Raw genomic sequence first — 113,810 nt, 5'->3', positions numbered from 1 at the left:
ACCCACGCGAGCATAAAGCAGGCGCAGGTAGTCGTAGATTTCGGTGATGGTGCCGACCGTCGAGCGCGGGTTGTGCGAGGTCGACTTCTGTTCGATGGAGATGGCCGGCGACAGACCTTCGATGGTGTCGACGTCAGGCTTTTCCATCATCGAGAGGAACTGCCGGGCATAGGCCGACAGCGACTCGACATAACGTCGCTGACCCTCGGCGTACAAGGTGTCGAATGCCAGGGAAGACTTGCCGGACCCGGACAAACCGGTAATGACGATCAGTTTGTCCCGCGGCAGGGTCAGGTCGATGTTCTTCAGGTTGTGGGTTCGAGCCCCACGAATCAGGATCTTGTCCAAGATGGCCTCGCTTGGCGGGCGTCGAAAACGTAGGAGTATACGGGCAAATACTGGATGGATGCACACTATCAAATGACGCTTGCTGAACGGCGCCTGACAACGGCGCGAGGCAGGCTCGCGACAAAGCGTCGCCCTATACCCCGTCAACCGATGGGACTGGTAGAATCGCCGCCGGTTCACATGAGGTTATTCCATGCACGATCCCCACAGCGAACGCATGAGTGGTGGCGAGACCCGCGCAGCAAGCGGTCTGGCCCTGGTGTTCGCCTTCCGTATGCTTGGCATGTTTATGGTGTTGCCGGTGTTGGCGACCTATGGAATGGATCTCGCAGGAGCGACCCCAGCCCTTATCGGTCTGGCGATTGGCGCTTACGGCCTGACTCAGGCGATTTTTCAGATTCCGTTCGGGATCATTTCCGACCGTATTGGCCGCCGCCCGGTGATTTACCTGGGGCTGATCGTCTTCGCTCTCGGTAGCGTTTTGGCCGCCAATGCCGATTCGATCTGGGGTGTGATTGCCGGACGAATCCTGCAAGGCGCCGGGGCGATTTCCGCGGCGGTCATGGCGTTGCTGTCGGACCTGACCCGCGAACAGCACCGCACCAAAGCCATGGCCATGATCGGCATGACCATCGGTCTGTCGTTTGCCGTGGCCATGGTGGTCGGGCCGCTGCTGACCCGCGCCTTTGGTCTGTCCGGCTTGTTCCTGGCGACGGGCGGCATGGCGCTGTTTGGCATCGTGATCGTGATGTTCATGGTGCCGCGCGCCACCAGCCCGTTGCATCACCGCGAATCCGGCGTTGCCCGTCAGGCGCTGATCCCGACGCTCAAGCATCCGGACCTGCTGCGTCTGGACTTGGGCATTTTTGTGTTGCACGCGATGTTGATGTCGAGCTTCGTCGCGTTGCCATTGGCGCTGGTCGAAAAAGCCGGATTGCCCAAGGAGCAGCACTGGTGGGTGTACCTGACCGCGCTGCTGATTTCGTTCTTCGCCATGATCCCGTTCATTATCTACGGCGAGAAGAAACGCAAAATGAAACGAGTTTTACTCGGTGCGGTCAGTACGCTGATGCTCACTGAGCTATTCTTCTGGCAGTTCGGCGACAGCTTGCGGGCTCTGGTGATGGGTACGGTGGTGTTTTTCACCGCATTCAATCTGCTCGAAGCTTCGTTGCCGTCGCTGATCAGCAAGGTTTCACCGGCAGGCGGCAAAGGCACGGCGATGGGGGTTTATTCCACCAGTCAGTTCCTCGGTTCGGCACTGGGCGGGATCATGGGCGGCTGGATGTTCCAGCATGGCGGTCTGTCGGTTGTGTTCCTTGGATGCGCAGGACTGGCTGCCCTCTGGTTGGCCTTTGCTGTTACCATGCGTGAACCTCCCTATGTGACGAGCCTGCGCTTGCCGTTATCGCCCGAAGCGATCCGCGAAGCTGGTTTGGTCGAGCGCCTGCTGGCCGTCGTTGGGGTAACAGATGCAGTGGTGGTTGCTGATGAAGCGGCCATTTACATCAAATTGGACACCGAACTATTGGATCGCACGACCCTCGAGAGCCTGGTCAACAACCCGGCCCCGACTGCGTGCGAAGCCTAGGAGAACGTTATGGCCCGTGGGGTTAACAAAGTCATATTGGTCGGCACTTGCGGCCAGGATCCCGAAGTTCGCTACTTGCCTAACGGTAACGCCGTGACCAACCTGAGTCTGGCGACCAGCGAACAATGGACCGACAAGCAAACCGGTCAGAAAGTCGAAAAGACCGAATGGCACCGTGTATCGATGTTTGGCAAGGTTGCGGAAATCGCCGGCGAATACCTGCGTAAAGGTTCGCAGGTCTACATCGAAGGCAAGCTGCAAACCCGCGAGTGGGAAAAAGACGGTATCAAGCGTTACACCACTGAAATCGTGGTCGACATGCAAGGCACCATGCAACTGCTGGGCGGCCGTCCACAGGGCGACCAACAGGGCCAGGGCGGCGGTAACAACTACCAGCAATCCGCTCCGCGTCAGCAAGCTCCGCGTCCGCAGCAGTCGGCTCCGCAACAGCGTTCGGCTCCGGCACCACAGCAGGCCGCACCACAGCCGGCTCCGGATTTCGACAGCTTTGATGACGATATTCCGTTCTGATCATCAGATCCGCCGGATATAGACAAAAGGCCCGCAGCTAACACTGCGGGCCTTTTTCTTTGGGTGTTTTCCGAGGAGGCAGGAAGTCGTTCAGTCGAGTATCAGGTGCGGCAAAAACCGGCTTGAGTCTTTGGTGATCAGGCTGTTGTCCTCGCGCACGCCGATGCCGGCGGCCTGGTCGCCGATCACCCAGGAGCCGATCAGCGTGTAGCTGTCGCCGAACTTCGGCAGCGGGGCGAACTCCTGGAGGATGAACGGCGCATCGGTGTACGGCCCGTCTTCCTTCACGACTTGCCCATCCGGGGTCTGCAGCTCGATGTTGGCGCCTTCGCGGGAGAAGAACGGCTTGCGCACCCAGCCTTTCGGCACCGGTTTGCCGGGCTCGGGGTCCAGGTGGGTGGCAAGCAGGTTCGGGTGCCCTTTATTGAACTCCCACAGCAGAGGGAGGATGCCTTTGTTCGAGATGATCGATTTCCAGGCGGGCTCGAAAAACTGCGTGTCACACTGGGCTATGGCCTCACCAAACGGCTCGTGGAAAATGAATTCCCAGGCGTGCAGTTTGAACAGGTGAGGGATCCAGCGTTCTTCGAGATCGACGAAGCGTCCTTCGCTGTTGAGGCCGATGTCTTCGATATCGATGTGGCGTGACTCGATCCCGACTTTTTCCGCAATCAGGCGCAAGTAGTCGGTGGTGCCCTTGTCTTCGACCGACTGTTTCATCGAGGCGAAGTAGAAAGGCTGTTTGATCTGCAGCTGCGCAAAGGCCTGATGCAGTTTGGTGTCGATGCTGTTGAACTGGTCGGCATGGCTGGGCAGCAAGCCGCGTTCGATGCATTGCTCCAGCCAGCCCCATTGAAATGCCGAAGCCTCGTACAGGCTGGTGGGTGTGTCGTAGTTGAGTTCCAGCAATTTGGCGGGGCCGGTGCCGTTGTAGGAGAAGTCCAGGCGACCGTACAGGTGCGGATGGCCCTCACGCCATGAAGTGCGAATCATGTCGAAGAAGGGCGCCGGAATGCTCAGGCGCTCCAGCAGTTCTTCGCTCTGCACCACCCGGTCGACCAGGTCCATGCACATCTCATGGAGCTCGGTAGTCGGGTCTTCGAGATCGTTCTCGATCTGCTTGAGCGTGAATTGGTAATACGCACTCTCGTCCCAGTAGGGTTCGTCGTCGATGGTGTGAAACATGAAGCCGAGGCTTTCGGCGGTCTGCTTCCAGTCGTGACGTTCCTGGCAGAGGATTTTCTTCATGGCGCTCGCTCCTTAACTGCTCGACCGACCCGAACTGCTCGAGCCTCCCCAGCCGCTGCGTGCGCTGGCCTGGCTACCAAAACCGCCGCGAGAAGTGGAAGACGCCACGGAAATCGGCTTGCTGCGGGTGATCGAGTCGCTGTAACTGCCGCCGTACTTCGCCTGATTGGACTTGGTAAAAGTCGAACCTGTCGAAATCCGCTGGTTGAGCGTTGAGGATGAGTAGTCACCGCGATCATCGCGATAGCGGTAGACCGGTTCTGAGTAGTAACTGTTGTTGTTATTGCTCAGCATGTTACCGATCAGCAGGCCAGTCAGCAGACCGTCGTTGGAACCGCCGGAGTGGCCAGTGTTCGAGCCAGCGGCCGGCAACTGAGCCTTGGCGGCGTCCATTTGGGTTTGCGTGATCTGGCCATCGGCGGTCAGTTCGAAACCGCCGAGTTTCGGGGTGAACTTGCCGGCGGAATCCTGTTGGCACCAGTCGGCGACAAAGTCAGCGTCGCAATCGGCCTGGTTGTCGTACACCGGCGCAATGCGTCGATGCTCAGCCATGGCCGTCATGTAGGCGTCGGAGCAGACGTCTACCGGGAGTTTTGCATCGGCGCACTGCTGAACGGACTGGAAGTTGTACTTCTTCTGTACCGCGTAGGTTTTTTCCGCCGGCTCGCAGCCTGATATCGCAATGGCGACCGACGCTGCCAGCGAGAGCTGAACGTACTTGCTTCGTTTCATCGGGATCTCCGTTGCGCAATCAGTGGGAAGGCGTCATGCACGCAGCGTTCAGCAGGCCAACGCTGATGGCGACAGCGGCGACGTAGATCGCTGCTGCGATTTCACCGTTACGGATGCGCTCGGAGGTGCCTTTGAGTACCAGGTTGGTCATCAGGAACGCCAACAGTTGCACCACTGCGGCAATCAGCGCCCACACCGCGAAGTCCAGCAGGCTGACCGAGTAGGCAATCACATTGCTCGCCGGAATCGCGAAGCCGATGATGGCGCCGGACAGGGCGATGGCGGCAGCGGTGTTGCCGGAGCGAATCAGTTCGAACTCTTTGTGCGGCGTGATGCGGGTATAGACGAACTGGAAAATCGCGAACAGCAGGGCGGCACCGATGATGTACGAAACAAATCCCAGGACGGCGGCTTTGTTCAACGAGACGGAGAGTGCTTCTAGCATGGGCTGTTCCTTTTTAAAGAGTAGTGAGGTCGGTGGTGTACAGCGAGATGCCCAGTGAGGTGCTCAAGCTGATGCTGCCTTCGGCGTCTTCTTCGACCGAGAACAGCAGGAATTCGCGGCGATCGGTCAGGCCAGTCTCGCGGGCGTAGAGCATCGAACGATGTTCCACGACGTAGGACTGATCCGGATTGCTGACCTGCTCAGTGAAGGCCACCAGCTCGGTCTGCCCGGCCTCGGTGCCCCATTCGCGGCTGTATTCGACGCCGTCATGGGTGTAGGTCGGCAGGCCGATCAGGCTGTCCGGCCCGGCGAGCCTGCGCAGTTCGGACTCACTGTTGAGGGTGACGTAGCTTTGGTAGTTGAACAGGATCACCGACTCGACCTGGCCGGCGATGGCGCCGGTGGTGTGGACCTGCAGCCAGAAGTCTTCGTCGTCCATGTAGTAGCGCGAAAGCCAGGTCGACTGGCCGAGGTCGACAGTGCCGACGCTCCAGATCTGCTGGGTGCCGGGAATGACCACGCTGGTTTTTTCGTCGAGCAACAGCTTGAGGGTGGTGTCGAACATCAGCGCTTTGCCCTGGCCGAGCCCGAGGGGGCCGGCAACCGGTGCATTGTCCTTGGGTGTCGGGGCCTCAAGGCCCATCAACTGTTTAAACCATCCCATTGGTGATTTCCTTCAGGCGGGTGGAAGCGATATTGATCGAAGGCTGCTGTGAGCCTTTGGCGCGGTAGCCGATGAGGAGCGCCAACTCGCCCTGGCAGGCGCTGGCAACGTGTACGCCCAAGGCGATGGCGAGTCCGCCCGATCCAGGCTTGTGGAAGAGCGCCGCTGCGTACATGCGTAAAAAGAGGAAAATCGACATTCGTCCCTGGCTCCCTGGGGTGACGCGTCCTTGACGAGTAAACCCGCCGTGGACCTTTTTCGTGCCCGCGTGTTTACCGGGCTGCATTAGACCTGCTGCGTGGCGTTGAGAGAAGTAGCCGGGCTGCAATAAATCCGGCGAATGCACCGCCGATATGCCCTTCAAATGAGGTGCCCTGGCGCGGAATAAAGCCGAATATCAGGCTTGCGTAGAGGAGGGCGACAATGCCGGCGATCAGTACGTTGCTCCAGCTGCGGTGGAACCAGGCACGCGCCAGAAGGTACGCCCAGAGACCAAAGACCCAGGCGCTGGCGCCCACATGAACGCCGTTGAAACCGAACAGCCAGACCAGCGAGCCGCCGAGCAGAATGATGATTGCGCTGACGGCCGCAAAGCGTTTGAAGCCCTCGGCGATCACCAGGGTTCCCAGCACCAGGAACGGCACCAGGTTGGCGATCAAGTGCGCGAAGGATATGTGCAGAAACGGTGAGGTCACAATTCCGACGAGGCCGTGGGCGGTTCGGGGGACCAGGCCGAATATCGTCAGGCTGTAGCCTGTCAGTACGTTCAGCAGGTGGATCGCGACCATCAGCATGGCCAGGCTTGCGATGATCTTGAAGCCGGTTACCCTGTCCATCCTTGTCCTCGAATCGACAAAAAGAAGGGCACGCCGGTGCCCTTGATTTTGAGTGCTTGCGTGAGCCGGTTACTCGGCCGATTGTTTTTTCAGTCGGTCCAGAATCGCGTTTGCACTGCCTTGATCCGGGGTGATGCCGGCTTCGCGCAGCTTGCGCTCCAGGTCGTTGCCGGTGGACGCGTCCGCCAGTTCGTCGCTGGCTTCCAGCTCGGCAGCACGTTGTTCCTGCCTGGCTTGCAGGCGATTCAAGGTGCTGACCGCGGTTTCCAGCTTGCCGTTGGCGCCGCCGCTGGCGATGGAGGCGCTGACCTGCGCTTTCTGTACGCTTTCACGGGCCTTGGCCATGTCCACTTGCTGGCGCAGGCTCTTGATGCGGGCTTCGGCCTTGGTGATGTCCTTGCGCATTTTGTCGGCGTAGGCGCCGAACTCGGTGGTTTGTTTCTGTTCGGCGTCGAGTTCGTTGGTCAGGGTCGAAATGGCTTCGGCCACTTCCAGAGCCAGGTCTTCGCGGTTGGCCTGGATCGCGGCCATGGCCTTGGATTCCAGGTCCTTGATCTTGGCGTTGTACTGCGCCACGCGCTCGGCCGAAAGTTTGTGCTTGGCCATGATGGTGACCAGCTCGCGTTTGGCGTTCGCCAGAGCGCTGTCGGCGTCGCGGATTTCCTGATCGAGGATGCGCAGGGCCTGTTGGTCGGCGATGGCTTCGCCGACTTCGCTGGCGCCGCCACGCAGTGCGGTGAACAACTTGCTCCAGATCGATTGGTTTTGCATGCGTCGGTACTCCCGAAAATTAGTTGAAGAAGCTTTCGAAGGCTTCGCTGGCGCGCTGAACGTTGTCGACCAGCGTTTTGATTTCGGTCACGACGTTGGTCAGGCTGGACTCGGAGCTGAGCGCACCGAACATGTTGTAGACGGTCTGGCCGTTGGGCATGGATTCAATACCGATCGACGACAGCGGGAACATTTCCCGGCTGCGCAGCACGGCATCGTTGAAGCGCTGCACGTCCTTGATGGATTCGAGATCGACCAGCACCGTGTCGACGATGATTTGCTCGCCGACGACGGCGATGTAAATCGGCAGCCCGCCAAACTCGTTCATTTCAAGCTTGATGCTCTGCTCGGAGCCTTGAATCAACGTCAGGGTGATTTCATTGGATACCACCTCATCGAGGGCCTGCAGGGCGCTGAAGAGGCGATCGATGTTCCAGTTGTTACCTGCGCTCATGTAATCCTCCAACATGAATGAACCAGCCAAGATCGGCTGGCGTAGCTGTTTCTCCATTTGCTTGAGCAGGCTCCGGTTTTCGGGAAGCACCCAAGTTTCATGTTTCACATAGCCGGCGGCGCTAAGTCCTCCACGCATCTGCTTCATGTAGAAGCTCGACGGTTTTTTTACGGAGGGTTTCGAGCGCTCTCCCTGGCTGCTCGCGGGTGGGGTGTCTGAGGCTGATGGAGAGCGACGTTTCATAGCAGTGGCTCCGCTTTATTTTGTATCACGCGTGAGAACACTACAGATAAATTCAAGCGCTCTCAACAACTCACGCGTGAGATTTTTAATCGACTGATTTTCATCACGAAAAAAGGCCCGTAGCGTGTCAGCGCTACGGGCCTTTGGGTTTTGAGGGGGGCAGATTCAGTGATGGGTCGCCAGGAAGTCATCGGTGGACACCACTGTTGCGTAGGCAAAACCCAAGGCCGACATGAACGCGGCATGCACCTGGGCGGCCGGGACGGTCACGCCGTTGAACTCCAGGTCACGGGTGGCGCAGGCGTCGTGGATCACCGTGACGCCGTAGCCGAGATCGGCCGCGGCACGTGTGGCGCCGTCGATGCACATGTGGCTCATGCTGCCGACGATCACCAGGCTCTCGATGCCGTGTTGGTCGAGGATCGACTCCAGTTCGGTTTCGCGGAACGCGTTGGTGAAGTGTTTGAGCACCACCGGCTCATGGCTGCGGTTGACGACTTTGGGGTGCAGCTGTGCCCCCTCCGAGCCCGGTGTGAAAAACGGCGCGGTGTCAGAGGTGAATTCGTGGCGGATATGCACCACCGGATCACCGGCGTCACGGAAGGCCTGGATCATCCGCGCGGCGTTGTCGGCAGCCGCGTCGGCGCCGACCAGCGGCCATTTGCCTTGAGGGAAGTAGTCATTCTGGATATCGACTACGATGAGCGCTTGCTTGGCCATGGGTGTTTCCTCGCAGGTTGGTGTGGAACGAAGTATTGGGTTTCACCGGCCGTTCGAGGATTGGCCGCACCGACAATAGAAGGGGGAAAACTGACAATGGACGTAGAACGCGCAGTCGCCGAGTTGGGCGTGCTGATCTATCCCGGCGCGCAGATGGCGGCGGTGCATGGTTTGACGGATCTGTTCGGGGTCGCGAATCGTATCGCTGCCGAACATCAGAGTGCGCAGCTGCCATTGTTGCGGGTCAGCCACTGGCAGGCTGATGCCGAGCATGCGCCTCAACGCATCTACGACAGTCATCCCGCTGCCGACGGCGCACTGATCGCGCTGTTGATCCCGCCCTCGATTGGTGGATTTTCAGAAGGCCAGGCACCGCCAGCGCTGATCCAGTGGATTCGCCAGCAACACGCGACTGGCGCGACGCTTGGCGGGGTGTGCGTGGGGTCTATTCTGTTGGCCGAAAGCGGTCTGCTCGACGGTCGCCGAGCTACCACTCACTGGACCTCGGCGAAAAAATTCGCCGAGCGTTACCCGAAGGTCACGCTCAACGCCGACAAGCCCATCGTCGACGATGGCGACCTGATCACCACTGGCGGATTAATGGCCTGGTCGGAGCTGGGGTTGCGCCTGGTCGACCGTTTGCTTGGTCCGAGCATCGCCACCAGCACCGCGCGTTTTCTGGTGATCGAACACAGCGACAGTGCGAGCGAATGCGGGAGCAACTTTGCACCGATACTGAGTCATGGCGATGCAGCGATTCTCAAGGTTCAGCACTGGTTGCAAGCCAACGGTGCGGTGGAGGTGTCGCTGAGCGCGATGTCGCAGCAGGCAGGGCTGGAAGAGCGGACATTCCTGCGGCGCTTTCGAGCCGCAACCGGTTTGAAACCGACCGAGTACTGCCAGCACCTGCGGGTCGGCAAGGCCCGGGAGATGCTCGAGTTTACCAACGGCACCATCGACCATATTGCCTGGAACGTCGGTTATTCGGACCCGAGCGCGTTTCGCGCCACGTTCAAGAAAATCACCGGCCTGGCGCCGAGTGATTACCGCGCGCGATTTGGGGTGACGGCCCCTACGCGGTCGGTGGTGTGAGGCGGTACTGGGTCAGTTTTTTGTGCAGCTCGGCGGTATTTGGCTGATCCAGTTCCAGCCAGTAATGCTGTGTGCCGGCGATTTCGGCGGCGGCCGGCAAACCATCGCGGTACACCAGCCGGTTGCTGGCGAGGGCGGGGACTTTGTGGCCCGGCAGCAGAGTGCCGGCAAGGTTTAGCGGGTCGACGCCGCAAACACTGATCAGGCTGCCGTCATGCGGGCGGCGGCGTACTTCGCGCAGCAGCGGGATCGCTTCGGGCAAGGCGAATTGTTCGCCCGCCAGACCGCTGACAAAACGTCCGCCGCGAATCTCTCCGCGCGCCTCCAACCGGTGAAAGGTGCGCAGCAATTCGCGCCAGCTCGGCAGCCAGTCGGCCTCGCGTTCCAGCAACCTCCAGAACACCACGCCGTAACGCCTGAGCAAGGTCAGGGCGATGTGTTCGAGGGTTTCGCTCGGGGTGCCACGGTTATCCACAACCGGCGGCGTCGATTGACGGCGCAACAAGGCCCAGCGTCCGGCATCGTCCATCCCACCGACAAACGCTCCGCGTCCCCGTCGGCTGCTGCGTGCCTGGCGTTTGCTGACGGGTGTAATCAACGCGCGCAGGCCGGCGAAGCTGTCGGCGTTGACCCGCCCGGCGCCGACCAGTTCCTGCAAGGCGATCTCCAGTTCACTGCGCAGCAGATGGGCTTCGTGCAGCAGCTCATCGAAGAACAGCGCGCCATGTTGGCTCAGCGCTTGATGGACTTTCTGGGTTTTGGGCGACAGCTCGCTGACCTCCGGTGGCTCGGTCAGGCTGCTCCAGAGCGTCACCTGCGCCCGTGGCAGCAACACAATCGGTGTGCTGCGCAGCGCTACGCCAGTGGCTTTGTTGCGCATCGTCAGCCGGGTCCAGACCAGTTTGCCGCTGCGGCACAGCTCATCCAGCCACGTCGATGAATAGCCCTTGAGCCGCGCCGGCAGAAGATCGCTGTCCCAGGCAGATGCGGCCGCCGGGTAGCCTTCGAACTGACTGACAATCGCCGGCAACACCGCGCTGCCCTGGCCCTGCGTTGCCGGCGACAGATGCTGCCAGTCAAACAGGAAACGCATGAAGTCCTGCAATGCCACAGGCTCGATTTCCCGCCGCAGGCGTTTGACTGTGTAGCGATGAATGCGCGCCAGCAAGTGCCGCTCGCACCATTCTTCCTGCGTGGCCGCCGGGCTGAAGCGCCCCCGCAACACATAACCTTCGCGCTCCAGTTGCGCCAGTGCTTGAGTGACTTGAGCCGTCGAAAGCCCCAGCGGTTGAGCAATCGCATGAATTGGCAACGGACCAAACGCGCCGAGGCGCGCGCGGATCAGTTCAACCAGTGCTTCATCGGCGTCCCAGCTTTCGTCGAAACCCGGCAAGGCCTGCAACGGCGGTAACAACACGGCGTGTGGGTAGATCGCTTGCAGGCAGGTCAGGCGCTCCAGTGCCAGCCATAAAGATTGCTCTGCGTTGATCTGCAAACGGCTGGCGCGCCCTCCATCTTCCAGGGTTTGCAGCCAGTGTGGCCACTGCGGATTGGCCTGCGCTTCGGCGTCGCTGATGGCGGCCAGGCTCATCAGCGCTTCATGCATTTCATCGGCGCTGGTGGGTTGCGGCCAGGCCTCATCGCGCACCGATTGAATGGCCTCGGCATCCAGTGCGCCGAGGTCATCGGTCGATTGTGGGTCGCTCCAGCGCCGGTTGAGCACCGCTTGAGTACGGCGTTCTTCCAGCGGCGCATCGTCGAGAAAGGTGTAGGGCCGGGCGCTGAGGATTTCCGCCGCCAGCGGCGAGGGCGCGGGCAAATCGCGGCTGATCAAGCGCACTTCACCGCGTTCCATGCGCCGCAACAGCGCCAGCCAGCCATCGCAGTCCATGGCTTCGTGCAGGCAATCGTCGAGGGTTTGCTCGACCAGCGGGTGATCGGGAATTTCGCGCTCGCCGACGAGGTTTTCCAGGCAGGCGATCTGGTCGGGAAACACGCTGGCGATCAGGTCTTCGCTTTTCATCCGCTGGATCTGCGGCGGCACTTTGCGGCCGCCGCTGTACCGCGGCAACGCGAGGGCGACGCCGGCGTTCCAGCGCCAGCGCACGCCGAATAGCGGCGCGTCGAGTACGGCTTGAATCAGGATCTGTTCGGCGCTGTTGCTGTGCAGATAACGCCAGACCTCGTCCAGCTCGAAACTGTGGCTGCTGGACAGCGACAGGACGATCGCGTCTTTGCTGGCGGCGGCCTGCAATTCGAAGTTGAAGGTGCGACAGAAGCGCTTGCGCAAGGCCAGGCCCCAGGCGCGGTTGATGCGGCTGCCGAACAGCGAGTGAATGATCAACTGAGTGCCGCCGGACTCGTCGAAAAACCGCTCCATCAGCAGCGTGTCCTGAGACGGCAAGGCTCCGAGCGTGAGCCGGGCACGGGCGAGGTATTCCACCAGTTGTTCGGCGCTGGCGAGGTTCAGGCCGAGGGTCTCGGTCAGCCAGTCGATGCTCGGTTGTACATCGCCGGGCGTGGCACCCAACAGCTCATCGAGGTGCGCGTGCAGGCGCGCCACGGCGAACGACAATTCGGCACTGCGCCCTGGCGCTTCACCGAGCCAGAAGGGGATGGTCGGCGGCTGTCCCTGGGCGTCCTCGACGCGGATTTTGCCGGTTTCGACCCGCAAGATCCGGTACGAAGTGTTGCCCAACTGAAAGACGTCGCCAGCGATGCTTTCCACCGCGAAGTCTTCGTTGACGCTGCCGATGTTCAGCCCTTGCGGCTCCAGCAGCACGCTGTAATCGGCGTTGTCGGGAATCGTCCCGCCACTGGTCACCGCCGTCAGTTTGGCGCCGCGCCGGCCACGTAATGTGCGAGTCACCGCGTCGCGGTGCAGGTAGGCGCTGCGGATTCCCTGGCGGCCGTTATAGCCTTCGGCGAGCATCTGCAGCAGTGCTTGATAGTGTGTTTCGTCGAGTTCGGTATAGGGCGATGCGCGGCGTACCATTTCGAGCAGGGCCTGCTCCTGCCATTCCTGGCAACTGACCTCGGCGACAATCTGCTGCGCCAGTACGTCCAGCGGCGCGCGGGGGATCAGCAAGGTGTCGAGTTCGCCCCGGCGCACGCAGTCGAGCAGGGCCGCGCATTCGATCAGGTCGTCGCGGGTGGTGGCGAACAGACGGCCCTTGGGCGTGCCGCCGACCTGGTGCCCGGAGCGTCCGACCCGTTGCAGAAACCCGGCGATTGAACGCGGCGAGGCGATCTGGCAGACCAGATCGACGTCGCCGATGTCGATGCCCAGTTCCAGCGACGCGGTGGCGATCAGCACTTGCAGGTCGCCACGCTTGAGCCGCTGTTCGGCATCGAGGCGAAACTCCTTGGCCAGGCTGCCGTGGTGGGCGGCGACGGCGTCTTTGCCCAAGCGCTCGCTGAGATGACGGCTCAAGCGTTCGGCCAAGCGTCGGGTGTTGACGAAAATCAGCGTGGTCCGGTGCTCGCGTGCGAGTTCGGCGATACGGTCGTAGACCAGCTCCCAGACATCGTTGGCCATGACCGCCGACAGCGGCACTGGCGGCACTTCGATGCCCAGGTCCCGTCGGCGGGCGTGGCCGATATCGACGATCTCGCATGAGCGGTCGGTGCCGACCAGAAAGCGCGAAACCGCTTCGATGGGTTTTTGCGTGGCGGACAGGCCGATGCGCATCAGTGGTTCCAGACACAAAGCCTGTAAGCGCTCCAGGCTCAGCGCCAGATGGCTGCCGCGCTTGCTGCCGGCGATGGCGTGGATTTCGTCGACGATCACTGTGCGGGTGCTGGCGAGCATGCGCCGGCCGGAGTCGGAGCCGAGCAGCACATACAGCGACTCCGGGGTGGTCACCAGAATGTGCGGCGCGCTTTTGCGCATCGCCGAGCGGTCCTTTTGCGGAGTGTCGCCAGTGCGTACGGCGGTGTTGATCTGTAATTCGGGGAAACCCAGGCGTCGCAGTTGTTCGGTAATGCCGGCCAGCGGGTTTTGCAGGTTGATCTGGATATCGTTGGACAGCGCCTTGAGGGGCGAGACATAAACCACCAGGGTTTCGTCGGGCAGCTCGCCACCTTGGGCCAGGCCTTGATGGACCAGATCGTCAATGACCGCAAGAAACGCCGTGAGGGTTTTGCCGGAGCCGGTCGGCGCGGCGACCAGCGTCGAACGACGCTGGCGAATCAACGGCCACGCGCCGGCTTGCGCGGCGGTGACCGCCGGGAAGGTGCTGTTGAACCAGGCGCTGACGGCAGGATGAAAGCCTGCCAGGGCGCTGTCGGCTGATACGGGGAGGTTCATGGGGTAATTTATGCGGCTGGGGGCAGGAAGTTGCAAGTACCGCTTGAGAGCTCCTGCGATCCTTGGTGCCCCATCGCGAGCGGGCTCGCTCCCACAGGGGATGTGTGTAGATCACAATATCCTGGCCCACCGCAGAGCCCATGTGGGAGCGAGCCTGCTCGCGATGGGGCCAGTAGCAGCACCCTGTGTCCAAGGTATCTACACTTTACGAGTGACGGTTGCGCTTTAAACCCGCAAAATGCAACGATTCTGGCAATTCTCAACGGCAACGCCTGCGGGCTCTGTCGATAAAATCATCGTTCCAAACAGACTGGGCCTGCTGACTCTATGCGAATGCGCCTTATGTTACTGGGTGGCGGAAATGCCCTTGGGCAGGCGCTGATTCGCCTCGGTGCAGAGGAAGACATCGGTTTCCTCGCCCCCCGTCCACCGCAAGACGGCTGGGACGCCGCGAGCCTGACGCAGCTGCTCGACGACACTCGTCCCGACGCGCTGATCAATCTCGCCTATTACTTTGACTGGTTTCAGGCGGAGAGCGTGGCCGAGGCGCGTTTGGCTGCTCAGGAGCGGGCGGTCGAGCGGCTGGCCGAACTGTGCCAGCATCACAATATTGTCCTGGTGCAGCCATCCAGCTATCGGGTATTCGATGGCTCGCGGGCGACGGCCTACAGCGAAAAAGACGAACCGGTGCCGCTGGGGCTACGTGGTCAGGCTTTGTGGCGTATCGAGCAAAGCGTGCGCGCGACCTGCCCGCAACATGTGATGCTGCGTTTTGGCTGGCTGCTCGATGACAGCGTCGACGGCACCCTCGGGCGTTTCCTCGCGCGTGCCGAGCTGCCTGAAGAGCTGCTGATGGCCGATGACCGGCGTGGCAACCCGACACCGGTGGACGATGCGGCACGGGTGATTATTTCGGTGCTCAAACAACTCGATTGCGCAGCGCCACTGTGGGGCACTTACCACTACGCCGGGCATGAGGCGACCACGCCGCTGGCGCTGGGGCAGGCGATTCTCGCCGAAGCGCGTACTTTGCACCCGCTGGCGATTGAAGCACCGACCGCGCAGGCACACGCCGCGCGTCCGGATGCTGCCGAAGAACCGCAGCACGCGGTACTCGCCTGCAAGAAAATTCTGCACACCTTCGGGATCAAGCCGCGCGCCTGGCGCGCAGCGCTCCCCGGCTTACTGGATAGGTTTTATCGTCATGGCTGATGGCCCTGTTTTGATCACCGGCGGTGCCGGCTTCATTGGTTCGCACCTTGCTGACGCCTTGCTCGCCAAGGGGCATTCGGTGCGTATCCTCGACGATCTGTCTACCGGCAAGCGCAGTAACCTGCCGCTGGATAATCCACGGGTCGAACTGATCGAAGGTGACGTCGCCGATGCTGCGCTGGTGGCAAAGGTGATGGTCGGTTGCAGCGCCGTAGCGCATTTGGCCGCCGTGGCGTCGGTTCAGGCGTCGGTGGATGATCCGGTGCGCACTCACCAGAGCAATTTCATCGGCACCTTGAACGTCTGCGAAGCGATGCGTCAGGCCGGCGTCAAGCGCGTACTGTTTGCTTCAAGCGCAGCGGTCTACGGCAATAACGGTGAAGGCGAGTCGATCGACGAAGAGACCGCCAAGGCACCGCTCACGCCGTACGCCTCAGACAAGCTGGCAGGCGAGTACTACCTCGACTTCTACCGTCGTCAGCACGGTCTTGAACCGGCAATTTTCCGTTTCTTCAATATCTTCGGCCCGCGCCAGGATCCCTCGTCGCCGTACTCCGGGGTGATCAGCATTTTCAGCGAGCGGGCGCAGAAAGGCCTGCCGATCACTGTGTTCGGTGACGGCGAACAGACCCGCGATTTTGTCTATGTCGAAGACCTGGTCGACCTGCTGGTGCAGGCCATCGAAACGCCGACGCTTGAAGTGGGTGCGGTGAATGTCGGCTGGAACCAGGCGACGACCCTCAAGCAAATGCTCCAGGCTTTGGAGGAAGTGGTGGGGCAGTTGCCACCGATCACCTACGGCCCGGCCCGTTCCGGTGACATCCGCCATTCGCGGGCTAATAACCAGCGTCTGTTGCAGCGCTTCACCTTTCCCGAGCAGACGCCGATGAGCGTCGGGCTGGCGCGGCTGTTGGGGCGCTGAGCTTTTTAAGATCGTTCCCACGCTCCGCGTGGGAATGCCTCTAGGGACGCTCCGCGTTCCACCTTCAGCACCTGCGTGAGTCGGACGCCGTTGTGACGCAGAGCGTCACGGGCTGCATTCCCACGCTGGAGCGTGGGAACGATCAGTGGCTCAGTAAAAAAGGCGCCTTTCGAGGCGCCTTTTTTATGCAGCGGGTTTAGAACTTGTAACCCAGACCCACCATGTACACGAACGGGTCCACATCCACGTTGACCCTGGCCCGGGTGCCCGGCGCCACGGCGTCGTTTTCCACGGTTGCTCGGGTGTTGATGTCGATGTAGCGCATCTGGGCGTTGAGCATGATGTTGTCGGTGATCATGTAGTCGGCACCGACCTGGAACGCCATACCCCAGGAGTTTTTCGCCTTGAAGTTGCTGAAGCCGTTGGCTTGCGCTTCGTTACTGAGCTTTTCGTCGTAGATCCAGGTGTAGTTGATACCGGCGCCCACATACGGCTGGAATACGGACTTGTTGTCGAGCGGGTAGTAAACCACGCTCAAAGTCGGCGGCAGGTGTTTGAGGGTGCCGAGTTTACCGTTGGCCGCGCCCAAGGAAGTACCTTTGAGGTTCACGTCATGCTGGAACGGCGAGGCGGCGAGCAGCTCAATGCCGACATTATTGGTGAGCATGTACGCGAAGTTCAGGCCCAGTTGCGTGTTGCTGTTCATGGTGGCCTTGCCACCCAGGTCGGCGCCGGCCAATGGGCCTTGATCGACCTTGACGCTGGAGCTGCTGGCTTTCGGGTTAACGGTGATCGCACCGGCCCGAACGATGAAGTCACCGGCTTCATGGGCCTGGGCGAACGGGGTTGCAAGCGCGAACGCAATGAGGGAAGCGCTAAGCAATGACTTGTGCATGGGGGCTCCAAAGGAAGATTCAAATTCTGTATCTCCAATGGTACGAAGCGTCAGGAACGGCGCTTTTGACTCAGCTCAATGAAACAGTGATGGGGTTTGAATCGGGGGGAATCCTTTGCTACAGCGGTGCAGCCATCGCGAGCCGGCTCGCTCCCACATTTGATTTGTGCATCAACACAATTCACTGTGGGAGCGAGCCTGCTCGCGATGACTATCTACCAGATCACACATGACTACCGGACTCACTCCGGCAATTCGTACACGTAGATCTTGTCCGCATCCATCTGATACCCGGCATCCGCCAATTCGCTGGTCGACGCCTTGACCTGCATTGCACCTTCAATCCAGTACGGCTGATAGAGCTCGTCGAGCTTCACCCCAACCTTGCTTTTGACGTGGACGATCTGGTTCGACGGCGGTGGCGGCACGTGGATGCATGCGCCGAAATACGGCACCAGCAGGAAATCGGTGGTGCGACCTTCCTCGCTGACTTCCAGCGGCACGATGTAACCCGGCAGGCGAATATTCTTGCCGTCGAGGCTTTTCACCACCGGCGCATTGGGCATGTCTTGCTTGGCCGCCGGCGCGGACTCGGCGGACAACGCGCTGCTCATCTGCGACAGGTCGTGCAGCGGTTTCATGTTCGGCACTTCTGCCGGTGCGTCGGGCGGGATCATTTCCGACCAGGTCAGGTCTTTCGGTGCGGCCGCCCACAGGGGCAGGGCAACCAGCATCAACAGCGCAGGCAGAGCGCGGAGCATCTTCAGTGTCCTCATAAACGGATCGACAGACCATCGGCCAACGATTGGCGATAGGCGCGCCAGGCCGGCACGCTGCCCATCAGCAGCGCGGCGATCAGGATGCCACCGAGCAGCGTCCATTCATACTCGCTTGGCCAGGCCAGTGGCAGGTACAAGCCGTATGTCGATTGCACGTAACCCTGAGCCGCAGCGATGCACACATATAACAATGCCAGGCCCGCAACCACCCCGGACAGCGCCAACGCAAAGGCTTCCAGCACCAGCAGTGTTGCAATGTGCCACGGCCGGGCACCGACCGAACGCAGGATCGCCATCTCGCGGCGACGTTCGTTGAGGCTGGTGAGAATCGCCGTGAGCATGCCGATCAACCCGGTCAGTACGACAAACAGCGACACCACGAACAGCGCTTTTTCAGCGGTGCCCATCAGGCTCCAGAGCTCCTGCAAGGCGACGCCCGGGAGGATCGCCAGCATTGGCTCGCCACGGAACTCATTGATCTCGCGTTGTACGGCGAAGGTCGAAATCTTGTTGTTGAGGCCGAGCATGAACGCGGTGATGGCTTGCGGCGTGAGGTCCATGTTGCGCGCCTGATCGGCGCTGATACGAGCGTTGCCCTGAGCCGGCACGCCGTTGTGCCAATCGATGTGAATCGCCTCCATACCGCCGAGGCTGATGTGCAACGTGCGGTCGACCGGGGTGCCGGTGCGTTTGAGGATGCCGACCACGGTGAACGGTTTGTCGTCATGCTTGACCAGGCTGATCACCGCCACGCCGTGAGCCAGCACCAGTTTGTCGCCGAGTTTGTAATGCAGCGCATCGGCCACTTCGGCACCCAGCACCACTTCGAACGGATCCGTGGCAAACGCCCGACCGCTGGCCAGTTGCAGGTTTTGCTGATGGCCGTACTGGTAATGCTGGAAGTAGGCATCGGTGGTGCCCATCACGCGATAACCGCGATGCGAGTCACCGAGGGAAATCGGGATCGCCCATTTCACTTTCGGGTTGTTGGCGAAGTGCTCGAAGCTGTCCCAACGGATGTTGTTGGTGGCGTTGCCAATGCGAAACACCGAGTACAGCAACAGGTTCACCGAGCCTGAGCGCGCGCCGACAATCAGGTCGGTGCCGCTGATGGTGCTGGCAAAGCTGGCCTTGGCTTCGGTGCGTACCCGTTCCACCGCCAACAGCAGGCAGACCGACAGGGCGATGGCGAACGCGGTGAGGATCGCGGTGAAGCGGCGGTTAGCCAGGCTGGCCATGGCTAGACGAAACAAATACATTTCAGACCTCGAGCGGCGTGGCGGCGCGATTGAGTTCGGCCAGCGACAGGTGACGATCGAACAGCGGCGCCAGGCTCTGGTCGTGGCTGACGAACAGCAGGCTGGAACCGGCCTCGCGGCACTCGGCGAACAGCAACCGGATAAATGCCTCGCGGGCGTCGTAATCCAGCGCCGAGGTCGGTTCGTCGGCGATCACCAGTTCCGGCTGGCCGATCAGCGCGCGGGCGGCAGCGACCCGCTGTTGTTGGCCGATGGACAGTGAGTCGGCACGGCGGCCGAGCATGTTTTCATCCTTGAGCCCCAGGTGCGCGAGTAAGGTCGCCGCCGCCTGGTCAATACTGCCGTGGCGCTGAATCGCGCGGCTGGCGCGCAGCTTGGAGAAGTGACACGGCAGTTCGACGTTCTCGCGCACCGAGAGAAACGGCAGCAGGTTGAACTGCTGGAAGATGTAGCCCGTGTGGTCGACCCGAAAGTGATCGCGGGCGCCGGCCGACAGCTCGGTCAGTTCCTGGCCGAGCAGGCGAATGCTCCCGCGATTGGGTTTCTGCACGCCACCGAGCAGGCCGAGCAGGGTGGTCTTGCCACTGCCGCTGGGACCTTTGAGAAACAGCGTTTCACCGGGCTCCAGGCGAAACGCCGGGATATCCAGTAAAGGCGGATGACCGGGCCAGTTGAAGCCCAGGTCTGACAGTTCGATAAGCGCTTGGGTCATTTGGCCTGCTTCATAGAAATTTACGACCTGTAGAAGCTGCCGAAGGCTGCGATCTTTCGCCTTTAAAAGATCGCAGCCTTCGGCAACTCCTACGGGATTTGCGGTGAATCAGAATTTCAGGGCAGCAGCCTTCGAGGTCACTTCAACCCCTTGCTGGCCGCTTGGGCTGATGAGTTGTACCTGAATTTTCTGAGTGGCGGGGAAGGTCGTGAACACCTGCGACAAGTCCAGGGTCTTCAGCGCGCCAGGGGCGGCGCAGGTGAATTGGTAGTGTGCGTGGATTTCGCTGTGATCATGGTGATGCTCTTCGGCGGCTGCGCCTTTACCGTCGGTCGCGTGGTCGTCATCGTCGTCATGATCATCGGCATCCGGTTTGTCACCAAACAGCGGGCTCTTCAGTTCTTGCTGGCTGACCACACAGTTGGCCGCTTTCGGCAGGCTGAACAGCACCAGCGGTTTCTCCAGTTGCGCATGGGCGGCGGCAACTTTGGCCTTGTCTGCATCAGTGCTGGCAACGTGTTCGAAGCCCACCAGGTTCATCGCCGGGCTTTCCAGCTCCAGTTCCAGCGCCTGACCGTCCAGCGCCGCGTTCAAACGTCCGACGCCGTGTTCGTGGGCGCCCAGGCTGCCGTGTTCATGTTCGTGATCATGAACTTCAGCGGCCTGAGCGAAAGCCAGCGGCAACAGGGCAAACGGCAAAGCGAGTAACAGGCGGCGCATGGAGTCTCTCCGGGAAGGAAGATGAAAACTTTGTTATGTAATCTTATAACAATGGCGGTGAGAGTTTGACTGTCTGCTTGGCGTTGCGCAAGACGCGTGGGAGCATGTTCGTCATAAACCTGAGGAAACCCCAATGTTGCGCATTCGTGGAAGCATCGGCGATTGGCCGGTGGATTTGACCCTGGAATTGGACGATGGGGATTGGGCGCGGCTTGGCGCGCAGTTGCAGGTAAGCAAATCAGAAAGCGGTGCAGCGGTAGCCGAACCGGTGGTCAAACCGGTCAATCAGGATGAGCTGCTGTGGCAGCTCGCCAAGGATCTGCTGCGCAAGTCCGGCCAGCTGACGGGGCCGGATTTGCTGGAGCAACTGGAGGGTTTGACCGGCAACACCGTCGCCGGCAAACGCTTGTTGGTGCGCTTGCGCCACAGCGCCGAGGTCAAGGTCGTGAGCGGCGGGGATACGCCGCTCTATAGCTGGGTCGAGCAGGCTTAGTACAGCGCTGCAAACAACTTGCGGCGATAAACGGTCACCAGCGGGTGATCGTTGCCCAGCAGTTCGAACACTTGCAGCAGGGTCTTGTGCGGCAACCCTTCGCTGTAACTGCGATTGCGGATGAACAGCTTGAGCAGGGAGTCCAGTGCCGGCTCGTATTGTTGGCGGGCCAATTGCTGGATCGCCAACTGGTAGACCGCTTCATCGTCCTGCGGGTTTTGCGCCAGACGGGACTTCAGATCGGCGACATCCGGCAAGTCAGCGGCCTGGCCGAGAAACTTGATCTGCGCCTTGGCGCCAGCCAGTGCCGCTTTGTGTTCATCGCTTTTAACCGCATCGAGCACGGCCTGGGCTTCACCCAGTTCGCCGCGCTCGGTCAGGCAACGCGCGTAGAGGATCAGCGCGCGGGCGTTGGTATTGTCCTCACCGAGCAGCACTTTCAGCGTGGCTTCGGCATCCGCGAAACGACCTTCGTCGAACAGCGCCTGAGCCTGTTCGAACGGGTCGGCAGCCGCCGGCGGTGGCATTTTCACGTGCGGCTCAAGCAGTGCGCGGACTGCGGATTCAGGCTGCGCGCCGGCAAAGCCGTCCACCGGCTGACCGTCCTTGAACAGCACTACCGTCGGCAGACTGCGAATGCCGAAGCGCGAAACGATGTCTGGCTCGACGTCGCAGTTGACCTTGGCCAGCAGCAATTCGCCCCGATAGCTCTCGGCGATGGTTTGCAACATCGGCATCAGCGCCTTGCATGGCGCACACCATTCAGCCCAGAAATCCACCAGCACCGGCTTGTGGAACGAGTTCTCGATCACCGACTGGTCGAAATCGGCGGTAGTGGCGTCGAAGATATACGGCGTGTCTTGACTCATGGGGAATCTCGAAGAAAACGTGAATGGGGGAACTATAAGGCTTGGCGGGGGGCGGCTGAAAGCGGGACGCACTGATCGTTCCCACGCAGAGCATGGGAACGATCATCTCCGGGAAGCGTGGTACAGGCTTACATGCCGAAACTCTTCCGGTTCCGCTAAATCCGGCAATGTCATCGCCTCAAGCATTTCCAGCCGCTGATACAACGGATGACGGAAATCCCGCACCCGTGAATCCGCCACCAACGCCTCGCGGCCACGGCTGAGAAACTCATCGAGCAACGGCAGGTTGGCCCGGTCGTACAACACGTCGGCCACCAGAATCAGATCAAAACGATCGGCCTCGGCAAAAAAATCTGTCGAGTAGCTGAGCTGGACGTCATTGAGTTCGGCATTTGCCCGGCAGGCTGCAATCGCCAGTGGATCAAGATCACAGGCCACCACTTCCAGCGCCCCGGCCTTGACCGCTGCAATCCCCGCGACCCCGGAGCCGGCGCCGAAATCCAGCACGCGCTTGCCGGCAACCCACTGCGGATGCTCCGCCAGGTAACGGGCCATCGCCAGGCCGCTGGCCCAGCAAAAGCTCCAGTACGGTGGCTCGTGCAGAATGCGCCGGGTTTCTTCCGGGCTGAAGGCGCGGTCCATGTTGTCGCCGTCGATCAGCCAGAGTTTCAGCGTGGTCTCAGGCAGCCGGCAGGACACAAGCTGTGCATCGCCGAGCAGTTCACTCAACGCCTGTTGCAGGTCGAGCGGTGCATTCATGGCGCTTTGAGGAACTGCAACTGGCCCAGGGCCTGGGTCTTCGGCTCAAAGATGCGTTGCGCCGGCAGGTGCAGGATCAACTGCCCGGACTGGCTGGCGCGACCCCGCAGTTCGACGCGTGCACCGACCGGGAACGAGTCGGGATTGAATCGCAGATGGAATGGCAGAGCCTTGTTGTTGCCGATCAGGTTGGCGCTGGCGAGCAATTGCTGAGGCCGGGAGCGTTCGTCGATCACCAGCAGCGCCAGTTCAACCTCGGCGCCGGCCGGCACGCCCTGCAAGGTGCCGCTCAATTCCCGTTGATACGCGGGCAGCGGCCCGAGGTCGGCTGAGGCCTGGGCTTTTTTCTGGGCCATCTGCGGTGCAGGGCCCGGAGTCGGTGCCGCCGGTTTGGGTGCGCTGCTACACGCGACCAACAGGCCGATGAGACTGAGTAAAACAAGCGGTCTTAGCGGCATTTGCGGCTCCAGCAAAATGAAATCCATCGATCAGACAGTGTAGCCCGTCTGTATACCGCAAACCCTATGGCTTGTCTTGCCAGTGGGATGCGCTACCATGGCCCTCCCTTTTTTTGTTGCCTGCCACCATGCACTGTCCCTTCTGCGGTGCCAACGACACCAAGGTCATCGACTCGCGTCTGGTCGCCGAGGGCGAACAGGTGCGCCGCCGGCGCGAATGTCTGGCCTGCGGCGAACGTTTCACGACGTTCGAAACTGCCGAACTGGTGTTGCCGCGCCTGATCAAAACCGACGGCAGCCGTCAGCCGTTCGACGAAGAAAAACTTCGCGCCGGCATGCAGCGTGCGCTGGAGAAACGCCCGGTAAGCGTCGAGCGCCTGGAAGCGGCGCTGGCCCATATCAAACACAAACTGCGGGCGACCGGCGAGCGCGAGGTCAAATCCCTCGTGGTCGGTGAACTGGTGATGGCCGAGCTGCAAAAGCTCGATGAAGTCGCCTACATTCGTTTCGCTTCGGTGTATCGCCGCTTCCAGGACCTCAACGAGTTCCGCGAAGAGATCGATCGCCTGGCCCGTGAGCCGGTCAAACCATGACGATTTCTTCAGAACAAGCGATTCTCGACGCCCATTACATGGCGCGCGCGCTGGAACTGGCGCGCAAAGGTCACTACACCACCCATCCCAACCCTCGAGTGGGCTGCGTGATTGTGCGTGACGGGCAGATTGTCGGCGAAGGCTGGCATGTGCGCGCCGGCGAACCACATGCCGAAGTCCACGCCCTGCGCGACGCCGGCGAAAACGCCCGGGGCGCCACCGCCTACGTCACGCTGGAACCTTGCAGCCATCATGGCCGCACACCGCCGTGCGCCGATGCGCTGGTGAACGCCGGTCTGGCACGAGTGGTTGCGGCGATGCAGGATCCGAACCCGGAGGTTGCCGGTCGCGGTTTGCAGCGTCTGGAGCAGGCGGGCATCGAGACCCGCAGCGGCGTGCTCGAAGGCGAGGCGCGCAAGCTCAATGAAGGTTTTCTCAAGCGCATGGAACACGGCTTGCCGTTCGTGCGGGTCAAGTTGGCGATGAGCCTCGACGGTCGCACCGCCATGGCCAGCGGCGAAAGCCAATGGATCACCGGTCCCGCCGCCCGCTCGGCCGTGCAGCGTCTGCGGGCTCAGGCCAGCGTCGTGTTGACTGGTGCCGACACGGTGCTGGCCGATGACGCGCGCTTGACCGTGCGTGCCGATGAGTTGGGTCTGGATGCCGAGCACACTGCGCTCGTGATGAGCCGCCCGCCGCTTCGTGTGCTGATCGACGGCCGTCTGCGCGTGCCGCTCGATGCGCCGTTTTTCAAGGCTGGCCCGGCGCTGGTCGCTACCTGTGTCGCGGTCGAAGAGCAATACGCCAACGGCCCTGAATGCCTGATCGTGCCCGGCGACGATGGCCAGGTCGACCTGCGCAAACTGCTGCTCGAACTCGCCGCCCGTGGCGTCAACGAAGTGCTGGTGGAAGCTGGCCCGCGTCTGGCCGGAGCGTTTGCCCAGCAAGGGTTGGTGGACGAATTCCAGATCTTCATCGCGGGCAAATTCCTCGGTTCCACAGCGCGACCATTGCTGGACTGGCCACTCGCGCAAATGAGTGATGCGCCACAACTGAAAATTACTGAAATTCGCGCTGTCGGCGATGACTGGCGAGTCATCGCGGTCCCCGTGCCGCAAGCGAGCGTATAATTCCCGGCCTGCGCCACAAGCGAAGGTTTTGTTCTCGAGGAGGACTCCATGTTTACCGGCATCATCGAATCCATCGGCAGCATCCGTGCATTGACCCCAAAAGGTGGTGATGTGCGGGTTCACGTAGAAACCGGCAAGCTCGACCTGAGCGACGTCAAGCTCGGCGACAGCATCGCGGTCAACGGCGTCTGCCTGACTGCCGTTGAACTGCCGGGCAATGGCTTTGCAGCGGACGTCAGTCGCGAAACCCTCGACTGCACGGCCATGAATGACCTGAAAAGCGGCAGCCCGGTCAACCTGGAAAAAGCCCTGACCCCGACCACCCGTCTTGGCGGACATCTGGTCAGCGGTCACGTCGACGGTGTCGGCGAAGTGGTTGCGCGTACCGAGAATGCCCGTGCCGTGGAGTTCCGCATTCGTGCGCCGAAAGACCTGGCCAAATACATCGCCCATAAAGGCTCGATCACGGTCGACGGCACCAGCCTGACGGTGAACGCGGTCGACGGCGCCGAGTTCTTGCTGACGATCATTCCGCACACCCTGAGCGAAACCATCATGGCGTCTTACCAGCCAGGTCGCCGGGTCAACCTTGAGGTCGATCTGCTGGCCCGTTACCTGGAGCGTCTGTTGCTGGGTGACAAGGCTGCAGAATCCTCGACGGGCAACATTACCGAAAGCTTTCTGGCCGCCAACGGCTACCTCAAATCCTGACTCAAGGGGGTGCCGCGTGGCGCTCAATAGCATCGAAGAACTGGTTGAAGACATCCGCCAAGGCAAGATGGTCATCCTCATGGATGACGAAGACCGCGAGAACGAAGGCGACCTGATCATGGCCGCCGAGTGCTGCCAGCCTGAACACATCAACTTCATGGCCAAGCACGCCCGTGGCCTGATCTGCATGCCGATGAGCCGCGAGCGCTGCGAGCTGCTCAAGCTGCCACTGATGGCGCCGCGCAACGGCTCCGGTTTCGGCACCAAGTTCACCGTGTCGATCGAAGCTGCTGTCGGTGTCACCACCGGTATCTCTGCGGCTGACCGTGCGCGCACCGTGCAAGCGGCCGCTGCCAAAGACGCCAAGGCCGAAGACATCGTCAGCCCCGGCCACATTTTCCCGCTGATGGCCCAGGCCGGCGGCACCCTGGCCCGCGCCGGCCACACCGAAGCCGCTTGCGACCTGGCGCGCATGGCCGGTTTCGAGCCGAGCGGGGTGATCTGCGAAGTGATGAACGACGACGGCACCATGTCCCGTCGCGCCGAGCTGGAAACCTTCGCCGCTGAGCACAACATCAAGATCGGCACCATCGCCGACCTGATTCACTACCGGATGATCCACGAGCGTACCGTTCAGCGGATTGCCGAGCAGCCGCTGGACAGCGAACTGGGCCAGTTCAATCTGGTGACCTATCGTGATTCAGTGGAAGGCGACGTGCACATGGCACTGACCCTGGGCACCATTTGCGCCGAAGAACCGACCCTGGTTCGGGTGCACAACATGGACCCGCTGCGTGACCTGTTGATGGTCAAGCAGCCAGGCCGCTGGAGCCTGCGCGCCGCCATGGCTGCGGTTGCCGAGGCCGGCAGCGGTGTGGTGCTGTTGCTCGGTCACCCGCTCGATGGCGACGTGTTGCTGGCGCATATCCGCGAAACCGCCGATCACGCTCAGCCGAAAAAACCGACTACCTACAGCATCGTCGGTGCCGGCTCGCAGATCCTGCGTGACCTGGGCGTACGCAAAATGCGCCTGATGAGTGCACCAATGAAATTTAATGCGATATCCGGTTTCGATCTGGAAGTTGTAGAATACGTGCCCTCCGAATAAAGACCGGCTGTTTTTGTCTTGAATTCGCGGTTCAAATATCACTGAGGGATGCGTACTGAACGCGTCCCGGCTCTTTAAGAGATTTGTCGAATGACCCTGAAGACCATCGAAGGTACCTTCATCGCCCCCAAAGGCCGCTACGCTTTGGTTGTTGGCCGCTTCAACAGCTTCGTCGTTGAAAGCCTGGTAAGCGGTGCTGTCGATGCCCTGGTTCGCCATGGCGTGAGCGAAAGCGACATCACCATCATCCGTGCCCCTGGCGCCTTCGAAATCCCGCTGGTTGCGCAGAAAGTCGCTCAGAAGGGCGAGTTCGCGGCAATCATCGCGCTGGGCGCGGTCATCCGTGGCGGTACTCCGCACTTCGAATACGTGGCTGGCGAGTGCACCAAGGGCCTGGCCCAGGTGTCCATGGAATTCGGCGTACCGGTCGCTTTCGGCGTACTGACCGTCGACTCGATCGAGCAAGCCATCGAACGTTCCGGCACCAAGGCCGGCAACAAAGGTGCTGAAGCTGCCTTGTCCGCTCTGGAAATGGTCAGCCTGCTGGCGCAGTTGGAGGCCAAGTGATTAGCGACGAAAGCGATCGTTTCAACCCGCGCGATCCAAAGCCTGCGGATGCTGGCAAACCATCGAAAAGCGTCAAGCGTCGCGAAGCCCGTCAGCTCGCGACCCAGGCGCTGTATCAATGGCACATGGCCAAGCAATCGTTGAACGAGATCGAAGCGCAGTTCCGGGTCGATAACGATTTCAGCGATGTCGATGCCGCGTACTTCCACGACATCCTGCACGGGGTTCCGGCGCACCGCACCGAGATCGACACCGCGCTCAAGCCATGCCTGGACATCGAAATCGAAGAGCTGGACCCGGTTGAACTGGCGGTTCTGCGCCTGTCCACCTGGGAACTGCTCAAGCGTGTCGACGTGCCTTACCGTGTGGTGATCAACGAAGGCATCGAGCTGGCTAAAGTCTTCGGTTCCACCGATGGCCACAAGTTCGTCAACGGTGTACTCGACAAGCTGGCCCCGCGCCTGCGTGAAGCTGAAGTGAAGGCGTTCAAGCGCTGATCGGCGCTTGAACTGCCATTGCCATGGGCGAGTTTGAGCTGATCCGCAATTACTTTGCCGCCGCGCCTTGTGCGCAGGGCGGCGAAGGCGTTGACCTGGGAATCGGCGACGACTGCGCCTTGCTCGCTGTTCCCGCAGGGGAGCAGCTGGCAATTTCCACCGACACGCTCGTGGCCGGTGTGCATTTCGCAGACCCTTGCGACCCGTTTCTGCTCGGTCAGCGTTCGCTGGCTGTGGCGGTCAGCGATCTGGCTGCCATGGGCGCCACCCCTATGGCCTTTACCCTTGCCCTGACCTTGCCGACGGTAACCGTCGATTGGCTGGACGCCTTTGCCCGTGGCTTGAACGCCATGGCGCAACACTGCGGTGTACGGCTGGTGGGCGGCGACACCACACGCGGACCGCTGAGCCTGACCATGACCGTGTTCGGTCGGGTCCCGGCAGGCAAGGCGCTGACCCGCAGCGGTGCGCAACCCGGTGATCTGGTGTGCGTGGGCGGCGAACTGGGCAACGCCGCCGGTGCATTGTCGTTGGTGTTGGGTGAGCGCGTCGCGCCTGCCGATGTTGCCGGGCCGTTGTTGGCGCATTATTGGTCGCCGCAGCCGCAGCTTGAATTGGGTATGGCATTGCGCGGCAAGGCCACCTCTGCACTGGATATCTCTGACGGTTTGCTCGCCGATTGCGGGCATATCGCCAAGGCCTCGGCTGTCGGCTTGCTGATCGAAAGCGAAAAGCTCCCGCTGTCCGCGGCACTGGTGAGCTTTCTCGGTGAGAATGCCGCCCGCGTGGCGGCCTTGAGTGGCGGTGATGACTACGTGCTGGCGTTCACTTTGCCGCCCACGCAATTACCGGGACTGCTCGCTGACGGCTGGCCGATTCACGTTGTCGGGCAGGTCGTGACCGGGCAGGGGGTGACGCTGCTGGACGCGAACGGGCAGGACATCACCCCGCACGCCCGGGGTTATCAACATTTTCGGGAGACACCGTGACAGATCATCCCAAACAGGGCCCGGCAGAACACGTGCCGCCATCGGTCTGGCGTAATCCCTGGCATTTCCTGGCGTTCGGCTTCGGTTCAGGCACCTTGCCCAAGGCGCCAGGCACCTGGGGCTCGCTGGTTGCGCTACCCTTTATCCCGTTATGGCAGATGTTGCCCGACTGGGGTTACTGGCTGATGCTTGGCATCACGATGCTGTTCGGCTTCTGGCTGTGCGGCAAGGTTGCCGACGATTTGCGGGTGCACGACCACGAAGGCATCGTCTGGGACGAAATGGTCGGGATGTGGATCACCCTGTGGCTGGTGCCGGCAGGTTGGTACTGGCTATTGGCGGGGTTCCTGCTGTTCCGCTTCTTCGACATTCTCAAGCCATGGCCGATTCGCTGGATCGACCGACATGTGCATGGCGGCGTCGGGATCATGCTCGACGACGTGCTGGCAGGCGTATTTGCCTGGTTGGCGCTGCAGGGGCTGGTCCGCTATTTCGCCTGATAGGCTGATTGAGGGACGAATAGATTGAGGGGCTGGGGGATGGTCGGACGCTGGCTGTGGGTTCTGGTTTTTGCGGTGTTCTGTTCGCTCGCCCGTGCGGCGGATGTGCCGACGACACCGGCCGTGATTCATTTGGCCAGCGAGGGCTGGGATGACTACACCGCCGCCGATGGTCATGGGCTGGCCTGGGATATTTTGCGCGCCGTGTTCGAACCGGCCGGGGTGAAACTGGATATTCGCACCGTGCCTTACACCCGTTCGGTGGGGCTGGTGCAGCGTCGCGAAGCGGATGCGCAGGTTGGCTCCTATTCCAACGAGGCCGATCAGGTGCTGTATCCCCACTGGAATTTCGATACTGATCATCTCTATGCCCTGGGCCTTGCGAGCAACCCGGCACCGACGCTGGAGACTCTGGGTGCGTACCGACTGGCCTGGGTCCGTGGCTATCGCTACGAAAGATACCTGCCGAACATCCGCCGCTATAACCAGATCGAGCGCCGCACCGGAATTTTGCCGATGCTCAAACAGGCTCGGGCGGACTTCTATATCGACGCGCTGACGGAAGTCAATGAAGTGCTCGCTGAGGCTGGGGATCCATCCCTGTACCGACGCACACACTTGACCGAACTGCCGTTGTACCTTGGTTTCGCCGATACACCACGGGCCCGTGCCCTGATGGCGCTGTACGACAAGCGCATGGCGTTGCTGGTCAAAACCGGCCAGTTGAAACCGATCTTCGAACACTGGAAACAACCTTATCCTTTTGATGAAAGCACCAAGCAGGCAGGGCAGTGATCAAACTTTTTGATCGTTATGGCCGATAATTCAGCCTAAGCGTCTGTAGGAACCTGCTGTTACAATGCCGCCTCTGCGAATCTCCAGTACATACAGATCAGGAGCACACCGGTGCCTGTCGTTTTTGTCGCCGCTTCCAAGCTGCCCACGCCTTTTGCGCAATTCACCATGCATGGCTTTCTCGATGAGGCTACTGGTCGCGAGCACGTCGTGCTGAGCCTGGGTGATGTTGCCGACGGTGCCCCGGTACTCGGCCGGTTGCACTCCGAATGCCTGACCGGCGATGCCTTGTTCAGCCAGCGTTGCGACTGCGGTTCGCAACTCGAGGCGGCGTTGCAGGCGATCGCCCGCGAAGGTCGTGGCGTGTTGCTTTACCTGCGTCAGGAAGGCCGTGGCATTGGCCTGCTGAACAAGATCCGCGCGTATGAATTGCAAGATGGCGGTGCCGACACCGTTGAAGCCAACGAACGTCTGGGCTTTGCTGCCGACCAGCGCGACTACGCCATGTGCCTGCCGATGCTTGAGCACCTGGGCGTGAAATCCCTGCGTCTGATGACCAACAACCCGCGCAAGGTCAAAGCCTTGACCGACATGGGCATCGTGGTTGCCGAGCGCGTGCCGCTGCACACGGGGCACAATCCGCACAACAAGCTCTACCTGGCGACCAAGGCCAGCAAGCTCGACCATATGATGGGCAACGAGCATCAGGGCGAGGCAGACCGGGCGTGACTCGCGGTCAGGTCCGGCGGCGACTGTCCGTCAACTGGTGGCAATACCTGGCGCTGGCCTTGCTGCCGCTGCTGGTGATCAACAGTGTGTTCGGTCAGAGCGAGGCGTTTTTGCCGGTGCTGGGGATGCCGTTTTTCATTGCCGGGGTGGCCTCGATGTTTGTCAGCCTGCGGTTTTTTGGCGGCTACAAACACGCCTTGATCGCCACCCAGAAAGCCCTCGATACCCCGGAAGAACCTGCTGCCTGGGTTGCCCTGGCGGCTAAACGCCGTCAGGCATTCCTTGTCGCGGCCTTGCCGGCCTGGATCGGTGCTCTGGCGGTGTTCGTCGGCCTCGAAGCGGTGCCTTTGGTCCTGCTGGCGCTGTCGACCGCAGTGCTGTTCTATCTTTACCGTATTCCGCGTCAACTCGGCTGATGCGCCGTTGGCTGGCGGTTCTGCTGCTGGTCATCAGTGGCTCGTCGGTCGCGGTAGAGCGGGTAGTCAGCCTCGCGCCGTCACTCTCGGAAATCGTCGTTGAACTGGGCTCGGCCGACCTGCTGGTGGGCGTGCTCGATGCTGGCGAGCGTCCTGCAGAACTCAACGCCGTCCCTTCTATTGGCCGTTACGGTCAGCTGGATATGGAGCGCCTGCTCAGTCTCAAGCCGGATTTACTGTTGCTCTGGCCTGGCAGTGTCGGCCCGGCGCAGCGTGAGCAACTGATTCGGTTGGGGATCCCGACCTACGTCGCCGAACCGCATAACCTCAAGCAACTGACCCGCCAAATCGAAGCGATCGCCAAGCAGCTCGGCCGACCCGAACGTGGGCGCACGCTTGCGGTTGATTTGCGGCAGCAGCTCGACGATTTACGTCAGCGCTATCAACGCAAAGAACCGCTTCGGGTGTTTTATCAGGTCTGGGATCAGCCGCTCTACACCGTGGGCGGCGGGCAGATCATCAGCGATGCGCTTGAGGTGTGCGGTGCGCGCAACGTGTTCGCCGACATGACCTTGCCGGCGCCGCAGGTCAGTGTGGAGTCAGTGCTTTCGCGTAATCCCCAGGTGATCCTCGCCAGCAGCCAGGCACAGCTCGACGCCTGGAAAGCCTGGCCACAGATGACCGCTGTGGCTCAAGGGCAATTACTGTTGGTGACGGACAAAGGCCTGGAGCGGCCGAGCGGGCAGATGATCGAAGCAACGGCCAAGTTGTGCCGGTTGATCGCGCCCGGCCGGTGAGACCGAGGTGCCTGCTTCGCGAGCAAGTCGAATCGTCACACCGCCGCTCCCACAGGGTTTTGTATCAATCCAGAGATTTAGATGTTCAGCAGTTGCAGGCGCTCGCGGATGGCCGCTTCGATACCCGCTTCATCCAGACCGCACTCGGCAAGCATTTGCGCCGGCTTGGCGTGCTCGACGTAGACGTCCGGCAGGCCCAGATGCAGCATCGACTTGAGGATGTTCTCGCGGGCGAGGAACTCGCTGACCGCGCCACCGGCACCGCCCATGATGGCGTTTTCCTCGATGGTCACCAGCAACTTGTGGCTGCCGGCGATCTCGCGTACCAACGCTTCATCGAGCGGTTTGACGAAGCGCATGTCGATCACGGTCGCATCGAGTTTTTCAGCGACTTTCAGTGCTTCGGCCAATTGCACGCCGAACACCAGCAGGGCGACGGTGCTGCCCTGGCGACGGATCACGCCTTTGCCGATTTCGATCGGTTCGAGGTTCTTCTCGATAGGGGCATTCGGCCCCGTACCCCGTGGGTAACGCACTGCCGCCGGGCCGTTGTACAGATGGCCGGTGCTGAGCATCTTGCGCAATTCGTTTTCGTCGCTCGGGGTCATCACCACCATGCCGGGGATGCAGCGCAGGAACGACAGGTCGAAACTGCCGGCGTGAGTCGGGCCGTCTTCGCCTACCAGGCCTGCACGGTCGATGGCGAACAGCACGTCGAGGTTTTGCACCGCGACGTCATGGATCAGTTGGTCGTAACCGCGTTGCAGGAACGTCGAATAGATCGCCACTACCGGTTTGGCGCCTTCGCAGGCCATGCCGGCCGCAAAAGTGACCGCGTGCTGCTCGGCAATTGCCACGTCGAAGTAGCGCAGCGGGAAGCGCTCGCTGAAGGCCACCAGGTCGGAGCCTTCTTTCATCGCCGGAGTGATACCGACCAGGCGCGGGTCAGCAGCGGCCATGTCGCACAGCCACTCGCCAAATACGCCGGAGTACTTCGGCCCACCGGCTTTTTTCGGCGCGGCGGCAGGAGCGTCCAGCGGTTCGAGTTTGGTGATCGCGTGGTAACCGATCGGGTCGACTTCCGCCGGGGCGAAGCCTTTACCTTTCTTGGTCACCACGTGCAGGAACTGCGGGCCCTTGAGGTCACGCATGTTACGCAGGGTGGCGATCAGGGTCGGCAGGTCATGGCCGTCGATCGGGCCGATGTAGTTCCAGCCGAGTTCTTCGAACAGGGTGCCGGGTACCAGCATGCCTTTTGCGTATTCTTCGGTACGACGGGCGATTTCCCAGGCGCCAGGCAGGCGCGACAGGACCTTTTTACTGCCTTCACGCATGCTGGCGTACGTGCGGCTGGAAAGGATCTTCGCCAGGTAATTCGACAGCCCGCCAACGTTGCGCGAGATCGACATGTCATTGTCGTTGAGGATTACCAGCATGTTGGCGTTGACTTCCGGCGCGTGGTTCAGCGCTTCGAACGCCATGCCAGCGGTCAGTGCGCCGTCGCCGATCACGGCGATCGCCTTGCGATCACTGTTTTGCAGGCGGGCGGCAATCGCCATGCCCAGTGCTGCGCTGATCGAGGTGCTGGAGTGGCCGACGCCAAAGGTGTCGTATTCGCTCTCGGAGCGACGCGGGAAGGCCGCAAGGCCGTCCTTCTGGCGCAGGGTGGCCATGCGTTCGCGGCGACCGGTGAGGATCTTGTGCGGATAAGCCTGATGACCTACGTCCCACACCAGCCGGTCGTCCGGGGTGTCGAAAACGTAATGCAACGCGATAGTCAGCTCGATGACACCCAGGCCGGCACCGAAATGCCCGCCGGTCTGACCGACCGTGTAGAGCAATTCCAGGCGCAACTCATTCGCCAGGGTTTCCAGCTCGGCTTCGCCTAACCGGCGCAGGCCGTCCGGCGTGTTGGCACGGTCGAGCAGGGGCGTGGTCGGGCGCTTGCGGGGAATCTCATGAAACGTCGTGGGCATCAGGCGAATCGTTATAGGTATAAAAGAGGCGGCAGTTTACCTGATGCATCGCACGCTGCCCACGCAGAGCTCGGAACTTGGCCGATTTACGGTGGGCAACGAGCGCCGGATCAGTTGCGGCGTTCGACGATATAGCGCGCCAGATCACGCAGCGGCTCGGCCGACGCGTCAAACGGTCGCAGTGCGTGCAGGGCCTGATCTCGCAGTTCCAGGGCATAAGCCTTGGCCGCGTCGAGGCCGAGCAGCGCCGGGTAAGTCGGTTTATCACGGGCAATATCGGCGCCCTGGCGCTTGCCGAGGGTTTCGGTATCGCTTTCGACGTCGAGAATGTCGTCCTGCACCTGAAACGCCAGGCCAATAGCCTGTGCATAGGTCTGCAAGGATTTCAGTTGGTCTTTCTCGGCGCGGCCACTGGCCAGGGCGCCAAGCTTGACGCTGGCTTCGATCAGCGCGCCGGTCTTGTGCCGGTGCATGTATTCGAGAGCTTTTTGATCGAGCTTCAGGCCGACCGACCCGAGGTCGATGGCCTGACCGCCGACCATCCCGGCCGGGCCCGCCGCCAACGCCAGAGCGCTGACCATGTGCAGGCGGATTTCAGCGTCGGCTGAATTCAGGCGTGGGTCGAGCAGGGCGCTGAACGCCAGGCTTTGCAGGCCGTCACCGGCGAGAATCGCGCAGGCTTCGTCGAATTTTTTATGCGTGGTCGGTTGACCGCGACGCAGATCGTCGTCGTCCATCGCCGGCAAATCGTCGTGCACCAGCGAGTACGCATGGATCAACTCCACCGCACAGGCCGCGCCGTTGGCTTGCTCCGCCTCACCGCCCAGCGCTTCGCAGGCCGCATAGGCCAGCAAGGGCCGAACGCGTTTGCCGCCATTCATCACGCTGTAGCGCATCGCTTCATACAAACGTGCGAGTTCAGGGCTCGGCGCGTTGAACAGGGTGTCGAGTGCCGCGTTGACCCGGGCCTGACTGCTGGCCGAATACGCCGCGATCATTCTGGCTGTTCCGCGTCAAAGGGAGCCTCGGTCAGCTCGCCATCGCGTTCAAGCAGCACCTGAACCTTCTGCTCGGCCTGCGCCAGCGCAGCCTGGCAATCACGGGTCAGACCGATGCCTTGCTCGAAAGCGGTCAACGAGTCTTCCAGCGACAGCTCGCCGTTCTCCAGGCGCTCGACCAGCGTTTGCAGGTCAGCGAGGGATTGTTCGAAATCCAGTGCAGCTTTTTTGCGGGCCATGGCGGCAATTTCCGGTAGACGTTAAACCGGCGCGACACTAGCAGATAGGGGGGAGAGGGGCAAATGAACGGGGTATTCGGCGCCGCCGTCATGGGGCGAAACCACGTTGATGTCAGGACCCTCTGACGATCTATCCATTATTCGGCTCTTTTCGTGGGCTGAATAAGATCGCTATCAGGCTCACCGTCCGGCAGCGGGCGTGATTCTCTCCGCAAATTTAGTTGTATCTGATTGTTAAAAACCGTCCATATCGCTAACCTTCGCGCTTTCTACGACCCAATAACCACGGGTCTTTCTGACGAAACGCAGTTTTTTTGATCCGTAACGCGCCGAGGATCGGGCGCAAGGTTTCGTTATGCATGGCAGGAGGCGTCACATGCGTTGTGTTCTTTCACTGCTGATCGCACTGGTCTGTGCATCGGCTGCCTGGGCGGGGCCCACGGCCGAAGTGTCGGAACCGGTGGGCGGCTGGCGCTATAACGGCCTGCTGGACCGCAGTGAAAACCCTCAAGTCGCCTATCCCACACCGCCCATCGATCGGGGCGTGCAGCGCAATCGCACGATGATCGAGGGTCAGCTCAAGGCCATTGGCACGCTGCGCGGGCCTCACACCCTTGCGGTCAACGGCAATCCCCTGAATCTGTACACCGATGACAACGGGCGTTTTACCCGCCCGTATGCGTTCGGCGCCGGTTCCAACAGCGTCGAAGTCCGCAGCTCCGAAGGCAAGTCGCTCAAACGCGTGCAATTCTATGAGGCGAATAACCTGCGCACCCCGGCGCGGATTCGCGTGGTGCTGGGTTGGGACGATCCGAAGGCCGAACTCGATCTGCACATCATTACTCCCGACGGCCAGCATGCGTTTTTCGCCCACACGACGTTGACCAACGGCGGCGGCCTTGACCCGGATGGTGTCGATGGCCCGGGCCCGGAAATGTTCACCATGACCGCTCCGATGCATGGCACCTATCTGGTTTACGTGAACTATTGGGGCAACTTCGGCAGCGGCGGCTATAACTTCGAGGAATCCAGCAACCAGAACGAGGTAATCACCTCGCAGATCAACCTGGTGCTCAACGAAAACACCGTCGACGAAAAACGCGAGACGTTCATCGTGCCCTTGCGGGCTATCGGTGATCTGTTACTGGTCAAGACTTTCAACTATTGAACATCCCGCACCACGGATGAATTGCTGAGCTTTGGGAACATGAGCGTGAACATGAGCGATAACACGATTTCACCAGCCGATTCCCCGGCCGCCGGCGCACCTGCGGCCAACACCTCTCGTCGTTGGCCGGCGCTGCTGATCGGGCTGTGCCTGGTGGTCGGCGTGGCGGGCGGGTTGGGGTGGTTCATGCACAAGCCCAAGGCGCCGCCTGCGCAGTTGGCCAGTGACAAACTGGGCATGAGCCGGCCGGACGGTTTGCTGGAAACCCGTTCCTTGAGCCAGTTGCCCAAGGACTTGCTGACGGTGCCATTTCTCAAGGAAACCCTGACCGAAGATTTCGTCTTCTATTACGAAGCCCATGCGGACCGCCTCGGATTGATCGGCAGCCTGCGCCGGATCATTTACGAGCATGACCTCAAGTTGCAGGACAGCCTGATCGAGCAGCTATTCGATCAGGCGGCGGACGTGGCGCTGTGGCGTGGGGCGGATGGTCGCCTGAAGGACTTTCTGTTGGTGATGGATCGCGGTGGCCTGGCCAAGGTGCTGGAGCCGTTGGCTAAAGTGGCGCTGGATGATTCGCAGTTGAGCCAGCTCGGCGAGATGAAAGTCGCCGGCGATGTGGTGCCGGTTTATCAACTCACCTACAACGCCGGCAAAGCCCTGGTGTTTGCTTCTCACGGCGACAAACTGGTGGTGCTGTCCAACCCGCGCAAGCTGTATGACATGGGCCACGGTCCGACCGACGAGCACGGCATGGTCTCGACCCAGGCGCTGGAAGCACTGCTGGGGGGTGAAAAACTCTTCCCCGAAGCCTTTGGGCTGCAACCTAAAGCCCCGGAGGTCAAACAACGCCTCTCGGTCAACTCCAGCGTATTAGCCATGGGGTACCAGCGCTTCATCCCGAACTTCGCCGGGTTGCGTTTCGACTTGGACGACAAGGGCTGGCACAGTTTCCTGGCCATGGATGAGCTGGAAAACCAGCCGGACTTCGATTTCAAACCGATCTGGCAAGCCATGCCCATGGGCGCCAGCGCCTGCGTGGCTCTGCCGCTGGCCGCCGAACAACAAAAACCGCTGCTGGTGAAACTCGGCGCCGAGGAAGCGGTGGCCCAGGCCCTGACCGACTATGTGGCCGGTGCCGCCGGCCTCTGCTGGTACGCCGACTCACGGTTGTACACGCCGTTGCTGGTCGCCAGCCTGAATGACAAGGGCAGTGCCAAGCTCGACGGTGATCTGGGCAAGCTGTTTGGTTCGATGGTGGGCGCCTATGAACGCAACGTCGCCGAGCACGCTTTTGCGGTGGTCGAGAAACAGGAAGGCGAAACCCATCGGTGGCAGCGCCAGGTCAGCTCCAACTTTGGCCAATACCCGGCCAAGGCTGCCGAGCAGCCTGGCGCAATCAGTGGCAAGGCGTTCCTGCGGGTGAGTCTGGCGCGGCACGGCTCGACGCTGTTGTTCTCCCTCGACGACACACTGGTGGACAAGGCCCTGGGCACCCTCGACAAACGTTTCCCGCCACTGGCCGACGTGTTGCCGAAAGATCAGCTGACGCCGCTCTACTTCGGCCCGGATTCCATGGCACAGCTGATGCAGCGGGAAACCCTGGATAGCCTGCCGCAAGACATGGAGCCGGTTTTCTACAACGCCGCGCAAACCTACCTGATTCCGAAACTGCGTACGCTCGGCGGCTATGGCAAATACGCCCTGACGTTGCCCAAAGGCAGCGAGCCCGATGGCCACTGGCAATGGCTGCCGCTGGAATGGAAGGCCCTGTGACGGCACTCATCCGAGGCCTTGGCCTGCTGGCGTTGCTGCTCGGCACGCGGGCGTTTGCCAGCGAAGCCGCGCCGCTAGACCCGCAGCAATCCCAGGTCTTTCGCGCCTGGTTCGTGCGCATTGCCCAGGAACAACTGACCCAGGGCCCGAGCCCGCGCTGGTTTCAGCAGGACTGTGCCGGGCTGGTACGTTTCGCCGCCAACGAAGCGCTGAAAGTCCACGATGACAAATGGCTGCGTAGCAATGGCCTGTCCAATCGCTACCTGCCGCCGGAACTGCAATTGAGCGACGCCCAGCGCGGCCTCGCCCAGCAATGGCAGCAGGGCGGCGGCAAGGTCGGGCCTTACGTCAACGCCATCAAGCTGATCCAGTTCAACAGCCATCTGGTGGGCCGCGACCTGGCCCAGGCCCGGCCTGGTGATCTGATGTTTTTCGATCAGGGCGACGACCAGCACCTGATGATCTGGATGGGCCGCTACATCGCCTATCACACCGGCACCACCACCCCAACCGACAACGGCATGCGCTCCGCAAGCCTGCAGCAACTCATGACATGGAAGGACACCCGATGGATTCCCGACGCAGCCAACCCCAACTTCATCGGCGTCTATCGACTGAACTTTCTCTCCCAATGATCGGTGCCCGCATGTTGCGCATTTGTTCAAGACTGCCCCTGTTGTTGGCCTTGCTGGCCCCTTTGGCCACGGTCAATGCCGATGATTCCGTCGAGCCCAGCGGCTACACGGCGGTGGCCGGTGAAAGTTTTTTCCTGTTGGCCGACAGCAGTTTTGCCAGTGACGAGCAGGCGATGGTTCGCCTCGAAGCACCGGGCCGCGACTATCGCCGGTACCGCATGGAGCCCTACGGCGGCGCGGACATTCGGGTCTATCGGATCGACAAGCCGCTGGATTTCCTCAAGCGTCAGAAAAACCTGCACCGCGTGGTCAGCGACGGCCAGTTCAAGGGCGAAGGCCTGTCGAACACCCTCGCCTACCTGTGGGACAGCTGGTACCGCAAATCCCGTCGGGTGATGCAGCGAGCGTTTTCTTACGAGTCTCGCAAACAGGTCACCGAGCAAGTGCCGGAACTGAAGATGGGCAGCGCCATCGTCGCGCGCACGCCTTACGACGCGCAGCCGCAATTTGCCTTGATTCCGGGTTTGCCGGTGGTCAGCCAGTTTCGTTATCCGCTGTGGGAGGCCAAGCCGATCCAGCCGCCTGCGGGTGTGAACCTGGCGGGTTCTTCCAGCGAGTTCATCAGTGTCGCGCCGGGTAACGTCTACATCCCGTTGGGTCATCTGAAGCCGGGGCTGTATCTGGTGGAGGCGCTGATCGGCAAGTACCGTGCGACCACCATGGTGTTCGTCTCCAACACCGTGGCCGTGAGCAAGATTGCTGGCGATGAACTGCTGGTCTGGGCTGCACGCAAACATGAAGGCAGTTCGGTGCCCAAGGTCAATGTGCTGTGGACCGATGGCCTGGGTGTCATGAGCAGTGGCGCCACGGATGCCGATGGATTGCTGCGCCTGAAACACGTCAGCCCGGAGCGTTCGTTCGTGATCGGCGAGGACGAGGAGGGCGGTGTTTTCGTCTCCGAGAACTTCTATTACGACAGCGAAATCTACGACACCAAACTCTACGCGTTCACCGACCGACCGTTGTACCGGCCGGGGGATTGGGTGTCGCTGAAAATCGTCGGTCGCGAGTTCAAGAACGCCCGGGATTCCGTGACGCCGACCGCGGCTGACGTCAACGTGACAGTGCTCGATGCCACCGGCGCGGCGCTGCAATCGCTGGCGCTGAAGCTCGATTCCAAGTCCGGCACTCAAGGTCGTTTCCAATTGCCGGACAACGCGGTGGCGGGCGGTTATGAGCTGCGTTTCAGTTACAAGGATCAGGCCTACAGCAGTGCCTTCCGCGTCGCCGAATACATCAAGCCGCACTTCGAGATTTCACTGAACCTGGCCAAACAGGATTACCGCACTGGCGAACCGGTGAAGGGCAGCCTGGTGCTGCTGTACCCGGATGGTAAACCGGTGGCCAACGCCAAGTTGAGCCTGAGTCTGCGCGCCCAGCAACTGTCGATGGTCGACAACGAGCTGCAGTACCTCGGGCAATTCCCGATTGAGCTGACCAGCACCGAACTGACCACCGATGCCAAAGGCAACGCCACACTCGAGCTGCCGGCCGCCGAGAAACCGAGTCGCTACATGCTCACGGTGTTCGCCAGCGATGGCGCGGCGTATCGGGTCAAGACCACCAAGGAAATCCTCATCGACCGTGGTGCCGCCAGCTTCCGTTTCAGCGCACCGCATCGCTTCAGCGCGGTCGGCGACAAGGTTACGTTTAGCTACGCTAACGAAGGTGGCAGTGAGCAAAGCAAAGCCGTCACTGCGAGCAGCTACAGCTGGGTACGCCTGGAAGACCAGACCACTGGCGACGGCAAACTCACACCGAAAGACAAAGGCTTCAGCCTGGACTTCGACCGTCCGGGTACTTACAACCTGACGTTGAAGGATGACCATGGCCGCGTGGTTGGCGCCACCGGTCATTCGGTTACCGGCGATGGTGTCAAAGCCGTGCCGGGCACTGTGGAAATCGTCCTCGACAAACCCGAGTACAAGGCTGGCGACGAAGCGCTGGCGTTGATCACTTTCCCTGAACCGGTCAGCGATGCACTGCTGTCCCTGGAGCGGGACAAGGTCGAGGCCACGGCGCTGCTGTCCAAGGGCGGCGACTGGCTGAAGATGGAAAAACTCAGCGAAACCCAATACCGCGCGCGGATTCCGGTGAAGGATAACTTCGCGCCGAACCTGACCTTCTCCGTGCTCTACACCAAGGGCGGTCAGTACAGCTTCCAGAACGCTGGCATCAAGGTAGTTACGCCGCAAATCGACGTGGCGATTGCCACCGACAAAGAGGCGTATCAGCCGGGCGATACCGTGTCGGTTGACCTGACCACTCAGTTCGCCGGCAAGCCAATTGCGGCACACCTGACGGTCAGTGTCGTCGACGAAATGATCTACGCGCTGCAACCGGAAGTCGCGCCGACCATTGACCAGTTCTTCTACCACCCGCGCCGCAACAACGTGCGCACCAGCGCCAGCCTGTCGTTCATCAGCTACGACGTGGCACTGCCGGGCAGCCCGGGTGCGCCGGGTAAGGCCAACCGCAGCGAACGGGGCGTGAAAGTGCTGGAGCGGCCGCGTCGTGAAGATGTCGACACCGCCGCATGGCAGCCAGAACTGGTGACCGACGCCAACGGCAAAACCCGCTTCACCTTCAAAATGCCGGACTCGCTGACCCGCTGGCGCATCACCGCCCGGGCCATCGCCGATGACGGTCAGGTTGGGCAGAAAAAGCAATTCGTGCGTTCGGAAAAACCGCTGTACCTGAAGTGGAGCGGCCCGACCAAATTCCGTACCGGCGACAAACCGGATCTCGGTGTATTCGCTTTCAGTCAGGCCGGGAAACCGGTCAAGGCTGAGCTGGTGATTCATTACGGCGGCACCGATCAGCGTGTGCCGGTGAGCCTGAACAACGGCATCAACTACATTGCGCTACCCGCCTTCGCATTGACCAGTGGCGAGTGGACGGCAGAGCTGGTGCAGGACGGCAAAACCGCCGACGCGTTAGCCGTGCGCCTGACCGCGACCGGTGAAGGTTGGCAGGTAACCCAGAGCCAAGTGGTGGACGCGCTCAGCGGTGATACAACGCTGACCTTGCCGGCAGACGCCAGCGATATTCGCCTACGCCTGGATGACAGTGCGCAAGCGTTGTTCCGTTCGGCCCTCGATGATTTGCTCAGCTATCCGTACGGCGGCGTTGAGCAGACGGCCAGTCGTTTGCTGCCGCTGAGCATTGCCTATCCATCGCTGTCGTCGAACCCGCAGGTTCGTGATCGCTTGCGCCTGATCATGCAAAACAGCCGTCTGCGCCTGGTGCAAATGGCGGGTCCGTCCGCGAGCTTCACCTGGTGGGGCCAGGACGGTGAGCCAGATGCATTCCTCACCGCTTACGCCTATTACGCCGACTGGTACGCCAGCAAAGCACTGGAACTGAGCTTGCCGCCGGAGCATTGGCAGCAGGTGCTTGAGGTCTATTCCAAACAGGCCAAAAACACGCCACTGTTGCAGCGCGCGCTGATCCTGTCGTTCGCCAAACAGATGCAGTTGCCGGTGAACACCTTGCTCAGTGGTTTGATGGATGACCTGGTGAAGGCCGGCGACGGCAATGCCGTAAATCTGATGGACGATGGCGAAGACAGCATCGTGATGAGCGATCCGGATTCGGCGCTGGGGTTGGCGGCGGCGCGTGCGTTGACGGCTTCTTTGGCCAAGCAGTCCAAAGTGGCTCTGCCGGATGCGTTCAATCGCCAGTTGCCGGATGCGCAACAACGATTGGCCGTGAGTTCGCAGCCATTCGCCGAAGCATTGAACCTGTCGCTGCAAACCTTCGATCAGGCTCACGCGGCAGCGTTGTTGCAACGTCTGTTGCCACAGCAATCGACCCTGGAACGCGCCTTGGCGCTGACCTGGTTGCAACGCAGCATCGAGCAGGCTTCGCCGACCATCGCCCTGGCACCGGGTGATGGCTGGAAGAAACGCTACGGTGATACCGGCGAAATGTACTGGACGTGGCAGGGCGCCTCGCCCGTGCCGGCCGTGTTGTCGCTGACCGGAACACAAGAACGTCCGTTGCGTGCGGCGCTGAGCTATCAGACCAGGCAACCGGCAATCGACCCGATGGCCGTGACCATCACCCGTCGCCTGTCGCGACTGGTGCCGGGGGACGAAGCGTTCGAATTCAAACTCGAAGCGGTCGGCACCAAGCCGTTGTCCAGCGACAGCCTGTACCTCGACGAAGTGATCATCACCAGCAAAACGCCGAAGCCGCTGCGCTACGGCATGATCGAAGTGCCGCTGCCACCGGGCGCGGATGTCGAGCGCACCACCTGGGGCATCAAACTGATGGGCAAGGCTGGCACCGAACCGACGGCACTGGAGAAGGCGCGTTTCGAGCCGGGGCAGATGGCCTACGCGATTCCGGTCGATGCCCTGAGCGGTGAATTGCGCCTGCGTCATCTGGTGCGCTTCTCGCAAAAAGGTCAGTTCAACCTGCCGCCGGTACGCTTCACCCAGGTCTATGCGCCACAGCACCAGGCCCTGGAACAGAAGCCGGCCCTCGGCCAGATCACGGTCAACTGACATGGCCCGGCCTCTGCTCTGGTGGCTGCTGTGTCTGCTCCCTGCGCTGGCCACGGCGCAGGACGAACCGCTGCGCCTGGCCTTGAAGGGTGAGTTGCTGCAGTTGAGCCGGACTCAGGTGATGGCGCGCGAGCCGTTGCCGCAGACGTTGCAGACGCCGTTGGGGAGTGTGTGGAAGCTGTTCGTTTACGGGTGGCTGGTCGATACCGGCGCTCGTGAGTCGGCCTATGAGTGTCGCGGGCGGTCAAAAGAGGAAGTGTATTGCTGCAGCGCTGGCGGGAGTATCGGGCGGGATCAGGCGTTGGTGAAATCGTGCGGACTGTATTTCGAGCCGCAGCGGATGGGCATTACTGCCGCAGGTTGGCGGGACTATTGGCAGGCGCGTCAGGCGCCGGAGTGGTTGCTGGATTTGCCGTCGTTGCAGCCGCAAACCCGGGTTTCGGTGGCTGAGTTGTTAAAGGCCCTGGCGCTGATGCCGGCGCAGGATCAGGCCCGTCGAGTGTTGCTGGATGTGGTATTGAACGCCGCTGACGGCAATGCCGTGGGTGAGCTCGGTGGCCGCCTGCGAGTGAAAACCTGGAGTTGGCTGGGGGATCAGGATCCTTCGTCGCGTCAGGGCGGGTTCGCTGGATGGCTGGCGGACGGAACGCCGATCTGGGCCGGTGGGCGGGGCACCAGCCAGAAGGTCCTGCGCAACTACGCAGAGGCCCTGTCCAGGGTGTTGCCGTCCACTTGGCCTGCGCAAGCGGGGCGATGCGTCGAAGTCGGCCTGTTCTCCCGCTATCCACTGCAACGCGTGCTCTCAGGTGATCGCGTGGCGCCCCCCGGCCTCCTGCAGGGCGACTACCGCGTCGAGTTCGCCAACGGTAATCAACTCGACATCCACAGCGATGGCGAGCTATTTCTATTGAAGGACGGCCCTTCACAAAAGCTGGTCGCCCGCCTGGACCGCGAAGAATACGTCGCCCGCGTTCTCCAGCGCGAAGCCAGGCCCGAACCCGCCGAAGCCGCCAAAGCCCTGGCCGTCGCGATCCGCACCTACCTGCTGCAAAACGCTACGCGCAACGGTGACTGCCTGAGCATCGACGACAGCAGCAGCCGTCAGCGCGTCGCCCCACGCCCGGCCACGGCAGACTCGCGCAACATAGCCGCCTGGACCAGCGACCTGGTCCTCGCCGGCAGCACCGTCACCTACCACTCAGACCAGTCGGGTGCCGACAAACTCTCCTGGCAGCAAGCCGTTGAACAAGCCAGCGTCGGCCAGCGCTACGACGCGATCCTGCTGCACGCCTACCCGCGCGCCAGCCTCAGCCGTTGGGACAATCCCGTCGCCTCCTGCGAGGCCCTGCCCGCCGCGCAAGACTGGCTACTGAGCCAGCGCCGCGGCTGGCGCCAACGCCTTGAAAGCGAAATCGGCTACAACGAAGTCAGCACCTTCGCTGTCTGCCGTCTCGCCTTCGGTCGCCCCTATGTCGACCGCGAACGCCAGCGCATTTACGTGCGCGGCGTACTGTCGCTACAGGATCGCCTCGACCTGACTCACGAATACCTGCACCTGGCCTTCGATGCACACCCCAACGGCCAGGACGAAACCTACATTGAAGGGCTCGCCCGCCACCTTTTACTGGAATAGGCCATGAAACATTGTTATCCACAGGTCATCCTGTTCCTCTGCTCCTTGACTGCGTTGCCTATGGCGATGGCAGCCGACACCGTCAAACTCGACACCCCTGTCGGCGGCTGGCGCATCGGTGCCTCCGAAGGTGAAGGCGAAAACTTCCGTCAGACCGTCAACTACCCGGCTTCCTCGGTCAACACCCCGGTGGGCCAGGCCAACACCGCTCGCATTGCCGGTCAAATCAAAGCCACTCCCAAGCGCAACGAGCCCGGAAAACTCATCGTCAACGGCGTCAGCATGCCGCTGAAACTCGACCCCGCCGGACATTTCGACCGCCCGTTTTCATTCCCCAATGGCAGCAATAGCGTCGAAGTCCGCAGCCCGGACGGTCAGCAACGCCACCGCACTCAATTCCTCCACCTCAGCGGCGGTGCTACCCCGGCCAAACTGCGGGTCCTGTTGTCCTGGGACAGCGATAACACCGATCTGGATTTGCACCTTATCACCCCTGATGGCGCACACATCTGGTACGGCGACCGCGTGGCGCCCAATGGCGCAGCGCTGGATGTCGACGTCACCACCGGATACGGGCCGGAGATTTTTTCCATGCCGGCGCCGATCAAGGGGCAATACCTGGTGTATCTGAATTACTTTGGAGGCGGCTTTCGCAGTGGTGGGGAGGGCCAGGAGGATGCTGTTCAGCCGCTGACGACGGCGCAGGTGACGGTGATTACGGAAGAGGGAACGCCTGACGAGAAGATGCAGACTTTCGTCGTGCCGATGCGGGCAGTGGGGGAGTTGACGTTGGTTCGGGGGTTCAGTTATCCGTGAGGAGGGTATTGTCAGTGGTTTGTCTGTGGCCACAAAGCGCGGCGGACTTAATCGCTCAGACAATGAGACTCTCAAATAGAGCGCCGTCTGGGCCGGTTGCCCCCTGGAACCCCTCCCGAAATGAGCCCGCCAAGGGATTTGGCAGGCAACCATCTCCGGCCTGAAACTGCTGGAAGTGAGACGCTTCAGTGCGATTTAAATTGCTATGAAACCACCCGCGACACCCTCGGCAACACCACGCTGAACGTCGTGCCTTCGGCCTCACTGGAGCTGACCTCGATCGTGCCCTGGTGTGCGTCCACCACTTGTTTGACGATGAACAGGCCCAGCCCGAGGCTGGTGGAAGGGCCGGCGAGATCTTCGCTGGAACTGCGTACCAGTGGGTCGAAAATCGTCGGCAGTGCGTCGGCGGGAATCGGGTCGCCATGGTTGTGCATGGTCAGTGTCACCTGATCTTTTTCTCCCACGATTCTCAGCGTCACAGGGTGTCGATTGGCCCCGTGCTGCAAGGCATTACCGACAAGGTTCTGCAGCAGTTGGCCGAGGCGCGTGCGGTCCCAGATGCCATGGGCGTCGCCTTCGACTATCAGTTGTGCATTGCAGTCCGGCTGTCCGGCGCCGGCTTCGTCCAGCGCAGCTTTTGCGGCGGAGGCCAGGTCCATCGGTGCCGGTTCGATCGGCAGGCTGCTGCCCAAGCGGCTGCGCACCAGTTCCAGTAAATCGCTGACCATCGCCGCCATGTGCCGGGCGCTGCTCTTGATGCTTGTCACATAGGCCAGGGCGTCGGTGTCCAGTTTGGCCTTGCGTAGCAGCATCTCGGTGGACATGTTCACCGCCTGCAAAGGTGTGCGCAGGTCATGACCCAGAATAGCCAGGAAGATGTCACGTGAACGATTGACCTGCTCGGCGTACGCTGCGGTGGACTCGGCCAGGGCTTCGTCGATGGCTTCGTTGAAACGGATCATGTCCTGCAAGTACGCCACGTCCGGTGACTCCAGGCTGTTGACCCACAGGCGAATCACGCTGGCTCGCAAATGGCGGAACTCAGAGGTCATCTGCACCAGATCAAACCCCACGTTATGCCGAAGCTCGCCATGGCTGGCCGCGGCCTTGTCCAGGCTTGGCGTCTTTTCCGGGCCTTCACCCCTGGCCTTGGCCGCTTGTTCGCGGGCGGTCTGGGTGGTGCTCATGTCACGGGAAGCGGCCAGCAGGATTGACGTGGCGTGGTCGCGCAGGAGTGTTCGGTCCATGGAATCAGGATCGGGGGCTAGGGTTCTGGCGAATTGCTCCCATTCATCGACGATGCGGTCGATGTGAATCACGATGAATTCGGATAGACGCATCACCGGCTACCTGAGCGTTATCTGCAAGACAGTATGTCGCCTACATAGTAGCCCCTTTGGCTTCGAAAAAAACTACCGCTGGTGCGGCGGCACAACCCGGTTTGTTTTGGGCTGTATTTATATATTGATAGTTCTTTGATTTTCGAAGTGTCTGTGCCTCTGGCAATGTTTATTTAACGGCTATTTAGTCTTTTATTTTGAATGCTTGTGAATAAGCTGTTGGTTCCACTACTGACTTCAGGTTGTTGAGTAATGTCTGATTTGCAAGGAAGCCATACACAAGAGTATTTATCTGTTTTAAAGCCGGATAATAAGGGTGTTCATTACGATCGGGGGACACAGGTTATTCCTCGGGCACTAAGAAACGCACCGCCGGCACGCCTTGAACCCCTCCTGGAGTTGAAGGCGAGTGTGCCGGACTGGTACATGAAAGCGCGGGAGAGTGATCGCCAACATTTAAAAGAACTGGTTGAAGAACGCTGGCGCTTGCAGGGAGAACTGGATCAGGTTCTCGGTGATCTGCAACACGATATCAATGCCTTTGCCGAACCCCTGCTCAGCCAGGCATTGAAGACGAACTTCAATACCTCCGAGGATCCAAATAACCTTTCACTGCATCTGTATGTGCCGAGCAAGATTGCTGTTGGCATTGATAACGGCGCCAGTGTTATCCGCCGCTCCTCGTTGCTGGCGGCGGCGCTGCACAACTTCGAAGAGCCGGAAACACGAGACGGTGCCTTCAGAAGCGGTTCTGGCGTTTACCGCAACGACGCTCAAGGCGCACTGCAACGCGACAAGGACATTACACCGGAAAACTTTGCAGCCCTGTGTCGCAGGCTGGACATTGGCGGGCACTATCAAACTCATATCAAAGCGCGCTTGGAACCGCAGGATCCTTATGCCAGGCGTATCCTGACGGCGCGCTCGATCGCCAGTGAGAAAGCCGCACTCAAGTCGTCTGCTTTTATTTCCCGCTTGAAAGGCGATATCAGTGCTCATGCCTATGACAGGCTACGAGAGGTGATCGAGGATAAAGCAGCTATCCAGCTTTATGATCATCCCCTGCACAGTCACCGTTTATCCCTGATGGGGTTCAGGTTGACGGGGGTCGTACTGTTTAGTGCAGTGGCTAAACCGTCGAAAGTGAAAACGGCCATCGAGGCTCTAACTCCGCAAAGCCTGAAGTTCTGGCTTGACTGGTCTCAACGCATACCTTTTTTGCCGGGGCAGGAGTATGAAAAATACAAGATGCTCCAGGCCTTTTTTGCCAATGGTCCGCAAGGCGTGGTGGATGAAGTCCTTCGTAAGGAAGACATTTATCAACAGAGCCGGTTGACCGGACCGCTGATCGCTTATGTACCGGATGATCCGGACCATCCGTTGCGGGAATACAGCTCTCTGGCCGATTTTATGAGTGAGCTGATCAGCCAGTTGCGTGTTGCGGACTATCAGGAGTTTTTCAGCCGGTTTGTGGCACAGAAGGACAAGGGACGTTTTTTTGCCCGAGTCAACGAGCGCCTTAAAACCATTACCTGGCAGCAACGCGACCCTCTGGATATGGGGCCATGGTGGCGTGAAACAGCGATCGAGAACCCTGATGCAGAGCCGATCACCAACGTCATTAGCGGCGATCTGTGGGATACGCTGTTCCGTGAACGCCGGGACAAGGCCATTACTGACGCACGTCACATTGCTGTGCCGACTGACGATGAGGATGCAACAACCCGTTGGAAGCGGTTGACCAGTTACCTGGACATTGGCTGGAATGTGTTCAATTTCGCTGCAATGCTGGTGCCCGGGCTGGGCGAAGCGATGCTGGGGGTCATGGTCGGGCAAATGCTTGCGGACCTGGCTGAGGGCATCGAGGACTGGAGCAAAGGCGACAGGGAGGAAGCATCGGCGTACCTCAATGGCGTATTGATCAACTTTGCACAGCTGGCGTTGATGGGCGCAGGACATGTATTGCCGTCGAAAAATGTTGTACCGATCAAAACATCGTCCTTCATCGATCAACTCAAACCCGTGCAAATCAACGGTGAGGAACGGCTCTGGAATCCGGATCTGACGGCTTACGAACACCCCGCAGTATTGCCCGAAGACGCTCAGGCGAACGGTTTGGGTATCCATCGACATGAAGGTCAGAATTTGCTGCCACTGGATGGCAAAAACTATGCAATTACCCAGGACGTGGAGACCGGGCAGCATCGCTTGCAGCACCCGACTCGGCCCGAGGCTTATCAGCCTGTCGTTGAGCATAACGGAGCCGGCGCCTGGAGGACCGAAATCGACCAACCGCTGGCCTGGGACAAGGCGCGCTTGATGCGGCGGCTAGGCGCTTCAGCAGAGGAGTGGCCGGATGAAACGCTTGAGCAAATCCTGACCGTGGCTGGCGTATCGGAGGACGCGTTGCGACGGTTGCATGTCGAACTCGACCCGCCGCCGGTCATGCTGACCGATACGCTCAAGCGTTTCAGGCTGTATGCCGAGGCCGGCGAGGTAGGCCAGCAGATACTGGCCGATCAGGTGCCCGAGACGTTGATGGAGAATGTCGCGCGCTTAATGACCGACTTGCCTCGCTGGCCGGAACACCGGGCCGTGGAAGTCTTCGATGGCCCTGAGTTGAAGGGCGCGTCAACCATCATCGGCAACATCGACGCAACGATTGCGGATCGAATCAAGCTGACCCGTGCCGAATTCCGGGCTGGTCAGTTGCCGTGGCGCACTCTGGAAACCCTAAACGAACAGGAAGTTCACGAGCTGCTTGGGCAAGCAATATCCAGCAAAAAAGAGCTGCGTGTTCAGGCGTTGAAGGAAAGCCTGGCAGGCGAGGCTACGAAAAAACGCAAGCAGCTGTTTGAGGGCCTGTACAAACAACACGAGGACGCCAGCGCGGCGCAGGTCCACCGGTTAACCGATGCCTATCCGCAATTGCCGAGCGCTGTCGCCGAACGTCTGTTGCAGGATGCCACCCCGGGCGACCTGAAACACCTGGCGGAAAAGCAGACCCTTCCCTTGCGCTTGCGCGAACAGGCTCGCCAGGCTGAGCACCGTGTGCGCGTGAGCCGCGCCTATGAAGGACTTTATCTCGAGGGACTGGAGAACAACGATACGCGAAGGTTAGAGCTGGCGTCGCTGGCCACTCTGCCGGGTTGGTCAAGCGATGTACGCATCGAAATTCGTGAGTTTTCCTTCACCGGCAAGCTTCACGCCAGTGTCGGTCCCGAGAGCGCTCCAATTCGCAAAGTGCTGATTCTTGAAGATGAGGGCGGTTATCAGGCCCGCGATGAGACGAATCAGCATTTGCACGGTTCGGATGATTTTTATGCTTCGCTGTTGCGTGCGTTGCCGGACAACGAGCGCAAGGCCCTGGGGTATGACATTTTCGAGGGTGAGCGGCTTAAGTTTGATCTGCAGCGCTCGCCGCTCGATGCCGAGCAATTCGAATCGGCTTTGAGTGATCACCCGGTGCGAAAACCGACTTACGATCCTGAAGCGATGCGTCTTCGTGGCGGTATGCCCGGATACCGCGGGATCGCCGATGAGTCGTTGCTGCGGCGTCGGGTCGGCTCTCTTTATCCAGGATTTTCCGACGAACAGATTGGACAGGTGCTGGGGCCGGTGGCCGAAGCGGCCGAGGCGCGTGTCAGTGCCCTGGAAGCAGAGTTCAATCAACTGAACACAACGCTGCAACGCTGGATGGACTCTCCGACATTGCACAACCGCTTCGGCCCGTTGGGGGTGGTGGAGTGGGATTCTCGAAACAGGCTCTACAGGGCGATCAGGCAATGCTGGCAAAGAACGGGGCCGTCAGGCATCGAGGCCCCGGGCATCATCGGTGCGCAGCATCTTGATCTGGACGATATCTCGATGGGCCGGCACCTTGCGACCTTCCCGGAACTGACCGCCAATTTTGATCATGTCACAAGCCTGAGCATGCGTGAAACCAACATCCTCAGTAGCCAAGGGCGGTTTCTCGAGAAATTCCGTGGGCTGCGCTCGTTGGACCTGGGCGGTAACCTGTTAAACCGGTTACCGCCGGTCATCGGTGACCTGCGTCATTTGACCAATTTGTGGCTGGATCACAATCAAATCGTGCTGACCCAACAAGCGGTTGCGCGTCTGAGAGGCTTGACTCGATTAGAGCTTCTGGTCTTGCCCGGCAATCCATTAGGACGTGTGCCTGACATCAGCCAGATGCCAAGACTGGCCGTTCTCAATCTTCAGGAAACCGGCATTGACCAATGGCCCGTCGGACTGTTTGGCAAACCCCGTCCGCGTCATATCTACCTGAATCTCAAGCTCAACCGATTGGCAGAAATCCCGGACATTGCACCGGGGTCGTTCCGTGCGGAACTGCTGGGCCGGACCATCGTCAGTCGTGAGCCTGAGTGGATGTCACCGAGCGTTCTGGAAAAGTTGAAACACTATATGGAATCTGTCGGCATGGACCCGCAACGTCCCTATCCGCCTCGAGGGTTGCAGGACAGCCTTAAATGGGCAGAGGGCATGCCGGAATCCTTGTTCAAGGAAAAGTTGATCATCTGGGACGAACTTGAAGACGAGATCGGCTCGGAGAAATTCTTTGATGTCATACGACGGCTGACAGAATCGGCTGACTTTAATACTCCGGGAACGCCCTATCGCAGCGAACTGACCGCCAAGGTCTGGCGAATGCTCGAGGCGATGTACAACGATGCGGAACTGCGCGAAACGGCGTTTTCCGAATCGGTTGTAGCCACCGAATGTTCCGATGGTGCAACCCAGCTATTCAATGCACTGGGAGTCAAGGTACTGGTCAAGGAGGCTTACGCGCTGGAGAACCCGGCCCTTGTCGAGGCTGAACTGGTGGAGTTGGCCAGGGGCAAGACTCGACTGGATGAAATAGGCGCCATTGCGCGTCGTCGCATCGCCGAACGTTATGCGAGCGGGGAGAGACTCAGGGTTGTCGATGCCAACGGCGACGTCACGGGGACAATCGACGAAGTGGAAGTTCAATTGGCCTACATGACTGATCTGGCGGAAAGTCTGGACCTGCCGTGGCAATCGCGTGGCATGTTGTTCAGGGCAATCGCCAAGGTTGAGCCAGCGATGATCAAGGCTGCTCGTCTGCATGTGCTGGGGCTTGAGCAGGGTGACCTGCTCGCGGAAGGCATTCTTGAGCAGGCGTTCTGGAAGTCCTACCTGGAAAATACTTATCGCAGTGAGTTCGACCAGCTGAAACTTGAAATGCAGGGTGCGGACGAAATGGACGAATTCACCGCCATCAAGAATCTGGAAAGAACCTTGACGAAGCAAGCCATCGAGCGTGCAAAACTGCAAAGGACCGAGATACCGTTCACGGTTGAGCCCGCTAGTTGATTGATGTGTTGACCCGCCCCGAATGCGACGCCGCATTCGGGGCTTTTTTATTCAAGAGTCGGTTAAAACAAAAAATAACGCTGTGCCATGGGCAAGATTTCGGCTGGCTCGCACCACAACAAAATCCCATCGGCTTTCACTTGATAGGTCTGCGGATCGACATCGATGTTGGGCAGATAGTCGTTGTGGATAAGGTCGTTTTTTTGCACCTCGCGGCAACCTTTGACCACGGCGATTTTCTTTTTCAGGCCCAGCGCTTCGGGAAGGCCCGCATCCTGTGCTGCCTGGCTGATAAAGGTCAGGCTGGTGGCGTGCAACGAACCGCCGTAACTGGCGAACATCGGTCGGTAATGCACCGGTTGCGGTGTGGGGATCGAGGCGTTGGCGTCGCCCATCAGGCTGGCCGCAATGGCGCCGCCCTTGAGGATCAGTGTCGGCTTCACACCGAAAAACGCGGGGCGCCAGAGCGCCAGGTCGGCCCATTTACCCACTTCGATCGAGCCCACTTCATGGCTGATGCCGTGAGTGATGGCCGGGTTGATGGTGTACTTGGCGATGTAGCGTTTGACACGGAAGTTGTCGTTACCCTCGCCATCACCTGCCAGTGGGCCACGCTGCTTTTTCATCTTGTCGGCGGTTTGCCAGGTGCGGGTGATGACTTCACCGACGCGGCCCATGGCCTGGCTGTCGGAGCTGATCATCGAGAACGCGCCGAGGTCGTGAAGGATGTCTTCGGCCGCAATCGTCTCGCGGCGGATACGGCTTTCGGCGAAGGCCACGTCCTCGGCGATGCTCGGGTCCAGGTGATGGCAGACCATCAGCATGTCGAGGTGTTCGTCGATGGTGTTGCGGGTGAACGGCCGGGTCGGGTTGGTCGAGCTCGGCAGCACGTTGGCAAAACCGCAGGCCTTGATGATGTCCGGCGCGTGGCCGCCGCCGGCCCCTTCGGTGTGGTAGGTGTGGATGGTCCGCCCCTTGAACGCGGCGAGGGTGGTTTCGACGAAGCCCGACTCGTTGAGGGTGTCGGTGTGAATCGCCACCTGCACGTCGAACTGGTCGGCCACGTTCAGGCAGTTGTCGATGCTCGCCGGTGTGGTGCCCCAGTCTTCATGCAGCTTGAGGCCAATGGCGCCGGCCTTGACCTGCTCGATCAACGGCTCCGGCAGGCTGGCGTTACCCTTGCCGGTGAGGCCGATGTTCATCGGGAACGCATCGGCCGCTTGAAGCATCCGCGCCAGGTGCCACGGGCCGGAGGTGCAGGTGGTGGCGTTGGTGCCCGTTGCCGGTCCCGTGCCGCCGCCGATCATGGTGGTGACGCCGCTCATCAGCGCTTCTTCGATCTGCTGCGGGCAGATGAAGTGGATGTGCGTGTCGACTCCGCCGGCGGTGAGGATCATGCCTTCGCCGGCAATCACTTCGGTGCTGGCGCCGACTGCGATGGTCACGTTCGGCTGGATGTCCGGGTTGCCGGCCTTGCCGATGGCGGCGATGCGCCCGTTCTTGAGGCCGACGTCGGCTTTGACGATGCCCCAATGGTCGATGATCAGCGCGTTGGTGATCAGCGTGTCGACCACTTCCGCCGCCAGTAACTGGCTCTGACCCTGGCCGTCGCGGATCACTTTGCCGCCGCCGAACTTCACTTCTTCACCGTAGGTGGTGAAGTCTTTTTCGACTTCGATCCACAGCTCGGTATCGGCCAGGCGGACCTTGTCACCGACGGTGGGGCCGAACATGTCGGCGTAGGCTTGTCTTGAGATTTTCATGCGTGAGCCTTCAGATTGATCGTTCCCACGCTCTGCGTGGGAATGCCGCCATGGACGCTCTGCGTCCGCCGTTCAGTTAGTCGAGGTTGCCCATGATCCTGCCGGCAAACCCGAACACCCGGCGATGCCCGGCCAGGTCCACCAGTTCGACCTCGCGGCTCTGTCCCGGTTCGAAGCGCACGGCGGTGCCGGCCGGGATGTTCAGGCGCATGCCTCGGCTGGCGGCACGGTCGAATGTCAGGGCGTCGTTGGTTTCGAAAAAGTGGTAGTGCGAGCCGACCTGAATCGGCCGGTCGCCACTGTTGGCCACGGTCAGGCTCAGGGTGCGCCGGCCGGTGTTGAGCTCGATGTCGCCGGGCTGGATCTGATATTCGCCAGGAATCATTCGGGTTGTCCCAGGGTCTTGTAGTAGATGGCGGTCGGGGTGTAACGACCGTCCGGGCTTTGGCAGTAGTTCGGCAATTCACCGACACGGGTATAACCCAGGGACTGATAGAACGCTTCGGCCGCTGAGCCGGCTTCGGTGTCGAGGTACAGCAGGCCACGTTTGTGTTGGCGTGCGCCAAGCTCCACAGCATTCATCAGTTGTTGAGCAAGACCGCGTCGCCGCGTGTCATGGCGCACCTGCAGCTTTTGCACTTCGGCGCGATTGCGGCCGTTGGCTTTCTGGCACAGGCCCAGTTGTACGCTGGCCAGGACCTTTTCATCGTGAACCACTACCCACAGCAACAGACTGCCGTCCTCAAGCCCGGCCTGGACACTGTTGATGTAGGCGCGGGCCTGGGCATCATCAAGGTCGGCCATGAAACCGATCGAGGCACCGTGCTTCACGGCGTCAAACAGCAAATCGATCAAGCCCTGACGGTAGTGCGCAAAGCTTTCGGTGTTCACGCGTCGCAGTTGGGCAGTGTTCATGAGGTATCACTCCTTGTTGGCGACAGGCGGCTCCGCGCCCGGATTGAGGACCAGCTGCATGAAGGTCAGGTCGAGCCAACGGCCGAACTTGGTACCGACTTGCGGCATGTGCCCGGTGGTGGTGAAGCCGACCCGTTCGTGCAGGCGAATCGAGGCGGCGTTGCCGCTTTCGATGGCGGCGACCATCACGTGTTTATTGCAGCCCCTGGCGCGTTCGATCAGCACGTCCATCAGCTGCGGGCCGAGGCCATTGCCGCGCTGATCGCTGCGCACGTACACCGAATGTTCGACGGTGTGACGGAAACCGTCGAACGGCCGCCAGTCGCCAAACGAGGCGTAGCCGAGCACGCTGTTGTCGGCATCGACAATCACCAGAACAGGGTAGCCCTGGGATTGCCGGGTGCTGAACCAGGCCTGGCGGTTAGCGAGGTCCACGGCCTGCTCGTTCCAGATCGCAGTCGTATTGAGGACCGCGTCGTTGTAGATGTCGCGGATCGCCGGCAGGTCGGCGTATACGGCATCACGAATGTGATAAGTCATGGCGCAGCCTCAGACGATGGGTTGGTGGACGGTGACCAGTTTGGTGCCGTCGGGAAAGGTCGCCTCGACCTGGATCTCCGGGATCATTTCCGGGATGCCTTCCATCACCTGTTCGCGGCTCAGCAGGGTGGTGCCGTAATGCATCAGTTCGGCGACCGTCTGGCCGTCACGTGCGCCTTCGAGCAGCGCCGCGGAGATGTAGGCCATCGCTTCCGGGTAATTGAGTTTCACGCCACGGGCCAAACGCCGCTCGGCGACCAGGCCGGCGGTGAAGATCAGCAGCTTGTCTTTTTCGCGTGGGGTCAGGTCCATTTGGAATCCGTCAGGGCAGTTTTGTGAGTTTTTGCGGGTGAGGGGTGGTTCTTTAGGTGCTCCAGATTCTGGGGGGGACTGCTTCGCGGCCGAGCAGGGCCGGGCGCAGTAACTTCCACAAATCAATCAACCAGCCTCGCGCCAGCAACGCTTCACTGGCCAGGCAACGGGCGACTAACAGCCCCGGCAACTGCGTCAGATCCCCGCGCACGTCATTGGGCAGCGTGCGGCAGGTCTCCAGTAAATCGCTGTCGATTTCACCCGTCACCAGCAACGTCGCAAACACCGGCTGGCCATCCAGCCCTATTGGTGAAGCAAGCAAACCGTCGTCCCCGACAATGCGCTGGCGTTCGTGCCAGAGCAACTGGCCGTCGCGGCGGATGTCCAGCTGTGACTGAAAGTGCCCGTGCTCGAAGCGTTCGCCGCTGGCCGGGCGACCCAGCGCCACCACGTCCCAATAGAGCAGCCGCGCGTCACCTTGCAGTTCAATCGAAGTACTGAGTTCAGCCTGGGCGGCGCTGAACACGATGGTTTCTTGCGGCAGCCACTCCAGCGTGGCACCGGCGGCGACGTTCAAGTCGAGTTGCTGGTAGGCCGGCCCGGCGGCGCGATACCACTTGGCAGCGCCAGGGCTGGTCAGCTGTGCCCAGGCGTCGGCACCGACGCAGGCCGTAATGTCCAGCCGATCACCACCGGCAATGCCGCCCGGTGGGTGGACGATGATGTGCTGGCACACCTCGGGGCCTTCGGCGTACAGGTGCTTTTGCACCCGCAGCGGACCCTTGTGGCGGCGCTGGACCGGGCGCGTGCTGTCGCCGAATCGGGCGTAGCCGAGTTCCAGCTCGGCGTGCCAGCTAGGGGTAAACGGGGCAGTGAAGACAGGTAAATTCATAGTTTCTAATTATCGTCAGGACGCTTCAGCCTAGATCGTAACCAGCCCGCGCACACCCTCGGCTTCCATATTTTCTCCGCGACCTTGCTGGACAATCTCGCCCCGGGACATCACCAGGTATTGATCGGCCAACTCAGCGGCGAAATCGTAGAACTGCTCGACCAGCAGGATTGCCATGTCACCCCGTGCTGCGAGCTTTTTGATCACCGCGCCAATCTCCTTGATCACCGACGGCTGAATGCCTTCGGTCGGCTCGTCGAGGATCAGCAAGCGTGGCCGACTGGCCAGTGCGCGACCGATGGCCAATTGTTGTTGCTGACCGCCCGACAAGTCGCCACCGCGGCGTTGCTTCATTTGCAGCAAGACCGGGAACAGCTCATAGATGAAGGCCGGGACTTCCCTGGCCTCGTTGGCGCCAAAACGAGAAAGCCCCATCAGCAGGTTTTCTTCCACCGTCAGCCGCGCGAAAATCTCCCGGCCTTGCGGCACGTAAGCGATGCCGGCATGAACCCGTTGATGCGGCTTGAACGAGGTGATCGGTTTGCCTTCCCAATTCACCACGCCTTCTTTGGCTGGTAACAGACCCATCAGGCATTTGAGCAAGGTGGTCTTGCCGACGCCGTTGCGCCCGAGCAGGCAGGTGACTTCACCGACCTTCACCTCAAAGCTCAGGCCCCGCAGGATGTGGCTACCGCCGTAGTACTGGTGCAGCTTGTCGACTTGCAGCATGTTCAAATTCTCCCTCAATGATCGCGTTATCGGCCGAGATAGACCTCGATCACCCGCTCGTTGTCCTGCACCTGTGCAAGCGACCCTTCGGCCAGCACGCTGCCCTGGTGCAATACGGTGACGTGGTCGGCAATCGAGCCGACGAAGCTCATGTCGTGCTCCACCACCATCAGCGAATGCTTGTCGGCCAGGTTTTTGAACAGCTCGGCGGTGAATTCGGTTTCGGCGTCGGTCATGCCCGCCACCGGTTCATCGAGCAGCAGCAGTTGCGGGTCCTGCATCAGCAACATGCCGATTTCCAGAAACTGCTTCTGCCCGTGCGACAGTAGACCGGCCGGGCGATTGACCGAGCTGGTCAGGCGAATGGTCTCCAGCACCTCGCAGATGCGATCTTTCTGTTCGCCACTCAGGCGAGCCCGCAGGCTGGCCCACACCGACTTGTCGGTTTTTTGCGCCAGTTCGAGGTTTTCAAACACGCTCAAGGCTTCGAACACCGTCGGCTTCTGGAACTTGCGGCCGATCCCGGCCTGGGCGATCTGCACTTCACTCATCCGTGTCAGGTCCAGGGTTTCACCGAACCAGGCCTTGCCGTGACTGGGCCGGGTCTTGCCGCTGATCACGTCCATCAACGTGGTTTTGCCGGCGCCGTTGGGGCCGATAATGCAGCGCAATTCGCCGACACCGATGTACAGGTTCAAGGCGTTGAGTGCCTTGAAACCATCGAAGCTGACGCTGATGTCTTCAAGTGTGAGGATAGTGCCGTGGAGGGTGTTCAGGCCTGAGCCGACGCGTTGGCCGAGGCCGATGGCGTCGCGGCTGCTGCCGGCGTCCTTGTTGGGCTCCGGTGGAAAAAAGACTGGTTCGAGCATGAACTCGGCTGTCGGTGTGATTCTCATTGTTCGCCCCTTTTCTTCAGCAAACCGATCACGCCTTTGGGCAGGTACAAGGTCACGACGATGAACAGCGCGCCGAGGAAGAACAGCCAGTATTCGGGAAAGGCCACGGTGAACCAGCTCTTCATGCCATTGACCACACCCGCGCCGAGCAGCGGCCCGATCAACGTGCCGCGCCCGCCGAGCGCGACCCATACGGCGGCTTCGATGGAGTTGGTCGGCGACATTTCGCTGGGGTTGATGATTCCGACTTGCGGCACATACAGCGCACCGGCCAGACCGCACAACACCGCACTCAAGACCCAGACAAACAGCTTGAAACCGCGTGGGTCGTAGCCGCAGAACATCAGACGGTTTTCCGCGTCGCGCAGGGCGGTCAGTACCCGGCCGAACTTGCTTTGCGCCAGGCGCCAGCCGATGAACAGGCTCGCCACCAGCAACAGCACGGTGGCGGCGAACAGCACCGCGCGAGTGCCCGGTTCAGTGATGCCGAACCCCAGAATCGTGCGGAAATTGGTGAAGCCGTTGTTGCCACCAAAACCGGTCTCGTTGCGGAAAAACAGCAGCATGCCGGCGAAGGTCAGGGCCTGGGTCATGATCGAAAAATACACGCCCTTGATCCGCGAGCGGAAGGCGAAGAAGCCGAACACCAGCGCCAGCAAACCCGGTGCCAGCACCACCAGGCACATTGCCCAGATAAAGTTGCTGGTGCCGGTCCAGTACCACGGCAGTTCGCTCCACGAGAGGAAGGTCATGAACGCCGGCAGGCCATCGCCCGAGGCCTGGCGCATCAGGTACATGCCCATGGCATAGCCGCCGAGGGCGAAGAACAGGCCATGGCCGAGCGAAAGCAAACCGGCGTAACCCCAGACCAGATCCAGCGCCAGAGCGACGATGGCGTAGCAGAGGATTTTGCCGACCAGTGTCAGTGTGTAGGCTGAGACGTGAAGCGCACTGTCGACAGGCAGCAATGACAGCAACGGCATCGCCAGTAGTAGCGCGAGAATCACCGCACCCACTGCGATCGTGATTTTCGGACCGGCCTTTTGCGTGGCCGTAAGCATCAGGGGCTGGTTCATCAGTCGATCACCCGTCCTTTGAGTGCGAAGAGTCCTTGCGGGCGTTTCTGAATGAACAGAATGATCAGCGCGAGGATCAGGATCTTGCCGAGTACGGCGCCGATTTGTGGTTCAAGAATCTTGTTGGCGATCCCCAGGCCGAACGCGGCGAGCACGCTGCCGGCCAGTTGACCAACGCCACCGAGCACCACCACCAGGAACGAGTCGATGATGTAGCTCTGACCGAGGTCCGGGCCGACGTTGCCGACCTGGCTCAGGGCCACGCCGCCAAGTCCGGCGATGCCCGAACCGAGGCCGAAGGCGAGCATGTCGACGCGCCCGGTGGGCACACCACAGCAGGCGGCCATGTTGCGGTTCTGGGTGACCGCGCGCACGTTCAAGCCGAGGCGGGTCTTGTTCAGTAGCAGCCAGGTCAGCACCACCACACACAGTGCGAACGCGATGATCACGATGCGGTTGTATGGCAGCACCAGATTTGGCAGTACCTGAATCCCGCCCGAAAGCCAGGCCGGGTTCGCCACTTCGACGTTCTGCGCACCGAACAACAAACGCACCAGCTGAATCAGCATCAGGCTGATGCCCCAGGTGGCGAGCAGGGTTTCCAGTGGTCGCCCGTAGAGGTGACGAATTACCGTGCGCTCCAGCGCCATACCGACGCCGGCGGTGACAAAAAATGCCACCGGCAAAGCGATCAGCGGATAGAACTCGATCGCTTGCGGGGTGAAGCGCTGAAACAGCAACTGCACCACATAAGTGGAGTAAGCCCCGAGCATCAGCATCTCGCCGTGGGCCATGTTGATCACCCCAAGCAGGCCGAAGGTGATCGCCAGACCGAGGGCCGCCAACAGCAGGATCGAACCCAGGGACATGCCACTGAAGGCCTGGCCGAGGAGCTCGCCGATCAGCAGTTTACGTTTGACTTGCGCCAGGCTGGTTTCGGCAGCCGTGTGCACCGAGGTGTCGGCTTCGACTCCGGGTTGGAGCAAGCCTTCGAGGCGGGTGCGGGCCAGCGGATCGCCGGTTTCACCCAGAAGGCGCACTGCGGCGAGGCGCACGGCCGGGTCGGTGTCTACCAGTTGCAGATTGGCCAACGCCAGGCTCAGGGCGGCGTGAACGCTTGGGTCTTTTTCGCCAGCCAGTTGCTGATCGAGGAATGCAAGCTGCGCAGGTTTTGCGCTTTTTTGCAGTTGTTGCGCGGCACTCAAACGCACTTTGGTGTCAGCGGCGAGCAGTCGGTGGCTGGCCAGCGCCGTGTCGATCAAGCCTCGCAGACGATTGTTCAGGCGCAGGGTCCTGGCTTCGCCGTCGACGGTCAACTGGCCTTGTTGCAGGGCGTTGATCAGTTCGATGCGGGCCGGGTCGGGTTGCGCGGCCCAGGTTTCCAACAGCTTGGCTTGCTGCACCGGATTGGCCGCAACGAAGTCTTCGGCGTCCCCGGCATGGGCGGCCATCGGCAACAGCAGTGCGAGGGCGAGGATGAAGCGGTAAAGGGCAGTGGGCATGTCATTGGCCTTGCGCGGTCAATGTGGGAGCGAGCTTGCTCGCGATAGCGGACTGACATTCAGCATCAATGTCGACTGTCATGGCCTCATCGCGAGCAAGCTCGCTCCCACAGGAGTTATGCCAACCCTGAGCTCCGTGCTCGGGCCTGACATCCAGTGGCTCAGTTGCTCTTCACCGCATACTCCGGCTTCTTGTCGTTACCCGGTATGAACGGGCTCCACGGCTGGGCGCGGATCGGGCCTTCGGTCTGCCAGACCACGTTGAACTGACCGTCGGCCTGGATCTCGCCGATCATCACCGGCTTGTGCAGGTGGTGGTTGGTCTTGTCCATGGTCAGGGTGTAGCCCGACGGTGCGGCGAAAGTCTGGCCAGCCAACGCTTCACGGACCTTGTCGACATCGGTGGACCTGGCTTTTTCGGCTGCCTGCGCCCACATGTGGATGCCGACGTAGGTGGCTTCCATCGGGTCGTTGGTCACCGCTTTATCGGCGCCCGGCAGGTTGTGTTTTTTGGCATAGGCTTTCCAGTCGGCGACGAACTTCTGGTTCACCGGGTTATCCACCGATTCGAAGTAGTTCCACGCGGCGAGGTTGCCCACCAGCGGTTTGGTGTCGATGCCGCGCAGTTCCTCTTCGCCTACCGAGAACGCCACGACCGGAACGTCGGTGGCTTTCAGGCCCTGGTTCGCCAGCTCTTTATAGAACGGCACGTTGGAGTCGCCGTTGACCGTGGAGATGACCGCTGTCTTGCCGCCGGCCGAGAATTTTTTGATGTTGGCGACGATGGTTTGATAGTCGCTGTGGCCGAATGGCGTGTAGACCTCTTCGATGTCTTTGTCAGCCACGCCTTTGGAGTGCAGGAACGAGCGCAGGATCTTGTTGGTGGTGCGCGGGTAGACATAGTCGGTGCCGAGCAGGAAGTAGCGCTTGGCGCTGCCACCATCTTCGCTCATCAGGTATTCCACCGCCGGGATCGCCTGCTGGTTCGGCGCGGCACCGGTGTAGAACACGTTCGGCGACATCTCTTCGCCTTCGTACTGCACCGGGTAGAACAGCAGGCCGTTGAGTTCTTCGAACACTGGCAATACCGACTTACGCGACACCGAGGTCCAGCAGCCGAACACCACCGCGACCTTGTCCTGGGTCAGCAACTGCCGGCCCTTTTCCGCGAACAGCGGCCAGTTCGACGCCGGGTCGACCACCACCGGTTCGAGCATCTTGCCGTTGACCCCGCCCTTGGCGTTGATCTCGTCGATGGTCATCAGCGCCATGTCTTTGAGCGAGGTTTCGGAGATCGCCATGGTCCCGGACAACGAATGCAGGATCCCGACCTTGATGGTCTCGGCGGCCTGGACAGTCCAGGTCATGCCCATCGCGGCAATGCTTGCCGAGAGTGTGAAAGCCTTGATCAAGCTACGACGCTTCATTGTGCGATCTCCATGAACTTATGAGTTTTCTTGGTTGGCAGATGCGAACTACTGAAGGGTCTTTAGCAAGGGCTGTGCCCGGTCGGTAAAAGGCAGGGAAATGTCGTGTTAGAGCGGTTGCGCGGGTAAACGGCGCACCATGAAGGGACGCGTCTGGCGCGCTGGTGCGAGGAGGTGCGCCACATTAGGGCGCTGAGTGGTTCGGGGTTACCCCAATCAACTGTGGGAGCGAGCTTGCTCGCGATGACGGTATATCAGTCGCTATCAATGCTGACTGATCCACCGCTATCGCGAGCAAGCTCGCTCCCACATTTGATAGTGGTGGGTTTTAGCGGCGGCGCATCAGGCCGATGAAGAACAGGCCACCGATGGCTGCGGTGGCGATGCCGATTGGCAAGTCCTCCGGGGCGATCAACGTGCGTGCGGCGACATCGACCCACACCAGAAACACACTGCCGAGCAACACGCACACCGGCAGCAATCTGCGATGTTCGGCCCCGACCAATCGCCGGGCAATGTGCGGCACCATCAGCCCGACAAAACCGATCGAACCGCTGATCGAGACCAATACGCCGGTCATCAACGAGGCGATCAAAAACACCCGCAAACGCACGGTGCGCGCATTCAGACCGAGTGTGACAGCGGTCTGCTCGCCGGCCATCAAGGCGTTCAGCGGTCGTGCCATGCCCAGTAGCAAAATCAACCCGAGCAGCACGCTGGCCGCCGGCACTGCCAGCAATTCCCAACGCGCCAGCCCGAGGCCGCCGAGCATCCAGAACATTACCGCAGAGCTTGCCCGGTGGTCGCCGAGAAACAGCAGCAGGTTGGCGACCGCCATCATCACGAACGACACCGCCACCCCGCACAGCAGCAGCCGATCACTGTCCAGCCGACCGTTGCGATTGGCGATCATCAACACGATCAGCATGCTCAACAGCGCGCCGATGAACGCGGCAATCGGTAAGGTCAGCAGGCCGACGATCTCGCCCACATGCAGCACCACGATCACCGCGCCAAGGGTCGCGCCGGACGTCACGCCGAGCAAATGCGGGTCGGCCAACGGGTTGCGCGTGACCGCTTGCAGCACCGCACCGATCAGCGCCAGCCCCGCGCCCACCAATGCCCCGAGCAACATGCGCGGCACGCGAATCAGCCAGACGATGTGCGCTTGACCGGCGCTCCAGTCCGGCACGCCGAAACCGAAAAGGTTGTGCAGCAGAATCCGCCAGACCACGTCCACCGGCACCCGCGCCGGGCCGAACCCCAGCGACACTACACACGACGCCAGCAACAGCGCGCCGAGGGCAATCAGCAACAAGGCATAGCGACGATTGATCATTCGCCGTGGAAACCCTTGGCCAGGGTTTCGACTGCCAGCACGTTGTCGACCCCTGGTGTGGCCTGCACGTAAGGGATGACGATGAAGCGCTGGTTCTTGATCGCATCCACCGATTGCAGCGCTTTGTTGTTCAGCAAAAACTGCTCTTTTTGCTCGGCACTGACTTCGCCGTAGTCGACGATCACGATCACCTGCGGGTTGCGCTCGACGACGTTTTCCCAGTTGACCCGGGTCCAGCTCGCGTCGACATCGTCGAGAATATTGCGCCCGCCGGCGGCGTCGATCAGTGCTTGCGGCATCCCCAGGCGGCCCGAGGTCATGGCCCGGTCTTCGCCGCTGTCGTAGAGGAATACACGCGGTTTTTCCGTTGGCAGGTCTTTGCGAACTTCGGCCACTTGCGCCTGCATGTCGCCGATCAAGCGGTTGGCGCGATCCTGCACGTCGAAGATCTTGCCGAGGTTGCGCAGGTCGTTGTAGGTGTCATCGAGGCTGGCCGCCGGACGCTTCATCACGAAGGCGCACGACTCACTCAGTTCATAGACGTTGATCCCCAGCGGCCCGAGGGTTTGCGGGGTCAGGTCGCCGCCAATGCGCATGCCGTAATCCCAGCCGGCGAAGAAGAAATCGACGTTGGCGTTGAGCAGGGTTTCCACCGACGGGTACTTGGCCGCGAGCTCCGGCAGGCCGTCGAGAATGCTCCGCATCTCGGGCGTTACGGCTTTCCAGCCACTGATGCCGCTGTAGCCGACCATCCGTGGTTTGAGGCCGAGGGCGAGCATCATCTGGGTCATGTTGATGTCGTGACTGAGGGCGTGTTTCGGCGCCTCCTTGAACGTCACTTCACGGTTGCAGCTCTGTATCGTCAACGGGTAACGGGTCGCTTCGGCGAACGCCTGGGCGCTGCCCAGCAGCAGGGCGATGGACAGGCTGGAGCGGAGCAGGGTGCGCAAGGTCATGTTGGGTTATCCAGGTAATTCGGGGGTAGCCGGACAGCGGGTGTTCATCGATCAGCGCTTCGACGCCGAACACCTCGCGCAGCAGCGTGGTCGTCAGCACTTCTTTTGGCGTGCCGCTGGCGACGATGCGTCCGTGGTTGATCACGTACAGCCGATCGCAGAATGCAGCGGCCAGGTTGAGGTCGTGGATGCTCGCCAGGGTGCCGATCTGCAAGCGTTTGACCAATTGCAGCAGCTCGAGCTGATAGCGTGGGTCGAGGTGGTTGGTCGGCTCATCGAGAATCAGCAATTGCGGCTGTTGCGTCAGGGCGCGGGCAAGAATGACACGTTGTTTTTCGCCGCCCGACAGCGTGGCAAAGGCGTGATCTTCAAAGCCTTTGAGACCGACCGCTTCGAGCGCCTGTTCGGCGATCCGACGGTCTTCCAGGGTATCGCCATCGAACAGACCTTTGTGCGGTGTGCGGCCCATGGCGACCACTTCGTCGACGGTCAGGCCGAAGGCATCGGGAAACTCCTGCAACACCACGGCAATGCGTTGTGCGCACCAGCGCGACGACTGCTTCCAGACGTTGTGATGGGCCAGATGTACCTCGCCGGATTCCGGTTTGCTGAACCGGTAGGCGCAGCGCAACAGGCTGGTCTTGCCGCTGCCGTTGGGTCCGATCAAGCCGACGAACTCACCGGCCGCCACGTGCAGGCTGGCCTCACGCAGCTGGAACTGGTGATGACAGTGGCCATGGCCCAGTGGTGTCCAGGCGAGGTGGGTGAGGTTCAGCGAGGTCATGCCATTCCCTAGGAGCGTTCCCATGCGCAGCAAAGGAACGCCTCAATGGACGCTTTGCGTCCGCTTTTGGGACGCGGAGCGTCCCGGGCTGCATTCCCACGCAGAGCGTGGGAACGATCAAACTGCGGGCGCGATTGTAGTGTCTGGCGCGCCCTTTGATGTAGTTCGCTGTCTTCAGGATGAAGATGAGGCCGATTCAGGCTGGCGGTTCAAGCGCGACAGCAGCATGCGGTCCAGCAGCCACACCACGATCAGCGAAGCACCCACCAACGGGAATACGACCGCCAATGCGAGGATGATAAACACCCCGGCTTTCCAGGTCGGCAGGTCATGACGCAACGGCGGAACACCAAGCTTGCCCTGCGGGCGGCGCTTCCACCAGATCACCACTCCACTGACGGCGCTGAGCAGGATCATCAGGCAGATCAGCAACACGACGATCTGATTGAACGGCCCGAACAGCTTGCCTTCGTGCAGCATCACACCCATTTCCGTGGCGCGGGCGACGTTGCCGTAATGCTGCCAGCGCACGTCGGCCAGCACTTCACCGCTGTATTGGTCGACATGCAGGGTGGCGTCGTTGCGCGGGTCGTCGGCGAATACGGCGATGGTGAACACGCCGCTGGCGGTGGTCGGGAAGGTGATGCTGTAACCGGGCTCGACCTGGCGTTGAACGGCAATGTCCTGCACGTCTTGCAGGCTGATGGTCGGCGCCGCCGGGGCGCTGCTGCCACTGTTGTGCGCCATGTGTTCGGCGTGGTCACCGGACATCGGCATCGGCGTGTTTTCCATGGCCCAGGGCACGGTCTGACGGGTAGCGGTGTTGAGGCTGCGGGCTTGCTGGTCGGACGTGGGCACGTTGTTCCACATGGCCGCCGGGAAGCGGTTCCAGACTTCCGCGTATTGCTTGCCCCAGAAGCCGGTCCAGGTCATGCCGCTGAGCAGCATCAGCAGCAGAAACGCCGCGCCCCAGAATCCGGTCACGGCGTGCAGATCGCGCCAGAGCACACGGCCGCGACTGCTGAAGCGTGGCCACACGATCCCCGCACCGGCTTTCCCGCGCGGCCACCACAGGAATATCCCGGAAACCACCAGCACAACGCCCCAGCCAGCCGCTATTTCGACCAGCCGATCACCGACGGTGCCGATCATCAATTCGCCGTGAATGGCCCGGGCGATGGCTTGCAGGTTTTTCTTCGCGTCCTGCTCGCCGAGGATATCGGCGTGATACGGATCGATGAAGACATTGAGCTCGCTGCCGGCATTTTTAACGACAAACTGCGCGCTGCGCTCGGCATTGACCGGTGGCAGGTACTGCTTGACCTGGCCCTGTGGATAAGTCTCTTTGACACGGCGCAGCAACGCGTCGGCACTGACGGTGTGATGGCCGGCCGGCACATTGAGCAGGCTGCCATACATCAGTGGGTCGAGTTGCGGTTTGAACAGGTAAACGATGCCGGTCAAGGCCAGCATCACCATGAACGGCGCAACGAACAGCCCGGCATAAAAATGCCAACGCCAGGCCAGGTTGTAGAAATTCGGTTTGGGTTGTTTCATCAAGAGCGCTCCGCTTGGCATGGATTTTTGTTGTTTGATGATCGTTCCCGCGCTCTGCGGGGGAATGCCTCAAGGGACGCTCCGCGTCCAGTGACGCAGAGCGTCACGGGCTGCATTCCCACGCAGGAGCGTGGGAACGATCCTTAAATGCAGTCTTGCCTGCGATGTGTTTTAGAAGCTCATATCGACCTTGGTCCAGAACGTGCGCCCTGGTTCGTTGATCGCTTGCGGGTCATTGGCCGGGTAGCCGAACCCGGCGTTGCCGGCCAGGTTCAAGTGCTCGGCGTAGGCCTTGCCAAACAGGTTGTCGACGCCGGTACTGACCTTCCAGTGTTTGTCGATCCGGTAGGCACCGTTGAGCGAGAACACGCCGAAGCCTGGGCTTTTGTCGTAGTCCTTGCCGACCACGTTGCCCTTGTTCTGCTCGATGCGGTTTTGCGCTGCAACCACTCGCCACAAGGCGCCGGCGCTCCAGTGGTCTTCGCTGTAGGTCAGGCCGAAACGCGCCTCCAGCGGCGGCATTTGCGGCAGTGCCGTGTCGTGGGTGGTGTCTTTGCCCCAGGCGTAGGCCAGGGTCGCGTCGGCTTTCCAATGGGAGGTGAGGTTGTAGGCTGCGCCGAGTTCGCCACCCATGATTCGCGCATTGATGTTTTCGGCCCGTGAGGTCATGCCCATCATGCCGGGGGTGTAATCGAACAGGATATAGTCGTGCACTTCGCCGACGTAACCCGAGACCCAGGCTTCGAGGTCCTGGGTTTTGTATTGCAGGCCGACATCGAGCTGGGTGGTTTTCTCCGGCTTGATCGAATCGAAGGCGTTGAGCGAACCGACCGGGCCGGATTTTGGCGAGAACAGCTCCCAGTAATCCGGGAACCGTTCAGCGTGGCCGAGACCGGCATAGAGCGTGGTCGGACTGTCCGCCAGGTCGTGCTCATAGCGCACGAAACCGCTCGGCAGCGTGTCGGCGCGGGTCTCGTCGGCCGTCGGGTTCTTCCCGGAGCCGATGGTCTGGCGAAAATCTTTGGCTGAGGCGCGGTCCAGTCGCGCACCGGAGATGAGGCGATCACGGTCGGCGGCGTACCAGGTCAGCTCACTGAAAACGCCGTAGTTATGGAAGTCCGCATCCTTGTTGCGCGGCACGTCCTTGTAGGTGTCGATGCCCATGGCGGCGCGCTGGCGGTGTTCGTTGGTTTGCGCATCGATGCCGCTGATCAACTGCACATCGGCCCAGCGCCAGGTGGCCTTGATCCGTGCACCGAGGGTGCGGCGGTCGACGTTGGAGGCCATCGGTCCGGCCATCATTCCGGTGCCGGACGGCGTGCGCAGGGTGTAGTTGTCCATCACGTGGTCGGCGTAGTTGTAATAGACCTGCGCTTCGACTTTATCCAGCACTTCGCCGAGGTTCGACTTCTCGAAACGCAGGCCCAGGCTTTCGCGCTTGAACTGCGAACCGTCCATCCCGCGACCGGCGGAACGTGCCTCGCCGTCGCCCTTGCCGGCGGTCAATTCCAGCAGCGTGTCGGCATCCGGCGTCCAGCCCAGGGCGACATCGCCGTTCCATTTGTCATAGCGCGACGGTACGGTGTCGTTGTTGCCGTCACGATAATCGTCGGCGTGCGCGGTGTTGCCGATCACCCGTATGTAGCCCTGCGGGCCACCGGCAGCGGCGTCGACGAGTTTATCGAAACGCCCGTTGGAGCCGGCCAGCAGGCTGGCGTTCACTCGGGTGCCCAGCTCGCCGAAGCTTTCCGGCTCGCGGTCGAACAGGATGGTGCCGGCAGAAGCTCCAGGTCCCCAGAGTACGGTTTGCGGGCCTTTGATCACGGTCAGCTTGTCGTAGGTTTCCGGTGAAATGTAGGAGGTCGGGGCGTCCATCCGGCCAGGGCAGGCACCGAGGATCATGCCGCCGTTGGTGAGAATGTTCAGCCTTGAGCCGAACATGCCGCGCAGCACCGGATCACCGTTGGTGCCGCCATTGCGAACCAGCGCGAAGCCGGGAATGGTCTTCAGGTAGTCACCGCCGTCGCTGGCCGGCACCGGTTGGCGCGGGTCTTTGGGGTTGGTGACGATCGTCAGCGGCGAACTTGGGGCGATCGCGGTGATGACCGTCGGGCTCAGCTCTTCAGTGTGTTGGCTGTGGTCTATCGGTTGCTCGGTCGCGCTGGCCAACGGGGAAAGCAGGGCACCGCACAGAATGGCAGTGGCCTGTTTGAAATGGGCGCGTGGCGCGTTCAGGGCGAAAATTGCCTGAGCAGCGCTCAAGCGTGTGTCAGCAGAAAACCTGGACATAAAGGTTCCATCAATCAGTCGTCAACAACACGGCCAGCAGCCTGCGGCTGTCGTTCTCTACAGTCGGCCGTATGAGTAGTGGAGGGTGTTTACGCGACGATGGGCGGGGCGCGGGTGCGGGCGCCGGGGAAGACGGTTTGCCGGGCATGGCCCAGGCGGGGGGCGGGGCTGATGAAGGTGTGGGCGGGCGGGGTGTCGAAGGCAGCGAACGACAGGCTGCCGGGCAGCGCGGGGCAGTTGAAGAGCAGGCTGCAATAACCGCACTTCTCCCAGAGCGCATGATGCTCAGGTTTGGGTGCGCAGTGTTCGGCAACCGCTTGTGCGTCTTGCTCGGCGTGGGCATTCGCCGACATGTCCATGCTCATGTCCATCGACATGTTCATAGGCATCGGCATGCGTTGACCCATCGGCATCGACTGAGAAATCAGTGGGCCGATAAAGATCATCAACATGGCGAACAGGCTGATCCAGCTACCGCGCGCCACCTTCAGCGAGGTCTTACGCGGTACCGATTGCCTGACGCTGAGCGAGCGCCGTGCGTTCACAGGGGGGGCAGGCTGTGATTACTGGGCGTGTTTGTGCTCTTCGGTGCCGGCGGGCGGTTGTTTCTGTACGGCGACCTCAACGGTCACGTCGCCGGATTTTTCGAAATGAAGGGTCAGCGGGAAGCGCTTGCCGTCGTTCAGCAGGCTGCGGTCTTTAAGCTCCAGCAACATCACGTGATAAGCCATCGGCGCAAATGTGATGTCGCCGCCCGCCGGAATCTCGACGCTCGGCACTTGCTGCATTTTCATCAAGTCATTTTGCATCACATGTTCGTGCAGCTCGGCCTTGCCCGAGATCGGCGAAGCAACGCTGAGCAGGCGATCGGCGGTTTTACCGTTGTTGTGAATCACGAAATAGGCCGCAACCGTTGGCGCGTTGGGCGGTAGCTCTTGCGACCAAGGGTGGGCGATTTCCAGTTCGCCGGCTTTGTATTCGTGAGCATTGACAAAGCACGCGGGCAGCAGCAGGGCGGCTAGAACGATGAGTTTCTTCAGCATGGCAGTTCTCCAGAACGATTAAACACGCAGATCAATTGCGACGGTAATCAGACTAGAGGAGAAGCGCGGGGATTCAGGCTGGGCCATTGCTGGCGTGGCGTGGGCAGGTCGAGGGTCGGCGCTGGTCGGCTTCGATTGGCCTCGAAGCGCGTGAAATACAGCTGCGGAACATGGCCCGGCAACGCCACCAAAGGCGCCGAGCCAGAGCAGCACCAGCAATGCTGCATGTTCGAGTGATCGTCGTTCGAAGGGGCTTTTTGTTCAAGCTTGCCCAAAGAAATCGCCACCAGCTTCGTCCCGCTGGACGAGCAGAAGCTGCCCCACAACAATTGCTCGGCCGGCGACTGACCGGCACCTTGTGCCATCGCGCCGGACATCGGCATGGCAAGCATGTTGAACAGCACTGCGAAGCAGGCAATCCAGGCAAATGCTAGCCGTTGTCGGGACATGGGGCATATCCGATTGGGTGGGTGATCAAGCCGGGTATTTAGCCTGATCGGGGGCGATAAGTAAAAAACCGCCGTGCGGTGTGGTGTCGCAGCGTATTTGCAGAAGAGTGTAGCGGCTTCTTGTGGGAGTGCGGCGCGGCCCGCTCCCATACTGATCGTTCCCACGCTCCGCGTGGGAATGCCTCAGGGGACGCTCCGCGTCCAGTGACGCAGAGCGTCACGGGCTGCATTCCCACGCGGGAGCGTGGGAACGATCATCAGTTCTATCCGAGAGTTTTCAGTGCCTCCAGCACCTCAATCACACTCCCAAACTCCCGCTCAACCCCCGGCAACTCTGGCCGCTTGAGGATCAACACCGGCACCCCGCGTTCGCGGGCCACTTCAAGCTTGGGGTCGGTGGCGCTGCTGCCGCTGTTTTTGCTGATCAGCACATCGATCTGCCGGCGTTCGAACAGCGTGCGTTCGTCTTCGATGAAAAACGGTCCGCGTGCGCCGATCACTTCGCAGCGCTCGTTGCCGGGATAAACCTCCAGCGCGCGCAGGGTCCAGAACTGCTCGAGCGGGATTTCATCCAGGTGCTGCAACGGCTCGCGGCCCAGGGTGAACAGTGGACGCTTGAACGGTCTTAGCGCTTCGATCAGCTCGGCCCAGTCGCTGACTTCGCGCCAGTCATCCCCGGCCTGCGCTTGCCATGCCGGGCGACGCAGTGCCCAGCACGGGATGCCGCTTTGTTGCGCGGCGGTGGCGGCGTTCCGGCTGATTTGTGCGGCGTAGGGGTGGGTGGCGTCGAGCAATAGATCGATGCCTTGATCCTTGATGAATTGCGTCAGGCCTTCAGCGCCACCATAGCCACCGACGCGCACCTGGCAATTCAGGTCGGTCGGCACCCGACCCACGCCCGCCAGGCTGTAGATGTGTTGCGGGCCGAGGGTTCGGGCAATCGACAGGGCTTCGGTGACGCCGCCGAGCAGCAACAGACGTTTCATTGAAAAGCTCCGGCATGGCCGACGATGCCACCCTGGCGATCGATGGCAAACACTTCGACCTGAACCTGTTTGGGTACTACGCTACGGGCGAAATCCAGCGCGTGCCGGCACACTGCATCGCCGAGGGCAATACCGGCGGCGCTGGCCATCGCCAAGGCTTGCTGACTGGTATTGGCCTCGCGGATGCCTTGCTGCAAGGCTGCGTCTGCACCAACGTCCGCGGCCCATTCGGCCAGTTGCGGCAGGTCGATGCTGGAGTGGCGGCTGTGCAGATCCATATGTCCGGCGGCGAGTTTGCTGATCTTGCCGAAGCCGCCGCAAATACTCAGTTTATCCACAGGCACTTTGCGCAGATGTTTGAGCACTGCGCCGACGAAGTCGCCCATTTCGATCAGGGCGATTTCCGGCAGGTCGTAGACCCGGCGCATGGTGTCTTCGCTGGCGTTGCCGGTGCAGGCGGCGATGTGCAGGTAACCGTTGGTTTTGGCGACGTCGATGCCCTGGTGGATCGAGGCGATGTACGCCGCGCAGGAAAACGGCCGGACGATGCCGCTGGTGCCGAGGATCGACAGCCCGCCAAGAATGCCCAATCGCGGGTTCATGGTTTTCAGCGCCAGGGCCTCGCCGTCCTCGACGTTGATCGTCACCTCAAAACCGCCGCTGTAGCTGAACTCCTGGGCCAGTAACAGCAGGTGGTCGGTGATCATCTTGCGCGGCACCGGATTGATCGCCGGTTCGCCGACACTCAATACCAGCCCCGGACGCGTGACAGTGCCGACGCCTTTGCCGGCGCAGAAACGAATACCGGGTTCGCTGATCAAACGCACCTGGCTGTAGAGCAACGCACCGTGGGTTACGTCCGGGTCATCGCCGGCATCCTTGATCGTTCCGGCTTCGGCACCGTCGGCAGTCAGTCGACAAAACTCCAGGCGCATCTGCACCTGTTTGCCTTTGGGCAGCACAATCTCCACCGCATCACTAGTCACCGCACCGAGCAGCAGGCGCGCGGCGGCGAGGCTGGTGGCAGTGGCGCAACTGCCGGTAGTCAGGCCGCTGCGCAGGGGCGCGGGTTGTTCGGCGGTTTCGTCACGCATCGAAGGGTTTAACCACGTCAAGCAAGGTGATCGGCAATGCCTGGCGCCAGGTGTCGAACTCTCCCAGCGGTTGCGCCTGAGCGATATGAATCCGCGTCAGCTCGCCACCGTGTTGTTCGCGCCAGGCCATCAAGGTCATTTCGCTTTGCAGGGTGACCGCGTTGGCGACCAGCCGACCGCCGGGTTTGAGCTGTGCCCAACAGGTGTCGAGCACGCCGTCACGGGTCACGCCGCCACCGATGAAGATAGCGTCGGGTCGCTCAAGACCGGCCAACGCCTGCGGCGCGCTGCCACGAATCAGTTGCAGGCCGGGCACGCCGAGGGCGTCGCGGTTGTGTTCGATCAGTTGCTGGCGGCCCGCATCGGCCTCGATGGCCAACGTGCGGCAACTCGGATGTGCCCGCATCCACTCGATGCCGATCGAGCCGCTGCCGGCGCCGACGTCCCACAACAATTCACCGGGCACCGGCGCCAGACGCGCGAGGGTGATGGCGCGTACGTCGCGTTTGGTCAGTTGGCCGTCGTGCTTGAAGGCGGCGTCTGGCAAGCCAGCCAGGCGCGACAAGCGCGGAGCATCGGGTTCGGCAAGGCATTCGATGGCGACCAGGTTGAGGTCGGCGATCAGCGGCTCGGTCCAGTCGTTGGCGATGCCATCGATACGACGTTCGCTCTCGCCGCCCAGGTGTTCCAGCACGGTCATCCGGCTCGGCCCGAAACCGCGCTCGCACAACAGCGCGGCAATTGCGGCAGGGCTGTGTCCGTCGTTGCTGAGCACCAGCAGACGAACACCGCTGAACAACTGTGCGTTCAGAGCAGCAATGGGCCGGGCGACCACTGACAGCGTGACGACTTCTTGCAACGGCCAGCCCACTCGCGCGGCCGCCAATGAACAAGAGGAGGGGGCCGGGATAATCAGCATCTCGTTGCTCGGCACTTGCCGCGTCAGGCTGGCGCCCACACCGAACAGCATCGGATCGCCGCTGGCCAGCACGCAGATCGGCTCACCGCGTTGCGCCAGTACCGGCTCAAGGGAAAATGGACTCGACCAGAGCTGCCGTTCGCCACGGATGCACACGGGCAGCAGATCCAGTTGCCGTTGGCTACCGACAATCCGTGAAGCGCCCAGCAATGCGCGTCGAGCGTTTTTGCCCAGGCCTTTGAAACCGTCTTCACCGATGCCTACCACTGTCAGCCAGGGGGTCATGCCGTTCCTCTGCTCAAAAAACGCGGTCAATAAGGGCGAGATGATAACGCAGCTTTGCTGAGGGGATGCTGGTCAGTTCGCTCTGTACATCCAGTGATCTCTATAGGTGTACCGATAATAAAAGTGATGAGTTGTTTGAGGGCGATAGCGCTGACATGTGTTGTTGAAGTTGCAGGATGGTCGGGAGGGTGAAGGTCGTTTAGTGTTGAATATTCAAATAAGGTATTTGTTTTTAATCCAGATGGTCGAATAGATATTTAATAACTCAAGGATGAATTTAAATGAATGAATTGGACAATAAAGAACCCGGTGCGGCGATTGTTGGCAACGGTCTGATCACCTGTGTGGCAGGGTTGTCGCGGGAAGAAAAGCGTGATGTCAGATATAGCGTACGACTGGCACGCTGTGCCGCCGACGAAAAATATGACAACACCACTCAGCTCGATGACTGGTTTTTGTATTTCGCCGCCACCTTGAAGTTTCTGGGGTGGATACCTTTTGGCGATGCCATTACCGAAATACATCATCCGAATTTTTACGGCAGTGTTGCTCAGGTCTATTTGACTTCCCTTATAGCAGGGGGCAACGCGGCGCAGGCCAATGTCACACGTGCTGCCTTCGACGCATTGAGTGCAGACAAATCGGCCAGCAAGGCGTTTTACTCGGCAAGCTCCGATGCGGGTGACTTTAAAATACTGCCGGTAGAGCGCGATAACCAGCAACGTTTGAACATGACCGTAAACAATTTCAGGTTGCGTTCGCGCTCGGTTCCTGAGGCGTTTCTTTTCTTTAAGTGGGAGGAGCAGACGACGAAGTTAGTGCAGCATTATGGCCGCTTTCTTCTTGATCGCTCGGTGTTCGAACAACACAGGGCTTTCCTGGAAAGGCGCATCAAGGAAATTGCCATCTCGGAGTTCGAACTCAAGCTCCAGTAGATTGATCGCCATCGCTAGCCGGGGGCGTTCACTCGTCGATTCCGTGGGCAGTCATTTTCATGACGTCGAACAAAGCAGGCATAATACCGCGCCTCACCCTAGCCGCCGGTCTTCCCGTGACACAATCCCCGTCCACCACCACCTTACGCCCCTCGGCCTGTCCGGGGTTGTTGCGTATCGTCCAGGCATTGGACGGCGGTATCTGCCGGATCAAATTGAACGGTGGGGCGATCAGCGCCGCCCAGGCCGTGGCCGTGGCCGACGCCGCGGAGCGTTATGCCGGTGGGGTGATCGAAGCGACCAACCGCGCCAACCTGCAAATTCGCGGGATTGGCAGCGAGCACCGGCCATTGATCGACAGCCTGCTGGCAGCCGGGTTAGGCCCGAAGACTGCGGCCGGCGATGATGTGCGCAACCTGATGCTCAGCCCTGGCGCTGGCATTGATAAGCAGATGCTGTTCGATACTCGCCCGCTGGCCGAGCAGATCCTCGCCTCCCTGCAAAGCCACGAACGTTTTCACCAACTGTCGGCCAAGTTTGCCGTGCAGCTGGATGGCGGTGAGGCGCTGGCGATGCTCGAACATCCTCATGATCTTTGGTTGAGTGCCGTTGAGCGCGATGGTGAGCGACTGCTGGCCTTCGGTCTGGCGGGTTGCCCTACGGACACACCCGTAGGGGCGGTGTTGCTGAGCGATGGCCACGCCTTGGTTGTGGCGGTGCTGGAGCTGTTTCTCGACCTCGCACGACCGGAACAAACCCGTATGCGGCATGTGCTGGCCGAGCGTTCGCTGGCGTCGGTGGTGCAGGCTTTGGCTGAGTGTGTGCCACTGACCCCGATCAGTCATTGGCGGCGTGCCGAGTCGCCTTCAGGGTTGCACATCGGCACTTATCCACAGCGCCAGGAAGGCGTGGTCTATATCGGCGTTGTCCCGCCCTTGGGGCGGCTGGATGCTTCGATGCTTAAAGGCGCGGCGTGTCTGGCTGAGGAGTTCGGTGACGGTAGCCTGCGTTTGACCCCTTGGCAAAGCCTGCTGCTGCCGAACATTCGCCATCAGGATGCTCCGGTGCTCAGTGAGCGACTGCAGGCCCTGGGTTTTCTGCTGTGCGCCGATCAAGCCTTGACGCATCTGGTTGCCTGTACCGGTTCCGACGGGTGCGCAAAAGGTTTGGCGGATACCAAGGCCGACGCCTTGCAACTGGCCACATTGTTACCAGGCCAGGCTGACCGATTGCAGGTTCACTTGTCCGGTTGCTCGCGCTCCTGCGCCGCTGCGCACATCGCGCCGGTCACCCTGCTGGCGGTCAGCCCCGGTCATTACGACCTCTATTTTCGCGATGCAGTGCAGCCGGGTTTCGGCGCTCTGCAAGCACGCAACCTCACTATTGAAGCGGCCGGCGCATTGCTCGACGCCTGCTCACGGAGCCCCCTTGATGCTTGATTACATCCGCGACGGTCAGGAGATCTATCGCAACTCCTTCGCGATCATTCGCGCCGAGGCCAACCTTGACCGGATCCCGGCCGATCTGGAAAAACTCGCGGTGCGGGTAATCCACGCTTGCGGCATGGTCGATGCGATCGATGGCCTGCAATTCTCCGAAGGCGCAGGCAAGGCCGGGCGCGATGCATTGGCCGCCGGTGCGCCGATTCTGTGTGATGCGCGGATGGTCTCCGAAGGCGTGACCCGCGCACGCTTGCCAGCGAACAATCCGGTGATCTGCACCTTGCGCGACGAGAGCGTTCCAGAGCTGGCCCGTGAACTCGGCAACACCCGTTCGGCGGCTGCGCTGGAGCTTTGGCGTCCGCACCTGGAAGGCAGTGTGGTGGTGATCGGCAACGCCCCGACCGCGTTGTTCTATTTGCTGGAAATGCTCGATGCCGGTGCGCCAAAACCGGCGCTGATTCTCGGCTTCCCGGTGGGCTTTGTCGGCGCCGCCGAATCCAAGGCGATGCTTGCAGCTGACAGCCGTGGCGTGCCGTTTGTGATCATGCAGGGTCGGCTGGGCGGTAGCGCCATGGCTGCCGCCGCGGTCAATGCCCTCGCCACGGAGATTGAATGATGCAGCAACCTGGACGTTTGATCGGCCTTGGCGTTGGTCCTGGTGATCCGGAACTGATCACCGTCAAAGCCTTGCGCCTGTTGCGCGAGTCTCCGGTGGTGGCGTACTTCGTCGCCAAGGGCAAAAAAGGCAATGCGTTCGGCATCATCGAAGCGCACTTGCAGGACGCGCAGACGTTGCTGCCGCTGGTTTACCCGGTGACGACCGAAGCCCTGGCGCCGCCGCTGTCCTACGAGCAAGTGATCAGCGACTTCTATGACGCGGCCGGCGAACAACTCGCTGCGCATCTGGATGCCGGGCGTGATGTGGCGGTGATCTGCGAAGGTGACCCGTTCTTCTACGGTTCTTACATGTATTTGCATGATCGTCTGGCAGAGCGTTACGAGGCTGAAGTGGTGCCGGGTGTCTGTTCGATGCTTGGCGGCGCTTCGGTGCTCGGTGCGCCACTGGTGTATCGCAATCAGAGCCTGTCGGTGCTGTCGGGTGTGTTGCCTCACGAAGAACTCAAGCGCCGTTTGGCCGATGCCGACGCGGCGGTGGTGATGAAGTTGGGGCGTAACTTTCCCAAGGTCCGTCAGGTGCTGGAAGAACTCGGCCTGGCGGAGCGGGCGTTGTACGTTGAGCGCGCCACCATGGCCAATCAGAAAATCGTGCCGCTGGATCAGGTCGAGCCGATGTCTTCGCCGTACTTTTCGTTGATCATCGTTCCCGGCGAAAGGTGGCAAGGTTGATGCCCCGTCCCGTTCCGGCGATTGTCATTCTTGGCAATGGCAGCCTCGCTACCGCACGCAAGATCCAACAGCTGTACCCAGGCGCCTTGATCCATGGTCTGGCTGAACGGGTCGACGGTGCGGACCGCGTTTATCACGAGTTTGGCGCGACGTTGCGTCAGCTCTATCAACACGACACGCCGATCATTGCCTTGTGTGCCGCCGGCATCGTCATTCGGACCCTGGCGCCATTGCTGTTGGAAAAAGGCGCTGAGCCGCCGGTACTGGCCGTTGCTGAAGACGGCAGCGCGGTCGTGCCGTTGTTGGGCGGTCTGGGCGGTGTGAACGTGTTGGCCCGCGAGATAGCTGAAGGTTTGGGTGTGGCTGCGGCTATCACCACCAGTGGTGAACTGCGCTTCGGCACCTGCGTGCTCAACCCGCCAAGCGGCTATGCATTGGGCGATCTGGAGTTGGGCAAACGTTTCGTCTCGGATCTGTTGGCCGGTGAAACAGTGCGTATCGAGGGTGCCGCTCCCTGGTTGGCTGAGGCTCAGTTGCCGCACGATCCGGGCGCGCATCTGGCGATTCATGTTGGTAGTGCAGAACGCGAACCTGTGGCCAATGAATTGCTGATCTACCCGAAAAGCGTTGTGGTGGCTGTCAGTGCCGAGGTTGAAGATCTGCCTGACGCCATACGCGATGCCTTGCATCAGGCGAAAGTCGCCGCGCAATCGGTGGCGTGCCTGTTGGCCAGCGATCAGCTAATGGCCAGTCCGGTGTTGCGTGAAGCAGCGCTGGAACTGGGTGTGCCGCTGCGTTTTGCGGCGGCTGGTTCTGTGGCTGAACTGGCAGAAAACGCTGCCGGGCAATCCGTATCTATCCATGCAGACAACGGGATTGCCATCGCGGTCGCCGAACAGCCTCTGGACCCGTTACTGATCGGTCGCCCTCGCGGTCGCTTGGCGGTTATCGGCCTGGGCCCTGGCGCTGCGGAACTGATGGTGCCGGCGGTCAAGGCAGAGTTGGCGCGTGCCAACGACGTGCTCGGCTACGAAACCTACGTGCGCATGGCCGGGCCGTTCCGCTCCGATCAAGTGCTGCACTGCACCGACAACCGCGAGGAAATGCAGCGCGCGCGTCATGCGTTCGAACTCGCTGCCCAAGGACGTTCGGTGGTGGTGGTTTCGTCCGGCGATCCGGGCGTATTTGCCATGGCAGCGGCGGTGCTCGAAGCGTTGCACGAATCCACCGACACGAGCTGGCACAGCGTCGATCTGGAAATTTTGCCTGGGGTCTCCGCTTCATTGGCAACCGCCGCTCAAGCGGGCGCACCGTTGGGGCATGACTTCTGCGTGATGTCTCTGTCAGACAACCTGAAACCCTGGGACATCATCGAGAAGCGTCTGGATCTGGCTGCAGAGGCCGATCTGGCCCTGGCTTTTTACAACCCGATCTCGCGTTCGCGGCCGTGGCAATTGGGGCGTGCGCTGGAAATCGTCGCCCGGCATCGCACGCCTGAAACGCCGGTGGTGCTGGGGCGTGATATTGGTCGTCCAGGTCAGACATTGCGTGTCACCACACTTGGGCAACTGACCCCCGATCAGGTGGATATGCGCACCATGGTACTGATTGGTTCGTCCACCACCTGCGCCTTCCCGCGCGCTGAAGGTGGGGACTGGGTGTATACGCCACGCTGGTATGGCGAAAAGCCGGCCAGTTGAGCGACGGCGGCCGGATCTGCGGGCCGCCATTCTTCCCCTGACCGTGCTCGCTTGGCAGTCAGGGTGTTGAGTTGTCTGGCAATCGGGCGCTCTTACCGCCCTTGAGCGCGTAAGATTTTTCACTGATAAATACCGGAAACAAGATCAAGCGGTAGTTGTAAATCGACGCAATAACCTTCGAATAGCTGCACAATCATGTAGGTCCGTCGGTTCGGTTATTTTCATAAGCAGAAACAGTGGCCTGGGGCGCTTGCGTTTGTTGGTGTTGTGCAAATAATAAGTGTGTGTGGCGACTGAATGTTAATGGTTGCATTGGTTTTTTCGAATTAAGTGTAATTAATTAATTGGCCGGGTCTGTGGTTGAAAGTGCGGTTCTCATCCTTTAAGGTTTTTCAAGTCCGGTAAGGGCATATAACTAACTTAAAAGGATTTTAATAATGATTGAGCAAGCATTTCCAAAAATCACCGCCGTCGAGCGTATTGCCTTTATTGAAACGTTGAATCGAGAAGTTAGCGCTGTTCATCCAACAGCGCGTGCGGCAATGGTCTCTCTCGCCAGCGCCCCCGTGGATACCGATGAGCTGAATGCCGCCATTATGGGGGCGGGTGTTGTTGGTTTTCTTGACGGTATGTCCAAGCGTAATAAGCGCATTGTGAAAAATACGTTCATGTACGCCGATATCAAGGCGTTAATGAAGTATCCAGCGGAGAGTCAAAAAGAGGAGCGTTACAAACTCTTCATGCAAACCATGCGCAACTTGGGCTGGATGGTAAGTCGAGATAACTATATCCGCCATGTTTCGAGCGAAATGCGACTGACGATGGCAAACATCGCTGCGCAAATCATTGGTACGGTTGTGTCCGGAGCGATCGGTGGTACTCCGATTGGCGCTGCCCTGACCGCAATGACCGGCTCCACCCTTGAGGCACTGAAAAAAGAGCCGGAAGCCTTGAAGCTGTTCGAGAAAAACGCGAAAAAGCCCGAGGGTGGTTCCTTTGCATTGGCGTCCTGTACCCAGGATGCCGATGGCGAGATTTTGATGGCCGTCGGTGCCATCCAGTACCAGGCTCGTCAACAGTCCACCAGTGTGCTGTTTGGTGAGTGGTACTCCTCTGATGTCAGCATCTACAAAGGCATGTCGAGCATGATGATGGATGAAGAGGACTACGCAATGACCGAAGATCTGGTGGTCAAAGAATTGGCCAGACTGCGCGAAATGGCGCTTACCCTGGAATTCGGCGTCAAGTGATTGCTGAAAGGCTGAAGACTCGGGTCTTCAGCCTTTTCTGTGGTCTGGATGCAGGGAGTACATGTGGAAAATCATCATTCGATTACCTGTGTTTGTGCGGGAAACGTCCTGCTGTTTTCGGGCGTAATGTCAGCATTTGAACGTCAGAATGTTCTGGATTCATCGCTTTACACCCAGGTCGCGACATCGCGAAAATTTCCTGCCATGAGCGATTTTGACCAGTGGCAAGGTGCCTGGCGCGTTGGGGTGCGGTTGTCCGGCTGGATGGTTTCGGAGGACAACGATGAAACCTTTCCATCGTTCGAGCAGGAGCGCTTCAGCGTCAAGGAATTGATTGAGGCTGGTCTGGCAAAACACCAGGGATCTCAATCAGAGCGTGACATCACCGCTAGCCTGGACGCGGTTTCATGGTCGCCGCTGGCAATGGATCTGTTGCGCGTGCACACAGTGGGTCATGGCGCCGTGACACAGGGCACGGAGGAGTTCCACGACGCTGATAATCACAGCCCGACAGATCAGACGACCTGGGTCCGGGTTCAGGCGGGTGTAGTGAGTCCCGGCGCATTATTGACACAGGTCACCGTGTGTTTTGAGACCCGGGAAACGGTGGATGCCGACTTCCTGCGACAAGCATTCAGCGTTCATGAAGTTGTCGGGAGAGTAAGAGTCAATTGTTGCGTCGCATTACTGGAAGAAGCGGATCATGAGCCGCTTCGAGAGTTTTTCATCACTCGGTTGGGAGGACTGAGGGAGGAAAAAATCTTAAAGTTGAGCTGAGTTCAATCCGGACTGCGGTGTCAACGCTGGATAGTTTCGGCGCCGTCACCAGAATTTACAGTACCAGATACCCCTTTACTCCCGTAAAGATAATCTGCGCCGCCAACGCACACACAAACAACCCCATCAACCGGCTGACAATCTGCAAACCCTGGTCACCGAGAATCCGCTCGATGCGGTTGGACAGGTAAAGCACCACGCCGACGGTCAGGCTGGCCATGGCAATGCTGAGGATGGCGGTGAGTTTGTCGTCCCAGTGCGGCTGGCTGACGCCCATCACCAGCAAGGCCCCGATGGTGCCGGGGCCGACCGTGAGCGGAATGGTCAGCGGGACGATGGTCACGTCTTGCTGCACGTTGTCGGTCTGGACCGCTGACTTGCCCTGAGCCATGCCCAATGCCGAAATGAACAGCACGCTGCCGGCGCCAATGCGGAAGGCGTCTACGGTAATGCCGAACACGCTGAAAATCACTCGCCCGAACAAATACAGCAGGACGCTGGAGACCAGGGTCGCGAGGGCGACATTCCAGGCCAGTCGACGTTGTTCCTTGCGCGAATATCCGCGGGTCAGGCTGATGAAACAGGACAACACGAAGAATGGGCTGTAGAGCACCAGCATCTTCAAGTAAACGCTGAACAACACGTGGAGCATGGGGCAAGCTCACTGGCGAGGGAAGTCGAGGTGGAGTCTATCAGGCGCTGCCGGGTCTGTCGGCTCAGGACGTTTGAGCCGTTGCCTGATTCTGCTGATCGCGCTGTGCGACCCAATGCTCGATCAGTTCGCGCAGTTGTGAAAGCTCGACGGGCTTGGCCATATGGCCATCCATGCCGGCCTGGCGTGCGCGTTCTTTGTGTTCGGCCAGGATGTGTGCGGTAAGTGCTACGACCGGTGTGCGAGTTCGCTGGTTGCCGACCTCCCAGGCACGCAATTGCTGGGTGGCGGAGAAGCCATCGAGGATTGGCATTTCGCAGTCCATCAACACCAGGTCGTAGCGCTGGGCCTTCATCGCTTTCAAGGCTTCTTCACCATTGCAGGCGGTGTCCGGCTGAAGGTTTAGCTTGCCGAGCATACCGCGAATCACTTTGGTCGAAATGCTGTTGTCTTCGGCCACCAGAATGCGGAAATCGCTCGGCACCTTGACCGCCGCAGGCGCGCCGGTCGGCAGTTGCTGCGAGACGGCCAGGCCTTTGCTGCGTTGGCTCAGTTCGTCGGCCAGCGTGGTCTTGAGGGTGTAGCCGGCCACGGGTTTGGCGAGGATGCGTTTGATCCCGGCATTGCGCGCGATGATCTTGCTCGGCGCGTTGCTGATGCCGGTGAGCATGATCAGCAGAATGTCGTGATTCAGGCTCGGATCTTCCTTGATCTTCGCCGCCAGCTGCATGCCGGTCATGCCGGGCATGTTCTGGTCGAGCAGGACCACGTCGAAGTAGTCTCGCAGGTGCGCCTTGGTGCGCAGCAGAGCAAGGGCTTCCTTACCGGAAGGTACGGCGCTGACGTTCAGCCCCCAGGCGCTGCATTGCTGCACCAGGACTTTGCGGCAGGTGTCATTGTCGTCCACCACCAACACCCGGGCGCCTTGCAGCGGACCATCGAGATCGGAGGTCGGGTGTTCGAGGCGCTCGGGGTCCAGGGGCAAGGTCAGCCACAGTGTGCTGCCCTGATTGCTGCCGCTCTTGATACCGAATTCGCCGTGCATCAGCAGAATCAATTGGCGAGCGATCACTAACCCCAGGTTACCGCCCAGGCGGGTGGCGGAAAGGAAGTTCTTGCTGTGCAGTTCGGCATGTAGCAGGGCTTCGCGTTCTTCGGCATCCATGGGTTGCCCGCTGTCTTGCACGGCAATGCGCAGGCGCGGTTTGTGGCTGCGTTCGTCGAGGGCAACGACGATCAGGATTTCGCCTTCGTCGGTTTTCTTCAGGGCGTTTTCCAGCAGGCTCAGCAGCGTCTGACGCAGGCGCGTCGGATCACCGCTGATCACGCGAGGGACCTGTGGCTGGATGAAGCTGATCAGCTCGACGTTCTGTTGTTCGGCCTTGGCGCGGAAGATGCTCAGGCAGTCTTCGATCAGTGCGTTGAGGTCGAACTGCACATCGTCGAGTTCGATTTGTCCGGACTCGAGCTTGGAGATGTCGAGGATTTCGTTGATCAACGTCAGCAGTTCATTGCCGGCGCTGTGGATGGTTTGCACGTAATCGCGCTGTTTGACCGACAGCGGGGTGCCCAGCAGTAGCTCGGTCATGCCCAGCACGCCATTCATCGGGGTGCGGATTTCGTGGCTGATTTTTGCCAGGAATTCGGCTTTGGCATTGATCTCGGCATTACTCGCTGCCAGGTCGCGGCTGACGCTGAAGCGGTCTTCGGTGATGCTGCGCTGGCGTTCGCTCAGAGCGATGCTCATCAGCACGCCGCAGATGCAGATGAAGGCCATCAAGGTCATGATCAGGCCTTGCGGTGCAACCAGGGTCAGCCCCAGCAACGCGGGCAGGATGATCAGCGTGCCGATGTTGAACACCACCATCGCGGCGACGAACAGGCGTGCCGGTCGGTAACCCTTTTGCCAGTGATAGGCACTGACAAAGAGCATGCTCAGTCCCGCCAGGGCCACCAGCGCATAGGTGATGATGTTCAGCGGCAGGGTGTCGACGAACAGCAACAACAGGCTGCACAGGACAATGAACAGGATGTCCCCCAGCAGCAACCTGTTCAGTGGGTGCGGGCCCAACGGGGCAAAGAAGCGGTAGGCGAACATCAGGCCGCAAGGGGCTGTCAGCAGTAGCGCCAGGTAGGCGCCGGGTGTTTGCACGGCATGCCAGTCGGGAAGCCATGGGCCCGCCAGGTTCAGCAACAGCACCAGGCTGAGCAGCAACAGCCCCTCGCACGCCGCCAGCCAGAGACTGCTTCGCGAGCGGGAATAACCGTAGCGCGTGAGGTTATACAGGATCAGCATCGCGATGCAGCCAAAAAACAGGCCGTAGATCAGCGTCTGGTTCTGGTGGGCTGCCGTCATCACGGCCGATTGCAGGGTGATATAAGGCCGCAACTCGTGTTCGGAAACCAGTCGCAGATAGACGTCGAGGGGCTTGTCGCTTTGAGGCAGCGGCAACATGAAGTCGCTGCTGGGGAGCGGTCGCTCGCTCTGCGGTTGCTCGTTGCCGCTGGTCAATTGCTCGATCAGCGTATCGCCATCCAGAACGTAGAGGTTCAGGTGCAACAAGTCGGGGGCGAAGATGCGCAGCAGTTGTTCGTGTTTGCCGGGGCTGAACTTGAAACGCAGCCACAACGCGCCACTGGGTTCGGCGGCGGTGATCTGGTCGAGTTCAATCGGGCTGAATTGGTTGATGTAGCGAGGCGAGCGGATATCGCTCAGTTGCAGGTCTGCCTGTTCGTCGAGCAATACCGCCCAGCCACTGCCTTGCGCGGCCTGGGCCGGGAGCATGCAGAGCAGGGTCAGCAGAGTGACGGTGAAGCCTATGGCAATCCTGAGCCAGCGCACGGCGAAATCCCTTCGTAGGTTGATGCCAGATTATAACTATGCGCGGCGCCGGAATAGTACGGCAAGGGCCTTAGGCCCTTGCCTAGCCGAATGGATAGCTTATTCCTGATTTTCGCCACGCTCACGGGCAATGGCGCGGTAGCCAATGTCTTTGCGGTAGAAGCAGCCTTCCCAGTTGATTTTGGCAGCCAGTTTGTAAGCCTGCTGCTGGGCGGCATCGACGCTTGCGCCCATAGCGGTGGCGCAAAGTACCCGACCGCCGGCGGTTACAACCTTGCCGTCCTTCAGCGCGGTACCGGCGTGGAAGACTTTACCTTCCAGCGCAGCGGCGGCATCCAGGCCTTCGATCACGGCGCCCTTGGCGTAATCACCCGGGTAGCCGCCAGCAGCCAGTACGATGCCGACGCTTGGACGTGGATCCCACTGCGCTTCGACCTTGTCCAGTGCCTGTGCCAGCGCCGCTTCGACCAGCAATACCAGGCTCGACTGCAGACGCAGCATCACCGGTTGGGTCTCGGGGTCGCCAAAACGGCAGTTGAACTCGATGACTTTCGGGTTGCCGGCTTTATCGATCATCAAGCCAGCATAGAGGAAGCCGGTGTAGACGTTGCCTTCTTCGGCCATGCCACGCACGGTTGGCCAGATCACCAGGTCCATGACACGTTGGTGAACTTCGCTGGTGACCACCGGGGCAGGGGAGTAGGCACCCATGCCACCGGTGTTCGGGCCGGTATCGGCGTCGCCAACACGTTTGTGGTCCTGGCTGGTGGCCATCGGCAGCACGTTCTTGCCGTCGACCATGACGATGAAGCTGGCTTCTTCGCCATCGAGGAACTCTTCGATGACCACGCGCGAACCGGCGTCGCCAAAAGCGTTGCCGGCGAGCATGTCGCGTACGGCGTCTTCGGCTTCGGTCAGGGTCATGGCGACGATCACGCCTTTACCGGCCGCCAGGCCGTCGGCCTTGATCACGATCGGCGCGCCTTTTTCACGCAGATAAGCCAGGGCAGGCTCGATCTCGGTGAAGTTCTGGTAGTCGGCCGTCGGGATCTTGTGGCGAGCCAGGAAGTCCTTGGTGAAGGCCTTGGAACCTTCCAGCTGGGCGGCGCCAGCGGTTGGGCCGAAGCAGTCCAGGCCACGTTGGCGGAACAGATCGACGACGCCCGCGACCAGCGGGACTTCCGGACCGACGATGGTCAGGGAGACGTTTTTCTCGGCAAAATCGGCCAGTTGCTCAAGGGCCAGCACGTCGATAGCGACGTTCTCGCACTTGGCTTCAATGGCCGTGCCGGCGTTGCCCGGGGCAACGAAGACTTTCTGTACGCGCGGATCCTGAGCGACTTTCCAGGCCAGGGCGTGTTCACGGCCACCGCTGCCAATGATCAAAACATTCATTTCAAAAACCTCGGATGACGCTAATTCTGTTTTAGAACCTAAGGCGCTTCACGCCGTAGGAGGTTGCAATGACGTCGGTAGATGCAAGGCGGAGCCCGCCTTGATGAGCGGAGTTGCCTCTAGGCAATGAGCATCATCGAGGTGGGCTCCAACGCAGCAGATGCCGGCGTCAGTGCGACCGTTGTCGTATTAGTGACGGAAGTGGCGCATGCCGGTGAATACCATGGCGATGCCGGCTTCGTCTGCGGCAGCAATCACTTCGTTGTCACGCATCGAGCCGCCTGGTTGAATCACGGCGGTGATGCCGACCTTGGCTGCGTTGTCGATGCCGTCGCGGAACGGGAAGAACGCATCCGAGGCCATGACCGCACCCTGCACTTGCAGGCCGGCGTGTTCAGCTTTGATGGCGGCGATGCGCGCAGAGTTCACGCGGCTCATCTGGCCAGCGCCGACACCGATGGTCTGACGGTTCTTGGCGTAGACGATGGCGTTGGATTTGACGTACTTGGCGACTTTCCAGGCGAAGATCAGGTCGTTGATCTCTTGCTCGGTCGGTGCGCGCTTGGTCACAACCTTCAGGTCTTCGCTGCCGATCATGCCGATGTCGCGGCTCTGTACCAGCAAACCGCCATTGACGCGTTTGTAGTCCCAGGCAGCGGCACGATCAGCCGACCACTGGCCGCAGGCCAGCAGGCGAACGTTGGCCTTGGCGGCGACAATGGCGCGGGCTTCTTCGCTGACCGATGGGGCAATGATCACTTCGACGAACTGGCGCTCGACGATGGCTTTGGCGGTTTCAGCGTCCAGTTCACGGTTGAACGCGATGATGCCGCCGAAAGCCGATTCGGTGTCGGTGGCGTAAGCCAGTTCGTACGCCTGACGGATACCGCCTTCGGCGTCCGGGCTCACGGCAACGCCGCACGGGTTGGCGTGCTTGACGATCACGCAGGCCGGTTTGACGAAGCTCTTCACGCATTCCAGCGCAGCGTCGGTGTCGGCCACGTTGTTGTACGACAGTTCTTTGCCTTGCAGTTGGGTCGCGGTAGCGATGCCGACTTCGGCTGGCTTGGCTTCAACGTAGAACGCCGCGCTCTGGTGCGGGTTCTCGCCGTAGCGCATTTCCTGGGCCTTGATGAACTGGCTGTTGAAGGTGCGCGGGAACTCGCTGCGACCTTCGGTGGTGAGGGTGTCAGCGGCCTGGTTCACGGTGCCCATGTAGTTGGCGATCATGCCGTCGTAGGCCGCGGTGTGTTCGAAGGCCTTGAGCATCAGGTCGAAACGCTGAGCGTAGGTCAGGCCACCGGCCTTGAGGTTTTCCAGCACGCTGGCGTAATCGCTGGCGTTCACCACGATGGCCACGTCTTTGTGGTTCTTGGCGGCCGAGCGGACCATGGTCGGGCCACCGATATCGATGTTCTCGATGGCGGTCGGCAAGTCGCAGCCTGGCTTGTTGATGGTGGCTTCGAACGGGTAGAGGTTAACGGCGACCAGATCGATCGGCTTGATGCCGTGCTCGTTCATGATCGCGTCGTCGATACCGCGACGACCGAGGATCCCGCCGTGGATTTTCGGGTGCAGGGTTTTCACCCGACCGTCCATCATTTCTGCGAAACCGGTGTAATCCGCGACTTCCACAGCGGCTACGCCATTGTCCTGCAGCAGCTTGAACGTCCCGCCGGTGGAGAGGATTTCGACGCCGAGCGCTTCGAGCTCCTTGGCGAATTCGAGGATCCCGGTCTTGTCGGAAACGCTGATCAAGGCGCGGCGGATCGGCAGGCGGGTGGTCTGGTCGGTCATCTCAATTTCCATCAAAAGCAAAGGAAGTCAGCAAAAAAGGCGACCGGTTTTACGCGGGCGCCTTTCTGGTTTGATTGAATGCTTACAGCAAATCGTACTGCTTGAGTTTTTTGCGCAAGGTGCCGCGGTTCAGTCCCAGCAGCTCACTGGCCTTGGTCTGATTGCCCTTGACGTAGTTCATCACGCTTTCGAGCAGGGGAGCCTCGACTTCGGAGAGCACCAGGTTGTACACATCCGTGACGGCAGCGCCTTCAAGGTGGGCGAAATAATTGTGCAGCGCCTTCTCGACACTCCCGCGAAGGGTCTGGCCTTCTTCGCTCGGCGTATTGAGGTGCTGTTTCAAATTTACGTTGTCGCTCACGGGTGCTGTTCCACTCACTAAAGTCTCGGTCATCATCGTCATGCGGCCACCTCTTCTGCGTCCCCTGTCAGGCTCTTGTAGCGCTCGGCGAAGAACTCCCGAACGTTGGCGCATTGTGTTTCCGTACCATCCAAACGATTGAAGTGGGCGCGAAACTCCCTGGCGCCCGGCAGGGTTGCGAGATACCAGCCGACATGCTTGCGGGCGATGCGTACGCCCATGACATCTCCATAGAAAGCATGGAGCGCGGCCAGATGCTCAAGCAGAATACGTTCCACCTCGATCAATTCCGGTGCCGGGAGTTTTTCGCCGGTACGCAGATAATGCTCGATTTCACGAAAAATCCATGGCCGCCCCTGGGCAGCCCGACCTATCAGCAGGCCATCGGCACCGGTCGCGTCGAGCACGTGCCGGGCCTTCTCGGGCGAGTCGATATCGCCATTGGCGAAGACCGGAATCGACACCGCCTGCTTGATCGCGGCAATGGTGTCGTACTCGGCTTCACCGGTGTACAGATCGGCACGGGTCCGGCCATGCACCGCCAGCGCCGTAATGCCTGCCTGTTCGGCGATCTTCGCCACCGTCAGGCCGTTCTTGTTCGCCCGGTCCCAGCCCGTGCGGATCTTCAGGGTGACCGGCACATCAACCGCCGCCACGACGGCGTGCAGGATCTCGGTCACCAGTTCTTCATCTTTCAGTAACGCGGAGCCGGCGGCCTTGTTGCAGACCTTCTTGGCCGGGCACCCCATGTTGATATCAATAATCTGGGCACCCAGCTCGACGTTGGCGCGTGCTGCCTGCGCCAGCATCTGTGCATCGCCACCGGCGATCTGTACCGAGCGAGGCTCGGGATCACCTTCGTGGACCATGCGCAGACGCGATTTGCGGGTGTTCCACAAACTCATGTCGCTGGTGACCATTTCCGAGACTACAAGCCCTGCGCCCAGTCGTTTGCACAGCTGACGAAAGGGCTGGTCGGTAACCCCCGCCATCGGGGCGAGAATCAAGCCGTTGTGCAATGTATATGGGCCGATGCGTACCGCCGACATAGGACTTCCCTGTTGTGGGGTCGGATCATGAGAGTTCGAAAAAGGGTTGGCATGATACCCGCTCTCGATGACTGGATAAAGGCTGAATTGGATAAAATCTGAACAGTTATTCCGTTATTGCCAGCGGTTTGGTTCGAAGCGCCGGGAGTCAGAAAGCTGTCGTCAATTGCGCGTGATTGAGCGCCGAGAGCAGCGAATCACTCGGGCGAGTGGAAGCTCAGGCTGTAATTCACGGCTTTGGGGCCGGGATCGAGGATGTCCAGGGCAATGTGGATCGGTGTTTGCGGTGGCATTTCTGCGAGGTCCGCGAGGTCGCCATTGAGGTACTCGCCCGGTTTGAAGCGGCGACTGGCGATCAGATGGCCATTGAGGTCGGCAAAGCGCAGTTCCAGCAATGGGAATGGCTGCGAGAACGACGCACGGTTGTAGATGATCGCGTCGACCACCAGTGCGCCGCTGAAGTCCGGGTGGCTACGCACCACCAGATTGCTGCTTTTGATTTTCGCGATATCGACCTTGGACGGCACGCTGCAACCGATCTGCGGGCACAGTTGCTGGAACCAGGGGCGGTATTGGTCCTGACGGGCCAGTTCGTCGAAGTGATAGGCAATGTACTGGCCGGCAAGAGCCGCCGCGCCCAGCAGGACCATCAGGCTCCAAAAGAGCCGGCGACCCCAGGGTGAGCGGCGTTTTTGCCAGTCGAGTTGCAGCGGGTCGTCGACCAGGTCCTGCAGCACCTCGTCATGCATGCTCGATTCGTTGCGTGTGCGCTTATTGCGTATAGGCTCGACCTTGTGGGATTCGTCGTCGAGGTCATCATCGGTCGCGGACAGGCGCTCGTGCTTCGCTGGAGGCTCCGGCGTTTCGAATGGCTGCTCGAGGCGCAACTGCGGTGCCTCGGGCTCATCGTCCAGGTCGACCAGTTCAAGCGACAGCGAGGGTTCGGTGCGCGAGGGCTTTTCCGGCTCGTCGGCGATGTCTGCCAATCGATGGTTCTCGGCCGGTGCGTGCGTGTTTTCGCCGGCCAGCGCGCGTTCGGCGGCGGAATCGCTGAACAGGCTGTCGGACCACGGTTCTTCGCCTTCGGTCGTATCCCGGCGGGCGCTCAGCGAGTCTTCCTTGTGCTTGCGCTCATGATGGCCGAACTCTTTGGTAGGCTGGATTTCCCGTTGTTCGAGCTTGGCGAGTTCTTCGTCGAGGTCGAGGCTGTCCAGATCCAGTTCGGCGGCTGTCCACTGCTTCTGGCTGATGGCCCGTTGCGTGGGAGGCTCAACCGGAGACGGGTCCGTGAGGGCGATAGCTTCCTTGCCCATGCGTTGCTCGAGCAGCTGCCGCGCAGCATTGAACACTTGCAGGCAAGAGCCGCAGCGAACCACCCCACGGGCCACGCTCAATTGGGCGTGGCTGACGCGGAAACTGGTCTGGCAATGCGGGCACTGGGTGACGAAGCTATCGGTCATGCGGCCATCCGGAGTATGCAGGCGCTCATTTTAGCGCCGACGGCCGGTAATGCGCACCCAGCCATCGCGATTGGCAATCGGGTCCAGATCAAAGTCCTTGGCATAAGCCTCTGCGACTTCCGCGCCTTGCTCGGCGAGGATGCCCGACAGTGCCAGGCGACCGCCGGGCTTGACCAGGCTGGAGAGTTGCGGGGCCAGGGAAACCAGTGGTCCGGCGAGAATGTTGGCGACCAGTACGTCGGCCTGCACTTGCGGCAAATCTTGAGGCAGGTACAGCGGAAACAGCGCTTCGTCGATGTTGTTGCGCCCGGCGTTGTCACGAGAGGCTTCCAGCGCCTGCACGTCAATGTCGGTGCCGACCGCTTCCTTGGCGCCCAGCAGCAGGGCGGCAATCGCGAGAATCCCCGAGCCGCAGCCGAAGTCCAGTACGCGGCAGTCCTTCAGGTCCTGGCCATCGAGCCATTCCAGGCACAAGGCGGTGGTCGGATGGGTACCAGTGCCGAACGCCAGACCCGGATCGAGCAGCAGGTTGACCGCATCAGGCTCGGGCGCAGCGTGCCAGCTCGGGACGATCCACAGGCGCTGACCGAAGCGCATCGGCTGGAAACCGTCCATCCAGCTGCGTTCCCAGTCCTGGTCTTCGATGACTTCGCTGTGATGCTCGGGCAGCGGGCTGCCGGTCAGCAACTCAAGGTGAGCGAGCACGCTGGCGGCTTCGGTGCCACCTTCGAACAGGGCCAGCAGGTGCGTGTGCGACCACAGCGGGGTGGTGTTCAGTTCCGGCTCGAAGATCGGCTGATCTTCGGCGTCCATGAAGGTTACCGAGACGGCGCCCACTTCAAGGAAAGCGTCTTCGTAGGTTTCGGCTTGTTCTGGGCTGATGGCGAGACGGACTTGCAGCCAAGGCATGGCGGGCACCTTTGAAAAATGTAATGTGCAGCCTAGCGGGCTGCGAGAAGCGCGAAAGTTTACGCGAGAGCGGCGCAGAAGACGACAAGGTCGACGTAGGCATGCTCTCCGGGCGGGTAAATGCTTTTCGTAGGAGCAAGGCTTGCCCGCGATGAACGATGACGCGGTCTATCTGAAGGGCCGCAGCGCCTGAGTCGCGGGCAAGCCTTGCTCCTGCAGAGGGGGTAGAAACAACAAAGCCGCTCGAAAGCGGCTTTGTTGGTCCGGATCACATCTTAATGCTGGCCAGCCAGCTTGTGTTCCAGGTAGTGGATGTTGACTCCACCTTTGCAGAAGCCTTCGTCGCGGGTCAGGTCGCGGTGCAGCGGGATGTTGGTCTTGATCCCGTCAACCACGATTTCGTCCAGCGCATTGCGCATGCGCGCCATGGCTTCTTCACGGGTTGCCCCGTAAGTGATCAGTTTGCCGATCAGCGAATCGTAGTTCGGCGGAACTGCGTAGCCGCTGTACAGGTGCGAATCAACCCGCACACCGTTACCGCCCGGCGCATGGAAATGCTTGACCGTGCCAGGGCTTGGCATGAAGGTTTTCGGGTCTTCGGCGTTGATCCGGCATTCCAGCGCGTGACCGCGGATGACCACGTCATCCTGGGTGAACGACAGTGGGTTGCCAGCGGCGATGCTGAGCATCTCCTTGACGATGTCGATGCCGGTGACCATTTCCGAAACCGGGTGCTCTACCTGGACACGAGTGTTCATCTCGATGAAGTAGAAGCTGCCGTTCTCGTACAGGAACTCGAAAGTGCCTGCGCCACGGTAACCGATGTCGATGCACGCCTTGACGCAGCGGGCGAAGACTTCCTGGCGAGCCTTCTCGTCGATGCCCGGTGCCGGCGCTTCTTCGAGAACCTTCTGGTGGCGACGTTGCAGCGAGCAATCGCGGTCACCCAGATGGATAGCGTGGCCCTGGCCATCGGAAAGTACCTGAACTTCCACGTGACGTGGGTTGGTCAGGAATTTTTCCAGATAGACCATCGGGTTGCCGAACGCCGCGCCTGCTTCGGAGCGGGTCAGTTTCGCCGAGGAGATCAGGTCTTCTTCTTTATGCACAACGCGCATGCCCCGACCACCACCGCCGCCAGCGGCTTTGATGATCACCGGGTAACCGACTTCGCGACCAATGCGCAGAGCGGTTTCTTCGTCTTCCGGCAGCGGGCCGTCAGAACCTGGAACGGTCGGTACGCCGGCAGCGATCATGGCGTGCTTGGCCGAAACCTTGTCGCCCATCAGGCGGATGGTTTCAGCTTTCGGGCCGATGAAGGCGAAGCCGGAGTTTTCTACCTGTTCGGCAAAGTCGGCGTTTTCCGCGAGGAAGCCGTAGCCTGGGTGAATGGCGGTAGCGCCGGTCACTTCGGCAGCGGCGATGATCGCCGGAATGTGCAGGTAAGAGTGCGCGGCCGATGCCGGGCCGATGCAGACGGATTCGTCTGCCAGGCCCAGGTGCATCAGATCCTTGTCAGCCTTGGAGTAAACGGCGACGGTCTTGATGCCCATCTCTTTGCAGGCACGCAGGATCCGCAGGGCGATTTCACCGCGGTTGGCGATCAGAACTTTTTCCAACTTCGCAGGTTTCAACATCGTTGGCTCTCCGCGGTTCAAACGATGGTGAACATCGGCTGGTCGTACTCAACCGGCTGGCCGTCTTCGACGAGGATGGATTCGATCACACCGCTGCTTTCAGCTTCGATGTGGTTCATCATCTTCATGGCTTCGACGATGCACAGGGTGTCGCCTTTCTTCACGCTCTGGCCAACTTCAACGAAGGACGGCGAGGACGGCGAAGATTTACGATAGAACGTGCCCACCATTGGCGAACGGGCAACGTTGCCGTTCAGAACTGGCGCAGCGGGAGCGGCAGGTGCAGCGGCAGCAGCAGGCGCGGCAGCAGCGACAGGTGCCGGAGCCGGAGCGTGCATTGGCGCAGGAGCGTAGTACTGCTGAGCCGGGGTTTTGCTGTGGCGGCTGATACGTACGGACTCTTCGCCTTCCTTGATCTCGAGCTCGTCGATACCGGACTCTTCCAGCAGTTCGATCAGTTTCTTAACTTTACGGATATCCATGAATCATCAACTCCCAAGGGTCGGTCAGGGGCGTTTAACGCTTGTTGTTCAAGCCGTTGCCTGTCTTTCAAGCTGTTCTAGTGCGGCCTCCAGGGCCAGTCGATAACCGCTGGCGCCAAGGCCGCAGATCACTCCCACCGCAACGTCGGAGAAGTAAGAGTGATGGCGGAAAGGTTCGCGTTTGTGCACGTTAGACAAATGCACTTCGATGAATGGGATGCTCACCGCCAGCAGCGCGTCACGTAATGCGACACTTGTATGTGTAAAAGCTGCTGGATTGATCAAAATGAAGTCCACACCCTCACCGCGAGCAGCGTGAATGCGGTCGATCAATTCATACTCGGCGTTGCTTTGCAGGTAGAGCAAATGGTGGCCGGCATTGCGCGCACGCTGTTCCAGATCCTGGTTGATCTCGGCCAGGGTCACAGCCCCGTAGACGCCCGGTTCGCGGGTGCCGAGCAGGTTCAGGTTGGGTCCGTGCAGTACCAGTAGGGTCGCCATCGGCTGTTCCTTGTTATCTGTGTGCAGTTGTCAGAACCCGGCGACTATGCCGCAAAGCCTTTATGACTGTCCAGTTCTCTGCAATAGCCAGCACAATGACCGATGATTGCGTGAATTATGTGACCAACTGATTAAATCTGGTCATTCGCTTTAGCGACACGTTCGGCGAAGTCCTTGGCGTTAATCTCGCCAATCACCCGCACATCGCCACGTTCCTTGCCATCCCTGCCAAAAAACATCAGCGCCGGTGGTCCGAACAGCTTGTAACGGTCGAGCAGGGCGCGTTGTTCGGCGTTGCTGGCGGTGATGTCGAAGCGAACCAGTCGATAACCTTTAAGGCGTTCGACGACGTTGCGCTCGTTAAGCACCTCGTGTTCGATGACTTTGCAGCTGATGCACCAGTCGGCGTACCAGTCGAGCAGCAGCGGGGTATTGGCGGATTTTGCTTCAGCGAGCACGCGATCGAGTTCCGCCGGGGTGTTGATGGTCTGCCATTTGCTGGTGTTTTGCGATTGAGGGCTGCCAAGGGCGTTGACGACCCGAGGCTGGCCAATCGGACTGAACGGATTGCTCTGGCCACTGAAGGCCCCATACCAGCAGGCCATTGCGTAAAACAGCAGAAGCAGGCCGAGCAGTTGTGCAATACGTTTTCTCGGTGGTTTATAGACAAACTCCAGTGCGCCGAGAAAAAGCCCGACGCCACCCCACAACAAACCGATCAGCAGCAAGGTGATCTGGCCCGGCAGCACGCGGCTGAGAATGCCGATGGAGACTGCAAGCAACAACACGCCGATGGTGTTCTTCACGTAGATCAGCCACGGGCCGCTTTTTGGCAGCCAGGCTGCACCGCCGGTCGCGACCAGCAGAATGGGCGTGCCAATGCCCAGTCCCAGAATGAACAATTTCAGAGCGCCCCCCAGCGCATCGCCGCTGGCGCTGATGTACAGCAGCGCGCCTGCCAAGGGGCCGGACACGCACGGCGAGACCAACAGGCTCGATACCACGCCCAGCACCGCCGCGCCCCACAGCGAACCACCTTTGGTGCGGCCGGCAATACGGTCCAGGCGGCTGCTGATGGCATCGGGCAGTTTCAGTTCGAAAACACTGAACATTGCCAAGGCAAACACCGCGTAAAACAGTGCAAATGGCACCAGTACCCAGGCCGATTGCAGGCGTGCTTGCAGGTTCAGTTGGGCGCCGAACATTCCCATCAGCGCGCCGAGCAAGGCGAAACAGGCGGCCATCGGCAAGACATAGGCCAGCGACAGATTAAAGCCGCGCAGTCCGCCGACCTGACCATTCAGTACCACGCCGCAGAGGATCGGTAGCATCGGCAGCATGCACGGGGTGAAGGTCAGGAAAAGGCCGGCGAGGAAGAACAAGGCGAGTTCACCCCAGCTCCAAGTGGCGGCACTGGCCGTGGTCGTGGCCACTGCGCCGTCGATCGTCAGGCGTTCGGTCTCCGGTGGATAACACAGGCCTTTATCGGCACAGCCCTGATAGGTGACGGCCAGTGTGAAAGCCCGTTGATCGGCGCTGTTGCGTGGCAGTTCTACGTCGAGAATGCCGTGGTAGACCTCGACATCGCCAAAGTACTCGTCGTGTTTTTTTTCGCCTGAAGGCAGTTGCGCGGCGCCCAGGCCAATGTCGGCGGGCTCGCTGTGAAACTGGAAGCGATGCCGGTAGAGGTAGTAACCCTCGGTGGCGACGAAACGCAGTTTGATCGATTGCGGCGTGCTCTCCGCCAGGCTCAGCTGAAAAGCTTCGCGCACGGGCAGGAAGTCGGCGCTGTTATTGATCGAGCCCAGGGTCGAACTGGGGCGACTGTCCAAAAGGCCAGCGGCAGAGGCCGGGAGGGCGAGCACTAACAGCAGCAGGGAGAGCAAGCGGCGCATGACAATCTCGCGTATCGAAAGTGGGAGCATGATAACTGAGTGCACGATGCATGCGCCTACGCCGACTCTTCGACAGCTCCCAGGGGGACGCGTTTACTTTGTTGATTGATCGCTGGAGTGGTTGCACAAGTTGATTGTCACGGGGCTGTAGTCGGCGCTGTTGGTATGTCGGAACAGCGTGCTGCTGTGATACTCATAGACTTCCTGATGGGTCGATACATTGATGACCGAGCCTTGGACATTGATCTTTATGGCTGGATCTCGGGTGACTAAAAACGGACCGGCAGTCTTGAGTTCAGACGCTATTTGTTCGTCGGATGCCAGTTCGCGATAGACATAGTATCGATAGCTGAACGGTACTGTTGCTCCGCCTCGATCATCCTTGACGCCGTAGACGAAGCCATTTTCGCCAACGGGTAGTTTGAGTACTACATCGGTCAGCACCGGGGCGCTGGGAGACATGAGCCAGGTCCAGCCGATGTAGCCCAGGCATACCGCCAGCAGGCAGGAGGTGACGATGGTATATACAGTTTTTTCAGTAGTTCCTGAAGCGGGCATACCTGACTCCTTTTTTGATCCATTCCTGATCTGCAGGGTCATCGCCAAAAGGAGCCTCGCTCCACCAGCTTCCAAATTCTACTTTTGTCGTTTTTGCCTGTGTCTGGGCAAAACCGGCGGCACGTAACAGGACATTTTCGGAAAAGCCCGCAGCAATTCCGGCTGCGCCGTAATTGAAATTACCGAAGGCTTCATAGTCAGGAGACAGTTTTTTGTAATCCCAAGGGCCGCGATTCCTGACCTGGGTATAGAACCAGGAGTAAATGAACGCGGATCCCTCTTTCAAAACTTTTTTCTTATGGAAGGCAACAGCCATGTTTTCCTCCACAGATACACTAGGGGGCGAAGTTGGAACTATCACGGGGCACTCCTTTGCGCGCTCGATTAATTGAAGCGCTAAACCTTAGCATCAAAGCGAAGACTAAATACTGCCGTATGGACTAATAGGTGTGTTTATACAAGAGCTTAGGTGGCGATAGTCCTGCTGGCCAGTTGTGTTCGGGTCCGCAGACTTAAACCCGAAATGCCTGCACTGCCGTATGCAATTGCCCACCCAGCACCAGCAGATTTTCGCCCTGACTGCGGCCTTCACCGATGCGCACCAGGTTATCCCCACCCAACTGATGAATCCGCTCGCTGTGATCGCGGATTTCACTGACGGCGCCACTTTGCTGGGCCGTGACATCGGCGATGCGCACCGCGGTGTCGGCAATGGTCTGGATGGCTCCGACGATTTTATCCAGTGCGCCGTCAGCGGCTTGTGCCTGGTTGGCGGTGGCTTCGGCATGTTCGACCTGGGCGCGCATGCCTTCCACCGATTGTCGTGCGGCCAGTTGCAGGCCGGCAATCAAGGTCTGGATTTCTGCGGTAGCACCGGCAGTGCGTTGCGCCAGTGAACGAACCTCCTCGGCAACCACCGCAAAACCGCGGCCCATTTCCCCGGCGCGGGCGGCTTCAATCGCGGCGTTCAGGGCGAGGAGGTTGGTCTGATCGGCAATCGAACGAATCACCGTCAGTACGCCGCCGATGGTGGCCGACTCTTCGGCCAGATGCTCGATCATTTGTGCGTTGCCCTGGACTTCGCCGACCAGCGCGTGCAGTCCGGTCAGACTCAAGCCAATGACTTTTTGCCCGTGCTCGACCGCAAGACCGGCGTGACGGCTGGCGTCGGCAGCCTGGCAGGCATCGCCGGCGACTTGCTGAATGGTCGCTTCCAGCTCACCAAGCGAGTCGCGAATCAGCGCGGTGTCGCCGGCCTGATGTTCGGCGCCACTGTGCAAGTCGCTGCTCAGTTCGGCCAATACCCGGCTGCTGCCGGCAACCTGTTCGGCGTTCAAACGGATTGTCCCGACCAGATCCACAAGATAAGCGCGCAGGCGATTCAGCGATTCTTGAATGTCCTGTAGCTCACGGTTGGTTGCGCCGAGCTGGATGTCCCGACTGAAGTCGCCTTCGGCCCAGGTCGACAGCGCAGGCGCCAGGTTGGTCAGCACGCGGGCGAGGCGACGTTGCAAGGTGTCGATCAACAGCGCGATCAGCAGGATCAGGCCGATCATTACGCCCTGCATGAGCCGCACTTCACCCTGGATTTGCCCATGCTGCGCACGCACGGTCGGTTCCAGCCCGGCGATGGCCTGCTGCACGGCGGCGATTTTCAGGTGGGTGGCGGCGCTGAGGTCGGCGCGTTTCTGAATCTGTTCGCGGGTCCGGCCGAGTTCGGCGGGGTAGCGGCTGAGCAGGCTGGCGAGTTCGCGTTTGAAACCGGTGCCGGCATCTTCGGCGACGGTTTTTTCAGTGTTTTCCAGCCCCATCATCGCCGAGAAATCGTCGGTATTCGATTCTTTGCTGGTGGTCACGCCAAGCAGCGGCAGCGCTTCGATCAGCTCGGCCTGAGTGCGGATGCTACTGACCTCGCGCTCGACATCGGCCGCCAGTTCGCTGCGGCCACTGCTGACCAGTTTGTCCCGGGCCAGCGAGAGTTTGCCCACGTGCTGCGAAGCGATAAGCAAGGGCGGTAGATAGGCGGCAGCGGCAGGCGTATTGGCGCTGGTGGCGTATTGGCTGAGTTGCTCCAGGCTGGCGCCCAGTTCGCGCTCGGCCTGGAGCAGTAAGGCTTGCGGATCACCCGCCAGTTTGCCGGCGGCCAACAGGTCGGTCTTGCTGAAGTCATCGAGGCTGGCAAGGCTCGGCCGCACGCTGTCAGCCAGGCCGGCCGGCAGTTCGTCGAGTTCTTTTTGCAGGGTTTCGATGGCCTGGCTGGCGCTGCTCAGGCGCAGGGCATCGCCGCTGGCCAGGTAATCTTCGACGTTGCGCGCCACTTGATTTTGAAAGTGCTGCGACAGGCCCAGGTAGCGCTCCATCAACAGATAAGGACGCTCCAGGGCTTTTTGCGACCACCAGAGGGTGGCGCCGAGTGCGAGGCACACCGCGACTAGAAGCAGGGTATTGAGATTGGTCAGCAACTTCAGGCGCATCGGGGTTCTACCAACGACAGAATGGTAAGTGCCTGAATTTATTGCGTTTGTGTTACAGGGTTATGACCGAATCAGTGGATTCAGGTGAAAAAGTGGCACTTTGATTCGACGACCGCGCCGCTTGAACGCGATTGCGTCCGGCGTGCTTGGCGCGGTACAGCGCCTCGTCTGCCTGGCTGGCCATCATCAGGCTGTCGCCCTCTTCGTGCAGGTCCACCACGCCGGCGCTGAAGGTGCACCAGAGGTCCTGCGGCTGGGCCGGGTAGTGGATCTCGGCAAAGCGCTGGCGGATTTCATCGAGCACTTTATAGGCCGATTCGATATCGGTGTCCGGCATCACGATGGCGAACTCTTCACCGCCATACCGGCCGATGAAGTCGGTCTTGCGCAGGCGTTGCTTGAGAAACAGTGCCAGGCTCTTGATCACCCGGTCGCCCATGGGGTGGCCGTGGCTGTCGTTGACCCGCTTGAAATGGTCAATGTCGAGCATCGCAAAACTCAATGGCTTGTTTTCGCGGCGGGCGCGGAAGCTGCAGTCTTCGAGTAATTGCAGAATATGGGTGTGGTTATAGAGGCCGGTCAGGCTGTCACGGACCATCCGCGCCTTGAGGTTGCGCGCCCGGGCCGCACGGTTGCGCACGGTGGTGATCAGGTGTCGCGGCTTGATCGGCTTGGTCAGGAAATCGTCGCCACCTTCGCTCATGGCGTCGAGCTGCTTGTCCAGGTCGTCTTCGGCCGACAAGTAGATGATCGGCACGCTGACGTAACGGTCATTGTGCCGGATCACCTTGGCCAGTTCGGTGCCGGTGCAGGCCGGCATGTACATGTCGAGGATGATCAGGTCCGGCTGGAAATCCGCCAGCTCGGCCATCGCCTGAATCGGCTCGATCAAGGTGCGGGTGACGATCCCGGCGCTGTTGAGCAGGCGCTCGGTGTGCAGGGCCTGGGCACGGGAGTCGTCGATGATCAGCACTTTATAAGGTTCGTACTGGGCGACACAGGTCAGCACTTCGATCTTTTCCAGAAGGCTCGACGCTTCGAGGGTACCGGTCAGAAACTCTTGGCCGCCGGCGCGTACGGCCGCGAGGCGGGTCGGGGTGTCGGTTTCCAGCAGGCTGAAAAACAGCAGCGGCAGTCTGTGCTCGAGGCCTTCCTGAGCTTCGGCTGCCAGTTGCAGGCCCATGCCGGGGCCGCTGAAGTCGACGTCCATGACAATCGCTGCGGGCAGCCGCTCGACCATCGAGGAGCGAAATGCCGCCACGCTGTCCAGCGATTGCGCGCTGAGACCGAAAAATTCGAGTTGCTTGGCCAGTCGCTCGGCGCGGTCGTGATCTTGCAGCATCACGTAGATCGGCTTGCGCAGTGGCGGTAGAAAGGTTTGTTCGAGCTGGTCGCCATGCCGCAGGCCGGTGCGCGACAGGCGCTGCATCAGGCGATTGAGGTCGGTGATCAGCCCGCTGCTCAGGCGTCCGCGATTGGCGTCGACGGCTGCAAGCGACTGGCTGATGCTGTGCGCCAGGTGGGTGTGTTCGGGTTGTTCGAAACGTTCGGCGAAACGCAGCAGCCGCAGGTTCGCTTCACTCAGCTCTGCCAGGTCGGCGCCTGACCATTCATAGCGTTGCAGGCGCTGCCATATCTCAAGAATCTGACGTGCTTGATGAATTACCCGCTGGGCAAAGTGGTGCTTGAGGCGCTCACGACTGGGGTCTTCTGGCTCGGTCATATCCTGACTACTAGTTAGGGTGCATGCTGAGGTCGACTGATGGCTCTATGCTAGCACCTCTTTCCGATGCCGTGAGTGTCATAGATCAATAAACTGTAAAGCGACGTTATTCAGTTCCTGACCGACTGGTCGCATAGGATCAACGCTGTGCTTCATTTATAGTGGCTGCTCGACTCGCGGCCACTGTGCGATCCACGGTCTGCCGGGCAGATTTAATCTGCTCGCAGCAGAGCACGATGGAGTAGGGTTGTGGTCGAACCGACGAACTCAAGTGATTGAAAGGATATCGCCATGCTGGACTGGAAGAACCGCACAGGCAGCGCGCCTGAACGTGCCGCCGAACCCAAGTCGGCAACCCGCAGCTATTTAGGTGGCCTGCTGTTCAGCCGCGCATTGGCCACCTTGATCGGCCTGTATTTGCTGGTGGTCCTCGCCGTGGGCTGGTACTGGAGCCATGAACCTGCGCTGTTTCCGGTTCAGCAGAACGCGCAACTGGCCGCCGAGAAGGAAGGCAAACAGATGGTCGTCGGCTACACCACGGTCGAAACCCTCAAGACCGTCGCCGGTACCTTGCTGCACAAGCCGGGTGGCTATATTTCCAACGACCGTTTTCCTCCAGGCGTGTGGCTGGACGACATGCCGAACTGGGAGTACGGGGTACTGGTGCAGGTACGCGATCTGACTCGCGCCTTGCGTAAAGACTTTGCCCGTTCGCAATCGCAATCGGCTGAAGACGCCGATCTGGCCAAGGCCGAGCCGCGTTTCAACTTCGATAACAAGAGCTGGATGCTGCCGTCCAGCGAGTCGGAGTACCAGGAAGGCATCAACTCCCTGAGCCGCTACCAGGCTCGCCTGTCCGATCCAGCACAAAAAAACGCCCAGTTCTATGCGCGTGCCGACAACCTGAACAACTGGCTGGGCGATGTCGCGACCCGTTTGGGTTCGCTGTCGCAACGGCTGTCGGCCAGTGTTGGCCGGGTCAAGCTGAACACCGCGCTGAAAACCGAAACTCTGGCGCCGGGTCAGGTGCCGCAGCTGGATGAAGAGCGAGTGGAAACCCCTTGGCTGCAGATCGACGACGTATTCTATGAAGCACGCGGTCAGGCTTGGGCGCTGTCGCATCTGCTGCGCGCCATCGAAGTCGATTTCGCCGATGTACTGGCGAAGAAGAACGCGACGGTCAGCGTACGTCAGATCATTCGTGAACTGGAGGCGTCCCAGGAAACAGTCTGGAGCCCGATGATCCTCAATGGCAGCGGTTTCGGGATTTTGGCCAACCACTCGCTGGTCATGGCTAACTACATCTCGCGGGCCAACGCGGCGGTTATCGATTTGCGTCAATTGCTCAATCAGGGCTGAGTCATGGCCGATAACCTGAATGAGGCTGCGCATCGCGCGGCCTCGGACGCCGAACAGATCGCCTGGGTCGACGAGCAGGACAACCTGCTCGGTTCGCTGGTGCGCTCGGACTTGCGCGAGCGCGGGCTGATCGGGCGTGGCACCTACATCATGCTGTTCAACTCGGCCGGTGAACTGTGCGTGCATCAGCGCACGTTCAGCAAAGCCATCTATCCGGGGTTCTGGGATGTGGCGGCGGGAGGCATGGTGCTGGCGACCGAAACCTACGCCGAATCGGCGGCCCGTGAACTGGAAGAAGAGTTGGGCGTCAGTGGGGTAGAACTGACCGCCCATGATCATTTTTTCTTTGAAGACACCGGTAACCGCTTGTGGTGTTCGGCGTTTTCGGCAGTCTGGGACGGGCCGCTGATCCTGCAGCCGGAAGAAGTGCTTCAGGCCCGCTTTATTCCTGTCGAGCAGGTGATGCAGGAAATCACGCAGAAGCCTTACTGCCCGGACTCTCTGGCGGCGTTGAAGCGCTATCTGCGCGCGCACGCGGGCGACGCTGTAAAGGACGTCGCAAAAGATCTATAAAATGGCGCCGATTGGCTCTTAGCAAGTGCGCTTTTTGCCGTTACACTGCGCGACCTTTTCAAGCTGAACCGGTATTGCCTTTTGTAGGCGCGTCCGGTCCAGTAGCGCTGCCCCTGCCTGAGTGGGGCTTCGCGGTCGATAGCACGTGCCAACGTTGCTGCGACCAGTCTTTGTCCTCCCAAGAGGATTGCCGGTGGCCAAAAAAGCCGCATCCTTCGCCGCCCTTGGTGGCCTGGTATTTTCCACCGACGCAGGTCGACATTGCCCGGACTGTAGCCAGCCGGTGGCAGCCTGCATCTGCAAACAAACCGTTATCCCGGCCGGCGACGGCATCGCGCGCGTGCGCCGCGAAAGCAAGGGCCGTGGCGGCAAGACGGTGACCACCATCAGCGGCGTGCCGCTGGCCATCGATGCGCTCACTACGCTCGCAACGATGTTGAAGAAACGTTGCGGCACCGGTGGCGCGTTGAAGGACGGGATCATCGAAATCCAGGGCGATCATGTCGAGCTACTCTTGGCAGAGCTGATCAAACACGGTTTCAAAGCGAAGAAGTCCGGCGGCTAGCCGTCTCTGTGAAAACCACCCCGACTTGATGCAGTCCTGATCCGATTCAGGTTGAACGTCGTCTCCATGGTTTTCACAGAGCCTGTTCTGACCGGTTTCTAAACTCAGCGCTGCAACTGAGGTCTATCCCCTCGTTGCAGGCTAATCGTCATTTTTTCACTTTAGACTGCGCCAGCCCTCAACCCGGGTGGCGCTCTTTGACTTCTTTATAGGGGACTTCGATGTCCGTACGACGCACACGCAAAGACGATGGCAGCCAATGGACAGTTGCGGACAGCCGCAGTGTTTACGGGATTCGCCATTGGGGGGCCGGGTATTTCGCGATCAGTGACGCCGGTCGCGTAGAAGTTCGTCCGAACGGCCCGAGCAGCGCACCTATCGATCTGTTCGAGCAAGTCGCACAGCTGCGCAAAAGCGGCCTGTCCTTGCCACTGCTGGTGCGTTTTCCCGATATTCTGCAAGACCGCGTTCGTCAGTTGACTGGCGCCTTTGACGCGAACATCGAGCGTCTGGAATACCAGAGCAAGTACACCGCGTTGTACCCGATCAAGGTTAACCAGCAGGAAGCGGTGATCGAGAACATCATCGCCACCCAGAACGTGTCCATCGGCCTGGAAGCCGGTTCCAAGCCAGAACTGTTGGCGGTGCTGGCCCTGGCGCCAAAGGGCGGCACCATCGTCTGCAACGGTTACAAGGACCGTGAGTTCATCCGTCTGGCACTGATGGGCCAGAAGCTGGGCCACAACGTGTTCATCGTGATCGAGAAAGAATCCGAAGTCGGCCTGGTGATCGAAGAGGCAGCCTCGCTGAAGGTCAAGCCTCAAGTCGGCCTGCGGGTTCGCCTGTCGTCCCTGGCATCGAGCAAATGGGCTGACACGGGCGGCGAAAAGTCCAAGTTCGGGCTGTCTGCTGCCCAGTTGCTGTCGGTAGTCGAGCGCTTCCGTGCAGCCGGTCTGGATCAAGGCATTCGTTTGTTGCACTTCCACATGGGCTCGCAGATCGCCAACCTGGCGGACTACCAGCACGGCTTCAAGGAAGCGATCCGTTACTACGGCGAACTGCGCAACCTTGGCCTGCCGGTAGATCACATCGACGTTGGCGGTGGCCTGGGCGTCGACTACGACGGTACCCATTCGCGTAACGCCAGCTCGATCAACTACGACATGGACGATTACGCCGGTGTCGTGGTCGGCATGCTCAAGGAGTTCTGCGACGCGCAGAACCTGCCGCATCCGAACATTTTCTCCGAGAGTGGTCGTTCGCTGACCGCTCACCACGCCATGCTGGTGGTACAGGTCACCGACGTCGAGAAACACAACGACGACGTGCCGATGATCGAGAACAAGGAAGAACTGCCGGAAACCGTGCAGTGGCTGGTCGACCTGCTCGGTCCGACCGATATCGAGATGGTCACCGAAACCTACTGGCGCGCGACTCACTACATGAGCGACGTGGCCACCCAGTATGCCGATGGCAAGCTGACCCTGGCCGAAAAAGCCCTGGCCGAGCAATGCTACTTCGCCGTCTGCCGTCGCCTGCACAACTCGTTGAAAGCCCGTCAGCGCTCGCACCGTCAGGTGCTCGACGAACTCAACGACAAGCTGGCCGACAAGTACATCTGCAATTTCTCGGTATTCCAGAGCCTGCCGGACACCTGGGCCATCGGCCAGGTCCTGCCGATTCTGCCGCTGCACCGTCTTGATGAAGAGCCGATGCGCCGTGCCGTCCTGCAAGACCTGACCTGTGACTCCGACGGCAAGATCAAGCAATACGTCGACGAGCAGAGCATCGAAACCAGCCTGCCGGTACACGGGCTCAATGAAGGCGAAGACTACCTGCTGGGGATTTTCCTGGTGGGCGCTTACCAGGAAATTCTCGGTGACATGCATAACCTGTTCGGTGACACCGACTCGGTAAACATCTACCAGAATGCCGACGGCAGCGTTTACCACGCCGGTATCGAAACCCACGACACCATTGAAGACATGCTGCGTTACGTGCACTTGTCGCCTGAAGAGCTGATGACGCACTACCGCGACAAGGTGGCCAGCGCCCGAATCAGTGCCACCGAGCGTACTCAGTACCTGGATGCATTGCGCCTGGGTCTGACTCGCTCGTCTTACCTGTCTTCTTGAGGTAGCGAACTGCTGTGACCAGGTTGTCGGAAAATATTCCGCGTAGTGCGGAATTTTCGGAGGACCTGGCACGGCATTTCTTTATTTTTGTAGCGATTTGCCGCGTTGGCGCACTATCAACGCTGTGTGGTCTTCATTTCGCGTAGGTCATTTCCTAAGTTGTACTTCGGCACTCTACTCGGCCATGTCTCTCAGCGAGAATCCCCGGCCGTCCCTCCTGTAGAGAAACGCCGATGTTCGATCCCGTCAACGAGCCGTCATTTCGTCTGGAGATAGCGGGTCAGCCCCAACCCTTTGTCGTTGTCGCCTTTACCGGTTGCGAATCCATCAGCCAGCCCTTTGTCTTTCAGCTGGATCTGCAGTTCGATGAGCTGCGGCTGGATATCGCGAGCCTGATGTTTCGCTCGGCGTACCTGGGGTTTGGGGGCGCGGGCAGCGGTATCCACGGACAGATTCATGACCTCACTCCGCTTCATGACGACGCGGTGCCGGCGCTCTGGCGTCTATGCCTTGGGCCGAAGCTGGTCTGCCTGGCACAACGCTGCAACCAGCGAATTTTCACCGGCCTGTCAGTCCCGCAGATTCTGGTTCAGGTACTGAAGGAGCACGGCATAGACGAAAAACACTGTCGATTCGAGCTCAGGAATGACTACCCCGTGCGGGAATTTTGCACCCAGTACCGTGAGTCGGATTTGGCGTTTCTTCAGCGTCTGTGCGAGCAAGAGCGGATTCATTACTACTTTCAGCACCGCAAGCACGGTCATTACCTGATCTTTGGCGACACTCAGTGCAGTTCGTCTCCAGGTGCCAGCACAATCTTTGATACTCAAGGCACTGCGCCCGCCGTCAGGCGTTTCACGGTTCATGCTCATGCCGATGTGACAGGTCATGATGGATTGCCGAAACCTGTCGCAGCAGGCGAAACGGACCTGCCGAACATCCGTAGCGGCATGCAGATGCCGTTGTCTGGCCATCCGTTTACCGACTGGAATCGCCTGTGGTTGCTGACCCGGGTCGAGCATTCGGGCAGTCAGGCGCAGGTGCCGTACTACCACAACCGTATTTGTGCGATTCCCTTGGAGGCGCCGTTCGTAGCGTTTTGTCCAAGCGTGAAGCCACGGATGAACAGTGTGCAACGTGGCTGGGTGGTCAAGGGCGACGAACTGCGCAGTGACTCGGCGCTACGGATCGCCGTGCAGTTCGATTGGCTTTATCAGGGCCAGGGTGCACGCCCCAGCCATTGCTGGCTGCCAGTCTCGCCCCAACTGTCTGCGGAGTCGGTTGCCGGTTTAACGGCGGGGGTTGAGGTCTGTGTGAGCTTTATCGAGGGCGACCCGGACCAGCCATTGATCACCGGCATATTTCGGAGGACGACGTTGAACGTCGACAGCGTGTTGTCGGCCGAAACCTCCCCGCCCTCAGAGGTCGGGGAGGCGCCCCCGGCACCGGAAGATTTATCGCCCCAGGGTCGCCAAGACTTGTTGGCATTGGTTCAGAGCAGTCAGCCCTTGGTGTTGCTGTGTCTGATACCCGGCGGGGGAAGCTTGATACATTGCCGGCAAGCGATCTGCGCCTGCCGCACGATGACAGGGCTTGGCCAAAGTGGTGCGGCATGATCGCTGCCCAGTCGGCTCAATGGCTTTTGCTGGATGTACCGGGTTCGCCGCAGGCAAGGGGAAACCTGCAGCAGCGGTTTGCCGATGTACCGCGTTACGACTTGTTCGAGCACACCGACCTGCATGCGTTGCGCGACCAGGGGCCGCAGTTGATCGAACTGTCGGCGCAATCGCCGCTGATGCAATGTTGCCACGACGAGCCGGCGGACTGGCCGGGGTTGTTGCTGGTCAGTAGCGCATCCCCAGAGCAATTGCTCGGGCACCTTCGACGTATGCTCACGGTCACGTTCGGGCTTCATTACAAAGGCTTGCTCAGCTACTACAACCCCTTTATCGCCAGTTATTTTTTTGATGCCTGTGATGCCCGCGAGTTGAGTCGCTGGCTGGGGCCGATCGATAAGCTGTACTGGCACGGCGGGACCTGGGCGGACCGGGCGATCGGCAGTCTGGGTTGGTTGCATTTGGTCAATCCGCGATTGGCCGTCAGTGAACTGGCCATCGAAGACAGCCTCAGCCTTAACCAGCAGAACAAGTTGCAAACCTGCCTGCTGGAGCGCCACGCGTGGCACTGGAGTCGCTCGACGGGCCACGACTTTGGCACGATCTGGTCTTTTGTGCAGGAAGGACTTGAACAGGGCTTCAGCGAGCAGACGGTGCTTGATGGCTGGTTGCGATTACGTTTTCAATACCCGTCAGCCACGCCCGAAGAATACCTGCCGGGGCGCACTCAGCAAGAGCGGCTCGACAGCTTGCGCAACCGCTGGCAGAGCCCACGCCCATAGCCGCTGCTACGAGAACTGGAGCAGCACGATGTTCAGACGGTGAACCAGCCGTCGTTCTTGCGCAGGATCCAGGCGAATGCCCCAAGCGTCAGGCTGCGCAGCACCATGAACAGTAGAAAGGTCAGCCATAGTCCGTGGTTGCCGAACCCTTGCAGTGCCCAGGCAAATGGCAGCAATAGCAGCACCGTCAGCAGCATGCCGTTGCGCATTTCCCGGGCACGGGTTGCGCCGATGAACAGGCCGTCGAGCAAATAGCTCCAGACGGCGATCAGCGGCAGTGCGGCGAGATACGGCAAATAGACGAACGCAGTGTCGCGCACACTCTGGATGTTGGTCTGCATCTCGATGAACAGGTGCCCGGCGCAGAGGAACAGCAGCGCAAACCCCAGGCTGGCAATCAATGACCAGCCGCAGGCGACCACCAGGGACCGACGCAAGGCCTGACGGTCATGGGCACCGATGGCGTGGCCGCACAGGGCCTCGACCGCATGGGCCAGGCCATCCAGGGCATGGGCCGTCAACAGCAAACCATTGAGTAACAGCGCATTGGCCGCTACGGTCGCATCGCCGAGCCGTGCGCCTTGCACGGTCACCATGAAAAACACCGATTGCAGCGCCAGACTGCGAATGAAGATATCGCGGTTGACCGCCAGCAGCGGCCGCCAACTCTGCCACAGCGCCAATGCCGCCCAGGCGATATGCCCGGGGTAGGCGCGCAGGGCATGACGGGTCATGGCCAGGCCGAGTAGGGCGCCGGTCCATTCGGCGATCACTGAAGCACGGGCCGCCCCGACAACGCCCCATTGCAGGCCCAGGACGAACCACAGGTTCAGAGCGATATTCACCAGGTTGGTGGTCAGCAGAATCGCCAGCGGTGCGCGGGCGTTCTGGGTGCCGAGGAACCAGCCGACCAGCGCATAACTGGCCAGCGCTGCCGGTAAGCCAAACAACCGGGTGTGGAAAAACTCGCGAGTCAGTTGATCGAGCTCGGCCGATGGGCGCATGAAATGCAGCGCCACGCCACTGAGCGGTACGCCCAGCATCCCGAGCAGCAGCGCCAGCCCCATCGCCAATAGCAAGCCTTGCAGCAGGATCTGCCGCAACGCCGCGCCGTCACCGCGCCCGGCCGCCTGCGCGGCAAACCCGGTTGAGCCCATGCGCAGGAAACCCATGGCCCAGGCCAGAAAGGTGTACAGGCTGGCGCCCACCGCGACAGCACCGAGCTGATGTGCGTGGGGCAGGTGGCCGACCACCGTGCTGTCGACCAGCGCCACCAGCGGGACAGAGATGTTCGAAAGAATCATCGGCGCGGCAAGTGCCCAGACGCGGCGATGGGTCGCACGATCGCGCCAGTCGGTGATCAACGTAGACATTCAGGCTCTCACATGGGGTTCGGTGTTAGTGAACAACCCAACTCAACACCCACAATCCCAGCACCAGCCAGATAACCCCTGCGATGATCGACGCACGCATGAACGCGCGGACCGCCGAGTACAGCAGCATCAAACCGATGATCAGCACGAGAATGCTGATGATCGAGGGCTCCATGCCCAGTGCTCGTGACAGCCCGTCGACAAAATTGCCGCTGGCGTGAGTCAAGGCATTGAACAACCCACTGAGCGTATCGACGATGAACCGGATGACCGAACCCAGCGCCTGGCCGAGCCATTCGAAAAAGCTATCTACCTGCATGTGTACGTCCTGATGAAAGAGAGGGTGCCGGCGCTGAGCGCTTTGGCCATTGTCAGGGCTGGCGAGCACCCTTGAAGCATAGAGGTTTGGTGGTTTGAATTTGCGAATAGTAACTGAACGTCTGCACCCACTGGGCAAGCTTCTGCGTTCTGTACTGGCTAGAGTCAGAATCGGGCTTTTAGTCCCACCCACCCCTTCAAGTCTAAACACACAAGCGGGCTTGCTCGCGAACTGTCGCGAAGCGACAGCCGTGTTCGGCGCTTGCCTTCATCCGCCATCCGCCCGAAGCTATACGCCTTCAGGAGAGCCCGATGAACCTTGTTGAACTGACTGAACGCCTGCACTGCATCCGTGACCGCAACGACTGGCGGCAATTTCACAGCCCGAAGAACCTGGCCATGGCCGCCAGTGTCGAAATGGCCGAGCTGGTGGAAATTTTCCAATGGTTGAGCGAAGACCAGTCACGCCAGTTGCCAGCGGACAAACTCGCGCATGCCGGTCAGGAAGTCGGCGATATCGTGCTTTATCTACTGCTGCTGTGCAGCGAGCTGGGGTTGGACATGGAACAGGTAGTACGCAGCAAGCTGGCTGACAGTGAACGGCGGTTCAGCTGATGAGCGACCGTCATTTCGATCAGCTGGCGACCCGTTTCGCCGAAAAAATCTACGGCGGCGCCAAAGGTGCGATCCGTCTGGCGGTGCTGCAGGCCGACCTGGCCGAAACCCTGCCGGATCGACCGTTGCGGGTGCTGGATATCGGCGCAGGTCTTGGGCACATGTCGTTATGGCTGGCCCAGCGTGGCCATCAGGTGACCCTGGCCGAGCCGGCCGAACCGATGCTCGAAGGCGCCCGCCAGCGCTTCGCCGAGGCCGGACAAGCGGCGACGTTTATCCAGGCGCCGTGGCAAGAGCTGCTCGGTCAACTCACCGAACCCTACGACCTGGTGCTGTGCCACGCGGTGCTGGAATGGTTGGCCGAGCCTCACGCGATTCTGCCGGTCCTGCATCAACTGACGACTAAAGACGGCTGGCTGTCGCTGGCGTTCTATAACCGCGATGCGCTGATTTACCGCAACTTGCTCAAGGGCCATTTCCGCAAGATGCGCAAGAACGACATGGCTGGCGAGAAGCAGAGCCTGACCCCGCAAATGCCTTTGGATCCGCGCGAACTGGCGACGCAACTGGAAGGCTTGTGGCAGGTCGAAACCCAGAGCGGAGTGCGGGTTTTTCATGACTACATGCCGGTAGAGTTTCAGGCCCGTGCCGAACTGATCGATTTGCTGGAAATGGAGCTGGCCCACCGTCGTCACCCGAGTTTTGCGGGGCTGGGGCGTTACCTGCACTGGATCTGTCGCCCGGTCTGAACCGTGGTTTCTGTGGAGAGCATCATGAAGCGCCGTTTGGGACTGATCATGCTGTGTCTGGGGCTCGCTGCCTGTCAGGGCAGCAATCCATATATCGCCAGCTCCAACCCGCTGCCGCCAGCCCCGCCGCACGCTGCCAACACTTTTGATCGCAGCGCCTATCCAGCGGCGCCGCGTGATTACAGCCGTTACCAAAGCTGGGCCTGGCTCAACGGCCGGTTGCCCAACGGTTCAGCCTGGGCCGACTCGGCGCAGATCGCCGAAGCGGTCAGCAATGCGCTGGATCAACGGGGTTTGCGTCCGCTGCACGACAATCGTCCGGCGGACCTGTGGGTCAGCGCCGATCTGCACCAGGAAACCCGCCTGAAGCAGGTCCAGGAGGATTACGGTTATGGCGGCTACGGCGGTTATAACCGTTATGGCAATGGCTACGGGATGTACAACACGGTGCCGATCGTTCGTACCTATCAGGTGCAAGTGCTGGTGATCCGGGTGGATCTGTTCGACGCCAGTACCGGGCAACCGGTCTGGAGTGCCAGCGCTGAAACGGGCCTTCAGGGCAATGAAATAGAGCGTGGCGATGCGTTACGAACAGCTGTGGAAAGGGCGGTAGCGGCGTATCCTCCTGGTTAGGTTCCCTGCCTGGACCCGGAGAAAAATCATGTCCCGCCGTCTCTCATTACTGGCTTGCGCTGTGTTGCTCAGCGCCTGCCAAACGACCCAGGTCAATCACGATTTTGATGCCAGCCGCGACTTCGCCACCTATCGCAGCTGGGCGTGGAAAGAGCCTGCCGTGCAATACCGCCCCGACGATCCGCGGATCAAGAGCGACCTCACCGAACAACGCATCCGCCAGGCGGTTGCCGATCAACTCGACCAGCGCGGCCTGCGCCCGGCTGCTACCGGTGCCAAGGCTGACGTCAATGTGCAGACCTACCTGATCGTCGAGGACCGCCAGCAGCAAATCACCACCAACTATGGCGGTGGTTGGGGTGGCCCGTGGAATGGCTACTGGGGTGCACCGACGTACAACGAAACCCGCAACGTCTCGTACAAGGTCGCCACGCTTCAGATCGACCTGCTCGATGGCAAGGATGGCAAGCTGGTCTGGCGTGGCAGCGATGAGCAGTTGCTCAGCAGATCGCCGCAGCCCGCCGACCGCAGCGCCGCGATTCGCGCGACGGTAGGGCGGATATTGGGTAACTACCCACCGAAATAAATGCGGGAATATGACTGGCCGACCTTTCTGTAGGAACTGCCTTCACCACCGGAGGTAGCGCTCGGCAGTGCGCCGGCAAAGGAGTGCTCGATGTCTCCCCGTTTGCAGTTTCGCAGCCCCGCCGGGCAACGTGGTGCTATTGGATTGCTCGCGCACTGGCCTGGATCCGCTAGTCGTGCGGCTCGACTAGCGCTATGTACATAGTAGGAAAGTAGGTCTACTTTCAATTCAGGCCTGTACAGCTCGCCGCTGTCGGTACAGGAAGTGACAGTCTTCGGACAGGGCATGGAGGCGCATGTGAACAAGCCTACCTCTGCGGTAAAAGTGCTGGTGGTCGACGATCAACCGCAGATCGTGGAAGAGCTTTGCGAGTTTCTTGAAAGCAGCGGTTACCGTTGCGTCCCTTGTGAGTCCAGCCAGCAAGCCATCGCGCGCTTCAGTGAAGATGTCGACATCGGCCTGGTCCTCTGTGATTTGCACATGCCCGGGCTCGACGGTATTCAACTGGTTCAGGAGCTGCAACGCATCGCCGGCAAGCACCGGCCATTCGAAGCCATCATGCTCACCGGGCGCGCCGACAAACAGGATGTGATCAAGGCCCTGCGCGCTGGTATCGCCGACTACTACCAGAAACCGATTGATCTGGATGAGCTGCTGGAAGGGTTGAGGCGTCAGGAAGTCGCGCTTCACGAACGGCAAAAAAGTGTGGAGTTGGGGCACTTGAATCAGAAGCTGCGAGACCTTTCCGAATCGATCGATGACCTTTATCAGGACCTTGATAAAGTTCGTCGTGCTCCGCGTGTGCCGTTGGGTGGGGAGGTTGATCGGGAGCAGATGCCGGCGATCTTTGATCAGCTGTCGCCTCGTCAGCTCGATGTTGCGCGGTTGGTGGGCAAGGGGCAGACCAATTACCAGATTGCCTGTGAGTTGGGGATTACCGAGAACACGGTGAAGTTGTATGTGTCGCAGGTGTTGCGGTTGACGCATATGCATAATCGGACGCAGTTGGCGTTGGCTTTGTCGCCGAGTGGTTCTGGGGGGCGGGCGCGGGTTACGGCGCACTAGGTTTTGGTGTACATATCCGTTTCTGCGGTGATGGCTGCTTGAGAGTGTCAGATTTTTTGTGTGCGGGCCGGTAACGGCCTGCCGTTAGGCAGGCC

General features: G+C 60.5%; 104 protein-coding genes and 2 pseudogenes (1 of these 106 running past the window's edge). 43 read left to right on the top strand and 63 right to left on the bottom strand.

Translation table 11 applies throughout. From position 1 onward, the window contains the following. Positions 1 to 348, bottom strand: the 5' portion of a protein-coding gene (gene uvrA / locus FPT12_RS15750) for an excinuclease ABC subunit UvrA (RefSeq protein WP_145017329.1). The gene continues 2,487 nt to the left of window position 1, outside the view; the window shows 348 of its 2,835 coding nt (coding positions 1–348); its start codon is at positions 346 to 348; its stop codon lies off the left edge, out of view. A 193-nt stretch (positions 349 to 541) separates the two neighbouring features. On the opposite strand from uvrA, the gene FPT12_RS15745 reads away from it, so the two are divergent. Beyond that, positions 542 to 1,939: an MFS transporter gene (locus FPT12_RS15745; RefSeq protein ID WP_145017327.1), complete on the top strand. Its 1,398-nt coding sequence runs from the start codon at positions 542 to 544 to the stop codon at positions 1,937 to 1,939. 9 nt (positions 1,940 to 1,948) lie between these two features. Further along, the gene (locus FPT12_RS15740) at positions 1,949 to 2,470 is read left to right on the top strand and encodes a single-stranded DNA-binding protein (RefSeq protein WP_053162823.1); all 522 of its coding nucleotides are present in this window, start codon (positions 1,949 to 1,951) and stop codon (positions 2,468 to 2,470) included. Between the two features lie 90 nt (positions 2,471 to 2,560). Here FPT12_RS15740 and FPT12_RS15735 read toward each other — a convergent pair whose 3' ends face one another. The 9 genes from FPT12_RS15735 to FPT12_RS15695 all read right to left on the bottom strand — a co-directional run bounded on the left by FPT12_RS15735 (position 2,561) and on the right by FPT12_RS15695 (position 8,583). After that, entirely contained in the window at positions 2,561 to 3,718 is a 1,158-nt protein-coding gene (locus FPT12_RS15735) for a glutathionylspermidine synthase family protein (RefSeq protein WP_145017325.1), read from the bottom strand. Positions 3,719 to 3,730: 12 nt separating this feature from the next. Further along, positions 3,731 to 4,450: a DUF1190 domain-containing protein gene (locus FPT12_RS15730; protein WP_145017323.1), complete on the bottom strand. Its 720-nt coding sequence runs from the start codon at positions 4,448 to 4,450 to the stop codon at positions 3,731 to 3,733. Positions 4,451 to 4,469: 19 nt separating this feature from the next. Next, positions 4,470 to 4,895 (bottom strand): DUF350 domain-containing protein, encoded by a 426-nt coding sequence (locus FPT12_RS15725; protein ID WP_145017321.1) that lies wholly within the window; start codon positions 4,893 to 4,895, stop codon positions 4,470 to 4,472. A 13-nt stretch (positions 4,896 to 4,908) separates the two neighbouring features. Continuing rightward, on the bottom strand, positions 4,909 to 5,559 hold the full coding sequence (locus tag FPT12_RS15720) for a DUF2491 family protein (protein ID WP_145017319.1): 651 nt from the start codon (positions 5,557 to 5,559) through the stop codon (positions 4,909 to 4,911). After that, a complete protein-coding gene (locus tag FPT12_RS15715; protein WP_145017317.1) occupies positions 5,546 to 5,758 on the bottom strand; it encodes a hypothetical protein in 213 nt (70 codons plus the stop codon). The genes FPT12_RS15720 and FPT12_RS15715 overlap by 14 nt, the downstream gene beginning before the upstream one ends. A 73-nt stretch (positions 5,759 to 5,831) precedes the next feature. Then, positions 5,832 to 6,395, bottom strand: coding sequence for a rhomboid family intramembrane serine protease (locus FPT12_RS15710; RefSeq protein ID WP_145017315.1), 564 nt, complete (start codon positions 6,393 to 6,395; stop codon positions 5,832 to 5,834). 69 nt (positions 6,396 to 6,464) lie between these two features. Further along, a complete protein-coding gene (locus tag FPT12_RS15705) occupies positions 6,465 to 7,166 on the bottom strand; it encodes a PspA/IM30 family protein (protein ID WP_145017313.1) in 702 nt (233 codons plus the stop codon). 19 nt (positions 7,167 to 7,185) lie between these two features. Continuing rightward, the gene (locus tag FPT12_RS15700; protein WP_145017311.1) at positions 7,186 to 7,863 is read right to left on the bottom strand and encodes a YjfI family protein; all 678 of its coding nucleotides are present in this window, start codon (positions 7,861 to 7,863) and stop codon (positions 7,186 to 7,188) included. A gap of 165 nt (positions 7,864 to 8,028) precedes the next feature. After that, positions 8,029 to 8,583, bottom strand: a complete 555-nt coding sequence (locus FPT12_RS15695) for a cysteine hydrolase family protein (RefSeq protein ID WP_145017309.1) — start codon at positions 8,581 to 8,583, stop codon at positions 8,029 to 8,031. A 96-nt stretch (positions 8,584 to 8,679) separates the two neighbouring features. On the opposite strand from FPT12_RS15695, the gene FPT12_RS15690 reads away from it, so the two are divergent. Next, positions 8,680 to 9,675, top strand: coding sequence for a GlxA family transcriptional regulator (locus FPT12_RS15690; protein ID WP_145017307.1), 996 nt, complete (start codon positions 8,680 to 8,682; stop codon positions 9,673 to 9,675). Here FPT12_RS15690 and FPT12_RS15685 read toward each other — a convergent pair. Then, a complete protein-coding gene (locus FPT12_RS15685; protein ID WP_145017305.1) occupies positions 9,656 to 13,984 on the bottom strand; it encodes a DEAD/DEAH box helicase in 4,329 nt (1,442 codons plus the stop codon). The two genes, FPT12_RS15690 and FPT12_RS15685, sit on opposite strands and share 20 nt — an antisense overlap. A 327-nt stretch (positions 13,985 to 14,311) precedes the next feature. Between FPT12_RS15685 and FPT12_RS15680 the strand changes: the two genes are divergently transcribed. Both FPT12_RS15680 and FPT12_RS15675 read left to right on the top strand, forming a co-directional pair. Beyond that, entirely contained in the window at positions 14,312 to 15,196 is an 885-nt protein-coding gene (locus FPT12_RS15680; protein WP_054594260.1) for a sugar nucleotide-binding protein, read from the top strand. After that, entirely contained in the window at positions 15,189 to 16,118 is a 930-nt protein-coding gene (locus FPT12_RS15675) for an NAD-dependent epimerase/dehydratase family protein (protein WP_145017303.1), read from the top strand. The genes FPT12_RS15680 and FPT12_RS15675 overlap by 8 nt, the downstream gene beginning before the upstream one ends. A 196-nt stretch (positions 16,119 to 16,314) precedes the next feature. Here FPT12_RS15675 and FPT12_RS15665 read toward each other — a convergent pair whose 3' ends face one another. The 5 genes from FPT12_RS15665 to FPT12_RS15645 all read right to left on the bottom strand — a co-directional run bounded on the left by FPT12_RS15665 (position 16,315) and on the right by FPT12_RS15645 (position 20,483). Continuing rightward, positions 16,315 to 17,013: an OmpW family protein gene (locus FPT12_RS15665; RefSeq protein ID WP_145017301.1), complete on the bottom strand. Its 699-nt coding sequence runs from the start codon at positions 17,011 to 17,013 to the stop codon at positions 16,315 to 16,317. 242 nt (positions 17,014 to 17,255) lie between these two features. Then, complete coding sequence (locus FPT12_RS15660; RefSeq protein WP_145017299.1) at positions 17,256 to 17,774, bottom strand: DUF3299 domain-containing protein; 519 nt, start codon at positions 17,772 to 17,774, stop codon at positions 17,256 to 17,258. Positions 17,775 to 17,785: 11 nt separating this feature from the next. Beyond that, the gene (locus tag FPT12_RS15655; protein WP_145017297.1) at positions 17,786 to 19,051 is read right to left on the bottom strand and encodes an ABC transporter permease; all 1,266 of its coding nucleotides are present in this window, start codon (positions 19,049 to 19,051) and stop codon (positions 17,786 to 17,788) included. 1 nt (position 19,052) lies between these two features. Further along, positions 19,053 to 19,763 carry an ABC transporter ATP-binding protein gene (locus tag FPT12_RS15650; protein ID WP_019693856.1) on the bottom strand — a complete coding sequence of 237 codons (711 nt, stop codon included), beginning with the start codon at positions 19,761 to 19,763 and terminating at the stop codon, positions 19,053 to 19,055. A 108-nt stretch (positions 19,764 to 19,871) separates the two neighbouring features. Beyond that, positions 19,872 to 20,483 (bottom strand): DUF2796 domain-containing protein, encoded by a 612-nt coding sequence (locus FPT12_RS15645; RefSeq protein WP_145017295.1) that lies wholly within the window; start codon positions 20,481 to 20,483, stop codon positions 19,872 to 19,874. A gap of 133 nt (positions 20,484 to 20,616) precedes the next feature. Between FPT12_RS15645 and FPT12_RS15640 the strand changes: the two genes are divergently transcribed. After that, positions 20,617 to 20,976 (top strand): hypothetical protein, encoded by a 360-nt coding sequence (locus tag FPT12_RS15640; protein WP_145017293.1) that lies wholly within the window; start codon positions 20,617 to 20,619, stop codon positions 20,974 to 20,976. Here the strand turns inward: FPT12_RS15640 and trxA are convergent. The 3 genes from trxA to FPT12_RS15625 all read right to left on the bottom strand — a co-directional run bounded on the left by trxA (position 20,973) and on the right by FPT12_RS15625 (position 23,062). Further along, a complete protein-coding gene (trxA, locus tag FPT12_RS15635) occupies positions 20,973 to 21,845 on the bottom strand; it encodes a thioredoxin (RefSeq protein ID WP_145017292.1) in 873 nt (290 codons plus the stop codon). The two genes, FPT12_RS15640 and trxA, sit on opposite strands and share 4 nt — an antisense overlap. A gap of 102 nt (positions 21,846 to 21,947) precedes the next feature. After that, a complete protein-coding gene (locus FPT12_RS15630) occupies positions 21,948 to 22,604 on the bottom strand; it encodes a methyltransferase (RefSeq protein ID WP_145017290.1) in 657 nt (218 codons plus the stop codon). Further along, the gene (locus FPT12_RS15625) at positions 22,601 to 23,062 is read right to left on the bottom strand and encodes a hypothetical protein (protein WP_054594250.1); all 462 of its coding nucleotides are present in this window, start codon (positions 23,060 to 23,062) and stop codon (positions 22,601 to 22,603) included. Before FPT12_RS15625 ends, FPT12_RS15630 begins: the two co-directional genes overlap by 4 nt. Positions 23,063 to 23,190: 128 nt before the next feature. Here FPT12_RS15625 and nrdR point away from each other — a divergent pair, with 128 nt between their 5' ends. From nrdR to FPT12_RS15565, 12 genes are all read left to right on the top strand, one after another. Next, positions 23,191 to 23,655, top strand: coding sequence for a transcriptional regulator NrdR (nrdR, locus tag FPT12_RS15620; RefSeq protein ID WP_019693850.1), 465 nt, complete (start codon positions 23,191 to 23,193; stop codon positions 23,653 to 23,655). Then, on the top strand, positions 23,652 to 24,785 hold the full coding sequence (gene ribD / locus FPT12_RS15615; RefSeq protein ID WP_145017288.1) for a bifunctional diaminohydroxyphosphoribosylaminopyrimidine deaminase/5-amino-6-(5-phosphoribosylamino)uracil reductase RibD: 1,134 nt from the start codon (positions 23,652 to 23,654) through the stop codon (positions 24,783 to 24,785). The genes nrdR and ribD overlap by 4 nt, the downstream gene beginning before the upstream one ends. Positions 24,786 to 24,833: 48 nt before the next feature. Continuing rightward, positions 24,834 to 25,496 carry a riboflavin synthase gene (locus FPT12_RS15610; protein WP_145017286.1) on the top strand — a complete coding sequence of 221 codons (663 nt, stop codon included), beginning with the start codon at positions 24,834 to 24,836 and terminating at the stop codon, positions 25,494 to 25,496. A 16-nt stretch (positions 25,497 to 25,512) separates the two neighbouring features. Then, a complete protein-coding gene (gene ribBA / locus FPT12_RS15605) occupies positions 25,513 to 26,604 on the top strand; it encodes a bifunctional 3,4-dihydroxy-2-butanone-4-phosphate synthase/GTP cyclohydrolase II (RefSeq protein ID WP_054594246.1) in 1,092 nt (363 codons plus the stop codon). A 90-nt stretch (positions 26,605 to 26,694) separates the two neighbouring features. Beyond that, on the top strand, positions 26,695 to 27,171 hold the full coding sequence (gene ribE, locus FPT12_RS15600) for a 6,7-dimethyl-8-ribityllumazine synthase (RefSeq protein ID WP_003228649.1): 477 nt from the start codon (positions 26,695 to 26,697) through the stop codon (positions 27,169 to 27,171). Then, positions 27,168 to 27,668 carry a transcription antitermination factor NusB gene (gene nusB / locus FPT12_RS15595; protein WP_071552029.1) on the top strand — a complete coding sequence of 167 codons (501 nt, stop codon included), beginning with the start codon at positions 27,168 to 27,170 and terminating at the stop codon, positions 27,666 to 27,668. Before ribE ends, nusB begins: the two co-directional genes overlap by 4 nt. A gap of 23 nt (positions 27,669 to 27,691) precedes the next feature. Next, entirely contained in the window at positions 27,692 to 28,657 is a 966-nt protein-coding gene (gene thiL, locus FPT12_RS15590; protein WP_145017284.1) for a thiamine-phosphate kinase, read from the top strand. Beyond that, positions 28,654 to 29,157: a phosphatidylglycerophosphatase A gene (locus FPT12_RS15585; protein ID WP_123584548.1), complete on the top strand. Its 504-nt coding sequence runs from the start codon at positions 28,654 to 28,656 to the stop codon at positions 29,155 to 29,157. Before thiL ends, FPT12_RS15585 begins: the two co-directional genes overlap by 4 nt. A 39-nt stretch (positions 29,158 to 29,196) precedes the next feature. Beyond that, entirely contained in the window at positions 29,197 to 29,952 is a 756-nt protein-coding gene (locus FPT12_RS15580) for an ABC transporter substrate-binding protein (RefSeq protein ID WP_145017282.1), read from the top strand. Positions 29,953 to 30,063: 111 nt separating this feature from the next. Then, entirely contained in the window at positions 30,064 to 30,681 is a 618-nt protein-coding gene (ribA, locus tag FPT12_RS15575; RefSeq protein WP_019693842.1) for a GTP cyclohydrolase II, read from the top strand. Continuing rightward, positions 30,678 to 31,097 (top strand): MFS transporter, encoded by a 420-nt coding sequence (locus FPT12_RS15570; protein ID WP_145017280.1) that lies wholly within the window; start codon positions 30,678 to 30,680, stop codon positions 31,095 to 31,097. The genes ribA and FPT12_RS15570 overlap by 4 nt, the downstream gene beginning before the upstream one ends. Continuing rightward, the gene (locus FPT12_RS15565) at positions 31,097 to 31,894 is read left to right on the top strand and encodes a cobalamin-binding protein (protein WP_145017278.1); all 798 of its coding nucleotides are present in this window, start codon (positions 31,097 to 31,099) and stop codon (positions 31,892 to 31,894) included. The genes FPT12_RS15570 and FPT12_RS15565 overlap by 1 nt, the downstream gene beginning before the upstream one ends. 77 nt (positions 31,895 to 31,971) lie before the next feature. Here the strand turns inward: FPT12_RS15565 and dxs are convergent, their stop codons facing one another. The 3 genes from dxs to FPT12_RS15550 form a co-directional block, all read right to left on the bottom strand. Next, positions 31,972 to 33,870, bottom strand: coding sequence for a 1-deoxy-D-xylulose-5-phosphate synthase (dxs, locus tag FPT12_RS15560; RefSeq protein WP_145017276.1), 1,899 nt, complete (start codon positions 33,868 to 33,870; stop codon positions 31,972 to 31,974). 110 nt (positions 33,871 to 33,980) lie between these two features. Continuing rightward, on the bottom strand, positions 33,981 to 34,868 hold the full coding sequence (gene ispA / locus FPT12_RS15555) for a (2E,6E)-farnesyl diphosphate synthase (protein ID WP_145017274.1): 888 nt from the start codon (positions 34,866 to 34,868) through the stop codon (positions 33,981 to 33,983). Next, entirely contained in the window at positions 34,865 to 35,107 is a 243-nt protein-coding gene (locus FPT12_RS15550; RefSeq protein ID WP_019693836.1) for an exodeoxyribonuclease VII small subunit, read from the bottom strand. The genes ispA and FPT12_RS15550 overlap by 4 nt, the downstream gene beginning before the upstream one ends. A 376-nt stretch (positions 35,108 to 35,483) precedes the next feature. On the opposite strand from FPT12_RS15550, the gene FPT12_RS15545 reads away from it, so the two are divergent. Genes FPT12_RS15545 through FPT12_RS15520 form a run of 6 tightly spaced genes read left to right on the top strand, consistent with a single transcriptional unit; the run spans position 35,484 to position 45,706 of the window. Beyond that, on the top strand, positions 35,484 to 36,275 hold the full coding sequence (locus tag FPT12_RS15545) for a YfaP family protein (protein ID WP_145017272.1): 792 nt from the start codon (positions 35,484 to 35,486) through the stop codon (positions 36,273 to 36,275). Between the two features lie 51 nt (positions 36,276 to 36,326). Continuing rightward, complete coding sequence (locus tag FPT12_RS15540) at positions 36,327 to 38,051, top strand: DUF2138 domain-containing protein (protein ID WP_145017270.1); 1,725 nt, start codon at positions 36,327 to 36,329, stop codon at positions 38,049 to 38,051. Further along, complete coding sequence (locus FPT12_RS15535) at positions 38,036 to 38,686, top strand: DUF1175 domain-containing protein (RefSeq protein WP_145017351.1); 651 nt, start codon at positions 38,036 to 38,038, stop codon at positions 38,684 to 38,686. The genes FPT12_RS15540 and FPT12_RS15535 overlap by 16 nt, the downstream gene beginning before the upstream one ends. Continuing rightward, positions 38,683 to 43,257 carry an alpha-2-macroglobulin gene (locus FPT12_RS15530; RefSeq protein WP_145017268.1) on the top strand — a complete coding sequence of 1,525 codons (4,575 nt, stop codon included), beginning with the start codon at positions 38,683 to 38,685 and terminating at the stop codon, positions 43,255 to 43,257. Before FPT12_RS15535 ends, FPT12_RS15530 begins: the two co-directional genes overlap by 4 nt. 1 nt (position 43,258) lies before the next feature. Continuing rightward, positions 43,259 to 44,890, top strand: coding sequence for a DUF2300 domain-containing protein (locus tag FPT12_RS15525; protein WP_145017266.1), 1,632 nt, complete (start codon positions 43,259 to 43,261; stop codon positions 44,888 to 44,890). Positions 44,891 to 44,893: 3 nt separating this feature from the next. Beyond that, positions 44,894 to 45,706, top strand: coding sequence for a YfaP family protein (locus FPT12_RS15520; protein WP_145017264.1), 813 nt, complete (start codon positions 44,894 to 44,896; stop codon positions 45,704 to 45,706). A gap of 203 nt (positions 45,707 to 45,909) precedes the next feature. On the opposite strand, the gene FPT12_RS15515 is transcribed toward FPT12_RS15520, so the two are convergent. After that, positions 45,910 to 47,049, bottom strand: a complete 1,140-nt coding sequence (locus FPT12_RS15515; protein ID WP_145017262.1) for a sensor histidine kinase KdpD — start codon at positions 47,047 to 47,049, stop codon at positions 45,910 to 45,912. Between the two features lie 252 nt (positions 47,050 to 47,301). Here FPT12_RS15515 and FPT12_RS15510 point away from each other — a divergent pair, with 252 nt between their 5' ends. Further along, complete coding sequence (locus FPT12_RS15510) at positions 47,302 to 52,407, top strand: dermonecrotic toxin domain-containing protein (protein ID WP_145017260.1); 5,106 nt, start codon at positions 47,302 to 47,304, stop codon at positions 52,405 to 52,407. A 62-nt stretch (positions 52,408 to 52,469) separates the two neighbouring features. On the opposite strand, the gene ureC is transcribed toward FPT12_RS15510, so the two are convergent. From ureC to cbiE, 22 genes and pseudogenes are all read right to left on the bottom strand, one after another. Next, entirely contained in the window at positions 52,470 to 54,170 is a 1,701-nt protein-coding gene (ureC, locus tag FPT12_RS15505) for an urease subunit alpha (RefSeq protein WP_145017258.1), read from the bottom strand. A 76-nt stretch (positions 54,171 to 54,246) separates the two neighbouring features. Further along, entirely contained in the window at positions 54,247 to 54,555 is a 309-nt protein-coding gene (locus tag FPT12_RS15500) for an urease subunit beta (protein WP_145017256.1), read from the bottom strand. After that, on the bottom strand, positions 54,552 to 55,085 hold the full coding sequence (locus tag FPT12_RS15495) for a GNAT family N-acetyltransferase (protein ID WP_145017254.1): 534 nt from the start codon (positions 55,083 to 55,085) through the stop codon (positions 54,552 to 54,554). The genes FPT12_RS15500 and FPT12_RS15495 overlap by 4 nt, the downstream gene beginning before the upstream one ends. Before the next feature lie 6 nt (positions 55,086 to 55,091). Further along, positions 55,092 to 55,625, bottom strand: coding sequence for a GNAT family N-acetyltransferase (locus tag FPT12_RS15490; RefSeq protein ID WP_145017253.1), 534 nt, complete (start codon positions 55,623 to 55,625; stop codon positions 55,092 to 55,094). A 9-nt stretch (positions 55,626 to 55,634) separates the two neighbouring features. After that, entirely contained in the window at positions 55,635 to 55,937 is a 303-nt protein-coding gene (gene ureA / locus FPT12_RS15485; RefSeq protein WP_003221215.1) for an urease subunit gamma, read from the bottom strand. A 52-nt stretch (positions 55,938 to 55,989) separates the two neighbouring features. Beyond that, positions 55,990 to 56,829 carry an urease accessory protein UreD gene (locus FPT12_RS15480; RefSeq protein ID WP_145017251.1) on the bottom strand — a complete coding sequence of 280 codons (840 nt, stop codon included), beginning with the start codon at positions 56,827 to 56,829 and terminating at the stop codon, positions 55,990 to 55,992. 30 nt (positions 56,830 to 56,859) lie between these two features. Further along, positions 56,860 to 57,558 (bottom strand): urea ABC transporter ATP-binding subunit UrtE, encoded by a 699-nt coding sequence (urtE, locus tag FPT12_RS15475; protein ID WP_145017249.1) that lies wholly within the window; start codon positions 57,556 to 57,558, stop codon positions 56,860 to 56,862. 26 nt (positions 57,559 to 57,584) lie between these two features. Continuing rightward, a complete protein-coding gene (urtD, locus tag FPT12_RS15470) occupies positions 57,585 to 58,454 on the bottom strand; it encodes an urea ABC transporter ATP-binding protein UrtD (protein WP_145017247.1) in 870 nt (289 codons plus the stop codon). Further along, positions 58,451 to 59,530 carry an urea ABC transporter permease subunit UrtC gene (gene urtC / locus FPT12_RS15465; RefSeq protein WP_145017245.1) on the bottom strand — a complete coding sequence of 360 codons (1,080 nt, stop codon included), beginning with the start codon at positions 59,528 to 59,530 and terminating at the stop codon, positions 58,451 to 58,453. The genes urtD and urtC overlap by 4 nt, the downstream gene beginning before the upstream one ends. Next, entirely contained in the window at positions 59,530 to 61,032 is a 1,503-nt protein-coding gene (urtB, locus tag FPT12_RS15460) for an urea ABC transporter permease subunit UrtB (RefSeq protein ID WP_145017243.1), read from the bottom strand. Before urtB ends, urtC begins: the two co-directional genes overlap by 1 nt. Positions 61,033 to 61,193: 161 nt before the next feature. Beyond that, on the bottom strand, positions 61,194 to 62,459 hold the full coding sequence (urtA, locus tag FPT12_RS15450; protein WP_145017239.1) for an urea ABC transporter substrate-binding protein: 1,266 nt from the start codon (positions 62,457 to 62,459) through the stop codon (positions 61,194 to 61,196). Between the two features lie 328 nt (positions 62,460 to 62,787). Continuing rightward, a complete protein-coding gene (locus FPT12_RS15445) occupies positions 62,788 to 63,798 on the bottom strand; it encodes an iron ABC transporter permease (protein ID WP_145017237.1) in 1,011 nt (336 codons plus the stop codon). Then, a complete protein-coding gene (locus tag FPT12_RS15440) occupies positions 63,795 to 64,754 on the bottom strand; it encodes an ABC transporter substrate-binding protein (RefSeq protein WP_145017235.1) in 960 nt (319 codons plus the stop codon). Before FPT12_RS15440 ends, FPT12_RS15445 begins: the two co-directional genes overlap by 4 nt. A gap of 1 nt (position 64,755) precedes the next feature. Continuing rightward, positions 64,756 to 65,538, bottom strand: a pseudogene (locus FPT12_RS15435) (ABC transporter ATP-binding protein); the annotation flags it as partial. 174 nt (positions 65,539 to 65,712) lie between these two features. Continuing rightward, a complete protein-coding gene (locus tag FPT12_RS15430) occupies positions 65,713 to 67,095 on the bottom strand; it encodes a PepSY domain-containing protein (RefSeq protein ID WP_145017233.1) in 1,383 nt (460 codons plus the stop codon). A 171-nt stretch (positions 67,096 to 67,266) separates the two neighbouring features. Beyond that, entirely contained in the window at positions 67,267 to 69,384 is a 2,118-nt protein-coding gene (locus tag FPT12_RS15425) for a TonB-dependent copper receptor (RefSeq protein ID WP_145017231.1), read from the bottom strand. A gap of 89 nt (positions 69,385 to 69,473) precedes the next feature. Further along, on the bottom strand, positions 69,474 to 69,929 hold the full coding sequence (locus FPT12_RS15420) for a DUF2946 domain-containing protein (protein WP_306108837.1): 456 nt from the start codon (positions 69,927 to 69,929) through the stop codon (positions 69,474 to 69,476). A gap of 18 nt (positions 69,930 to 69,947) precedes the next feature. Then, positions 69,948 to 70,427, bottom strand: coding sequence for a copper chaperone PCu(A)C (locus FPT12_RS15415; protein WP_145017229.1), 480 nt, complete (start codon positions 70,425 to 70,427; stop codon positions 69,948 to 69,950). A gap of 47 nt (positions 70,428 to 70,474) precedes the next feature. After that, complete coding sequence (locus FPT12_RS15410) at positions 70,475 to 70,876, bottom strand: DUF2946 domain-containing protein (protein WP_145017227.1); 402 nt, start codon at positions 70,874 to 70,876, stop codon at positions 70,475 to 70,477. 263 nt (positions 70,877 to 71,139) lie between these two features. Then, positions 71,140 to 71,862 (bottom strand): cobalt-precorrin-6A reductase, encoded by a 723-nt coding sequence (locus tag FPT12_RS15405; RefSeq protein ID WP_145017226.1) that lies wholly within the window; start codon positions 71,860 to 71,862, stop codon positions 71,140 to 71,142. Further along, the gene (locus tag FPT12_RS15400; RefSeq protein ID WP_145017224.1) at positions 71,859 to 72,956 is read right to left on the bottom strand and encodes a cobalt-precorrin-5B (C(1))-methyltransferase; all 1,098 of its coding nucleotides are present in this window, start codon (positions 72,954 to 72,956) and stop codon (positions 71,859 to 71,861) included. The genes FPT12_RS15405 and FPT12_RS15400 overlap by 4 nt, the downstream gene beginning before the upstream one ends. Then, complete coding sequence (cbiE, locus tag FPT12_RS15395; protein ID WP_145017222.1) at positions 72,949 to 74,160, bottom strand: precorrin-6y C5,15-methyltransferase (decarboxylating) subunit CbiE; 1,212 nt, start codon at positions 74,158 to 74,160, stop codon at positions 72,949 to 72,951. The genes FPT12_RS15400 and cbiE overlap by 8 nt, the downstream gene beginning before the upstream one ends. A gap of 281 nt (positions 74,161 to 74,441) precedes the next feature. Between cbiE and FPT12_RS15390 the strand changes: the two genes are divergently transcribed. The 7 genes from FPT12_RS15390 (at position 74,442) to FPT12_RS15360 (ending at position 81,611) form a co-directional block, all read left to right on the top strand. Next, the gene (locus FPT12_RS15390) at positions 74,442 to 75,095 is read left to right on the top strand and encodes a hypothetical protein (RefSeq protein ID WP_145017220.1); all 654 of its coding nucleotides are present in this window, start codon (positions 74,442 to 74,444) and stop codon (positions 75,093 to 75,095) included. 59 nt (positions 75,096 to 75,154) lie between these two features. Then, positions 75,155 to 76,534 (top strand): precorrin-3B synthase, encoded by a 1,380-nt coding sequence (gene cobG / locus FPT12_RS15385; RefSeq protein ID WP_145017218.1) that lies wholly within the window; start codon positions 75,155 to 75,157, stop codon positions 76,532 to 76,534. Next, positions 76,527 to 77,153, top strand: coding sequence for a precorrin-8X methylmutase (locus FPT12_RS15380; RefSeq protein WP_145017216.1), 627 nt, complete (start codon positions 76,527 to 76,529; stop codon positions 77,151 to 77,153). Before cobG ends, FPT12_RS15380 begins: the two co-directional genes overlap by 8 nt. Beyond that, positions 77,153 to 77,884, top strand: coding sequence for a precorrin-2 C(20)-methyltransferase (locus FPT12_RS15375; protein WP_145017347.1), 732 nt, complete (start codon positions 77,153 to 77,155; stop codon positions 77,882 to 77,884). The genes FPT12_RS15380 and FPT12_RS15375 overlap by 1 nt, the downstream gene beginning before the upstream one ends. Continuing rightward, positions 77,884 to 79,584, top strand: coding sequence for a precorrin-3B C(17)-methyltransferase (gene cobJ, locus FPT12_RS15370; protein ID WP_145017214.1), 1,701 nt, complete (start codon positions 77,884 to 77,886; stop codon positions 79,582 to 79,584). The genes FPT12_RS15375 and cobJ overlap by 1 nt, the downstream gene beginning before the upstream one ends. A 437-nt stretch (positions 79,585 to 80,021) precedes the next feature. Next, positions 80,022 to 80,834 (top strand): hypothetical protein, encoded by an 813-nt coding sequence (locus FPT12_RS15365; protein ID WP_145017212.1) that lies wholly within the window; start codon positions 80,022 to 80,024, stop codon positions 80,832 to 80,834. 63 nt (positions 80,835 to 80,897) lie between these two features. Next, on the top strand, positions 80,898 to 81,611 hold the full coding sequence (locus tag FPT12_RS15360) for a hypothetical protein (protein ID WP_145017210.1): 714 nt from the start codon (positions 80,898 to 80,900) through the stop codon (positions 81,609 to 81,611). 55 nt (positions 81,612 to 81,666) lie between these two features. Here the strand turns inward: FPT12_RS15360 and FPT12_RS15355 are convergent, their stop codons facing one another. From FPT12_RS15355 to gcbA, 16 genes and pseudogenes are all read right to left on the bottom strand, one after another. Next, on the bottom strand, positions 81,667 to 82,263 hold the full coding sequence (locus FPT12_RS15355; RefSeq protein ID WP_145017208.1) for a MarC family protein: 597 nt from the start codon (positions 82,261 to 82,263) through the stop codon (positions 81,667 to 81,669). 64 nt (positions 82,264 to 82,327) lie between these two features. After that, positions 82,328 to 85,105, bottom strand: a complete 2,778-nt coding sequence (locus tag FPT12_RS15350) for a hybrid sensor histidine kinase/response regulator (protein WP_145017206.1) — start codon at positions 85,103 to 85,105, stop codon at positions 82,328 to 82,330. Positions 85,106 to 85,204: 99 nt separating this feature from the next. After that, positions 85,205 to 86,500, bottom strand: coding sequence for a phosphoribosylamine--glycine ligase (purD, locus tag FPT12_RS15345; protein ID WP_145017204.1), 1,296 nt, complete (start codon positions 86,498 to 86,500; stop codon positions 85,205 to 85,207). Positions 86,501 to 86,689: 189 nt separating this feature from the next. After that, complete coding sequence (gene purH, locus FPT12_RS15340; protein ID WP_145017203.1) at positions 86,690 to 88,297, bottom strand: bifunctional phosphoribosylaminoimidazolecarboxamide formyltransferase/IMP cyclohydrolase; 1,608 nt, start codon at positions 88,295 to 88,297, stop codon at positions 86,690 to 86,692. A gap of 82 nt (positions 88,298 to 88,379) precedes the next feature. Next, positions 88,380 to 88,700: a DNA-binding transcriptional regulator Fis gene (fis, locus tag FPT12_RS15335; protein ID WP_007921650.1), complete on the bottom strand. Its 321-nt coding sequence runs from the start codon at positions 88,698 to 88,700 to the stop codon at positions 88,380 to 88,382. Next, complete coding sequence (dusB, locus tag FPT12_RS15330; protein ID WP_145017201.1) at positions 88,697 to 89,707, bottom strand: tRNA dihydrouridine synthase DusB; 1,011 nt, start codon at positions 89,705 to 89,707, stop codon at positions 88,697 to 88,699. The genes fis and dusB overlap by 4 nt, the downstream gene beginning before the upstream one ends. Before the next feature lie 197 nt (positions 89,708 to 89,904). Further along, entirely contained in the window at positions 89,905 to 91,167 is a 1,263-nt protein-coding gene (locus FPT12_RS15320; RefSeq protein ID WP_145017199.1) for a DUF3426 domain-containing protein, read from the bottom strand. Between the two features lie 30 nt (positions 91,168 to 91,197). After that, entirely contained in the window at positions 91,198 to 92,076 is an 879-nt protein-coding gene (gene prmA, locus FPT12_RS15315; RefSeq protein ID WP_145017197.1) for a 50S ribosomal protein L11 methyltransferase, read from the bottom strand. Between the two features lie 275 nt (positions 92,077 to 92,351). Then, entirely contained in the window at positions 92,352 to 93,713 is a 1,362-nt protein-coding gene (gene accC, locus FPT12_RS15310; RefSeq protein WP_145017195.1) for an acetyl-CoA carboxylase biotin carboxylase subunit, read from the bottom strand. A 17-nt stretch (positions 93,714 to 93,730) separates the two neighbouring features. Further along, positions 93,731 to 94,195, bottom strand: coding sequence for an acetyl-CoA carboxylase biotin carboxyl carrier protein (gene accB, locus FPT12_RS15305; RefSeq protein WP_145017193.1), 465 nt, complete (start codon positions 94,193 to 94,195; stop codon positions 93,731 to 93,733). Between the two features lie 48 nt (positions 94,196 to 94,243). After that, positions 94,244 to 94,696 (bottom strand): type II 3-dehydroquinate dehydratase, encoded by a 453-nt coding sequence (aroQ, locus tag FPT12_RS15300; protein WP_019693755.1) that lies wholly within the window; start codon positions 94,694 to 94,696, stop codon positions 94,244 to 94,246. A 131-nt stretch (positions 94,697 to 94,827) separates the two neighbouring features. Continuing rightward, the gene (locus FPT12_RS15295; protein WP_145017191.1) at positions 94,828 to 96,591 is read right to left on the bottom strand and encodes a protein-disulfide reductase DsbD; all 1,764 of its coding nucleotides are present in this window, start codon (positions 96,589 to 96,591) and stop codon (positions 94,828 to 94,830) included. A 93-nt stretch (positions 96,592 to 96,684) separates the two neighbouring features. Then, positions 96,685 to 97,149 carry a hypothetical protein gene (locus tag FPT12_RS15290; protein ID WP_145017189.1) on the bottom strand — a complete coding sequence of 155 codons (465 nt, stop codon included), beginning with the start codon at positions 97,147 to 97,149 and terminating at the stop codon, positions 96,685 to 96,687. Beyond that, the gene (locus FPT12_RS15285) at positions 97,127 to 97,465 is read right to left on the bottom strand and encodes a polymorphic toxin type 44 domain-containing protein (protein ID WP_145017187.1); all 339 of its coding nucleotides are present in this window, start codon (positions 97,463 to 97,465) and stop codon (positions 97,127 to 97,129) included. Before FPT12_RS15285 ends, FPT12_RS15290 begins: the two co-directional genes overlap by 23 nt. A gap of 196 nt (positions 97,466 to 97,661) precedes the next feature. Next, positions 97,662 to 98,177 (bottom strand): annotated as a pseudogene (locus tag FPT12_RS28370) (methyl-accepting chemotaxis protein); the annotation flags it as partial. Between the two features lie 1,498 nt (positions 98,178 to 99,675). Continuing rightward, entirely contained in the window at positions 99,676 to 101,346 is a 1,671-nt protein-coding gene (gene gcbA, locus FPT12_RS15275; RefSeq protein WP_145017183.1) for a diguanylate cyclase GcbA, read from the bottom strand. A gap of 291 nt (positions 101,347 to 101,637) precedes the next feature. Between gcbA and FPT12_RS15270 the strand changes: the two genes are divergently transcribed. The 6 genes from FPT12_RS15270 to FPT12_RS15245 all read left to right on the top strand — a co-directional run bounded on the left by FPT12_RS15270 (position 101,638) and on the right by FPT12_RS15245 (position 108,376). After that, entirely contained in the window at positions 101,638 to 102,705 is a 1,068-nt protein-coding gene (locus FPT12_RS15270) for a DUF2333 family protein (RefSeq protein WP_145017181.1), read from the top strand. 3 nt (positions 102,706 to 102,708) lie between these two features. Next, positions 102,709 to 103,278: an NUDIX hydrolase gene (locus FPT12_RS15265; protein ID WP_145017179.1), complete on the top strand. Its 570-nt coding sequence runs from the start codon at positions 102,709 to 102,711 to the stop codon at positions 103,276 to 103,278. Positions 103,279 to 103,471: 193 nt separating this feature from the next. Beyond that, a complete protein-coding gene (locus FPT12_RS15260; RefSeq protein WP_145017177.1) occupies positions 103,472 to 103,843 on the top strand; it encodes a translation initiation factor Sui1 in 372 nt (123 codons plus the stop codon). Between the two features lie 221 nt (positions 103,844 to 104,064). Continuing rightward, the gene (gene speA, locus FPT12_RS15255) at positions 104,065 to 105,978 is read left to right on the top strand and encodes an arginine decarboxylase (protein WP_145017175.1); all 1,914 of its coding nucleotides are present in this window, start codon (positions 104,065 to 104,067) and stop codon (positions 105,976 to 105,978) included. 233 nt (positions 105,979 to 106,211) lie between these two features. After that, positions 106,212 to 107,594: a contractile injection system protein, VgrG/Pvc8 family gene (locus FPT12_RS15250; RefSeq protein ID WP_145017173.1), complete on the top strand. Its 1,383-nt coding sequence runs from the start codon at positions 106,212 to 106,214 to the stop codon at positions 107,592 to 107,594. Beyond that, on the top strand, positions 107,591 to 108,376 hold the full coding sequence (locus FPT12_RS15245; RefSeq protein WP_145017171.1) for a DUF4123 domain-containing protein: 786 nt from the start codon (positions 107,591 to 107,593) through the stop codon (positions 108,374 to 108,376). The genes FPT12_RS15250 and FPT12_RS15245 overlap by 4 nt, the downstream gene beginning before the upstream one ends. Before the next feature lie 32 nt (positions 108,377 to 108,408). On the opposite strand, the gene FPT12_RS15240 is transcribed toward FPT12_RS15245, so the two are convergent. Together FPT12_RS15240 and FPT12_RS15235 are read right to left on the bottom strand one after the other, a co-directional pair. Beyond that, on the bottom strand, positions 108,409 to 109,749 hold the full coding sequence (locus FPT12_RS15240; RefSeq protein ID WP_145017169.1) for an MATE family efflux transporter: 1,341 nt from the start codon (positions 109,747 to 109,749) through the stop codon (positions 108,409 to 108,411). Positions 109,750 to 109,774: 25 nt separating this feature from the next. After that, positions 109,775 to 110,068 (bottom strand): hypothetical protein, encoded by a 294-nt coding sequence (locus FPT12_RS15235; protein WP_019693739.1) that lies wholly within the window; start codon positions 110,066 to 110,068, stop codon positions 109,775 to 109,777. Between the two features lie 311 nt (positions 110,069 to 110,379). On the opposite strand from FPT12_RS15235, the gene FPT12_RS15225 reads away from it, so the two are divergent. From FPT12_RS15225 to FPT12_RS15205, 5 genes are all read left to right on the top strand, one after another. After that, positions 110,380 to 110,682, top strand: coding sequence for a MazG-like family protein (locus tag FPT12_RS15225; RefSeq protein ID WP_054595452.1), 303 nt, complete (start codon positions 110,380 to 110,382; stop codon positions 110,680 to 110,682). Further along, a complete protein-coding gene (locus FPT12_RS15220) occupies positions 110,682 to 111,431 on the top strand; it encodes a methyltransferase domain-containing protein (protein WP_103316940.1) in 750 nt (249 codons plus the stop codon). Before FPT12_RS15225 ends, FPT12_RS15220 begins: the two co-directional genes overlap by 1 nt. Before the next feature lie 24 nt (positions 111,432 to 111,455). Next, positions 111,456 to 112,064, top strand: a complete 609-nt coding sequence (locus FPT12_RS15215; protein WP_145017167.1) for a DUF4136 domain-containing protein — start codon at positions 111,456 to 111,458, stop codon at positions 112,062 to 112,064. Between the two features lie 28 nt (positions 112,065 to 112,092). Then, entirely contained in the window at positions 112,093 to 112,650 is a 558-nt protein-coding gene (locus FPT12_RS15210) for a DUF4136 domain-containing protein (RefSeq protein ID WP_145017165.1), read from the top strand. A gap of 297 nt (positions 112,651 to 112,947) precedes the next feature. Continuing rightward, entirely contained in the window at positions 112,948 to 113,715 is a 768-nt protein-coding gene (locus FPT12_RS15205; RefSeq protein ID WP_145017163.1) for a response regulator transcription factor, read from the top strand. The last annotated feature ends 95 nt before the right edge of the window (positions 113,716 to 113,810 follow it).

This window comes from Pseudomonas sp. H3(2019), from assembly GCF_007713465.1.
In the GTDB taxonomy this organism is placed as follows: Bacteria; Pseudomonadota; Gammaproteobacteria; order Pseudomonadales; family Pseudomonadaceae; genus Aquipseudomonas.
This window is presented reverse-complemented; position numbering and strand designations above follow the sequence as displayed.

Excerpts from the sequence above, each read along its gene's own strand:
- FPT12_RS15400 (WP_145017224.1), bottom strand. The coding sequence starts at position 72,956 with ATGCGTGACGAAACCGCCGAACAACCCGCGCCCCTGCGCAGCGGCCTG.
- urtC (WP_145017245.1), bottom strand. The coding sequence starts at position 59,530 with ATGAACCAGCCCCTGATGCTTACGGCCACGCAAAAGGCCGGTCCGAAA.
- FPT12_RS15270 (WP_145017181.1), top strand. The coding sequence starts at position 101,638 with ATGCTGGACTGGAAGAACCGCACAGGCAGCGCGCCTGAACGTGCCGCC.
- FPT12_RS15440 (WP_145017235.1), bottom strand. The coding sequence starts at position 64,754 with ATGACCTTGCGCACCCTGCTCCGCTCCAGCCTGTCCATCGCCCTGCTG.
- FPT12_RS15690 (WP_145017307.1), top strand. The coding sequence starts at position 8,680 with ATGGACGTAGAACGCGCAGTCGCCGAGTTGGGCGTGCTGATCTATCCC.
- cobG (WP_145017218.1), top strand. The coding sequence starts at position 75,155 with ATGACGTCGAACAAAGCAGGCATAATACCGCGCCTCACCCTAGCCGCC.
- FPT12_RS15695 (WP_145017309.1), bottom strand. The coding sequence starts at position 8,583 with ATGGCCAAGCAAGCGCTCATCGTAGTCGATATCCAGAATGACTACTTC.
- FPT12_RS15740 (WP_053162823.1), top strand. The coding sequence starts at position 1,949 with ATGGCCCGTGGGGTTAACAAAGTCATATTGGTCGGCACTTGCGGCCAG.
- FPT12_RS15675 (WP_145017303.1), top strand. The coding sequence starts at position 15,189 with ATGGCTGATGGCCCTGTTTTGATCACCGGCGGTGCCGGCTTCATTGGT.
- FPT12_RS15545 (WP_145017272.1), top strand. The coding sequence starts at position 35,484 with ATGCGTTGTGTTCTTTCACTGCTGATCGCACTGGTCTGTGCATCGGCT.
- FPT12_RS15645 (WP_145017295.1), bottom strand. The coding sequence starts at position 20,483 with ATGCGCCGCCTGTTACTCGCTTTGCCGTTTGCCCTGTTGCCGCTGGCT.
- FPT12_RS15240 (WP_145017169.1), bottom strand. The coding sequence starts at position 109,749 with ATGTCTACGTTGATCACCGACTGGCGCGATCGTGCGACCCATCGCCGC.
- FPT12_RS15515 (WP_145017262.1), bottom strand. The coding sequence starts at position 47,049 with ATGCGTCTATCCGAATTCATCGTGATTCACATCGACCGCATCGTCGAT.
- cbiE (WP_145017222.1), bottom strand. The coding sequence starts at position 74,160 with ATGACCCCCTGGCTGACAGTGGTAGGCATCGGTGAAGACGGTTTCAAA.
- FPT12_RS15320 (WP_145017199.1), bottom strand. The coding sequence starts at position 91,167 with ATGACCGATAGCTTCGTCACCCAGTGCCCGCATTGCCAGACCAGTTTC.
- speA (WP_145017175.1), top strand. The coding sequence starts at position 104,065 with ATGTCCGTACGACGCACACGCAAAGACGATGGCAGCCAATGGACAGTT.
- FPT12_RS15540 (WP_145017270.1), top strand. The coding sequence starts at position 36,327 with ATGAGCGATAACACGATTTCACCAGCCGATTCCCCGGCCGCCGGCGCA.
- FPT12_RS15245 (WP_145017171.1), top strand. The coding sequence starts at position 107,591 with ATGATCGCTGCCCAGTCGGCTCAATGGCTTTTGCTGGATGTACCGGGT.
- accC (WP_145017195.1), bottom strand. The coding sequence starts at position 93,713 with ATGTTGAAACCTGCGAAGTTGGAAAAAGTTCTGATCGCCAACCGCGGT.
- FPT12_RS15580 (WP_145017282.1), top strand. The coding sequence starts at position 29,197 with ATGGTCGGACGCTGGCTGTGGGTTCTGGTTTTTGCGGTGTTCTGTTCG.
- FPT12_RS15630 (WP_145017290.1), bottom strand. The coding sequence starts at position 22,604 with ATGAATGCACCGCTCGACCTGCAACAGGCGTTGAGTGAACTGCTCGGC.
- FPT12_RS15490 (WP_145017253.1), bottom strand. The coding sequence starts at position 55,625 with ATGACTTATCACATTCGTGATGCCGTATACGCCGACCTGCCGGCGATC.
- FPT12_RS15285 (WP_145017187.1), bottom strand. The coding sequence starts at position 97,465 with ATGGCTGTTGCCTTCCATAAGAAAAAAGTTTTGAAAGAGGGATCCGCG.
- FPT12_RS15530 (WP_145017268.1), top strand. The coding sequence starts at position 38,683 with ATGATCGGTGCCCGCATGTTGCGCATTTGTTCAAGACTGCCCCTGTTG.
- urtA (WP_145017239.1), bottom strand. The coding sequence starts at position 62,459 with ATGAAGCGTCGTAGCTTGATCAAGGCTTTCACACTCTCGGCAAGCATT.
- prmA (WP_145017197.1), bottom strand. The coding sequence starts at position 92,076 with ATGCCTTGGCTGCAAGTCCGTCTCGCCATCAGCCCAGAACAAGCCGAA.
- thiL (WP_145017284.1), top strand. The coding sequence starts at position 27,692 with ATGGGCGAGTTTGAGCTGATCCGCAATTACTTTGCCGCCGCGCCTTGT.
- accB (WP_145017193.1), bottom strand. The coding sequence starts at position 94,195 with ATGGATATCCGTAAAGTTAAGAAACTGATCGAACTGCTGGAAGAGTCC.
- FPT12_RS15725 (WP_145017321.1), bottom strand. The coding sequence starts at position 4,895 with ATGCTAGAAGCACTCTCCGTCTCGTTGAACAAAGCCGCCGTCCTGGGA.
- urtB (WP_145017243.1), bottom strand. The coding sequence starts at position 61,032 with ATGCCCACTGCCCTTTACCGCTTCATCCTCGCCCTCGCACTGCTGTTG.
- FPT12_RS15365 (WP_145017212.1), top strand. The coding sequence starts at position 80,022 with ATGATTGAGCAAGCATTTCCAAAAATCACCGCCGTCGAGCGTATTGCC.
- FPT12_RS15445 (WP_145017237.1), bottom strand. The coding sequence starts at position 63,798 with ATGATCAATCGTCGCTATGCCTTGTTGCTGATTGCCCTCGGCGCGCTG.
- FPT12_RS15610 (WP_145017286.1), top strand. The coding sequence starts at position 24,834 with ATGTTTACCGGCATCATCGAATCCATCGGCAGCATCCGTGCATTGACC.
- FPT12_RS15745 (WP_145017327.1), top strand. The coding sequence starts at position 542 with ATGCACGATCCCCACAGCGAACGCATGAGTGGTGGCGAGACCCGCGCA.
- FPT12_RS15425 (WP_145017231.1), bottom strand. The coding sequence starts at position 69,384 with ATGTCCAGGTTTTCTGCTGACACACGCTTGAGCGCTGCTCAGGCAATT.
- FPT12_RS15640 (WP_145017293.1), top strand. The coding sequence starts at position 20,617 with ATGTTGCGCATTCGTGGAAGCATCGGCGATTGGCCGGTGGATTTGACC.
- ureA (WP_003221215.1), bottom strand. The coding sequence starts at position 55,937 with ATGGACCTGACCCCACGCGAAAAAGACAAGCTGCTGATCTTCACCGCC.
- FPT12_RS15625 (WP_054594250.1), bottom strand. The coding sequence starts at position 23,062 with ATGCCGCTAAGACCGCTTGTTTTACTCAGTCTCATCGGCCTGTTGGTC.
- FPT12_RS15390 (WP_145017220.1), top strand. The coding sequence starts at position 74,442 with ATGAATGAATTGGACAATAAAGAACCCGGTGCGGCGATTGTTGGCAAC.
- FPT12_RS15405 (WP_145017226.1), bottom strand. The coding sequence starts at position 71,862 with ATGAAACGTCTGTTGCTGCTCGGCGGCGTCACCGAAGCCCTGTCGATT.
- FPT12_RS15495 (WP_145017254.1), bottom strand. The coding sequence starts at position 55,085 with ATGAACACTGCCCAACTGCGACGCGTGAACACCGAAAGCTTTGCGCAC.
- FPT12_RS15520 (WP_145017264.1), top strand. The coding sequence starts at position 44,894 with ATGAAACATTGTTATCCACAGGTCATCCTGTTCCTCTGCTCCTTGACT.
- FPT12_RS15380 (WP_145017216.1), top strand. The coding sequence starts at position 76,527 with ATGCTTGATTACATCCGCGACGGTCAGGAGATCTATCGCAACTCCTTC.
- FPT12_RS15235 (WP_019693739.1), bottom strand. The coding sequence starts at position 110,068 with ATGCAGGTAGATAGCTTTTTCGAATGGCTCGGCCAGGCGCTGGGTTCG.
- nrdR (WP_019693850.1), top strand. The coding sequence starts at position 23,191 with ATGCACTGTCCCTTCTGCGGTGCCAACGACACCAAGGTCATCGACTCG.
- FPT12_RS15375 (WP_145017347.1), top strand. The coding sequence starts at position 77,153 with ATGCAGCAACCTGGACGTTTGATCGGCCTTGGCGTTGGTCCTGGTGAT.
- FPT12_RS15525 (WP_145017266.1), top strand. The coding sequence starts at position 43,259 with ATGGCCCGGCCTCTGCTCTGGTGGCTGCTGTGTCTGCTCCCTGCGCTG.
- FPT12_RS15225 (WP_054595452.1), top strand. The coding sequence starts at position 110,380 with ATGAACCTTGTTGAACTGACTGAACGCCTGCACTGCATCCGTGACCGC.
- cobJ (WP_145017214.1), top strand. The coding sequence starts at position 77,884 with ATGCCCCGTCCCGTTCCGGCGATTGTCATTCTTGGCAATGGCAGCCTC.
- dusB (WP_145017201.1), bottom strand. The coding sequence starts at position 89,707 with ATGTCGGCGGTACGCATCGGCCCATATACATTGCACAACGGCTTGATT.
- ribE (WP_003228649.1), top strand. The coding sequence starts at position 26,695 with ATGACCCTGAAGACCATCGAAGGTACCTTCATCGCCCCCAAAGGCCGC.
- trxA (WP_145017292.1), bottom strand. The coding sequence starts at position 21,845 with ATGAGTCAAGACACGCCGTATATCTTCGACGCCACTACCGCCGATTTC.
- FPT12_RS15680 (WP_054594260.1), top strand. The coding sequence starts at position 14,312 with ATGCGAATGCGCCTTATGTTACTGGGTGGCGGAAATGCCCTTGGGCAG.
- FPT12_RS15510 (WP_145017260.1), top strand. The coding sequence starts at position 47,302 with ATGTCTGATTTGCAAGGAAGCCATACACAAGAGTATTTATCTGTTTTA.
- FPT12_RS15265 (WP_145017179.1), top strand. The coding sequence starts at position 102,709 with ATGGCCGATAACCTGAATGAGGCTGCGCATCGCGCGGCCTCGGACGCC.
- FPT12_RS15685 (WP_145017305.1), bottom strand. The coding sequence starts at position 13,984 with ATGAACCTCCCCGTATCAGCCGACAGCGCCCTGGCAGGCTTTCATCCT.
- FPT12_RS15700 (WP_145017311.1), bottom strand. The coding sequence starts at position 7,863 with ATGAAACGTCGCTCTCCATCAGCCTCAGACACCCCACCCGCGAGCAGC.
- FPT12_RS15660 (WP_145017299.1), bottom strand. The coding sequence starts at position 17,774 with ATGCTCCGCGCTCTGCCTGCGCTGTTGATGCTGGTTGCCCTGCCCCTG.
- FPT12_RS15550 (WP_019693836.1), bottom strand. The coding sequence starts at position 35,107 with ATGGCCCGCAAAAAAGCTGCACTGGATTTCGAACAATCCCTCGCTGAC.
- FPT12_RS15710 (WP_145017315.1), bottom strand. The coding sequence starts at position 6,395 with ATGGACAGGGTAACCGGCTTCAAGATCATCGCAAGCCTGGCCATGCTG.
- gcbA (WP_145017183.1), bottom strand. The coding sequence starts at position 101,346 with ATGACCGAGCCAGAAGACCCCAGTCGTGAGCGCCTCAAGCACCACTTT.
- FPT12_RS15735 (WP_145017325.1), bottom strand. The coding sequence starts at position 3,718 with ATGAAGAAAATCCTCTGCCAGGAACGTCACGACTGGAAGCAGACCGCC.
- aroQ (WP_019693755.1), bottom strand. The coding sequence starts at position 94,696 with ATGGCGACCCTACTGGTACTGCACGGACCCAACCTGAACCTGCTCGGC.
- FPT12_RS15650 (WP_019693856.1), bottom strand. The coding sequence starts at position 19,763 with ATGACCCAAGCGCTTATCGAACTGTCAGACCTGGGCTTCAACTGGCCC.
- FPT12_RS15720 (WP_145017319.1), bottom strand. The coding sequence starts at position 5,559 with ATGGGATGGTTTAAACAGTTGATGGGCCTTGAGGCCCCGACACCCAAG.
- FPT12_RS15500 (WP_145017256.1), bottom strand. The coding sequence starts at position 54,555 with ATGATTCCTGGCGAATATCAGATCCAGCCCGGCGACATCGAGCTCAAC.
- ureC (WP_145017258.1), bottom strand. The coding sequence starts at position 54,170 with ATGAAAATCTCAAGACAAGCCTACGCCGACATGTTCGGCCCCACCGTC.
- FPT12_RS15410 (WP_145017227.1), bottom strand. The coding sequence starts at position 70,876 with ATGTCCCGACAACGGCTAGCATTTGCCTGGATTGCCTGCTTCGCAGTG.
- purH (WP_145017203.1), bottom strand. The coding sequence starts at position 88,297 with ATGACCGACCAGACCACCCGCCTGCCGATCCGCCGCGCCTTGATCAGC.
- FPT12_RS15655 (WP_145017297.1), bottom strand. The coding sequence starts at position 19,051 with ATGTATTTGTTTCGTCTAGCCATGGCCAGCCTGGCTAACCGCCGCTTC.
- fis (WP_007921650.1), bottom strand. The coding sequence starts at position 88,700 with ATGACGATGATGACCGAGACTTTAGTGAGTGGAACAGCACCCGTGAGC.
- FPT12_RS15220 (WP_103316940.1), top strand. The coding sequence starts at position 110,682 with ATGAGCGACCGTCATTTCGATCAGCTGGCGACCCGTTTCGCCGAAAAA.
- ribD (WP_145017288.1), top strand. The coding sequence starts at position 23,652 with ATGACGATTTCTTCAGAACAAGCGATTCTCGACGCCCATTACATGGCG.
- FPT12_RS15210 (WP_145017165.1), top strand. The coding sequence starts at position 112,093 with ATGTCCCGCCGTCTCTCATTACTGGCTTGCGCTGTGTTGCTCAGCGCC.
- FPT12_RS15430 (WP_145017233.1), bottom strand. The coding sequence starts at position 67,095 with ATGAAACAACCCAAACCGAATTTCTACAACCTGGCCTGGCGTTGGCAT.
- FPT12_RS15705 (WP_145017313.1), bottom strand. The coding sequence starts at position 7,166 with ATGCAAAACCAATCGATCTGGAGCAAGTTGTTCACCGCACTGCGTGGC.
- FPT12_RS15730 (WP_145017323.1), bottom strand. The coding sequence starts at position 4,450 with ATGAAACGAAGCAAGTACGTTCAGCTCTCGCTGGCAGCGTCGGTCGCC.
- FPT12_RS15355 (WP_145017208.1), bottom strand. The coding sequence starts at position 82,263 with ATGCTCCACGTGTTGTTCAGCGTTTACTTGAAGATGCTGGTGCTCTAC.
- FPT12_RS15295 (WP_145017191.1), bottom strand. The coding sequence starts at position 96,591 with ATGCGCCGCTTGCTCTCCCTGCTGCTGTTAGTGCTCGCCCTCCCGGCC.
- urtD (WP_145017247.1), bottom strand. The coding sequence starts at position 58,454 with ATGAGAATCACACCGACAGCCGAGTTCATGCTCGAACCAGTCTTTTTT.
- FPT12_RS15250 (WP_145017173.1), top strand. The coding sequence starts at position 106,212 with ATGTTCGATCCCGTCAACGAGCCGTCATTTCGTCTGGAGATAGCGGGT.
- FPT12_RS15665 (WP_145017301.1), bottom strand. The coding sequence starts at position 17,013 with ATGCACAAGTCATTGCTTAGCGCTTCCCTCATTGCGTTCGCGCTTGCA.
- FPT12_RS15715 (WP_145017317.1), bottom strand. The coding sequence starts at position 5,758 with ATGTCGATTTTCCTCTTTTTACGCATGTACGCAGCGGCGCTCTTCCAC.
- FPT12_RS15565 (WP_145017278.1), top strand. The coding sequence starts at position 31,097 with ATGCGCCGTTGGCTGGCGGTTCTGCTGCTGGTCATCAGTGGCTCGTCG.
- FPT12_RS15415 (WP_145017229.1), bottom strand. The coding sequence starts at position 70,427 with ATGCTGAAGAAACTCATCGTTCTAGCCGCCCTGCTGCTGCCCGCGTGC.
- FPT12_RS15290 (WP_145017189.1), bottom strand. The coding sequence starts at position 97,149 with ATGCCCGCTTCAGGAACTACTGAAAAAACTGTATATACCATCGTCACC.
- FPT12_RS15535 (WP_145017351.1), top strand. The coding sequence starts at position 38,036 with ATGGAAGGCCCTGTGACGGCACTCATCCGAGGCCTTGGCCTGCTGGCG.
- purD (WP_145017204.1), bottom strand. The coding sequence starts at position 86,500 with ATGAATGTTTTGATCATTGGCAGCGGTGGCCGTGAACACGCCCTGGCC.
- FPT12_RS15215 (WP_145017167.1), top strand. The coding sequence starts at position 111,456 with ATGAAGCGCCGTTTGGGACTGATCATGCTGTGTCTGGGGCTCGCTGCC.
- FPT12_RS15480 (WP_145017251.1), bottom strand. The coding sequence starts at position 56,829 with ATGAATTTACCTGTCTTCACTGCCCCGTTTACCCCTAGCTGGCACGCC.
- dxs (WP_145017276.1), bottom strand. The coding sequence starts at position 33,870 with ATGCCCACGACGTTTCATGAGATTCCCCGCAAGCGCCCGACCACGCCC.
- ispA (WP_145017274.1), bottom strand. The coding sequence starts at position 34,868 with ATGATCGCGGCGTATTCGGCCAGCAGTCAGGCCCGGGTCAACGCGGCA.
- urtE (WP_145017249.1), bottom strand. The coding sequence starts at position 57,558 with ATGCTGCAAGTCGACAAGCTGCACCAGTACTACGGCGGTAGCCACATC.